This window comes from Photorhabdus africana, assembly GCF_035181445.1.
In the GTDB taxonomy this organism is placed as follows: Bacteria; Pseudomonadota; Gammaproteobacteria; order Enterobacterales; family Enterobacteriaceae; genus Photorhabdus; species Photorhabdus laumondii.
In genome coordinates this window covers 57,672-156,297 of the sequence record NZ_JAXBVE010000009.1, presented here as the reverse complement: position 1 = coordinate 156,297, position 98,626 = coordinate 57,672, and the positions used below count along the sequence as shown (strand labels likewise).

Annotated in this window: 82 protein-coding genes, 1 other RNA gene and 2 pseudogenes (1 of these 85 running past the window's edge); 56 read left to right on the top strand and 29 right to left on the bottom strand. The window is 40.0% G+C overall.

Annotation, left to right across the window (positions count from 1 at the left end):
• Both SLS51_RS07735 and SLS51_RS07730 read right to left on the bottom strand, forming a co-directional pair.
• Nucleotides 1-101: helix-turn-helix domain-containing protein (locus tag SLS51_RS07735; protein WP_323837053.1), on the bottom strand; the 101-nt coding region annotated here is incomplete at its 3' end.
• Nucleotides 102-131: 30 nt separating this feature from the next.
• Nucleotides 132-257: a hypothetical protein gene (locus SLS51_RS07730; RefSeq protein WP_323837047.1), complete on the bottom strand. Its 126-nt coding sequence runs from the start codon at nt 255-257 to the stop codon at nt 132-134.
• A 139-nt stretch (nt 258-396) separates the two neighbouring features.
• Between SLS51_RS07730 and SLS51_RS07725 the strand changes: the two genes are divergently transcribed.
• Nucleotides 397-612: a hypothetical protein gene (locus SLS51_RS07725; protein WP_323837045.1), complete on the top strand. Its 216-nt coding sequence runs from the start codon at nt 397-399 to the stop codon at nt 610-612.
• Nucleotides 613-952: 340 nt separating this feature from the next.
• On the opposite strand, the gene ssrA is transcribed toward SLS51_RS07725, so the two are convergent.
• Together ssrA and smpB are read right to left on the bottom strand one after the other, a co-directional pair.
• Nucleotides 953-1,316: a transfer-messenger RNA gene (ssrA, locus tag SLS51_RS07720) on the bottom strand.
• Between the two features lie 50 nt (nt 1,317-1,366).
• Nucleotides 1,367-1,849, bottom strand: coding sequence for an SsrA-binding protein SmpB (smpB, locus tag SLS51_RS07715; RefSeq protein WP_323837043.1), 483 nt, complete (start codon nt 1,847-1,849; stop codon nt 1,367-1,369).
• A gap of 156 nt (nt 1,850-2,005) precedes the next feature.
• On the opposite strand from smpB, the gene SLS51_RS07710 reads away from it, so the two are divergent.
• The gene (locus SLS51_RS07710; protein ID WP_323837041.1) at nt 2,006-2,440 is read left to right on the top strand and encodes a type II toxin-antitoxin system RatA family toxin; all 435 of its coding nucleotides are present in this window, start codon (nt 2,006-2,008) and stop codon (nt 2,438-2,440) included.
• Nucleotides 2,433-2,726, top strand: a complete 294-nt coding sequence (locus SLS51_RS07705; protein ID WP_011147560.1) for an RnfH family protein — start codon at nt 2,433-2,435, stop codon at nt 2,724-2,726. The genes SLS51_RS07710 and SLS51_RS07705 overlap by 8 nt, the downstream gene beginning before the upstream one ends.
• A 55-nt stretch (nt 2,727-2,781) precedes the next feature.
• Here SLS51_RS07705 and bamE read toward each other — a convergent pair whose 3' ends face one another.
• The 3 genes from bamE to nadK form a co-directional block, all read right to left on the bottom strand.
• Nucleotides 2,782-3,129 carry an outer membrane protein assembly factor BamE gene (gene bamE / locus SLS51_RS07700; RefSeq protein WP_323837038.1) on the bottom strand — a complete coding sequence of 116 codons (348 nt, stop codon included), beginning with the start codon at nt 3,127-3,129 and terminating at the stop codon, nt 2,782-2,784.
• Nucleotides 3,130-3,328: 199 nt separating this feature from the next.
• Nucleotides 3,329-4,990, bottom strand: a complete 1,662-nt coding sequence (recN, locus tag SLS51_RS07695; RefSeq protein ID WP_323837036.1) for a DNA repair protein RecN — start codon at nt 4,988-4,990, stop codon at nt 3,329-3,331.
• 88 nt (nt 4,991-5,078) lie between these two features.
• On the bottom strand, nt 5,079-5,957 hold the full coding sequence (gene nadK, locus SLS51_RS07690) for an NAD(+) kinase (RefSeq protein ID WP_323837034.1): 879 nt from the start codon (nt 5,955-5,957) through the stop codon (nt 5,079-5,081).
• A 124-nt stretch (nt 5,958-6,081) separates the two neighbouring features.
• Here nadK and grpE point away from each other — a divergent pair, with 124 nt between their 5' ends.
• Complete coding sequence (gene grpE, locus SLS51_RS07685; RefSeq protein ID WP_011147556.1) at nt 6,082-6,663, top strand: nucleotide exchange factor GrpE; 582 nt, start codon at nt 6,082-6,084, stop codon at nt 6,661-6,663.
• Nucleotides 6,664-6,731: 68 nt separating this feature from the next.
• Here grpE and ung read toward each other — a convergent pair whose 3' ends face one another.
• Entirely contained in the window at nt 6,732-7,412 is a 681-nt protein-coding gene (ung, locus tag SLS51_RS07680; RefSeq protein WP_323837030.1) for a uracil-DNA glycosylase, read from the bottom strand.
• Between the two features lie 758 nt (nt 7,413-8,170).
• Between ung and SLS51_RS07675 the strand changes: the two genes are divergently transcribed.
• The 17 genes from SLS51_RS07675 to SLS51_RS07595 all read left to right on the top strand — a co-directional run bounded on the left by SLS51_RS07675 (nt 8,171) and on the right by SLS51_RS07595 (nt 26,502).
• Complete coding sequence (locus SLS51_RS07675) at nt 8,171-9,187, top strand: Tle-like phospholipase domain-containing protein (RefSeq protein WP_323837028.1); 1,017 nt, start codon at nt 8,171-8,173, stop codon at nt 9,185-9,187.
• Nucleotides 9,188-9,202: 15 nt separating this feature from the next.
• On the top strand, nt 9,203-9,790 hold the full coding sequence (locus SLS51_RS07670; protein ID WP_323837026.1) for an ankyrin repeat domain-containing protein: 588 nt from the start codon (nt 9,203-9,205) through the stop codon (nt 9,788-9,790).
• Between the two features lie 577 nt (nt 9,791-10,367).
• A complete protein-coding gene (locus SLS51_RS07665) occupies nt 10,368-11,216 on the top strand; it encodes a radical SAM/SPASM domain-containing protein (protein WP_054479176.1) in 849 nt (282 codons plus the stop codon).
• 1 nt (nt 11,217) lies between these two features.
• The gene (locus SLS51_RS07660) at nt 11,218-12,357 is read left to right on the top strand and encodes a hypothetical protein (protein ID WP_323837021.1); all 1,140 of its coding nucleotides are present in this window, start codon (nt 11,218-11,220) and stop codon (nt 12,355-12,357) included.
• A gap of 226 nt (nt 12,358-12,583) precedes the next feature.
• Nucleotides 12,584-13,327, top strand: a complete 744-nt coding sequence (locus SLS51_RS07655; protein WP_011147550.1) for a geranylgeranylglyceryl/heptaprenylglyceryl phosphate synthase — start codon at nt 12,584-12,586, stop codon at nt 13,325-13,327.
• A 15-nt stretch (nt 13,328-13,342) separates the two neighbouring features.
• Nucleotides 13,343-13,873 (top strand): isopentenyl-diphosphate Delta-isomerase, encoded by a 531-nt coding sequence (idi, locus tag SLS51_RS07650; protein WP_011147549.1) that lies wholly within the window; start codon nt 13,343-13,345, stop codon nt 13,871-13,873.
• Nucleotides 13,874-14,005: 132 nt separating this feature from the next.
• Nucleotides 14,006-15,385, top strand: a complete 1,380-nt coding sequence (locus SLS51_RS07645; RefSeq protein WP_323837018.1) for an FAD-binding oxidoreductase — start codon at nt 14,006-14,008, stop codon at nt 15,383-15,385.
• Between the two features lie 489 nt (nt 15,386-15,874).
• Nucleotides 15,875-16,984 carry a hypothetical protein gene (locus tag SLS51_RS07640; protein ID WP_323837016.1) on the top strand — a complete coding sequence of 370 codons (1,110 nt, stop codon included), beginning with the start codon at nt 15,875-15,877 and terminating at the stop codon, nt 16,982-16,984.
• Between the two features lie 21 nt (nt 16,985-17,005).
• On the top strand, nt 17,006-17,620 hold the full coding sequence (locus SLS51_RS07635) for a rhomboid family intramembrane serine protease (protein ID WP_011147546.1): 615 nt from the start codon (nt 17,006-17,008) through the stop codon (nt 17,618-17,620).
• Nucleotides 17,621-17,858: 238 nt separating this feature from the next.
• Complete coding sequence (locus SLS51_RS07630) at nt 17,859-19,103, top strand: glycosyltransferase (protein ID WP_323837011.1); 1,245 nt, start codon at nt 17,859-17,861, stop codon at nt 19,101-19,103.
• Between the two features lie 6 nt (nt 19,104-19,109).
• Complete coding sequence (locus tag SLS51_RS07625; protein WP_011147544.1) at nt 19,110-19,814, top strand: hypothetical protein; 705 nt, start codon at nt 19,110-19,112, stop codon at nt 19,812-19,814.
• Nucleotides 19,815-19,851: 37 nt separating this feature from the next.
• Nucleotides 19,852-20,742: a glycosyltransferase family 2 protein gene (locus SLS51_RS07620; RefSeq protein WP_323837005.1), complete on the top strand. Its 891-nt coding sequence runs from the start codon at nt 19,852-19,854 to the stop codon at nt 20,740-20,742.
• 25 nt (nt 20,743-20,767) lie between these two features.
• On the top strand, nt 20,768-21,577 hold the full coding sequence (locus SLS51_RS07615) for a glycosyltransferase family 2 protein (protein WP_323837004.1): 810 nt from the start codon (nt 20,768-20,770) through the stop codon (nt 21,575-21,577).
• Nucleotides 21,578-21,680: 103 nt separating this feature from the next.
• Nucleotides 21,681-22,427 carry a nucleotidyltransferase domain-containing protein gene (locus SLS51_RS07610; protein ID WP_323837002.1) on the top strand — a complete coding sequence of 249 codons (747 nt, stop codon included), beginning with the start codon at nt 21,681-21,683 and terminating at the stop codon, nt 22,425-22,427.
• Nucleotides 22,428-22,555: 128 nt separating this feature from the next.
• The gene (locus tag SLS51_RS07605; protein WP_323837000.1) at nt 22,556-24,220 is read left to right on the top strand and encodes an ATP-binding cassette domain-containing protein; all 1,665 of its coding nucleotides are present in this window, start codon (nt 22,556-22,558) and stop codon (nt 24,218-24,220) included.
• Complete coding sequence (locus SLS51_RS07600; protein WP_323836998.1) at nt 24,213-25,427, top strand: HlyD family secretion protein; 1,215 nt, start codon at nt 24,213-24,215, stop codon at nt 25,425-25,427. The genes SLS51_RS07605 and SLS51_RS07600 overlap by 8 nt, the downstream gene beginning before the upstream one ends.
• A gap of 556 nt (nt 25,428-25,983) precedes the next feature.
• Nucleotides 25,984-26,502, top strand: coding sequence for a DUF6622 family protein (locus tag SLS51_RS07595; protein WP_323836996.1), 519 nt, complete (start codon nt 25,984-25,986; stop codon nt 26,500-26,502).
• A 170-nt stretch (nt 26,503-26,672) separates the two neighbouring features.
• Here the strand turns inward: SLS51_RS07595 and srmB are convergent, their stop codons facing one another.
• On the bottom strand, nt 26,673-28,010 hold the full coding sequence (srmB, locus tag SLS51_RS07590; RefSeq protein WP_323837051.1) for an ATP-dependent RNA helicase SrmB: 1,338 nt from the start codon (nt 28,008-28,010) through the stop codon (nt 26,673-26,675).
• A 157-nt stretch (nt 28,011-28,167) separates the two neighbouring features.
• On the opposite strand from srmB, the gene trmN reads away from it, so the two are divergent.
• Entirely contained in the window at nt 28,168-28,902 is a 735-nt protein-coding gene (gene trmN, locus SLS51_RS07585) for a tRNA(1)(Val) (adenine(37)-N(6))-methyltransferase TrmN (protein WP_323836995.1), read from the top strand.
• Between the two features lie 67 nt (nt 28,903-28,969).
• Here the strand turns inward: trmN and nadB are convergent, their stop codons facing one another.
• The gene (nadB, locus tag SLS51_RS07580; protein ID WP_323836993.1) at nt 28,970-30,574 is read right to left on the bottom strand and encodes an L-aspartate oxidase; all 1,605 of its coding nucleotides are present in this window, start codon (nt 30,572-30,574) and stop codon (nt 28,970-28,972) included.
• Nucleotides 30,575-30,777: 203 nt separating this feature from the next.
• On the opposite strand from nadB, the gene rpoE reads away from it, so the two are divergent.
• From rpoE to acpS, 11 genes are all read left to right on the top strand, one after another.
• The gene (rpoE, locus tag SLS51_RS07575) at nt 30,778-31,347 is read left to right on the top strand and encodes an RNA polymerase sigma factor RpoE (RefSeq protein ID WP_323836991.1); all 570 of its coding nucleotides are present in this window, start codon (nt 30,778-30,780) and stop codon (nt 31,345-31,347) included.
• Nucleotides 31,348-31,386: 39 nt separating this feature from the next.
• A complete protein-coding gene (gene rseA / locus SLS51_RS07570) occupies nt 31,387-32,037 on the top strand; it encodes an anti-sigma-E factor RseA (protein WP_323836989.1) in 651 nt (216 codons plus the stop codon).
• 5 nt (nt 32,038-32,042) lie between these two features.
• Nucleotides 32,043-32,999, top strand: a complete 957-nt coding sequence (rseB, locus tag SLS51_RS07565) for a sigma-E factor regulatory protein RseB (protein ID WP_323836987.1) — start codon at nt 32,043-32,045, stop codon at nt 32,997-32,999.
• A complete protein-coding gene (rseC, locus tag SLS51_RS07560; RefSeq protein WP_323836985.1) occupies nt 32,999-33,463 on the top strand; it encodes a SoxR-reducing system protein RseC in 465 nt (154 codons plus the stop codon). Before rseB ends, rseC begins: the two co-directional genes overlap by 1 nt.
• 197 nt (nt 33,464-33,660) lie before the next feature.
• A complete protein-coding gene (lepA, locus tag SLS51_RS07555) occupies nt 33,661-35,457 on the top strand; it encodes a translation elongation factor 4 (RefSeq protein ID WP_323836983.1) in 1,797 nt (598 codons plus the stop codon).
• Nucleotides 35,458-35,477: 20 nt separating this feature from the next.
• The gene (lepB, locus tag SLS51_RS07550; protein WP_323836980.1) at nt 35,478-36,458 is read left to right on the top strand and encodes a signal peptidase I; all 981 of its coding nucleotides are present in this window, start codon (nt 35,478-35,480) and stop codon (nt 36,456-36,458) included.
• Between the two features lie 175 nt (nt 36,459-36,633).
• Nucleotides 36,634-37,314, top strand: coding sequence for a ribonuclease III (rnc, locus tag SLS51_RS07545; protein WP_323836978.1), 681 nt, complete (start codon nt 36,634-36,636; stop codon nt 37,312-37,314).
• On the top strand, nt 37,311-38,219 hold the full coding sequence (gene era / locus SLS51_RS07540; RefSeq protein ID WP_112876369.1) for a GTPase Era: 909 nt from the start codon (nt 37,311-37,313) through the stop codon (nt 38,217-38,219). The genes rnc and era overlap by 4 nt, the downstream gene beginning before the upstream one ends.
• A gap of 10 nt (nt 38,220-38,229) precedes the next feature.
• Entirely contained in the window at nt 38,230-38,949 is a 720-nt protein-coding gene (gene recO, locus SLS51_RS07535; protein ID WP_323836975.1) for a DNA repair protein RecO, read from the top strand.
• A 206-nt stretch (nt 38,950-39,155) separates the two neighbouring features.
• On the top strand, nt 39,156-39,887 hold the full coding sequence (gene pdxJ, locus SLS51_RS07530) for a pyridoxine 5'-phosphate synthase (protein WP_323836973.1): 732 nt from the start codon (nt 39,156-39,158) through the stop codon (nt 39,885-39,887).
• Entirely contained in the window at nt 39,887-40,267 is a 381-nt protein-coding gene (gene acpS / locus SLS51_RS07525) for a holo-ACP synthase (RefSeq protein WP_323836971.1), read from the top strand. The genes pdxJ and acpS overlap by 1 nt, the downstream gene beginning before the upstream one ends.
• 2 nt (nt 40,268-40,269) lie before the next feature.
• Here acpS and SLS51_RS07520 read toward each other — a convergent pair whose 3' ends face one another.
• From SLS51_RS07520 to SLS51_RS07470, 11 genes are all read right to left on the bottom strand, one after another.
• Entirely contained in the window at nt 40,270-40,530 is a 261-nt protein-coding gene (locus SLS51_RS07520; protein ID WP_323836969.1) for a YfhL family 4Fe-4S dicluster ferredoxin, read from the bottom strand.
• Nucleotides 40,531-41,090: 560 nt separating this feature from the next.
• Nucleotides 41,091-41,921 (bottom strand): phage tail protein, encoded by an 831-nt coding sequence (locus SLS51_RS07515; protein WP_323836967.1) that lies wholly within the window; start codon nt 41,919-41,921, stop codon nt 41,091-41,093.
• Between the two features lie 387 nt (nt 41,922-42,308).
• Complete coding sequence (locus SLS51_RS07510) at nt 42,309-42,743, bottom strand: tail fiber assembly protein (RefSeq protein ID WP_323836965.1); 435 nt, start codon at nt 42,741-42,743, stop codon at nt 42,309-42,311.
• 54 nt (nt 42,744-42,797) lie between these two features.
• Complete coding sequence (locus tag SLS51_RS07505; RefSeq protein ID WP_323836963.1) at nt 42,798-43,520, bottom strand: gp53-like domain-containing protein; 723 nt, start codon at nt 43,518-43,520, stop codon at nt 42,798-42,800.
• A gap of 413 nt (nt 43,521-43,933) precedes the next feature.
• Entirely contained in the window at nt 43,934-44,368 is a 435-nt protein-coding gene (locus tag SLS51_RS07500) for a tail fiber assembly protein (protein ID WP_323836961.1), read from the bottom strand.
• Between the two features lie 47 nt (nt 44,369-44,415).
• Nucleotides 44,416-45,243 (bottom strand): phage tail protein, encoded by an 828-nt coding sequence (locus tag SLS51_RS07495; RefSeq protein WP_323836959.1) that lies wholly within the window; start codon nt 45,241-45,243, stop codon nt 44,416-44,418.
• Between the two features lie 387 nt (nt 45,244-45,630).
• Nucleotides 45,631-46,065 (bottom strand): tail fiber assembly protein, encoded by a 435-nt coding sequence (locus tag SLS51_RS07490; RefSeq protein ID WP_323836957.1) that lies wholly within the window; start codon nt 46,063-46,065, stop codon nt 45,631-45,633.
• Nucleotide 46,066: 1 nt separating this feature from the next.
• Entirely contained in the window at nt 46,067-46,894 is an 828-nt protein-coding gene (locus SLS51_RS07485) for a phage tail protein (RefSeq protein ID WP_323836955.1), read from the bottom strand.
• A 529-nt stretch (nt 46,895-47,423) separates the two neighbouring features.
• Nucleotides 47,424-48,251, bottom strand: coding sequence for a phage tail protein (locus SLS51_RS07480; protein WP_323836953.1), 828 nt, complete (start codon nt 48,249-48,251; stop codon nt 47,424-47,426).
• Between the two features lie 446 nt (nt 48,252-48,697).
• Complete coding sequence (locus SLS51_RS07475; protein ID WP_323836951.1) at nt 48,698-49,969, bottom strand: phage tail protein; 1,272 nt, start codon at nt 49,967-49,969, stop codon at nt 48,698-48,700.
• 156 nt (nt 49,970-50,125) lie between these two features.
• A complete protein-coding gene (locus tag SLS51_RS07470; RefSeq protein ID WP_323836949.1) occupies nt 50,126-50,854 on the bottom strand; it encodes a gp53-like domain-containing protein in 729 nt (242 codons plus the stop codon).
• A 970-nt stretch (nt 50,855-51,824) separates the two neighbouring features.
• On the opposite strand from SLS51_RS07470, the gene rtxA reads away from it, so the two are divergent.
• Entirely contained in the window at nt 51,825-62,420 is a 10,596-nt protein-coding gene (rtxA, locus tag SLS51_RS07465) for an MARTX multifunctional-autoprocessing repeats-in-toxin holotoxin RtxA (protein ID WP_323836947.1), read from the top strand.
• Between the two features lie 464 nt (nt 62,421-62,884).
• Nucleotides 62,885-63,406 (top strand): tRNA adenosine(34) deaminase TadA, encoded by a 522-nt coding sequence (gene tadA, locus SLS51_RS07460; RefSeq protein ID WP_323836945.1) that lies wholly within the window; start codon nt 62,885-62,887, stop codon nt 63,404-63,406.
• Here the strand turns inward: tadA and SLS51_RS07455 are convergent.
• Together SLS51_RS07455 and mltF are read right to left on the bottom strand one after the other, a co-directional pair.
• The gene (locus SLS51_RS07455; RefSeq protein ID WP_323836943.1) at nt 63,395-65,701 is read right to left on the bottom strand and encodes an Orn/Lys/Arg family decarboxylase; all 2,307 of its coding nucleotides are present in this window, start codon (nt 65,699-65,701) and stop codon (nt 63,395-63,397) included. The genes tadA and SLS51_RS07455 overlap by 12 nt on opposite strands.
• 131 nt (nt 65,702-65,832) lie before the next feature.
• Nucleotides 65,833-67,248, bottom strand: a complete 1,416-nt coding sequence (gene mltF / locus SLS51_RS07450) for a membrane-bound lytic murein transglycosylase MltF (RefSeq protein WP_323836941.1) — start codon at nt 67,246-67,248, stop codon at nt 65,833-65,835.
• Between the two features lie 266 nt (nt 67,249-67,514).
• Here mltF and purL point away from each other — a divergent pair, with 266 nt between their 5' ends.
• Entirely contained in the window at nt 67,515-71,402 is a 3,888-nt protein-coding gene (gene purL, locus SLS51_RS07445; RefSeq protein ID WP_323836939.1) for a phosphoribosylformylglycinamidine synthase, read from the top strand.
• Between the two features lie 370 nt (nt 71,403-71,772).
• On the opposite strand, the gene SLS51_RS07440 is transcribed toward purL, so the two are convergent.
• From SLS51_RS07440 to SLS51_RS07430, 3 genes are all read right to left on the bottom strand, one after another.
• The gene (locus SLS51_RS07440; protein ID WP_323836937.1) at nt 71,773-73,569 is read right to left on the bottom strand and encodes a flavin monoamine oxidase family protein; all 1,797 of its coding nucleotides are present in this window, start codon (nt 73,567-73,569) and stop codon (nt 71,773-71,775) included.
• Between the two features lie 26 nt (nt 73,570-73,595).
• Nucleotides 73,596-74,762, bottom strand: coding sequence for an FAD-dependent oxidoreductase (locus tag SLS51_RS07435; protein WP_323836935.1), 1,167 nt, complete (start codon nt 74,760-74,762; stop codon nt 73,596-73,598).
• Between the two features lie 179 nt (nt 74,763-74,941).
• The gene (locus SLS51_RS07430; RefSeq protein WP_323836933.1) at nt 74,942-75,541 is read right to left on the bottom strand and encodes a short chain dehydrogenase; all 600 of its coding nucleotides are present in this window, start codon (nt 75,539-75,541) and stop codon (nt 74,942-74,944) included.
• 368 nt (nt 75,542-75,909) lie between these two features.
• Here SLS51_RS07430 and SLS51_RS24615 point away from each other — a divergent pair.
• Nucleotides 75,910-75,999, top strand: a pseudogene (locus tag SLS51_RS24615) (hypothetical protein); the annotation flags it as partial.
• Nucleotides 76,000-76,374: 375 nt separating this feature from the next.
• Here SLS51_RS24615 and SLS51_RS07425 read toward each other — a convergent pair.
• Both SLS51_RS07425 and SLS51_RS07420 read right to left on the bottom strand, forming a co-directional pair.
• Nucleotides 76,375-76,776 carry a type II toxin-antitoxin system MqsA family antitoxin gene (locus SLS51_RS07425; RefSeq protein ID WP_323836932.1) on the bottom strand — a complete coding sequence of 134 codons (402 nt, stop codon included), beginning with the start codon at nt 76,774-76,776 and terminating at the stop codon, nt 76,375-76,377.
• Between the two features lie 15 nt (nt 76,777-76,791).
• A complete protein-coding gene (locus tag SLS51_RS07420) occupies nt 76,792-77,088 on the bottom strand; it encodes a type II toxin-antitoxin system MqsR family toxin (protein ID WP_323836930.1) in 297 nt (98 codons plus the stop codon).
• A gap of 1,168 nt (nt 77,089-78,256) precedes the next feature.
• Between SLS51_RS07420 and SLS51_RS07415 the strand changes: the two genes are divergently transcribed.
• The 16 genes from SLS51_RS07415 (at nt 78,257) to SLS51_RS07340 (ending at nt 93,754) form a co-directional block, all read left to right on the top strand.
• On the top strand, nt 78,257-79,696 hold the full coding sequence (locus SLS51_RS07415) for a sensor histidine kinase (protein ID WP_323837049.1): 1,440 nt from the start codon (nt 78,257-78,259) through the stop codon (nt 79,694-79,696).
• A 3-nt stretch (nt 79,697-79,699) separates the two neighbouring features.
• Complete coding sequence (qseG, locus tag SLS51_RS07410; protein ID WP_323836928.1) at nt 79,700-80,545, top strand: two-component system QseEF-associated lipoprotein QseG; 846 nt, start codon at nt 79,700-79,702, stop codon at nt 80,543-80,545.
• Entirely contained in the window at nt 80,542-81,879 is a 1,338-nt protein-coding gene (gene glrR, locus SLS51_RS07405; protein WP_323836926.1) for a two-component system response regulator GlrR, read from the top strand. Before qseG ends, glrR begins: the two co-directional genes overlap by 4 nt.
• 66 nt (nt 81,880-81,945) lie before the next feature.
• The gene (locus tag SLS51_RS07400) at nt 81,946-83,568 is read left to right on the top strand and encodes an NAD+ synthase (protein WP_323836924.1); all 1,623 of its coding nucleotides are present in this window, start codon (nt 81,946-81,948) and stop codon (nt 83,566-83,568) included.
• A gap of 15 nt (nt 83,569-83,583) precedes the next feature.
• A complete protein-coding gene (glnB, locus tag SLS51_RS07395) occupies nt 83,584-83,922 on the top strand; it encodes a nitrogen regulatory protein P-II (RefSeq protein WP_011147501.1) in 339 nt (112 codons plus the stop codon).
• Nucleotides 83,923-84,519: 597 nt separating this feature from the next.
• The gene (locus tag SLS51_RS07390) at nt 84,520-85,581 is read left to right on the top strand and encodes an AMP-binding protein (RefSeq protein WP_109791723.1); all 1,062 of its coding nucleotides are present in this window, start codon (nt 84,520-84,522) and stop codon (nt 85,579-85,581) included.
• Nucleotides 85,581-86,972, top strand: a complete 1,392-nt coding sequence (locus SLS51_RS07385) for an aldehyde dehydrogenase family protein (RefSeq protein ID WP_323836919.1) — start codon at nt 85,581-85,583, stop codon at nt 86,970-86,972. Before SLS51_RS07390 ends, SLS51_RS07385 begins: the two co-directional genes overlap by 1 nt.
• Before the next feature lie 422 nt (nt 86,973-87,394).
• Entirely contained in the window at nt 87,395-89,425 is a 2,031-nt protein-coding gene (locus SLS51_RS07380; RefSeq protein WP_323836917.1) for a type VI secretion system Vgr family protein, read from the top strand.
• 2 nt (nt 89,426-89,427) lie between these two features.
• Nucleotides 89,428-89,925, top strand: a complete 498-nt coding sequence (locus SLS51_RS07375) for a DUF4123 domain-containing protein (protein ID WP_323836915.1) — start codon at nt 89,428-89,430, stop codon at nt 89,923-89,925.
• Nucleotides 89,922-90,263 carry a hypothetical protein gene (locus tag SLS51_RS07370; RefSeq protein ID WP_323836913.1) on the top strand — a complete coding sequence of 114 codons (342 nt, stop codon included), beginning with the start codon at nt 89,922-89,924 and terminating at the stop codon, nt 90,261-90,263. Before SLS51_RS07375 ends, SLS51_RS07370 begins: the two co-directional genes overlap by 4 nt.
• A 1-nt stretch (nt 90,264) precedes the next feature.
• Nucleotides 90,265-91,029, top strand: coding sequence for a Tox-REase-5 domain-containing protein (locus tag SLS51_RS07365; RefSeq protein ID WP_323836911.1), 765 nt, complete (start codon nt 90,265-90,267; stop codon nt 91,027-91,029).
• Between the two features lie 12 nt (nt 91,030-91,041).
• Nucleotides 91,042-91,764, top strand: a complete 723-nt coding sequence (locus SLS51_RS07360) for a hypothetical protein (RefSeq protein ID WP_323836909.1) — start codon at nt 91,042-91,044, stop codon at nt 91,762-91,764.
• Between the two features lie 42 nt (nt 91,765-91,806).
• On the top strand, nt 91,807-91,935 hold the full coding sequence (locus SLS51_RS07355) for a PAAR domain-containing protein (protein ID WP_323836907.1): 129 nt from the start codon (nt 91,807-91,809) through the stop codon (nt 91,933-91,935).
• A 1-nt stretch (nt 91,936) separates the two neighbouring features.
• Complete coding sequence (locus tag SLS51_RS07350) at nt 91,937-92,710, top strand: Tox-REase-5 domain-containing protein (RefSeq protein ID WP_323836905.1); 774 nt, start codon at nt 91,937-91,939, stop codon at nt 92,708-92,710.
• A gap of 12 nt (nt 92,711-92,722) precedes the next feature.
• Nucleotides 92,723-93,445 carry a hypothetical protein gene (locus SLS51_RS07345; RefSeq protein ID WP_323836903.1) on the top strand — a complete coding sequence of 241 codons (723 nt, stop codon included), beginning with the start codon at nt 92,723-92,725 and terminating at the stop codon, nt 93,443-93,445.
• Nucleotides 93,446-93,487: 42 nt separating this feature from the next.
• On the top strand, nt 93,488-93,754 hold the full coding sequence (locus SLS51_RS07340; protein ID WP_323836901.1) for a PAAR domain-containing protein: 267 nt from the start codon (nt 93,488-93,490) through the stop codon (nt 93,752-93,754).
• 210 nt (nt 93,755-93,964) lie between these two features.
• Here SLS51_RS07340 and hmpA read toward each other — a convergent pair.
• Nucleotides 93,965-95,158, bottom strand: a pseudogene (gene hmpA / locus SLS51_RS07335) (NO-inducible flavohemoprotein); the annotation flags it as partial.
• A 367-nt stretch (nt 95,159-95,525) separates the two neighbouring features.
• Between hmpA and glyA the strand changes: the two are divergent.
• The 3 genes from glyA to treR all read left to right on the top strand — a co-directional run.
• Nucleotides 95,526-96,779, top strand: a complete 1,254-nt coding sequence (gene glyA / locus SLS51_RS07330) for a serine hydroxymethyltransferase (protein ID WP_323836899.1) — start codon at nt 95,526-95,528, stop codon at nt 96,777-96,779.
• A 312-nt stretch (nt 96,780-97,091) separates the two neighbouring features.
• On the top strand, nt 97,092-98,237 hold the full coding sequence (locus SLS51_RS07325) for a 3-phenylpropionate MFS transporter (protein ID WP_323836897.1): 1,146 nt from the start codon (nt 97,092-97,094) through the stop codon (nt 98,235-98,237).
• Between the two features lie 220 nt (nt 98,238-98,457).
• On the top strand, nt 98,458-98,626 hold the 5' end (the start) of the coding sequence (gene treR, locus SLS51_RS07320) for a trehalose operon repressor TreR (RefSeq protein ID WP_323836895.1). 779 nt of this gene lie beyond the right edge of the window; the window shows 169 of its 948 coding nt (coding positions 1-169); the start codon lies at nt 98,458-98,460; the stop codon falls past the right edge of the window.

The following is a 98,626-nucleotide window of genomic DNA, read 5'->3' as shown; positions in this document are numbered from 1 at the left end:
GTTGAAGAGCTTAAACCGTGCTCTCTGGATAATGATGCCAGCGTTTTATTCTTCTTACGTATCGCAGCGATAATATCGGCGGTATGCCAGTCTTTTTTCATATTCCTGCTTCCCTCTTTGGTGGTGGCGGTTCAAACAGGGTTCGCAGTACCGGAGAGTAACCATTCCGGCGAGGCATAGCCTCCCCTGCCTGAACCACCATAGAAGCGATAGCAGGCACACTGGTAAGAAAACAACCTTACCAGTGGGTTACTCATTCAAGGCTGCGACCCCCTGACCATCGGATTTTGCCGATGGCAGTGCTACTTTAACCGATTGTATTATCTGACTCAAGAATCAAATAAACACCTTGGTGACGGTTTGTCTTGCTGCGCTTATGACGAAATAAATGAACTTATGGCGAAAACGGCACTACACCGCACCCGCCTGCACGTTTTGGATCAAAAAATTTTTTCAGTTTTAAAATCCTACAAGGCAAACTGCCAAACCGCGCCAATACTGGTGGAGTGGGAGAAATCACAAACTGAAATGATTGAAAAGATTTTCAGGAAATTTCAGTTTTTGGATCAAAAGAGGATCACGGAAAAATCCCAATGCATTGATATTAAATGAAAATTGTATTTTACGTGAAAAATAAGCTCACAAAGAAAAGCCGTGCTTTATCATAGAAATCAGATAGAGCGCGGCTTTACAGGATATACAGAACTGAAATTGTTTTCTCCTTTTGCATTATGACAAGGAAGAAAGTGAAAATATTAGTTAGCGTACTTTTAATTCATTAATAAGCGTAAGGCTACGTTCAAGCATCTTAAGTAGTTTCAGTGATGAACCAGAAGGAATGCGGCGGTGCAGGTAGTGTCCATTGATGCCCATAAAAATAAAATGAGTGGACGCAAAGTGGACATTGGGCAAACAAAAAGGGCTACACCTTAGTGTAACCCCTTGATTTATTTGGTGGAGCTGGCGGGAGTTGAACCCGCGTCCGAAATTCCTACATCCTTGGTACTACATGCTTAGTCTAATCTTTACATTCGCTTGCCAGCTGCGGATAGACACGCCACTAACAAACTAGCCTGATTAGATTTAACGCTTCAACCCCAGGCAAGGCATCCACGCGATCTCTTTTGGGTTTGACCTCTCTTGATCCCCGTCCTAAGAGCGGAGGCTAGGGAGAGAGGGCTCTGCGCAGGTTATTAAGCTGCTAGTGCGTATTTTTCGTCGTTTGCGACTATTTTTTTGCGGCTTTTTACGAGGCCAACCGCCCCTCGGCATGCACCTTGGGTTTCGCGAATCCCGTCGAATCCAGAATCAGCCCCAAGTATCTTAAACGCAAGTATATCAGAATACTAAACTATAATGCCAGAATTTATCGCCCAGCATTCTTCATAATACGTGCTTTGTCTAATTTCCATTCACGTTCTTTGATGTCCGAACGTTTGTCGTGTGCCTTTTTGCCTTTTGCTACGCCAATTTTGACTTTGCACCAGGCGTTTTTCCAATAGAGAGATAAGGCAACAACGGTATAACCTTCACGATTGACTCGACCATATAATGAGTCAAGTTCGTGCTGATTAAGTAAAAGTTTGCGTGAACGCATTGGATCACAGATGACATGGGAAGAAGCTACATTTAACGGGGTGATGGTGGCACCAAAAAGATAAGCGTCACCATCTTTGAGCAAAACGTAACTGTCGCTGATATTGGCTTTACCAGCGCGCAGTGATTTGACTTCCCATCCTTGTAACGAGAGACCCGCTTCAAATTCTTCTTCAATGAAGTATTCGTGACGAGCTCGTCTATTCATGGCAATGGTTGCCGAACCGGGTTTGTGTGCTTTTTTCTTTGTCATAGTGTATGCATTATACTGAATGCTTTGGTGAAAGAAATCTTTTCCCGCGCATATTTGCTGATTAATGCGTGTTTATTGCATTATACGCTGACAATTTTTTCTTTGATCACGTATAGGTGATATTATTTGCTACAATTAAGACTTACAGGAAATTATATGCCACAGATTAGTCGCTCTGCGTTAGTACCGTACAGCGTGGAACAAATGTACAAATTGGTCAATGATGTCGGTTCTTATCCGGATTTTTTACCGGGGTGTGTTGGTAGTCGTGTGTTGAGTATTAGCAATAACGAAATGACTGCATCAGTCGATGTTTCGAAAGCGGGTATAAGCAAGACCTTTGTTACCCGGAATATTCTGTCCGATAATCAAAGCATTAATATGCAACTGGTCGACGGGCCTTTTCGTAAGTTAATGGGAGGTTGGCAGTTCATACCATTGAGTGAAGATGCCTGTAAAGTTGAGTTGCACCTTGATTTTGAATTCACTAATAAGCTGATTGAATTGGCTTTCGGTAAGATTTTTAAGGAACTGGTTGGAAGTATGGTGCAGGCTTTTACTCTGCGTGCACGCGAGGTTTATCGTGTCTGATATCAATGTCGAAGTTGTTTATGCATTGCCTGATCGCCAATATCTGCGTACGGTGAAATTGGCTCAAGGCTCAACTGTTGAGCAGGCAATAGTTGCATCAGGTTTGCTGACTTTGCGTAATGATATTGATTTGCAAAAGAATAAACTCGGAGTTTATAGCCGTCCTGTTAAGTTGACGGATATTTTGGAAGAGGGTGATAGGGTGGAAATTTACCGTCCATTATTGGCTGATCCAAAAGAAATGCGTCGTAAGCGTGCAGAGCGAGCTAAAAATAATGCTCAATAATTACTATAAACAGTCAGTCATCTATTTTTTTGACTGACTGTTTATATTTCTTCGGTTATTGAAGATCTTCGGTAAGTGAATTGTCGTTTTTAATGTCAGTCAGTACACCATTACTGTCAAATGTCAGGGTCAGAGTTTGCTGAGTCACTTTTTCGTGCCCAGGTTGCTGACGAAATACATAAAACCACGTTTGAGTCCCAAACGGGTCTTGTAACATTGGTGTTCCTAATGTGTAAGCTACCTGTTGCTGGGTCATTCCCTTGTGGATTTTTGATACACTAGTCGGTGTTAGGTAGTTCCCCTGATTAATGTCAGGGCGATAAACAGCCCGTTCCAACGTAGAGCAACCCGCAGTCAGCATGACAAATGATACAGCAGCGGCAGTCAACATTTTACAGCGCATGGTAATTACATTCCTTTAGGAGTCAGGGTGTTGATAATAATAGACCTTGATGAGATTGAAAACCTTTATACCCGTTATCTTTCAAGTTGCTTCTTTGTTAGCTGCGCTCCTTTGCCTTTGCCGTCGTGATGCATCTTGAAACCCATAGGGTATACAAGCTTTAACTATGACCTTAAATATACGCAAAAGTTGTATCAAATTACGCTGCTAGCAGCTCTTTAGCGTTTGCCAGGGTATTTTTTGTCACTTCACTGCCCGCGAGAAGCCGTGCCAGCTCTTGTAATCTGGCCTTTTTATCCAGCAATTGCATTTGAGTTTCAGTTTCTTCACCGTCAGTCTGTTTGCTGACATAAAAATGTTGGTGACCACAACCAGCTACTTGAGGCAGGTGGGTGACGCACATAACCTGTGTAGATTCGCCTAATTTACGTAACAGACGGCCAACAATTGCAGCTGTTGGGCCGCTGATACCGACATCCACTTCATCGAAAATCAAGGCGGACGTTTCCATTTTCTTAGCCGTTATAACCTGAATTGCCAGCGCAATACGGGAAAGTTCACCACCTGAAGCAACTTTTGCGAGAGATTGGTGTGGCTGGCCGGGGTTAGTGGTGACGTTAAATTCAACTTTATCTGAACCATCGGCATTCAGATATTCAGGTGCAAAAGAGACATCAATGGTAAAGCGGCCATGAGGCATGGCGAGTTGATGCATACTGTGCGTAATGAGTTCACTTAATTCTTTAGCATATTGTTGGCGAATCAGATGCAATCTTTCTGCAACTTCCAATGCCTGCTTGTGGTGTTTATTAACTTGCTCACTAAGGTGGGTGCAGTCATCTTCTTGCTGCGCCAGTAATTGCTGTTCTTCCAATAATTGTTGATGTAGTAAAGGAAGTTCTTCCGGTGCAACGTGATGTTTGCGGGCCACTCTAATTTGTTGTGAAATTTTTTGTTCCAGCTCAAAAAGACGATTTGGGTCCATATCCAGTTGATCGCCGTAGTGGCGGAGTTCATCGCTGACTTCATTAATTTGAATGGAGGCTTCTTCCAACATAGTGAGTAATTGACTGAATTTATCATCCATAGTGATGAGTTCTGCCAGTTCGTGTTTGGCGTAATTCAGCAGACTGATAATATTTTGTTCATCGTTATCACTCAGTAGCTGGAGTGCGGTTTGGCTGACAGAGAGTAGCTGACCACGGTTTGCTAGCCGTTTATATTCATTATCTTGTTCTTGGTATTCACCTGGTTGCGGTGCCAGCTCATTGAGTTCTTTTAAGTGATACTCCAGTAACTGTTGACGAGATTGACGTTCAAGCGCCTGTTGTTGGAATCGAGCCAGATCCTGACAACTTTGGTGCCATTGCTGATATGCCTGTTTCATTTCATTTTGCAGATTGAATTGATTAGCGTAAGTATCAAGCAGGCGTTTTTGGTGACCGTTATTTAATAGTAATTGATGGGCGTGTTGACCGTGAATTTGAATAAGGTGGGTACCCAGTTCGCGTAATTGGGAAATCGGTACGGCAGTGCCGTTGATAAAGCCTCTGGAACGGCCATCTGACGTTATTGTACGGCGAAGTAAGCATTCATTACTGTCATCAAGTTGGTGTGTTTCTAGCCATTGACGAGCAGAAGGCGTATCAGAAAGAGAAAACCGGGCACAAATATCAGCACGAGAAGCCCCGTTACGTACCATATTGGCCTCACCACGATTACCTAGACATAAACCTAATGCATCAATTGCGATGGATTTACCCGCGCCGGTTTCACCTGTGATGGCTGTCATGCCTGGCTGGAAATCAATTTCAAGCTCACGAACAATGGCAAAATTGCTAATGGTTAACTGGGTGAGCATCACACTTCTCCTGTGTATAAAAACACCTCTGTATCTTCATACAGTATAAACTGGTTTTTTATACAGTAAAGTAGTGAAACCTAATTTTTTAGAACATTTTTTTAGACCAGCTTAGTTTTGTACTTAATGTGTTGAAGTAATTATAGTCTTGAGGGTGAATGAGATTGAGCTTCTGTTTGCTGCGGCTAATAATTACATCCTCTCCATCCTGTATGGGTAGAACTATCTGGCTATCGCAACTGACTTCATAATCGTTGCTATTTTGGGAAAATTTCAGCCTGATACTGCTTTCACTACTGATAACCAGTGGGCGGGAAGACAATGTATGTGGGAACATTGGTACCAGGACAATCGCATCCAGATTTGGTGTCAGAATTGGCCCACCTGCGGAAAGCGAGTAAGCTGTGGAACCGGTTGGCGTTGCGATAATCAGTCCGTCAGAACGTTGGGAAAAGGCAAAACGTTCATCGATATAGACTTCGAATTCAATCATATGTGCCACTTTCCCCGGATGGAGTACGACTTCGTTGATAGCGGTACTGATACGAGGTTTCTGGCCGTTTCTTCTGACTTGAGCTTCTAGTAGGAAACGGTGTTCGTTCCGATATTCGCCATTCAATACTTCAGAAAGTTGTTGCAAAGCATTATCAGGATCTAAGTCGGTTAGAAAACCTAGATTGCCTCTGTTAATACCAATGACTTTAATGTCATAACGGGAAAGGACCCGGGCAGCGCCTAACATATTGCCGTCACCACCAACAACGACAGCTAAATCAGCTTGTTTACCAATTTCGGTCAGACCACCAGTTTGTGCATCTTTTAAACCAATGTCTTTGGCTACTTGACGATCAATAATGACAGAGTAACCTTTGGATTTTAACCAATGATAAAGCATTTCATGAGTAGCAAGTGCTTCTGGGTGGCGAGGATGACCAACAATACCTATGCATTTGAATTTTTTATTCATCGTTATAATTTCCTTCTAGCAAGAGGTTTTATCCTCACAATACGGCGGGTTCCCTTGAATCCCCAGTTTAGATCCCCATAATAGGCTAAGTAGCGAGATTAATGCCAAATACGCGGAGATATTCATGAGTAGTAAAGAACAAAAAATGCCTGACGAGCAAGTCTCGGAAGATATGGAAGTTGTATCTGAACAGCAAAACAGTGCGGATAAAGCAGAAGCATCAGAGACTGAAAGTGTTGTTGATCCGCGTGTCGCAGAGCTGGAAGAACAGCTCAAGCAGGCGCAACAGCGTGAACGTGATGCCATTTTGCGTGCTAAGGCTGAAGTTGAAAATATCCGTCGTCGTACTGAGCAAGATGTGGAAAAAGCCCATAAGTTTGCGTTAGAAAGATTTGCCAATGAACTGTTACCAGTGATTGATAATCTTGAGCGCGCTTTGGAGGTGGCAGATCGCACTAACACCGAAATAGCACCTATGGTTGAAGGCATCGAGCTGACGTTGAAGTCTTTCCTTGGGGCTGTGGGTAAATTTGGTATTGAAGTTGTTGGCGACACAAATGTTCCTTTTAATCCTGAAATTCATCAGGCCATGACCATGATGGAATCCGATCAGCATGAGCCGAATCATGTCATGATGGTCATGCAGAAAGGGTATACCTTAAATGGCCGTTTGTTACGCCCGGCAATGGTAGCCGTATCAAAGTAATTTTAGCTCAGTAGTCATTTTAGTTCAGTAATAAGTATCAATGCCGCTCCAACTGGGGCGGCATTTTTTTACTGTGGCAACTCAGGTGTCCAGTTAATTGACGCGATGCCTTGTTTTTCTAGCAATGCATTGGCTTTTGAAAAGTGTTGACAGCCAAAGAACCCTCTGTGGGCAGATAGTGGCGATGGATGGGGTGCTTTGAGAACATGGTGTTTATTAGCATCAATAAAGTAGCCCTTTTTCTGAGCATGGGATCCCCAAAGCAGAAAAACGACGCCTGAACGGTGCTCATTGATAGCGGCAATGACTTTATCAGTGAAAGTTTCCCAACCCAGATTCGCGTGGGAGTGTGCATTACCACGTTCTACGGTAAGTACGGTATTGAGTAGTAACACCCCTTGTTTAGCCCAACTGACTAGGCAACCGTGATTTGGATGCTGAAAGTCAGGTATATCGGATGCCAGCTCTTTGTACATATTAACCAGCGACGGTGGTGCAGGAATACCCGGTTGCACAGAAAAAGAGAGGCCATGTGCCTGATTAGGGCCGTGGTAAGGGTCTTGCCCAAGTATCACCACCTTAATATCAACCAATTCGGTGTAGCGGAATGCATTAAATACATCCTGTTGCGGCGGATAAATGGTTTTACCTGCCTGACGTTCTTTTGCGACATAGGCTAGTGTGTCGAGAAAATAGGGTTGTTCTTTCTCGTTACCGATTACGTCGTGCCATGTGAGAGGTGCGGACATAGTAAATCCTTTTTATAGATTACCAAATGGATGTTAGCTTACCGATTACAAAATCAGAGGAAAACCTTTGATGCACACTAAAACTAAATTCTTGATAACTATTTCAATGTTGTAAAGTATTTTTGAAAGTTTACCCAAAGAATTGCTGTGTGGTTAGCTATAAAAACTTATTTAAAACATAAGGTAGTAGTATGTTTTATAGTAACTATATGAAATTAACTGTTCTGAATCAATGAGTATCCTCATTTGTGTGGATATACCCGTTATCCTTCAAGTTGCCTCTTTGTTGGCTGCACTCTCTCACCCCGGTCACATCGTTTTCTATGCTCCCGGGGATTCGCTCCCTTGCCGCCGCGATGCATCTTGAAATCCATAGGGTATATATAGGAATGAGACATATTGGCTTGAGCAAATAACCAAGATAACTCATTGATAGTTTGGTTGATTGTGCGAAATGATTGCTAGCATTCAATGCATGAAGACCAGATTGTGGTTAAGAATAAGCTGGATCGTTGTTTGAATATCGTATGAAACCAAAACGGTATGTGTTGTAAACAGTCAGTTTCTTTGACTCTTTTCTGGCTATTTATTGGCAAATAATAGGTAGGAATTTCTCTGTTATCAGAGAGCAGAATCACAGTTGATTAATTTTGTTAACAAAATTTAAACATTTATTTAACCCAATGGCATTCCCTGCCGATAGATGAGTTGTATTGATTAAATCGTCGATTATTTTCAGCTATCCTTAGGGGAATTTTATGAGTTTATCAATTGAAATGAATCTATCAGTCGATTCAAGTTTTCCCGTTTTAAATAATCTTCAACTTGTTACACCGCCTTCTGTTCCAGACCAAAATATTGAAAAAGCGACTACAGAAGTTTTTTCCCTCTCGGAAACGACTAAACAAAATAATAGAGTCTATCAATCATTAATTAATGAACAGAGTATTAACCTTAATTTAAAGTCAATCACAGGAATTAAGTCTGAACAAATTAGTGGTAAGCAATCCCATGAAATTGATTATATGTTGACCTTGATTTCTGATGATGTCTACATAAGCACCACGATGGGAATAGGTGATTATATTCGTCTTTCTGATGGTGAATTATTAAAGGCAGGAATAGAACCGGCAAATTTAAGGGATAAAACAACAGGTTTTCAGGCAGGTATTTATCGGAATGACGATCTCTATATAGTGGCTTTTGTGGGCACTAATGATTTGAAGGATATATTAACTAATTTACGACAAGGTTTTGGATTTGATGAAGCTCAATATCATCAAGCCATCGATTTAGCTCGCACTGCCAGAATAGCATTTGGGGAAAACTTGTTATTTACTGGGCACTCTTTGGGAGGTGGATTAGCCGCGACAGCCGCATTATCAGTTGGAAAGCCTGCGGTAATATTTAATTCGGCCGGTGTTTCTGACAATATGATGAAAAATTTGGGTTTTTCACCCCAAGAGGGTAGGGCTATCGCTGAAAATGGATTGGTACGCCATTATGTTGTGGAGCATGATTTACTTGATGCATTACAACAGAAACTGCCAGTATCTCAGCCAATAGGACATAAAATCTTACTGAAATATAATGATGATTCAGGAGAGTCAGGTCAGGGGTTTCCTCATAATCTGATACGTGGATTAAAAGCACATTCTCTTAAAAAGGTGCTGGAATTATTAACGATATACAAACCTTGGTCATCTTTAAATGATGAACAGCAAGAAGAATCTCTAGTCATGCTTAATGAACCGGATCTGAGCGTTTCCGCATAATTAAAGAGAAGTGTGATGAAAATTAATGAAGTAATTGAGCCTGAATCGGAACTAGATTATCAGCGGGGTAAAGAAAATATAACTCCGTTACAATGGGCGATATTCAATCAGCAAATGGATGATATTAATAATTTGCTGAAGGAGGGCGCTGATCCTACTCAACTTGGTTTGCAACAAGAAAGTGCTTTGCATACGGCTGCAAAAATCAACAATCCTGATTATCTTAAATCTTTATTATCTGTTGTGTCTGATGTGAATATTATGCATCCTGTGACCTTAGCAACACCTTTACATGTTGCGGTTCAGTTAGGGAGAAAAATGCAGGTTGAATTATTGTTGGTCGCTGGTACTAATCCTAATCAGGCTAATCGGATTGGGGATACTCCGTTACATATTGCAGCTAAAATTAATTCACCGGAACTGGCACTGATATTGTTGAAGTCAGGCGCTGATCCTAAATTGCAAAACAAGCAGCAATCAACGTTCCAGATGTATTTCAATCTCACTCCGCTAAAAGCGTGGAGCTATGAGATGCAAGCGAAATATGATGAAGTCAATCATTGGCTGAAAGCTCAGCAAGTCAGCCGATATTATTTGAAGTAAGGTAAAAACGGGCGATTTGGCCTAATGCCAGTCAGTTAAGCTGACTGGCCTCTTTTTACCGGATATTTTTGCTGAGAACAGCGAGTCATCATGATGAAGTTACCTTGTCAGGAACGACATTGTTTGTATTTTGCTCAATTTCGCGACTAAGGGAAGTATTTAGAGGTTCTCACATAAATTTATTTTTCATCACGTTTGCATTTTAAAAATCTTAAACTAATATTAATAATTAAGTATAAATGTTAGTTATTCGTGATCTACCCTACGCTGATTTCTGGATTAATGGAATGTCTCTTTAAATTTCCATTAATTAGTTATTTAGAGGAAAAACGAATTCTATAACTACTGGGTAACTGTCTAGGATTTTGGAGCCTGTAATCCATGAGCGGTAGCGTATGTCATGATTTTATTCCTATACCTACAGTTGTGTTCAGGCTCAGAAAGGACTATCTTCGATTTTATAAAAACAGGCGGAAAGTCAGATTATTGTATTACCCATTATAAAAAGAATGCAGATAATTTATCTTATTAACTTAATATATTGAGTCGAAATTTATAAAGAGGATATTTTACTGAGATGAATCTTATAAATAAAGAAAAAATCCGCTATGTTTTTAGTCGAATAAAAAGAAAAGGTGTTCTAAACACAATTAGTGGTATAAATAGGAAGTATATAAAATCAAAATTCATAGAGTCATTTTTATCTAAATTAATAAGTAGTAAATTAGATGTGCCAGATTTCCCTAAGATTATACAAATAGAAACAAGAAGTGGCTGTAACTATTCCTGCTCATTTTGTCCCACAAATAAAGTCAAAATGAAACAAGGGAAAATGCAGCAAGAACTATTTGATAAAATAGTGGAGCAGTTAAAAGACTTTAATGGTTATATCAGTTTGTTTTTTAGAAATGAGCCATTGATGGATAAGAGAATTATAGATTGGGCTCAAAAAATAAAAAACGAAACAAATGCAAAAATAATTATTCAGACAAATGGTTCCTTATTAAATGAAACAATTGCTAAGGAGCTTGGTCAATATGCTGAGTTAATAGTGAATGACTATACTGATGATAAAATAGTATTGAAGAAAATAAAAAAATGGGAGGAGAATATTACTGATAATTTAATATTTGTAACACGAGATAATTCTGAAAGCTTGACAAATCGTGCTGGAAATATTGGTGAAAAAAAGAAGGTATTTCTAAATAATTCATGTGTAAAACCATTTACTGAACTCACAATAACATTCAGTGGTACTGTTGTTTTGTGCTGTCAGGATTGGATGGAAGAAGCCATTATAGGAGATCTTAACCACCAAAGCATTCTTGAGATATGGAATTCAAATAATTTAAATGAAATTAGAGAACAATTAAAGAATAGAAATAGAGTCGGAATATGTGAATATTGTGATTTTGTTGGGGTATAAGATGATGAATATATTTGAGAGAATGCAGAAGCAAGTATCCAAATGTTATGTAAAAGGGAATGACTGGAATTATTCGAAACATAAAGATGTATATTTACATTTTAGTGATGAGTGTTGTTATGAAGTAGAATTGAAGGAATGTGCACAATTATTTTATATAAAGAATGCAGATAGTATCATATTGTTGCCGACACTATGGGGACGATGTGATAAATCTGAGATCTTAGAAGCAATTCAAAGAGGAATAGAACAATGCATCAAATTTAATTCTGTATTAATGGTTAGTATTCAATCTAACTATAGTCATAGAGAAGATATTATTGATAGTGTTCAAAAGCTTTTGAATGAAAATGAGGTTTACGACAAGTTGATATTGTTTCTTACAGATATCAGGAGCAAAGCATATTCAATAAATCAAACTGTTCTTTTAGCAAGAAGGATAAACTGTTCAGCAGTTGGATGGATGGATGATGATGTTATTCTATCTGATGATGCATTTTTACAATTGTATGAAGATCTTCGTCGCAGAGGGTTTATAGGGAGTTCTGGTGCATTGAAATGCCCGACACCGAAAAAATATCCTACTTCAAAATTTTTGAATTTTGCCAAAAATAAAATGTCTACAAAGAAAACAAAATATCCACATGGCTGTTGTATGATGGTAGGTGTCTCATCAATAAAAAACTTGATTCCTGCCAGATATATTTGTGATGATGGTTTTTTCTTTTTTGAATTATTAGACATGAAATTAGAAAATCCTCAAAATAATATGAGGATCGTGGAAGAGTCTATATGTCAACATTATGTTGGAGGGAATGTCAAAGATACATATTTTCGTATACGTAGATCCATTATTAGCACTGTAGTTTATTGTGCTGATTATCCATTGGATAAATGCTTGTATTATTTAAAAGAAGTTCAGTTCAATGGGTTGTTCCCCGCCATGTTTATCAATGTACCTATTAAAGATAAGATTATAAAAAGTATACTTAAATTTATATTCTTAATATGGCATGTAATCATATTGATTGAGTTGTTTTTTAGAAGATTTTTAGGAAATCCGTTAAGAGAAATAGCATGGTCTGCATATTCTTGGGAAAAAACTGAAAGTTTGAAGGAAAAAAAATCTTTATTTGATTAATAAAATTGTTTTGTCAAACTAAATAACTTTCCAAAATAGGGCTCCACTTCGTATAACACCTTGTGTAGCAGGGGTTGTGTGCTTTGCATAGCAGAGCGATGAGTTAGTGCAGCCTATCAGGCACCAGACTTGCACTGCTTGAATATTAATCAAATAGACCAACTGTATCGGTATTATGAAAAGCTATTTAGGTCATTAAATTAATAACGTCAAAATAGGGTTTACTATGGATATTTGTAAATATATGTCTTCATGTAGAAAGTCAATAATCCCTATCCTCGATCCATTTAAGTTTAATTATGAAATAAATATAAATAGATTATTAACTTTTCAAAAATATGCTCCTTTTTGTATAATAGCTAGTACGGATTGTGAAAACTTTGAGATGAAAGTGTCTCCCTTTATAGCTGCCGCATCAAAGATTAAAACCATCCCGATCATAACGCATTTTCCTCCTCAGAAACCAAACGGATTTCCTTCATCACCTCACGCAGATGCATTTTTTGCCACATCAGTGATAAATTCCAATGTGGAATACTATAGCTCTTTATCATTAGAGAGAGAGTCCATCAAGCAGAGTATTGAAAAGTATGGTGACAATTGTTTAATCAGTTCTGCTGCTCTTGTTCTAGGTAATGATAAAAAGTCTCAAAAATTTGTTTATTCAAAGACTGTAGATCACTCAACAGAAAGTATTGCTAGAGCATTGGAAGGTATAGATTTCAATTTATTGAAGGTTTTTTACCTTTACTCAAGAAACAGCGTTATTTCTAATGAAATATGCAGTTTTGTAAAATTTATTGTTGGCGATAATACACTGTTGTTTGTTAGTGGAGGAATATCAAACACTGAGCAGGTAAATAACCTGTTATATTCTGGTGCTGATTTTATTTCAATTGGAACTACATTTGAAGAAGTCAATTGGAATAACAATGCTATAAACATATTAAATAAAGAAAGAATATATTAATGAGGAGTCTCTAATATGGAAAATGTAGTTTTAGTCGATGAGAATGATAACAGAGTCGGATGCATTAATAAGATAGACGCTCATTTAAACGGTGATCATCTTCACCGTGCCTTTTCCTGCTTTATTATTAATTCAAAAAATGAGGTATACATTCAGCAGAGAGCACAGTCTAAATTACTCTGGCCTGGATATTGGTCTAACTCATATTGCAGTCATCCGAGACCGGATGAAGAAATTTCTCATGCCGTGATGAGACGTGCGGAAGAAGAACTCGGTATTGTAATAAATGAAGAGCCAAAATTTTTATATAAGTTCCAATATAAAGAAAAATATAAAGATGTAGGATATGAACATGAATTATGTCATGTCTTTGTTGTTTTTACTGATACACCACCAACGGAAAACCCAAAAGAAGTATCAGCAGGATTTTTTATTAATATTAAAGATGTCCAAGAATATATTCATAATAATGAAGAGTTTTGTACGCCTTGGTTCAAGAAAGAGTGGGCAGATATATTACAGAACCACTTTGATAAATTGTGCTAATTAGTATGTATAAAGCATTTAATCAAGAATATACTATAAGCCTGCATGATACGAAATATCCTCTATTTTGATAGGTTTTTATAAAAGTATACCTTGGTTTCTAACTATGGAATAAAATCAGGTTCTGGAATAATGAATACTACTTGGCATGAAAAAAAGACAATTTATAATGATCTTAATCAATTGCATGGAGTTTATGTCATATTGATGGAAGAATATTTATCAACATTTTGTACAAACTTTGGTGGAATGTATTCAATACCACCGCTTGCTGTTGTCTGTGTGAAAAATACAGATTCAATAATAGATATAATTCACTATTGTAATATAAATGAGATACCAATAAATATACGTGGTGTTGGGCATTCTTTTGGTACACAATCGCTTTCAAAGGGAATTGTATTAGTAGTATCAGTCGAAAATCCGGTATTTGAAAAAATAGATGAATATAAGTTTAAAGTTTCAGCTTTTGAAACATGGTTGTCTGTTGAGTGTTTTTTGAGAAAAAATGGCTTATCATTTCCTATCTTGACTAGGCATCCTGATACGACTGTTGGAGGAACACTTTCTGTTGGTGGATATGGAGAAGATTCATATCTATATGGCAGTCAGGCATCATGTATTCAATCGTATACTCTAATAACACCTGATGGAAAAAGGCATAGATGTTCAGAAGATTCAAATTCCGAACTTTATAATTTTGGACTCGCATCATTAGGAATACTTGGTATTATTGAAGATGTGACTTTTGAAGCAATTCCATTAAGAGTAGAGAACATACTTTATGTGATAGAGTTTGATGGAATTCTTCATTTACTGAGTTTTCTGATATTGATATCTGAATATTCCAATCTGAATATTGAAGCTGTCACATGTCAATTATACCGAGGAAAATACTATGTTAATATGGTTATCAGCAATAATTCTGATCAGATTAATATTGTTAATAAGGTATTAGAATGTCAAGTGACAGGGTGTATTGGCTACAAATACCATTCAGTAAGAGATTATAGAGGAAGAACATTTGGTGCCTATAGGCATGATCTCTGGAATAGAGACCATGTTAATCTTTGGGGAGATTATTGTGTTGATCAAAATAATATTATGGCTTTTGCTAATTTCCTATTAAATAAAGTAATTAACAATGACGTTTTTATAAATAATAAAGGTAGGCTTCTTATAATTTTAAAGAAAAGTCCTAGTTTAAGTAAGTTCTTTCCTTTTGAGCCGATATCGAAAAAAATGAGTGGGATTGTATTCGGGGTTGGGGTGTACTTTACGTTTCCTAGAAACGAAAGCAAAGAATATGAAAAATTAAAGTTACTGCATAGTCAAATATTAGAAGAGTGTATTTTAAATGAAGGTCGGCCTTATCTTGCGGGATGGCATGAAATGAAATATGAAGATAAAATAAAAATATATGGAGATGATTATCTGAAAATTTTAGAACTCAAGAAACACTTGGATCCTAAAGGAATTGTAAATAATTATGATTTTTTTATGGAGTATTAGTGATATGGCATATCAATGCCATGTAGATATTCTGATTTTATTAGTATAGAAATGAACTAAGTTAATCAGATAAATTATCTACATTCTTGCAATAATGGGTAATACGATAATCTGACTTTCCACTTGTTTTTATGACATCGTAGATAGTCCTTTCTGAGCCTGAACGAATCACGTTGCAACAACTTGCCTTGAATCACCAGCACCGGGACGTCCGTACACGAGGGATGGGCTTGCTCGTGCTTGCCAGAGGCCCTATAAACGAACCCGAATTTGCTAAAAAATCGCCTTGCTGAATCAAAGTTACGGCCGGAGCACGGTTAGGCTACTACCGTCTGGTCTATTTTGATGAAGCCGGTTTTGCTGCATCTCCTTCGGTGCAATATGGGCGGAGTCCATAGAAAATATATTAAAACTCAATCATGTGAAGATTGTGAATTTATATGAGATTTTGAGTTTATATTAACAGTTTACTGTGGGGATATTACTTAAATGAAGAAGATATTGATTATTTGCATGAGAACTTGGGGGAGAATGGGAAATTATGAAGCAGCAAAAAAAATTGAATCAGAACTAGCTAGTAAAGCATTTTTTTCTACAGAATTAATCTGTTTTGATGAATTAGTACCTGTGTTCAGCAAGTTTGGATTAAGAATGCAAGAGATTTCTGCAAGTTACTATGATCCTCACATTAAATTGAAGCTATATGATGAGTTGATAGATGATATTGGTTCGTGGATTAGTAATTTCAATAATGAGCAAGTATTAAATGAATCATTATCGAGTGTCATTGAACATGATTTTCCATCGTTAATTATATCGACGAAAGGTGTTATCGCAAAAATAGTCCATGCATTCAAAGAAAAATTCTATTTTGATTTCAAAACCGTGAACTTCATAACTAATCCTGGTTTGTTAGATATTAAAATACATCAACATTTTAGTAGTGATTTGACGATTAGAACGACAAATTATTACCCAAATTCTGATATGGTTGAAAAATTTCATAGACTAGAGACTGTTCCATTATTTAAGCCAGTTTCAAACTATCAAATCGATCAGCAGGATATTCCTTCTATTTTAATTCTCTGCAATGGATGTGAAGAAGGTTATTTTGATGTATTAAAAACTTCTTTCGAACATCCGTCGAAACCTAAAATATTCATGGTTATTATTTCGAATAAGAAATTGTATGATGAATGCATAGATTTAAATAGGAAGTATGCAGATAGAGCATGCATTTATAATACATTAGCTAATAAGGATTATCTAAAACTGATACTAGAGGCTTCAACAAACAGCAGATCATTTCTATACTCCAAATCTGGTCCAAACACAGTATTGGAATCAATTAGATTCAATTTACCAGTTCTAGTACATTTCTCTGGGTTACCAATGGAAAGATGGATAGTGGAGTTGACAAACAAAAGAAAATTTGGTTTTTGTTTTGAAAATCAATCTAATGGGCCTAGTATAATAAAAAAATGGTTGGATAATCCTGAGATTGTAACTAACTTTAAGCGTAACATAGAATTAAGTAAAATTGATGATATAGATATTACACTTAAAGATTTACCTGATATAATTTGTGATGTCATGTAATGATTATGAAGGAAGTATTGAATGTTCAAAATTGAAAAAGCGCCTATAACAACAGTATTTATAGTATGTGTGACAATTGTTTATTCCACATTTGTTTCATATTCATTAACAGATAGCTTTATCGGTAAAATAAGCATTATAGAACTAGAGAAATATGGAGGGTTAACACCAAATAGATTATATGAATTTGAGTATTGGCGACTTCTGGTTTCCCAGTTCATACATGTTAAACAACTGCATATGGTCTACAATGTGCTATCACTTTCAATATTGGGAATTTTATTGGAAAAACATCTTGGATCTAAATTTTTATTAGTTTTATGGTTTATTTCTGGTGCTTTGGGAACTCTTTATAGCACTAACTTTGTTAGTTACCCTTGGAATATTGGTACAGGAGCATCACAAGCTGTTTTGGGCGTATCTTCCTTTGCATTACTGTTGGTTTTTGTCAAAGAGCATACCTCTAGTATATTAAAGTTTGCTGTTGTTTTTTCCATGCTGCCGGCAATCGCTTTAGATTTTATTTATGCTCATTATCCTAAGCCTGGTCATGTTCTTTCTATTTGTATTGGGCTTACAATGAGTTTGTTTTTCTATAGGAAAAATAAATCTTATTTTGATAATGTTGCTATTTGAAAATAATAATTATCCACGAATAAATTAATAATGTGAGAATTCTCTATGAAACCCACTGTGATAAAAATTAAAGGAATAGATTACAGTATAATTTCTATATTAATGTGGTTCTGTTTAACTATATATACCCAATGGATTTCAAGGTGCATTGCGGCGGCAAGGGAGCGAATCCCCGGGAGCATAGATAACTCTGTGACCGGGGTGAGCGAGTGCAACTAACAAAGAGGCAACTTGAAAGATGACGGGTATAAAAAGAAAAGGATCTTCTGTGCGTGATATAGTTTTTTTTCTTGAAGAATATCCAGTCCTAACACAAACTTTTGTACATCAACAGATTATCAGTTTGAAGAAAGAAGGATTTAATGTAAGAGTTGTATCTGTTTCTAAATCTAGTGATACAATCTGTGCTAATGATTCTACAATCCCCTATGTTTGTCTAGAAGATATAAAAAACATTCATCCTATATATGCAATATTTAAGTTTATTTATTTTTCTATGACCTCTGGTTATTTCTTTTCTCGAATGAGTTTATTTAAACGAAATTGTTACCGTAAGCGCTTGCTTTTTAAATTTCTATCCAATCCGTCACAAATAAAACCTAATGATATCGTTATAAGCCATTTTGGTATGGCTAGTATCATGGCGGCACAATTGAAAAAATATGGATATATTAAGAGTGCACTATATAGTGTATTACATGCATATGAAATGACTAAAGAAAAGAGTCTTAATGATCTGGGAAATCATTACGGAATTTTATTTGAGCAAGCAAATAAAATTTTTTCAGTTTGTGAATATATGCGTAATAGAATCATCAATCTAGGATGTCATCCTACCAATGTTGAGGTGCTACATCTGGGGATCGATATTGATGCTCTTTCATGTTTATATCCAAATGAATCTAATAAAGAAAAAATGAAGATAATTTTTGTCGGCCGTTTGACAGAAAAAAAAGGATTGCCTGATTTATTGTTATCTCTAGCACGAATAAGCAGTGAAGTGTCATTTACTTTAGACATTGTTGGCGATGGGGAGCTCAATGATTATTGTTATGAATTAATATTAAAACTTAATTTGAATGAACATATAAAAATGCATGGTTTTCAACCCCATCACATAGTCTTAAATTTTATGAAAGACGCAGATGTTTTAATACTTCCATCCAAAACATCTAACTCTGGTGACATGGAAGGGATACCAATGGTATTAATGGAGGCAATGGCTATGAAAAAGATAGTTTTGTCTACCTACCATAGCGGGATTACCGAGTTAATTGAAAATAATGTTAATGGATTTCTTGTCAATGAAGGAGATATTGTAGCTTTATCAGAAAAAATATCATATATAGACGAGTTGAGTAAAAAAGATAAAAATATTATGAGGGAGAATGCACATAAAAAAATAATGAATGAATTCAATATTAATATTCAAAGTAAACATTTAGCTAACATAATACTTAATGAGGAATTTTCTGAAGGATGAATACAGATGAAATATGACATTGTCTTTATATCTTATGATGAACCATGTGCTGAATCTAATTGGAATCATTTGAAAAATAGATTTCCTGATGCAAAAAGAATTCATGGTGTTAATGGTATCTTAAACGCTCATAAAGTTGCTTCTGATTCTGTAACGGCTAAATGGTTCTTTGTTGTAGACGGAGACAGTAAAATTAGAGATGAATTTAACTTTGAGTTACCAGTGGAACCTTTATGCTCAACTGCGACTTATGTATGGAGAAGTGTTAACTCAGTTAATCGTTTATGCTACGGGAATGGAGGTGTGAAATTATTTAATAAAAGGTTGTTTCAGGATGTTAAAAATTTTTCTGGAGATATGACCATATCTCTTAGCCCTGATTATCGCGTAGTCAATATTGTTGCTTCAGATACAGTCATTAACACAAGCAGTTTCCATTCCTGGAGAGCTGCTTTTCGAGAATGTATAAAACTCAGTATACCAAGGAAAAATCCTAAAGAAGATATTATATGTAAAGAAAGATTAACGGCATGGAGTTTAATTGATACTCAGATAGAATTTGGTGATTGGATATCAAAAGGAGCTAATGATGCTGCTCATTTTTATGAGGAAAACATTGAAAATATGGAATTCTTGTTATCAACCATTAATGATTTTAAATGGTTAAGAGATACGTTTAATTTAAAATACATTCAGAAAGATAGAGCATGATGACTTCATTATCGTTAAATTTATTAGGAGGTAATGGATGTTACGGCAAGTAGCAATTCTTATTCCTACTTATAAGCGTAGTTCATCATTATTACGTTTATTGAAATCCATTGAAAAATTAGAGACATCAAATAACTATATTGCCATTGTGGCAGATAACGATTCTTCTCAGCAAGAGTCTTTTAACATGATCAATGAAATCAAAGATGATTTTAATTTCCATATTGATGTCATTCTTGTTGAAGATAAAAATATCTCATTAGTTAGAAATATGCTGTTAACTTTGGCCTTTGAAACATATAAGTGCGATGCAGTTGCTATGATTGATGATGATGAGATTGTTAGTTCTCGGTGGTTAGATGCGCTTATTGAATGCCAGATACAGACAAATGCTGATGTGATACAAGGTAACACTTATCCTATTTTTTTGGATAAAAAAAGAAAATGGATGGAAAAAGTTTCATTTTATTACCGAGACTTATTAGTATCAGATTCTAAAGATATAAATGTCAGCACTTGTAATGTATTTATTGTACGCCGAGTATATGAATCGATGAAAGAGCAGTTGTTTGACTTGAATTTTGGTGTTACAGGAGGAGAGGATACGGATTTTTTCCATAGAGCAAAGCAAATTGGGATCAGCTGTTTCTATTGCCGTGATGCACTGGCCTATGAATTCTATGACCAAAATCGTGCAAATATTTTTTGGGTATTAAAAAGAAGTTTTAGAGTAGGAAGAACAAATTATAGGATATTTAATAATAATGGCCTGAGTAAGGTATGGGTTACTGCTCTCATTATTCCATTTACTATTGTGAGGTTTTGTTTTTTCTTTTGGCATCCAAACCTGTATATATATTATTTAATAAAGATATTTCGCCAATTTGGAGTTGTAGTTGAAGGTATTCATTGTAATTTGAATAACTGATAATTATTTTAAATGAGTAGCTCACATGAGTAGAGTTTCTGTACTAATCCCCCATTATAATCAGCCTATACTTATTGTTAGTGCTATTGAGTCTATAATGAGAACTTGTTTGAGTGATGTGCAGATTTTAGTTGCTGATGATCATTCATCAGAAGACAACTATATACAGCTCCAACATGTTTTAGAATATTTAGCAAGTAAAACTAATTTAAATATCAGGTTGTTTAGGAGTGATGTTAATGTCGGGACTTATCGATTGAAAAATGATATCATCAATAGAATTGATACTGAATTTATAACCTTTCATGATGCAGATGACTATTCTGTACCAATGAGACTGGATTGCCTGTATAATCTGATGAACAAAAATAGTCATATTGATATATTAGGTACTTCATATATAGATTTCTACCAAAATTTCCATACGGTTAACTCATTTCGTATTAAGAAATTTTATAGAATCCCTTATATTGCACATCAACTTGGTAAGAAGTATCTGAGTTTTCAACCTTCTCAGTTAATTAGATTTAGTATATTTCGTACCCTTGGTGGTTTTGATGGTACAACTAGAATTGCTGCTGATGATGATTTTTTACTTAGGGCTATTCATTGTGTAAAGGTCAGGAATATTAACCGTCCCCTCTATGTAAAGGTAGAAAGAGAACGCTCTCTTACTACATCGTCTGTTACTGGGTTCCAATCAGAAACGAGATTAAATTATATTAAGAAGCTAGATCAATTACGAAATACAATAAAGAGTAACTTACCATTATCAGAGTATATGAACAAACCCAACGATGTTCGATTTCACCTGAATGAAATCGAGTTAAAATAGTTAAAATAGTTAAAATAGTTAAAATGTTTTGATGTGAAATATGCTGTAGTTTCCAGTGAATGATTTTTATATTTTTCGTGACAGATACTCTAAGTGAGGTAGTATGGACGACATTAAAGAATGCTTAAAAGAAATTGTAGAAAAAATAAAGAGAGAAGAAAAAGTCTTAGCTATTCTTGGATATGGATCATATTTTACAGGTAAGTATAAAAATGGAAGTAGTGATATTGATTTGTTTATTGTACATGGAAGTGAAATTGATTTATTTAGAAAGAAGATAGTCTATCGTGAAGTAGAATTTGAACTTCGGTATATGGCAGAAAAATCTTTAGTAAAACTTTTATCTCATAAGCATGGACCAACAATAAAGCATATGTTGGATTCAGAGATTATTTTTGATAATAAAAATATAGCAAGAGAATTGAAACTAAAAACCTATTCTATAGTCGAGTCGCCTATTATAGAAACATTTTCTATAGAAAATAGAAGGAAAAGTGCATTGCTAATTGAAAGCCTATACCGGAAGGTATATCAAGTGAAAGATGACCTTGGATTTTTCGAATTTGCATGTTCTAAGTTTTTGCTCAATATTGCAGATTCTTATATCAGACTTCATCGTCATTGGGGGCTGCAAGGTTTTCGCAAAATGATTAGCCAGCTCAAAGATATTGATGAAAGTTTTGCTGAGCATTTCTCACTGGCAATGAGCCCTAATCCTATAGAAACAAGAATTAAGGAAATAAATTTTCTTTATAGAGAGGTTATTATGCTTCTTGGTGGTGAAACAAATTCTGATGAAAATTTTGTGAGTCAGGGCATTATGAACATACTGAATGTGGTTGATAACTAAATAATATTCCAAAATAGTGCTATATGTATTTTAATTCGGCTTTCTAATTGGGTAATGAACTAACTTGTTGCTGAATTCACGGTTATTTCATTTTTGTAAATTATATTAATATTATCCAGGAATTTAGCATGAAAATGGATGTGGCATTGAAGGATAACTTTGCGACAGGTTATATAAAATCCTTATTACTATACTCTTTAGTATTAAGTATCATTAGTTCTTTTACTGCATTTTTCATGCAGTATCTGATTGACGCGGTTATACCATCAGGTGACTTGCGTTTTTTATTTATCTTTATGATATCTTATCTATTATATGAATCATTCAATATGATACTAACTTATTTGACTGCTCGCTTTAGAGCATCGCTGGAAAAATATTTGGACTATTATTATTTAGATAAATATTTACTTGCTTTGATTACTACAAGATTATCTATATTGAATGATTATAATAAAGGTGGATTGATTCAAAGGATTTATGATGCTCAAAATATTAAAAAGTATTATTTGACTCTGCTAATAGATATTGTTGTTAAGCTTATTACGATTTTAATATTATCAATCATAGTGCTATATGTTAGTCCTCTAGTTGTCAGCTTTTTGATCTTAGGAATGATTATGCTAGTGGTTGTCTATTTTTTGTCTGTCAAGAAAATGATTCTTTTAGAGGAGCAGCGTTTTAAAATCAAATCAAATTTTCTTTCAATTATGGATGATATTATTGGAGGAAGGGAAACGATACGAGGCAATAATTATCGAAACAGGATTCTGAATAGATGTGTTGACAGGATGAATGATTTTTTGAATAGGGAGAAAAATGTTGCATTACTTGTTGCTGGTGTGAAAAGTAAAACGCTAACAGTTAACACAATCATTGGTACTGTTATTAGATGTGTCATGGTTATTAGCATTATTAGATATAGTAGTTTTTCACTAGGTATAATGTTGACATTAATTGCTTTTACAGAAATGTCTCTAAAACATACAATGCAGATTTTAGTTTCTTTTATGGAGTTGAAAAGATCAAGCATTACTCTTGAAAGGTATAAAGAATTCATGGGGAATAATGTTGTAGATGAGAGTTTATTGAATACTGAATTAAATGATAATATTGTTAGTGTAGACGAAATTACAGTGAGGAATCTTCATATTGGTACTAATGGAAATATCGTCTGTAAAATTCCGGATCTTACCTTTCAAAGTAATAAGATATATAAAATAATAGGACAGAATGGTATTGGTAAGACAACTTTATGTAAGACTTTGATTGGTTTGATTCCACCTGTAAATGGATCTGTGAATTTTTATGTTTCTGATAAAATTATTAAGCCTGAAATTCATATAAATCAATGCGCTGCATACTTCCCACAAGATATACTCTTTACTACAAGTATTATTGAAAATATTACATTAGGAAGAGACGTTGATAGGAATAAAGTTGAGAGTATGCTTAAAAAATTAAATTTATGGCAGACAATAGATAGCTTGCCTGAAAAACTAGATACCGTTATTAGTGATAAAGTTAACCCTTTTTCTGAAGGACAAAGACAAGTATTACTCTTTTTACGAGGTTATCTGTCAGATAAATCGGTATTGATATTTGATGAAATATTTAGAGGAATTGATAATGAAAATGCTAAAGTCGTAAGTAAATTAATTTCAGAAAAAGAAGGTTGTATTATATTCTATGTCGCTCATGATTTTACTATCGATTGTGAAAATCATGAAGTGTTAGAGCTGAAAAGTGAAAAGGACTATGATTTATTCAAACTAGAGGCTTTTAATGAATAAATTAAACTCTAATAATGAAATTAAGTCAGAACTGCATAAAGAATATAAATTAATTATAAGTATAACGGTTTTTTTGCTGATTATATGTTTTGCTTTATCTTTTGTTGTGACTATAAAGAGGCGAGTTGTTTTAGAAAATGCTTTTATTAAAACTGCACCAGAACCTGTATTATTTTATGCAGAAAAGGATATAGACATTAAAAATTATAATGTTCGTGATGGTGATGTGGTTAAAAAAGGAGATTCTATTTATAATGCGATTAATCCAGATTTAGAGGAGGCTGAATCTATTTTATTACAAAATATAAAGCGAGATAATACAAAAATTAATGCGATGGAAAAGTATATAGATAATGTCTATGAACGGATGAAGATTGAAAAAAATTATGAATATTTTAAGTTTAATAAAAATGAAAGTGAATTAAAAAATATAGACTCTATTTTGAAAGACCATAGAGATGACTATGATTTTTTTAGTCAAAGCTACAGAGAACAGATGAATTTTGTAGATAAATTGTTAAATCAAAATAATAATTATTTATCTAAGAAAGATATTATTAAATATAAAATGGAATTGTTCTCATCACGTCGTGGCTTGATTAATCTTGAATCTGATATATTAGACTTAGAGAAAAGAAAGTACAGTTTAGATGATGAGCAGAGTAGATACATAATTGGAGCAACCAAATATAAAGAGTTAGATATGGAGCTTAACCAGTTAAGAGGCGAACTCTCCGTTCTTGTCTCAGAATTGAATGTAAAAAACACAGGGATGGAGAATATAAAGAATGGTAAGTTGAGAATAGAAGGAATTGCAAAAGCTGATGGTAAGGTTGAGTTTAATAATATTAATGGCATCAGGCCTAAGCAGGTAAAAAAAGGCGAGTTAGTTTTTACTATATATCCTGATGGTAATCACTTTATAGCAAAAGGAGTTGTTAGTGAAAAATATATTAGAAAGATTAAAATTGGACAGAGCGTAGAATTAAAAATGGATGCTTATGATTATCTCAAGTATGGGGCAATAAAAGGGAAGGTTGAGGCTATATTTGGCGTAAAAAACGGTACGGCTGAAATTGTGATTAATATTGTTGATAAAAGGGATTTTGATTTAGAGTTTGGTAATTCAATCAAGGCATTCATCATCTTGGATGAAGTTAATCTGTATGAATATATATATGAAATAGTGTTTCCATATGTTGCTTAATGGTCTTATTACTTAATGTGGTATTGTTGAAAAAGTTATTTTTTACAGGTGTTTTAGTGTTAGTATGAATATACCCAATAGATTTCAAGATGCATCGCGACGGCAAGGGAGCGAATCACTGGGAGCATAGAAAACTATATGACCGGGGTGAGAGAGTGCAGCCAACAAAGAGGCAACGTGAAAGATGACGGATATAAATCTTAGATTCGACTCATAAGCTACCGTCTTGATGGGCAACAATACGATAAAGATTACGTCAGTGTCAGACCGTATTAATCACTGATACAGACAAACATTAACTCTTAACAAAAGGGTGAATGCAGAAAGGTTGCTTTGGCAGCCAGCGTGATGACAACGACAGGTAAGACCGGGACTCACCAAACCTGAATGTTATTCTGAGCTTAAAGCTCGTTGGAGAAATAAGGCGTGAGTCAGCGGATTATATAGGAGCTCGCAGCTTTAAAAGGCTGCAAAAAAGCCGGATTTAAAGCTGCAACCTATCTGTCAGAGTCAAAACGATGGAGGTCCTTGCAAGCGGGACGTTCATATAAATAACATGTCACTGACCACCATTATTAAAGATACCCCAATATGGGTTTGGATTCTTTTTGTTTTTCTCATCAGGCGCGGGATCAGTGCCTTGTATGATCGTGAAATGCGAATTGAGCGCCTTTTCTTACTACCAATAGTATTCCTGGTCTGGGGAATATATAGCGTCATTTATGAAACCACATTCTCAGATTTAGCCTTGATAACGATGATAGCGGGTTTATTCGTCGGGATTGTAATAGGATGGGGCCTGTGGCGTTCTCAACCAAGATTACGTGAAAAAGCAGGCAGTGATTTAATCATCCGTCCTGGTACTTGGTTAACTCTGACGCTGATTGTTATCACATTTATCGTTAAGTTTATTATTATGGCCATGTTAAGTATTTACCCTGCGTTGTTGCATTCGTTACACTTCAATCTGTTTTTTGGCTTTAGCAATGGTGTGCTTGACGGTATTTTCTGGGGCGGAACGTTAAATCTTTTTATTCCTTGGTACAGAAACAGGACCAAGAGCGTCTACAAATAGCGTTTATGAAACCAAATAGTGTGATTGCAAAAACTCGGGATGGCAAAATGCCCGATGAGTTATTTAAAGAAATAAAGAAGCGTTTGCTTGGAGCCTATTTACTCACAGAAGAATCTTACTATGTGAAACTGCATATTATAATTAACGGGCCAATTGGCCCGTTTAAAGATTTACGTATCGCTACTGGTTGGGGCTTCCGGTTTTGGATTACCAGAAGGTTTACGACGCTTACCGATATTTTTGCTATCTCGATGACGTATTTTGACTTTTTTCTTTGATTCTTCCGCTTTCTTTTTCTCTTTGCGTTTAGCCAATACTTTTTTCGATGGCTTATTGTGGGCTTTGTCACTTGGTGCTTTGGTTGTTGGGCGAAGTTCATCAACAACTCGTGACGTTAGTGGTTCATTCAGATAGCGACTGATTTTGCCTAATAAAGGATGATCATGCGCTTCCACTAAGGTAATTGCAGTACCTTTGCGACCTGCACGAGCTGTTCGGCCGATACGGTGTAGATAAACATCGGCGGTGCGCGGTAAATCAAAATTGAAAACATGGCTGATGTCATCAATATCCAATCCACGGGCAGCAACATCCGTTGCAACCAGAACAGTGATACTGCCATCATTCAGGCACTTAACTGCTTCCGTCCTTTTAGCCTGTACCATTTCCCCTTCAAGGAACCGGGCTTTAATGCCAGCTCGATGCAATTCATCCGCAAGTTCGTGTACACGTTCACGTTTGCGAACAAAAATAATGGATTTAGTGACATCGGGTTGTTTTAGTAAATGGCAAAGCAGGGCTGTTTTGTGTGCCGAATTATCGGCACGGTAGTAAAATTGCTGGATTTTTTTGCGCTCACGACGTGACGGTTCTGCATCAATCTCAACCGGGTCTTCCAGTAAACGTTCAGCAAAATCACGAATGGCTTCCCCTTCCAGAGTCGCAGAGAACAGCATGGTCTGTTTGCGCCAACGGGTTTCACCCGCGATGGTTTCAATATCGTTGGCAAAACCCATATCCAGCATACGATCGGCTTCATCAAGGATCAGTGTTTCAACGGCCCGGCAATCAAAGTTTTCTTCCTTGATATATTGCAGCAAACGGCCTGTAGTGGCGACGACAATATCTTGATTCTCGCTGAAAATTTCTGCGTGATTCATATAGGCTACGCCGCCAGTAATGGTAGCGATATCCAAATGGGTATGTGCAGCGAATTCTTTTGCCTGATCTGCCACTTGCATGGCTAGCTCACGGGTGGGCGTCAGAATCAGAATGCGTGGTGGTCCAGATTTCTTGCGTGGAAAATCCAATAAATGTTGCATGGCGGGTAACAGGTAAGCGGCGGTTTTACCGGTACCGGTAGGCGCTGATCCTAGTACATCACGCCCGTCCATTGCCGCCGGAATAGCCGCCGCCTGAATTGCTGTTGGGCGGGAGTAACCTTTATCATTCAGGGCGTCAAGCAGGCGTTCATCAAGCTCAAGTTCAGAAAAGTTTGTTGCAGTCATCATATACCTCTGTTTAGGCCGCCGATTATAAACAGGTTGGGCGTATTGTTCATCTAATATTAAAGCGGTCAATTAAGGTAGATAGCTTTTACCGAAACATAATAACCCTTATCCTATAGCGAAATTTTTTTGTGCTAAATAGATACAGGTTATTAATTTGAAACAGAAACGCCCTTTACGCCGGGATGGATTTACTTTCAAGCAATTTTTTGTTGGTCATGAGCGGTGTGCGATGAAAGTCGGGACTGATGGCGTTTTATTGGGAGCATGGGCTCCGGTGAATGGCAAAAAAGCGATTTTAGATATTGGTTGTGGCAGCGGGCTCATTGCGTTGATGCTAGCACAGCGTACGGATGAAAAAACCAAAATTGATGCAGTGGAACTGGATACAGAGGCCGCGTCGCAGGCACAAGATAATGCAGAGCAATCTCCGTGGCAGAGAAAAATAGATGTTTATCAGCAGGATATTGGTGATTTCGCTGAACAGTATTCGCAATGTTATGACTTGATTGTCAGTAATCCCCCCTATTTTGAACCGGCGGTTGCTTGTCGAAATGAGGCAAGGGAGCAGGCTCGTTATACGGGGTCGCTGACTCACCAGCAGTTATTACAATACGCCGAGACGTTAATTACAGCGGATGGTCTGTTTTGTGTGGTATTGCCATATGCCATTGGTGAGGAATTTGAAACAATGGCATGTCGTCTGGGCTGGTTTTCCCATCATCGGGTCAATATCCGCGATAGGCAAGGCAAGCCATTGCATCGGATGTTATTGGCATTTTCCCGTAAGGAAAAAACCGGCTTAATCAGTGAATTGACTATTCGTCAGCCAGACGGTGCATATACGCAAGAATTTCAGCAATTGGTGACGGATTTCTATCTCTATTATTGAATCATTTATTGAATTATTGAAAGAACCACGCCGGAGCGTGGTTATATAGAAGTTTTGCCAGCAAAAATCAGGGTGTCAGAATCGTTGGTTTTGATTCTGGTAGTAAATCGGGATAATCCAGTGTGAAGTGCAAACCTCGGCTCTCTTTTCTTTCTAGCGCACAACGTACAATTAATTCAGCGATTTGCACCAGATTTCGTAATTCCAGCAGATTGTTAGAAATCCTGAAATTGGAGTAATAATCGTGAATTTCCTGTTGCAGCATATTAATACGGCGCAGTGCCCGCTCTAAGCGTTTGGTTGTACGCACAATGCCGACGTAATCCCACATAAATAGACGTAATTCGTGCCAGTTGTGCTGAATGACGACCTGTTCATCTGAATTGTCAACACGGCTCTCATCCCAGAAAGGGAGTGGCGGTACTTCTTCTATTTTTTCGATCTGTTGTTGGATATCCTCCGCAGCAGACCAGCCATACACCAGACACTCCAGCAGAGAATTAGATGCCATACGGTTTGCACCGTGCAGACCCGTATAGCTGACTTCACCGATAGCATATAAGTTGTTGAGGTCAGTATGTCCCTGATGATCGACAATAATACCACCGCAGGTGTAATGCGCGGCAGGAACGATGGGAATCGGCTCTTTTGTTAGATCAAAGCCCAGTGTCAGCAATTTTTCATAAATCATTGGAAAATGCTGGGTAATGAAATCCGCTGGTTTATGGCTGATATCCAGAAACAAGCAGTCAGCACCAAGACGTTTCATTTCATGGTCAATTGCTCGTGCTACGATATCGCGAGGAGCTAGTTCAGCGCGTTCATCAAAATCGGGCATAAAGCGGCTGCCGTCTGGTCGTTTCAGATATGCGCCTTCACCTCGCAGGGCTTCTGTCAACAGGAAAGTACGCGCCTGTGGATGGAACAGGCAGGTCGGGTGAAACTGGTTAAATTCCAGATTGGCGATACGGCAGCCTGCGCGCCATGCCATTGCAATGCCATCACCGGATGAGATATCGGGATTTGTCGTATATTGATAGACTTTAGCGGCACCGCCTGTTGCCAGTACAACAACCTTAGCGCGATAAGTTTCCACCTGTTCTTGCTGACGGTTCCAGATATAAGCGCCGACGACTCGGTTATCACCGTCTAACCGGGCTTTATTTGACGTAATTAAATCCACTGCGTTGCAGCGCTCTCTCACTGTGATATTTGGATGAGACATCGCTTTATCAACCAGGGTCGTTTCTACTTCTTTGCCGGTTGTATCAGCATGATGCAGAATACGACGATGGCTGTGACCGCCTTCACGGGTCAGATGATATTGTTTTTCTCCATCTTCGCTGGTTTCTGTATCAAACATAACACCTTGATCAACCAACCATTGTACGCAATGACGGGCATTACTGGTGATAAACTCAACAGCACTTTTATCGCAAAGCCCGGCGCCGGCAATAAGGGTATCTTCAACATGAGATGCGATACTGTCCGTTTTATCAAATACAGCGGCGATACCACCCTGAGCGTAATAGGATGCACCTTCACTAAGAATACTCTTGCTTAGCACGGTGACTTTATGTTGTGAAGCTAGCCGTAAAGCCAGAGATAGGCCGGCGACACCGCTGCCTATAATAAGTATATCGCTGTAATGTTGAGAGAATAATGATTGCATAATTGATGATGTATGAATGAAGATGGATAAAAATCATGTTAGCCTATCAGATATGATAAAGGCTATGGTTGCAACAAAATGATGACAAAAATTGAATTTCACAGAATTTTATTACTCAAAGCCATGCTTGCTCGGAAATAGGACATCATGGTCGGTTCAGTAAATATCAATGTGGAGCTTTGCTTCGGGAGATTTAACCTCGGATGAGCGAGCAGTTAACGGATCAAATGCTGGTCGAACGAGTGCAGAAAGGTGACCAACAGGCGTTTAACCTACTGGTAGTCAGATATCAGCATAAAGTGGCGAGCCTTGTATCCCGCTATATTCCGCAGGGTGATGTGCCTGACGTTGCTCAGGAGGCATTTATTAAAGCCTATCGGGCATTGGCTTCGTTTCGTGGCGATAGTGCTTTTTATACTTGGTTGTATCGTATTGCAGTAAACACTGCGAAGAATTATTTGGTTTCTCAAGGGCGCCGTCCGCCGTCCAGTGATTTAGATGCCAGTGACGCAGAAAATTATGAAACTTCGAATGCACTAAAAGAAATTTCGAACCCTGAGAATTTAATGTTGTCAGAAGAATTAAGGCGGGTGGTTTTCCGAACCATTGAATCTCTTCCTGAAGAGTTGCGAATGGCAATAACGCTAAGGGAATTAGATGGGTTAAGCTATGAGGAAATAGCGGCCATTATGGATTGTCCGGTAGGTACGGTTCGTTCCCGTATCTTCCGTGCAAGGGAAGCCATTGATGATAAAATTCAACCACTGATTTGAAATTAAAAATAGTGGAACAATACTGAAGGGTACTTTGGCATGCAAAGAGAAAAACTTTCCGCACTGATGGATGGCGAAACTCTTGATAGTGAAGTCGTTAGTATTTTGTCTAAAGATTCTGTTATGCAGAAACACTGGGAAAATTACCACTTGATCCGTGATACATTGCGTGGTGATGTGACGGAAGTATTGCATATGGATATTGCTAGCCGGGTTGCATTGGCACTTGAAAAAGAGCCAGTTCATTCTAACCTTGGGGATATTTCTGAATCTCAGCCTCAACCAGAAACTTGGCAAAAAATGCCATTCTGGCAAAAGCTTCGCCCTTGGATGAATCAAATGACTCAAGTGGCGGTTGCAGCCTGTGTTTCGCTGGCCGTATTGGTAGGTGTACAACAGTACAACAGTCATAGTGCAGAGGATTTTGAGTATCAATCTGATACGCCGGCATTTAACACCTTGCCAATGATGGGATCGGCTTCTCCGGTGAGTTTGGGAGTGCCTTCCGGTAATGATGTATTTGGCAATGATCAACGCCTTCAAATGCAGGAGCGTAATAAACGCATTAATATCATGCTGCAACAATATGAGCTCGATCGCCGTGTACATTTTAAGCAAAATGATGAACGGGGAATTTCACCACAGGTTGTTATTCCGGTTCCCGGAACGCAATCTTTAGGAACACAATAGCAGTAATGAAACATATTTGGTTCTCCGTCTGTTTGCTGGCGGGCAGCCTGTTTGCTCCTTTACCAGCCTCGGCGCAGCTCGGCAGTGCTGAGGTTTTGTTGCAGGAGATGGGTAATGCCACTCGGTCTCTAACTTACGAGCTTGCTTTTATTAATCTCAACCAGCAGGCTATTGTCTCAGTTCGTTATCGCCACGCTATTATCAATGGTATTCCAATTGCTCAGATTATGCAGATGGATGGTTCTCGTAGGGAAGTTGTCCAGCGCGGTAATGAGATCAGTTATTTTGAACCGGGATTGGATGCTTTCAGTCTTAGCGGTAATCATATTATTGATTATTTACCGGCCGTCATTTTTGCTGACTTCAATCAGTTGAAAAAATATTACAATTTCATTGATGTTGGCCGTACCCATATCGGTGATAGGCCTTGTAGGGTTGTACGCATCACCTCTAAAGATGAAGTGCGTTATAATTATATTTTACTGATCGATGAAGAAACTCATTTACCATTACGTATTGACTTACTTGGTCGTGATAGTGAGGCACTTGAGCAATTTAGGGTTGTTTCTTCCACCATCGATGGGGATATCAATGATGCAATGAGTGCGATTACTCGCTTAAACATGCCGCCAATGCTGGTTATTCCACCATCAGAGAAGGTCGTATTTAATTGGAAGGTGGGTAAATTGCCGACCGGTTTCGTTGAGGTTTCGCGTAGCCGTCGTAAATTGTTAAATAGCGGCACGCTTGAATCTATTATGTTCAGTGATGGTTTATTTAGCTTTTCCGTGAATGTGACTAATACGGATAAAACCGGTAAGTTGGAATATCCTCTCCGTCGTGGGGCCCGAACGATTTATAGTGCAATACGTGGTGCAAATGAGGTGACAATTATTGGTGAATTACCATTGGCAACTGCCAAGCGTATTGCTGCTGGTGTCGCATTTATAGGAGCTGACTGATGGTTAAAGAGTGGGCAACAGTAATTCACTGGCAACAGGGGCGGGCATTATTACGTTATGGTTCCTCCTCTGGTTGTGGCAGTTGTCAGGCGCGAGCAACGTGTGGTTCTTATTTACTCAATAAATTAGGGTCTGATGGCATACATCAGCTTGAACTTGAGATTTTACAACCGCTGCAACCGGGGCAAAAAGTGGAAGTTGGGATCCCTGAAGGGAGCTTGCTGCGTTCGGCGTTGCTAGTTTATCTGACTCCGCTTATTGGGCTATTCCTTGGCGGTGCACTTTTTCAGTTATGGGTGACCAATCAATTGTGGGTGTTTTTTGGCGGTGTTTTAGGCGGCGCGTTAGGATTCTTCTTTGCCCGCAGAATCGCCACTTACTGGGATAATCGGCAGGAATATCAACCTGTCGTTTTGCAAATCGGCTTGCCTCCTGATGCCATTCACATTCAGCATCGGGAATAGATCTATTTTAATCATCTAAAACATTTAATTTACTAACCCATACTTAAAGCCACAGGCATGACTAGGTTTTCGTAGATTTGGCATGTAGAATACAGCCTTTCAGGCCGGTGGCCGACCTAATAAACCGTCGCTTTATGTCCCTCTGTGTGTCCATTAGGCGAATGATTCAGAAATATCAAGGCAGAAAAATATTTATAATGAAGCAAATACGAAATTTCTCCATTATTGCTCACATTGACCACGGTAAGTCGACGTTATCTGACCGTATTATTCAAATTTGTGGTGGCTTAACAGATCGTGAGATGGCAGAGCAAGTGCTGGATTCTATGGATCTGGAGCGTGAGCGTGGTATCACCATTAAGGCCCAAAGTGTTACCTTGGATTACAAGGCGAATGATGGGCAACTCTATCAATTAAACTTTATCGATACGCCGGGGCACGTTGATTTCTCATATGAAGTTTCCCGTTCACTAGCGGCCTGCGAAGGGGCATTGCTGGTGGTTGATGCGGGACAGGGAGTGGAAGCCCAGACGCTGGCTAACTGTTATACCGCGTTGGATATGAATCTGGAAGTTGTTCCTGTTCTGAATAAAATCGACTTGCCGGCGGCAGAGCCTGAGCGTGTAGCGGAAGAGATCGAAGATATCGTCGGTATTGATGCGACTGATGCAGTGCGCTGTTCAGCCAAAACGGGTGTCGGTGTACAAGACGTCATTGAGCGCTTGGTTAAAGAGATTTCAGCACCAGAAGGCGATCCTGATGCACCATTACAGGCGCTTATCATCGATTCATGGTTTGATAATTACCTTGGTGTTGTCTCCCTAGTGCGGATTAAAAACGGCACTTTGCGTAAGGGTGATAAAATCAAGGTGATGAGTAGCGGGCAGGTATATAACGCCGATCGTCTTGGTATTTTCACCCCTAAGCGTGTTGATCGTGATGTATTGGATTGTGGCGAAGTGGGCTGGTTAGTTTGTGCAATTAAAGACATTCTTGGCGCGCCTGTCGGGGATACTTTGACATTGTCCCGTCAACCTGCGGAAAAACCACTTCCGGGCTTTAAAAAAGTGAAGCCACAGGTTTATGCAGGGCTGTTCCCTGTCAGTTCTGATGACTATGAAGCATTCCGTGACGCATTAGGTAAATTGAGTCTGAATGACGCTTCACTATTTTATGAGCCAGAAAGTTCTTCTGCATTGGGTTTTGGTTTCCGTTGCGGTTTCCTTGGTCTGTTGCATATGGAGATTATTCAAGAGCGTCTGGAGCGTGAATATGATCTCGACCTTATTACAACGGCCCCAACGGTTGTGTATGAAGTGGAGACAACTAGCCACGATACTCTCTATGTGGATAGCCCATCTAAACTACCGCCGCTGAATAATATTGAAGAGTTACGTGAACCCATTGCTGAGTGCCATATGCTGTTACCTCAGGAGTATTTGGGGAACGTCATTACCTTATGTGTTGAAAAGCGCGGGGTGCAAACTAACATGGTTTACCACGGTAAACAGGTTGCACTGACTTACGAAATACCGATGGCGGAAGTGGTTTTGGACTTCTTCGATCGATTGAAATCCACCTCTCGCGGTTATGCTTCGCTGGATTATAATTTCACTCGTTTCCAGTCATCTGATATGGTTCGTGTGGATGTATTGATTAATGCTGAACGAGTTGATGCATTGGCATTGATTACTCACCGTGGCAATGCACAGTACCGTGGCCGGGAACTGGTGGAGAAGATGAAAGAACTTATTCCTCGTCAGCAGTTCGATATCGCAATTCAGGCTGCGATTGGTAATCATATTATTGCTCGCTCAACAGTGAAGCAATTGCGTAAAAACGTCTTGGCGAAGTGTTATGGTGGTGACGTCAGCCGTAAGAAAAAGCTATTGCAGAAACAGAAAGAGGGTAAGAAACGCATGAAACAAGTGGGTAACGTTGAGTTACCACAGGAAGCTTTCTTAGCCATTCTTCATGTTGGTAAAGACAATTAATAAGCTTGTAAGGAGTCTAAATGGCTAACACTTTTGCCCTGATCCTAACGTTGGCAACGTTAGTCACCGGCATTATTTGGTGTATTGATCGTTTCAAATGGGCACCAGAACGCAAGAAAAAACTTGCCAGATTGCAGGAGCTGACTGAAGGTACAATGGATCAGGGGCATCTGGCTGAGACTATTAACAAGCCAACATGGGTGGATAGCTGTTCATCTATTTTTCCTGTGTTAGCCGTGGTTCTGATCCTGCGCTCTTTTGTTTATGAGCCTTTTCAGATCCCATCGGGTTCCATGATGCCAACTTTATTGATTGGTGATTTCATTCTGGTAGAGAAATATTCATACGGATTGAAAGATCCCATCACTCAAACAACATTGATTAAGACTGGCGAACCAAAGCGTGGTGATGTTGCTGTATTTAAATACCCGTTGGATCCCAGTTTTGACTATATCAAACGGGTGGTTGGTTTACCGGGTGATAAAATTATTTATGATCCGGCAAAGAAAGAATTGCGTATTTTTTCTAATTGCAGCAAAACAGGGAATTGTCAGGGAGAATTACCGGTTTCTTACGGTTCACTATTCCCAAGTGAGTGGACAATGCAGCAATATGGTGTCGATTCCAAGGGTGAAAGTTTGAGAAAGGTAGGTGTTTTCCAAATCCCCGTTGAAGAAACGTTGCCGCCTTACAGTATGCGGCAGGGTGAACGAATTGAGAATTTGGACGCAGTGACCCATCATATTTTGGAGATTCCCGGTGTACTATCGGTACCTAATTTCCGTCAGCCTGGCTTGCCAGAGGGAATGTGGATTGTGCCTGAAGGTCACTATTTTATGATGGGGGATAACCGTGATAATAGCGCTGATAGCCGTGCATGGGGCTTTGTCCCTGAGAAAAATCTGGTGGGTCGCGCTTCAGCTATCTGGATGAGTTTTGAAAAACAGGAAGGGGAATGGCCTACCGGAGTTCGCTTCAGCCGTATTGGTGGAATTAATTAATATTTTTATATTAGCGAAGCATTAATTTTACTCGCAGTGTAGAATGTCCTTTCAAACTTAAACTGGCTCCTAATAAGGAGCCAGTGCAAACGCAACAGTTTTGTCGGGGGTTCCTGTAACAGGTCTGTTGCGTGTGCGTTTTTATTTGACGAATTCTGACCGATATTGGTAGCACATGAATCCCATCGTAATTAACAGATTGCAGCGTAAGCTGGGCTACACTTTTGATCAGCATGATCTGCTGATACAAGCGTTAACTCATCGTAGTGCCAGTAGTAAACATAATGAGCGGCTGGAATTTCTTGGTGACTCAATCCTGAGTTTTGTTATTGCCAATGCGTTGTATCATCGTTTTCCTCGTGTTGATGAGGGGGATATGAGCCGCATGCGTGCCACACTGGTGCGTGGTAATACGCTGGCTGAATTGGCAAGGGAATTTGAATTAGGTGAATGCCTTCGTTTGGGGCCGGGAGAATTGAAAAGTGGCGGTTACCGTCGTGAATCAATACTGGCTGATACCGTTGAAGCGCTGATTGGTGCCATCTTCCTTGATAGCGATATTCAGTCTATTGAAAGAATTATTCTGAGCTGGTACGAAACCCGCCTGAATGAAATCAGCCCTGGCGACAAACAGAAAGATCCGAAAACCCGTTTACAGGAATATTTGCAAGGGCATCATCTGCCTCTGCCATCATATCTGGTTGTTATGGTTCGTGGTGAAGCTCACGATCAAGAATTTACTATTCACTGTCAAGTGAGCGGTATTGAACAGCCGGTTAAAGGAACAGGCTCCAGCCGTCGCAAAGCGGAACAGGCAGCGGCTGAGCAAGCATTAAAACAACTGGAGCTTGAATGAGCGAACAAGAAACCTATTGCGGATTTGTTGCAATAGTTGGACGGCCTAATGTGGGGAAATCCACGTTGCTGAATCAGCTTTTAGGTCAAAAAATATCTATTACTTCCCGCAAACCGCAGACGACTCGTCACCGTATTATGGGTATCCATACAGAAGGTGCGTATCAGATTATCTATGTGGATACGCCAGGGTTACATATTGAAGAAAAACGGGCGATTAACCGGCTGATGAACCGGGCAGCCAGCAGTTCTATCGGTGATGTGGAGTTGGTTATTTTTGTTGTCGAAGGGACTCATTGGACCCCAGATGATGAGATGGTACTGAACAAATTGCGTAATCTGCGTTGTCCGGTTTTACTGGCTATCAATAAAGTGGATAACGTGACCGATAAAACCAGCTTATTGCCACATATTGGTTTTCTCAGTAAACAGATGAGTTTTCTTGATGTTGTCCCAATGAGCGCTGAAAAAGGCATGAATGTTGATACGATTGCCAAAATTGTGCGCGGATATATACCGAAAGCGACTCACCATTTCCCGGAAGATTATATTACTGACCGTTCTCAGCGGTTTATGGCTTCTGAAATCATCCGAGAAAAGCTTATGCGTTTTCTTGGTGATGAATTGCCATATTCTGTCACGGTTGAAATTGAGCAGTTCGTGGCGAATGAGCGCGGTGGTTACAATATCCACGGTTTGATTCTGGTTGAGCGTGAAGGCCAGAAGAAAATGGTTATTGGTAATAAAGGCAGTAAAATCAAGACCATTGGCATTGAAGCCCGTCAGGATATGGAAAGGCTGTTTGATGTAAAAATCCACTTAGAACTGTGGGTTAAAGTTAAAGCGGGTTGGGCTGATGATGAGCGAGCGTTACGTAGCTTGGGTTACGTCGATGATTTGAAATAAGGCATCCTCTGTGGACGGTTGGCAACGTGTTTTTGTTCTTCATGGGCGTCCTTACAGTGAAACGAGTCTGTTATTGGATCTGTTCACTGAAAATGAAGGGCGGATTAGCGTGTTGGCAAAAGGTGCGCGTAGCCGTCGTTCCAATTTGAAAGGCTGCTTGCAGCCCTTTACCCCATTGCTGGTTCGTTGGAGTGGGCGAGGGGCAATTAAAACGCTGCGTGATGCAGATCCTATCTCTCTGGCCCTTCCCCTTACTGGCAGTGTGCTGTACAGCGGTTTATATATCAATGAATTGTTGTCAAGAGTGCTTGAACAGGGAACGGCTTATCCCGCCTTATTCTTTGATTATCTCCAATGCTTGCAGATTCTTGCTGCCAGTGAATATACACCGGAATATGCATTGCGTCGGTTTGAACTCGCATTGCTGGCAAATCTTGGTTATGGCGTTGATTATCTGCATTGTGCGGGAAGTGGTGAACCTATCGCTGACACGATGACCTACCGTTATAGAGAAGAAAAAGGATTTATCGCTAGCTTGGTTGTTGATCATTACAGTTTTACCGGGCGCGAATTAAAATCACTGGCAACTCGTGAATTCCCTGATTCTACGACATTGAAGGCAGCAAAGCGTTTCACGCGTATTGCATTAAAACCTTATTTAGGTGGCAAGTCTTTGAAAAGTCGTGAATTATTTCGGCAGTTTGTACGTCATAAGCCTGAAAAGAAATAAAATTAATGAATTTGTTTTTCTTCAAGATGGAAAGTATAAACTTGTCACATTCTAATATGACTATACCCTATGGATTTCAAGATGCATCGCGGCGGCAAGGGAGCGAATCCCCGGGAGCATAGCAAACGATGTGACCGGGGTGAGAGAGTGCAGCCAACAAAGAGGCAACTTGAAAGATAACGGGTATATGACTACAGGAGATAAATATGGTTGAAGTATTATTAGGCATTAATATCGATCACATTGCGACAGTGCGCAATGCCCGTGGTACCCATTATCCTGATCCGGTTCAAGCGGCTTTTGTTGCGGAACAGGCGGGAGCCGATGGTATTACTATTCATTTACGAGAAGATCGCCGTCATATTACCGATCGGGATGTTGAACTGTTGAAAGAAACTATTCAGACTCGGATGAACCTTGAAATGGCCGTGACTGATGAAATGGTGGATATTGCCTGTCGTATTAAACCTGAATTTTGCTGTTTGGTGCCTGAAAAGCGGCAGGAAGTGACAACAGAAGGGGGCTTAGATGTTATTGGTCAGAAAGATAAGGTTGCTGCGGCGGTTAAGCGTCTATCTGATGCGGGTATTCTTGTCTCGTTATTTATTGATGCGAAACATCAACAAATTGATGCGGCTAGTGAAGTTGGCGCACCTTTCATTGAGATTCATACGGGTGCTTATGCTGATGCAGAAAATGAAGTAGAACAGGAAAAAGAGTTTCATCGTATTAAAGCCGCCGTGACTTATGCTGCGAGTAAAGGTCTAACGGTTAATGCGGGTCATGGGCTGACATATCACAATGTACAACGTATTGCTGCTCTGCCGGAAATTTATGAGTTGAATATTGGGCATGCCATTATTGGACGGGCGGTATTCAGTGGCTTAACTGCTGCTGTGGCAGATATGAAAACCCAAATGCGGAAAGCTCGCCGTTAATGGCTATTATTGGGTTAGGTACAGATATTGTTGAAATTGCCCGTATTGAAGGGGTTGTCGAGCGCTCTGGTGAGCGCTTGGCAAAACGCATTCTCAGTGAATTAGAATGGGAACAATATCAGCAACATGAAAAACCGGTTCGTTTTTTGGCTAAGCGTTTTGCGGTAAAAGAAGCCGCAGCAAAGGCATTAGGAACGGGCATTCGTAATGGGCTGGCATTTAACCAGTTTGAAGTGGTCAATGATGCACTGGGAAAACCGATGTTGCGGCTCTATGGTGCGGCGGCAGCGTTGGCTCAGCAATTAGGGGCGACCTCTTTGCATGTGACATTGGCTGATGAGCGCCGCTATGCCTGTGCGACCGTTATTCTGGAAAGTTAATTTCAGATTTTGTCGGCATGATGTAATAGCACAAATTTATCCCACAATTGTTCTTCTGTTTCCTGACGGTTTGGATCGGTAATAATCGTATTGTTTATCGGACAGACTGATTGACAGGTTGGAATATCATAATGACCGATGCATTCGGTGCAACGGTCGGCATCAATCTCATAAATTTCATCTCCCATCGATATCGCCTGATTGGGACATTCGGGTTCACACATATCACAATTGATACAGCTTTTTTTAATTAATAACGACATTTCAATAGATTAACTTATTTTTCATTTTAAATCAGTGTGTTATTGATGGTTCTTATTTATTACTATTACACACTTCTTATATTTCTATACCCGTTATCCTTCAAGTTGCCTCTTTGTTGGCTGCACTCGCTCACCCCGGTCACATAGTTATCTAAGCTCCCGGGGATTCGTTCCCTTGCCGTCGCGATGCATCTTGAAATCCATAGGGTATATACAGCATAAATTACATTGAAAAACCAAGCCTGGCAACATAAAACCATAATATATGAAATTTTTTCTGTCTTAGCTGTATTATTCGGTTAGCTATATAAGGAATTTCAATAACGTGCAAGGTCACCAATATTGCATGGGCTAGCAAGTCGTGGGTGATAATAGTTCGAATTATAATAGAATATTTACGGCTGTAGTATTAGCAATAATAAAATAATTAAGACCGGGCGCTATACTAATCCCGGTCTTTTTGTTAATTACGATAATGGCGGAATTGACCAATCAAATTCCGAAGTTTTATCAAGATAATTCTAAAGTCTGAGATAGATAACAACTATGAGTGTTGAAAGTTAGTTATCTGATACCCCTACTACGAATATGCGGACAGGCGGAAAGTTTGTATTGCGAGATTGCCAGTGTGATATTATTACTAGGTTTTCTTTATTGATTTTTAATATATCAGCTCCTTCACCATAGTTACCTCCACTGATATATCCTCCCATGCTGGAAAGTATAGCATGAGGTTCATAAGAGTATGCGATTGGGTATGTAATAGTGAATTTCCCCTCGTTAGCTAAATTTGGAGCCACTACATATACAGATTGGAATAAGAGATATTTTCTCTTTAATCCACTCAAAAATGGAATTTTAAAAGTCATGAAATTATTCCCTTGTGTAAACAAAGGAGTGCCTGCTAATACTAAGTCTAATAAACCGAGATTTTTCACAAACTCATTTTTGTTAGGAATATCTTTACCATTTTGGTTTTTGTCCAATCTGCCGTTAGCATTATCATTTATATCGGAAACAAGTTTCTGAGTTGCGGCCAGTGTATTACTATTGCCAATGATATCTGTGAGTTGAACAATACCTTTTTGTATTAATGAGGCATCAGGAATTTTTGTTGTGATTTTTTGTTCTAACGCTTTATTTAATTTTGCAGTTAGTTTGGTTATATTACCGTCATCCAAAACATCACTGTCAGATTCTGTCGCAATAAAATCGGCTACAACAGATGATATTGTGGAAGACTGACGTAATGCCTTATTTAATATATGGAGGGTAAGACCGTCTGGTGAAAACCCAGTCCGCAATTCTGGACTATTTTCATATAAATTTTGAGCTACCACATTAGCACCGTCTCTAATAGAAAACGCTTTAAAATCATTCTTTGGATTCATATCAATTTTCCTAAGGTTTAATAGTGGGTTTATATTAATATCTTAAATTGTTTTAAGTATAATTTACTGCCTCTTATAGTTTAAGGATAAAAAACAATAATTAAATGTTTTTATAAATTATGGTGTTAATGGTTTTTATATGCTTTGATCAATAAACAATTCGATACTATCTAAGTAATTAATACTTATTTTATAGAGGCTATCTTAAATGATTTTCCTATTAAAAGATTCATTGTGGGAAGTAGATTTCAATGACGTTCGTGGTTATTAATACGTATGGAGAATAGTTCGGATGATAACAGAATATTTATTGCTGTAGTGCTGGAAATAATACAATAACAAAATGATAAAGGCCGGGGTTTACCTTAGTTCCGGCCTTTTTATTAGTTACGATAATGGCGAAATTGGCCAGTCAATTTCCGGTGCTGTTGAAGTATCAACCCGGTTAAGCATCACTCGGTATTTTTTCCATTCTTTGAGTAATAGCATTTCTTCATCTGTTGCTATACCAAGTTCTACCGCATCGGAAAGCGGGGTTATTTTCTCATTTGCCAGAGATATAAATTGCGCTTTTTGGCTTTCCGCTATGGATATCAATTCCTCTTTTTTTGGTGGTGGAATATCTTCCCAACAAGGAAGACCCTCTTTGCCAGAGGAAAGTATTTTCCCTGTAGGAGGTATTCCAGAGAACGTATTAAATATGTCATCAGTTACAGATATAGGGTCATTTGGCCATGATCCTGCTTCAATATAATTCTGTTGTAATAATAGTGGATAAAATGCTTTATTTAATGCGCTAAATACAAAGTTTTTGTTATTCATAATTCTTTGCCAATTTTAATTAAATAATCATAATGGTAAATTGATTATTTTTAATTAATATCCTATTGCCCTAAAAAATACTCCAACAGGAGAAGTATTATTAGTAGGACTTCTATAACATTGGAATTGACTCCGATTTAATATGCTTACTGAACATATTCCGGCGTCTTGGGGGTTATAACCACCATGAGTTAATGTAATATTTAAACATGCGTTAGGAAAGGGTATTGGAAAATTATTTAAATACCCGGCCTCAAGAGAGCCGTGCCCGTTAGCCAGTACAAATCCCCATGTTTCAATTAAACCTGAAGGTAATTTTTGCCAACCAGCGCTAGCCAAGTTTGCGGTAAAATACGATATATCTGGAATTTGATTAACATCAGTGCCCACTTCTCGTTTTGCCGCTTCATTTAAACCCAAGTTTTTTACAAACTCATTTTTATTAGGAATATCTGCTCCGTTTTTTGCTTTTTCCAATGCGAAATCGTAAATTTGATTTGTAAATTTTTTTTCTAGCGCTCTATTTAATTGAGCTTTGATCTTGACGGTATCACCCTCATCGAGAACATCACTGTCAGATTCTGTCGCGATAAAATCAGCTACAACAGAGGATATTGTGGATGACTGACGTAACGCTTTATTTAACACATGAAGGGAAATCGTATTCTTTTCTGGAAACCCAAATTTTAAAATTTCCTCTCTTTCATATTCTTGTTGATTCACTACATTCGCGTTATTAACAATAGAAAATGCTTTAAAATCATTTTTTGCACTCATATGTATTTTCCTGAAATTCAATAGATGGTTTTATAGATAATATCTTAAATTATTGTAGAAATAATTTTTCAACGCTCATAGTCTAGAGATAAAAAGTAATAATTAAATATCTTTATAGCTTATGGGGTTAATTATTTTTCGTATGTTTCAAGTAACAAATAATTCAATATATTTCAGTTGAAAATATATCGGAATAATTCAGTTTCTCTTGTGAACTATCTTAAATAATTTCCATGTTGAAAGATTTATTCAGGAAAGTAAATTTCGATGACGGGCAAGATCATTAATGTCGTATGAGCTATAAAGTCTTGGCGAAGAATAGCTTGGATGATAATAGAATATTTACCATTGTAGTATTGGTAATAAAAAATGATTAAAACCGGGTTCAGTCTGAATCCCGGTCTTTTTATTAATTACGATAATGGCGCAATTGGCCAGTCAATTTCCGGTGCCGTTGAAGTATCAACCCGGTTAAGCATCACCCGGTATTTTTTCCATTCTTTGAGCAATAGCATTTCTTCGTCTGTTGCTATACCAAGTTCTACCGCATCGGAAAGCGGGGTTATTTTCTCATTTGCCAGAGATATAAATTGCGCTTTTTGGCTTTCCGCTATGGATATCAATTCCTCTTTTGTTGGTGGTGGAATATCTTCCCAACAAGGAAGACCCTCTTCGCCAGAGGAAAGTATTTTTCCTGTGGGCGGGATTCCAGAGAACGTATTAAATATATCATCCGTTACAGATAGGGGGTCGTTTGGCCATGAGCCAGCTTCAATATACTCCTGTTGTAGTGATAGCGGATAAAATGCTTTATTTAATGCACTGAATACATAGTTTTTATCGTTCATGATTTTCTGCCAGTTTTAATTGGATAATTATCAATTTTATTTTTTAATTAATACCCTATTGCCATAAAAAATGTAAAAGTAGTGAGTTTATGGTAATTAAGATTTTTATAACACCGAAACTGATGCCGATCTTCTATCGTTGCTGAGAATATACCGGCTGCTTGAGGGTCATTACCACGGTGAGTTAACGTGATACTAAAACATTCATTTGGGAATGGTATTGGAAAATTATTCAAATACCCAGCTTGAGGGTCGCTGTGGTTATAAACTTGAGCTAATCCCCACATTAAAATTAAACCCGAAGGCAATTTTTGCCAGCCATTCTTAACCAAGTTTGCGGTGAAAAACGACATGTTTGGAATTTGATTAATTCCATTTCCCACTTTCAGGTTTGCAGCTTTATCTAAACCTAAGTTTTTCACAAACGCATTTTTATTAGGAATATCTGCGCCGTTTTGCGTTTTTTCCAGTCTGTTATTGGTATTATTATTTATATCGGAGACAAGCTTCTGTGTTGCAGCCAGTGTATTACTATTGCCAATGATATCTGTGAGTTGAACAACACCTTTTTGTGTTAATGAGGCATCGGGAACTTTTTTTGTGATTTTTTGTTCTAGAGCCTTATTTAATTGTGTAGTGAGTTTGGTTATGTTGCCATCATCCAAAACATCACTGCCAGATTCTGTCGCGATAAAATCAGCTACAACAGAGGATATTGTTGATGACTGACGTAATGCTTTATTTAATACATGTGTGGTAAGACCTATTGGGGGAAATCCAGTCTGCAATTCTATAGTGTCTTCATATAAATTTTGAGCTACCACATTAGCACCGTCTCTAATAGAAAACGCTTTAAAATCATTCTTTGGATTCATATCAATTTTCCTAAGGTTTAATAGTGGGTTTATATTAATATCTTAAATTGTTTTAAGTATAATTTACTGCCTCTTATAGTTTAAGGATAAAAAACAATAATTAAATGTTTTTATAAATTATGGTGTTAATGGTTTTTATATGCTTTGATCAATAAAAAATTCGATACTATCTAAGTAATTAATACTTATTTTATAGAGGCTATCTTAAATGATTTTTCTATTAAAAGATTCATTGTGGGAAGTAGATTTCAATGACGTTCGTGGTTATTAATACGTATGGAGAATAGTTCGGATGATAACAGAATATTTATTGCTGTAGTGCTGGCAATAATACAATAACAAAATGATAAAGGCCGGGGTTTACCTTAGTTCCGGCCTTTTTATTAGTTACGATAATGGCGAAATTGGCCAGTCAATTTCCGATGCTGTTGAAGTATCAACCCGGTTAAGCATCACCCGGTGTTTTTTCCATTCTTTGAGTAATCGTATTTCTTCGCCTGTTGCTATACCAAGTTCTACCGCATCGGAAAGTGGGGTTATTTTCTCATTTGCCAGAGATATAAATTGTGCTTTTTGGCTTTCCGCTATGGATATCAATTCCTCTTTTGTTGGTGGTGGAATATCTTCCCAACAAGGAAGACCCTCTTTGCCAGAGGAAAGTATTTTCCCTGTGGGAGGTATTCCCGAGAACGTATTAAATATATCATCCGTTACAGATATGGGGTCGTTTGGCCATGAGCCAGCTTCAATATACTCCTGTTGTAGTGATAGCGGATAAAATGCTTTATTTAATGCACTGAATACATAGTTTTTATCGTTCATATTAATACCCTATTGCTCTATAAAATGCGGCTACAGGAATTTGTAAATTTGGAATACTGCTAAAACATTGGAATTGGGCATTATTGACTGTCATTATTGAAAATGTGCCTGCATGTTGAGGGGCGTTACCAACGTGAGTTAACGTGACGTTGAGACATTTATTCGGGAATGGGATTGGAAAGTTATTTAAAGCACCAGGTTCGGCATAAGCATTGCCTTTAACTGATGCTATTCCCCACATTTCAATTAAACCCGAAGGTAATTTTTGCCATCCGACCTGATTCAGGTTAGCGGTGAAAAACGACATATTAGGTACCTGATTTTCACCATTCCCTATCGTTATATTTGTTGAATCTGATAAACCAAGGTTCTTTATAAATTCAGCTTTATTTGGAATGTCTGCGCCGTTTTGGTCTTTTGCCAGTCGATTATTAGCATTATCATTTACATCAGAAACAAGCTTTTGAGTTGGAGCGAGTGTATTACTGTTGCCTATTTGGTCTGTGAGCTGAATAATTCCTTTTTCTGTTAATGAGGCATCGCGAGTTTCTGTTGTGTTTTTTTGTTCTAAGGCTTTCTTGAATTGGGCGGTGAGTTTGTCTATATCCCCATTATCCAGAACATCTTCGCCAGATTGTGTTGCGATAAAATTAGCGACGGCAGTGGATATGGTTGACGACTGACGTAATGCCTTATTCAATAGTTCAGGGGTAATATCTGCTGTTGGAAACCCAGTTTGTAATTTTTGTTCTTTTTCATATGTTTCTTGGGTCATTATATTTGCATTTTCACTAATAGAAAAAGCCTTAAAATCATTCTTTTGACTCATATATTTTTCTCCAATTAAGCAGTGCATTTTATAAGCAATATAGTGAATTTTTATAAAAATAATTTTTCCCTATTCACGTCAACTATAGTTTAGTGAGAAAAAAGAATAATGGAATATTCTTATAACTTATAGGGTTAACTATTTTTATATAATTGTTGGTAATGAATATGTTAATTTTTTGTAATCTAAAATGGATCTAAACTATTTGCATTTAATGTTTGAAAATGATGTTTATTAATTCTATTTTTGGTCTGAGAAGATTGGGTGATTGCTATTATTTCAGTCTATTTGTTCTAATTATTTGTATACCCGGCATCTTTCAAGTTGCCTCTTTGTTGGCGGCACTCACTCACCCCGGTCACATAGTTGCCTATGCTCCCGGGGATTCACTCCCTTGCCGTCGCGATGCATCTTGAAATCCATAGGGTATAGATATCAATTCTTTTTTCGCTGGTGGTGGAATATCTTCCTGACTAATTTTCTGCCAGTTTTAATTAAATAATCATCATAGTAAATTAATTCTTTTTAATTAATATCCTATTGCCCTAAAATAAGTATAAACAAAAGGTTGACCGTCACCTAAACCTCTAAAACATTTGAATTGACTCTGATTTACTACGGATGCCCCGAATATTCCTGCTGCTCTCGGGTCCCAATCATTGTGAGTTAATGTGATGTTAAAACATTTATTTGGGAATGGTATTGGGAAGTTATTAAGATATCCGAGATCAGGTCTTCCTCCGGCAGAAACTCGTGCTATTCCCCACATTTCAATTAAACCTGAGGGTAATTTTTGCCAACCACTCTGAACCAAGTTTGAGGTGAAAAATGACATATCTGGAATTTGATTAACTCCAGTTCCCACTTCACGTTTTGCTGCTTCATTTAAACCTAAGTTTTTCACAAACGCATTTTTATTGGGGATATCGGCACCGTTTTGCGTTTTTTCTAGTCTGTTATTGGCATTATTATTGATATCGGAGGCAAGCTTCTGAGTTGCAGCCAGTGTATTACTATTGCCAACTACATTTGTAAGCTGAACAACACCTTTCTGTGTTAGTGAGGCATCGGGAATTTTTGTTGTAATTTTTTGCTCTAATGCTTTATTTAATTGTGCAGTGAGTTTGGCTATATTACCATCATCCAAAACATCACTGCCAGATTCTGTCGCAATAAAATCAGCTACAACAGAGGCTATTGTGGACGATTGACGCAATGCCTTATTTAATAAGTGAGTGGGAACATTATCTGGTGGAAACCCAGAATACAAACTCTGACTTTCTTCGTATCTTTCTTGACTGACTACATTCGCATTATTGCTAATAGAAAACGCTTTAAAATCATTCTTATGACTCATACATATATTCCTTAAGTAAATAATATTATTTTATAATTAATATATTGGGTTATAGTGAGGGTAATTTGTCGAGATTTATTTAAATTATAGCCTACTCCAAGAAGTAAATAATAAAATTTCATTATTAATCAGTCGATTAATTATTTGTATATGGCTGATGATAATAATTTTTTTAACGTCTTGTAATCGAAAGTATATTCAAAATGTTTTTATTTTACATTTGGAAATTATTTTGTAAATTTTTTAAATAATTTTAACAAGTTTTCTTAAAATACATGGTGTCAGAATATCGGTTGCGAAAATAATATTATTTTGTCTATTGGTTAGATTATTATATTTGTTTTATGTTTGCTCCATAAATATAGGTAAATATCTTTATCAAATAATGGTGTGAATTATCTGCTAAAAAACAAAATGGGAAAAGGGCTGCCATGCAGCCCATAATTCTAATCAGCAATATAAATTTCTGTAATATCAGGGCAATCCTCTTTGTTTACTATAGATAACCTCACTCCTCCGTCTGATGAATGCACAACGAGCCATCCTTTTGATCCATATCCAGTGCCAACCAAAATATTATCGATCGGAGGCATTTGTAAAGGTAAAAATATACCTGGGCTACCAGTACGTAAATATATACATCTTCCTCGTATGTCCTGACTCAGTAATATGCTACTTCCGCTATCTCCACTCTTTCCTATTTTTCGCCATCCCTGATTAGGGCCTTTCTTTTGATATCGCTCGTCGGATTCCGAACGTGAATATGCCCCGACATCTCTGGCTTCCAGATTGATGTCTTCAATCAGCGCTTTGCCGTTAATTTTCCTGTTATTAGGAACCGCATTTTTTGCCAATGTCACGGTTTCTGATAAGCCAAGTTCATTTACAGTAGGTTTGTTTTTGGTTGTATAAATGCTAGTCCAATCTTCTTCAAATCCATAATTATCACGAGCCGAGCGATAAGCAATACCCCCGTTTTTATAATGCACTTTCAACTGAAAAGCGGGACAACTTCCAACGCCATTATAGAAGTGCACAACATGATCACTAAATTTCGTATGCAGTAAATCATATGACCCTGAATCTACATTCCACGGGACTTGGTTATCAACAGAGTATTTTCCTGTTAATCCAAGCCTAAATGCCCCCACATCGCCAGCCGCTAAATTGATATCTCCAGTCAGCGCCTTACCATTAATTTTCCGACTATTCGGCACAGCATTTCTCGCCAAATTGACGGTTTCCAATAAATCGAGATTTTTCACAAACTCATTTTTATTGGGAATATCTGCCCCATTTTGGTTTTTGGCTAATCTACTGTTAGCATTATCATTTATATCAGAAACAAGCTTCTGAGTTGCAGCGAGTGAATGACTATTACCAACCACATCGGTAAGCTGAACAATACCTTTCTGTGTTAATGAGGCATCGGGAACCTTTGGCGCCATTTTCTGTTCCAGTGCCTGATTTAATTGAGCGGTGAGTTTATCTATATTTCCATCATCCAGAACATCATTGCCAGAGTGTGTCGCGATAAAATTAGCGACTACTGAGGATATTGTAGATGATTGACGTAATGCCTTATTTAATATATTAGTGGTGATACCATCGGGTGCAAACCCAGTTTTCAAATTCTGACTTTCTTCATATTTTTCTTGGCTCGCTGCATTAGCATTAATACTAATAGAAAAAGCCTTAAAATCATTTTTAGGACTCATACTATACTCCTTAGATTAAGTAATGAATTTTATAAATAACATATTGAATTATTGTAAAATTGATTCCTTATTTAATGCATTGAATACATGGTTTTTATTGGTCATGATTTTTTGCCATGTTAATTAAATAATTATAACAATTTGATTTTTATTAAATTAATATCCTACTGCTCTAAAATATGCTAGAACAGCAGGAGTCCAATTAGTAGGACTTCTAAAACATCGAAACTCACGCTGATTTTCTATGATGACTGCAAATATTCCTGCTGCGTTAGGGCTATGCCCCTTATGAGTTAACGTGACATTAAAACATTTATTTGGAAATGGTATTGGGAAGTTGTTTAAATATCCAGACGTGTAAGAGCCATGACCATTAATTTGAGCTATTCCCCACATTTCAATTAGACCAGAAGGTAATTTTTGCCAGCCAGCTTCATTCAAGTTTTTGGTGAAAAGCGACATGTCTGGAAGCTGATTAATTCTATTATTCAAATTATTATTGATATCGGAGACAAGTTTCTGTGTTGCAGCCAATGTATTATTATTGCCAACCACATTTGTAAGTTGAACAACACCTTTTTGTATTAATGAGGCATTGGGAACTTGTGTTGCAATTTTTTGTTGTAACGCTTTATTTAATTGAATATTAAGTTTAGCGGTATCTCCATCATCAAGAACATCTTCACCAGATTGTGTCGCAATGAAATTAGCGACGACAGAGGCTATTGTTGACGATTGACGTAATGCTTTATTTAGCACATGAATAGTAATATCTTCTGGTGGAAACCCAGTTTGTAAATTCTGACTTGTTTCATATTCTTGTTGACTCACTACATTGGCATTGGCGCTAGTAGAAAACGCTTTAAAATCATTTTTAGGACTCATATGCTTTCCTTAAATTAAATAACATTGTTTTGTAATTAATATCTTGGGTTATAGTACACATGATTTCTCGCGATTGATTTCAACTATAGAGTTTAGCCTAAAAAAAGGTTGGTAAGATGCTATTATAGATTAAATGATTGATTATTTATGTATGACTGATAGCGATAAATAGTTTAATCTCTTGTGATCGAAAATATACCAAGTCATTTGGTGCTGGGTTTTTATTTTTATAACTGAATTATTAATTTGGAAATGGAATATTATATTACCACAACTATTAATCTCGAAGGTTTAATTAGAGATTATATTATAATGATGAAGATTTATTTATAAAAAGATGGGTGTTAGCTCTGGACAGCAACTGAAAGATTATTGTCGCCTGAACGATGGTGATCTCTCTGTACCAGAAAGACGTTTATATCCAGAAAGCAGAAATTTTATTTATGATATATTTTTGTTTTTCTTTTGTTAATATTGTGCTTTAAGGATTTATCTGTGTTTTTATAAAAAAATCAGACTATTATTGTTAGATGATATTTTTGTAGATGAACTATTATTTTTCTTATTCATTTGACCATATTTATAGAGATATAAGCTCATTATATCCTTGGGATTAATGCTTCTATTTTTCGATATGTTGTGTTGTCTTTGTGAATAAATTTATTCTTAAGGGAGAAATATGTTTAAAAAATTAGAACAAGTTATCTTTGATACTCGTGATAACAAAAGCATTTTCTCTCTTATTTTTTTGGGTATATATCCAATGCATTTCAAGATGGATCGCGATGGCAAGGGAGTGAATCTCCGGGAGCATATACCCTATGGATTTCAAGATGTATCGCGACGGCAAGGGAGCGAATCCCCGGGAGCATAGGTAATTATGTGACCGGGGTGAACGAGTACAGCCAACAAAGAGGCAGCTTGAAAGATAACGAGTATATTTAACCTCAACTTAATTAAGGGATTGTTTATGGGGAAATCATCAAACCGTAGTGCGGAATTTTTCTTTACTGGGAAATATGATGATGATGATGGTGGGAATAATATTGTTGCTATTGGATTGGGAGGGGAGATTTATGCCAAAAAAGGGAATGATAATATTACCGTTGGTGCGCTTGAGACAACAATCCATGCCACTTCTGGCGATAAGGCTGTAGAGGGTGCTGCCGGATATCTAAAAATAGTGGATATTGACAGTAATCTGAAGGTACATGGTGCCGCAGGTTACGTAAGTATTGGTAAAAGCGGTAATGGCAATATTTCATTTGCTGGTGCGGCGGGTGGTGTTTCTATGGATCACCGAGGGAGCAGCGGTAATCTAAATTTTTCTGGGGCTGCTGCTTATAATAACCTGAATCGTAAAGGTCAATCCGGTGATGTGGCGTTTAAAGGTATCGGTGGTTATAACGGATTATGGCACGAAACTCATCAGGGGGATTTAAACTTTAATGCCGCAGGGGCGGGTAATAAAATTGACCGTACCTGGCATGACCGTTATGAAGGAAGCAAGGGAAATGTGATATTTAATGGTGGAGGGGCAGCAAATAGCATCAGCTCGCGGGTTGAAAGCGGTAATATTAAGTTCACTGGTGCTGGGGTTGATAACCACATTATTCGTAAAGGGAAAGAAGGCAATATTATCTTTCAGGGTGCTGGAGCATCAAATCGCATTGAACGTTTGCGAGAAAGTAAAGATAAATATGAAAAGACTCGCGGTAATATCGAGTTTGAAGGTGCCGGAGGTTATAACAAAATTTATTCTGATATAGCTCATGGTAATATCAATTTCTCCGGTGCTGGTGGTTACAATGAAATATCAAGAATAGGTGAAGATAGCGATTCGTATAATAAAGCTTTGGGATACGCTAGCGCGGAGAAAATTGTATTAATAACGGCGAAAATGGGCGTCCAAAAGCCTCAGCAAGTGACGGCTATTAAATCAACGATTGAACCCAATACTTACCTTTTTGCGTTTGCTGACGGAAAATATACTAAGATCAGCAAAGTTCAGCTAAATAATGATCCTAAAACCGATAAACTGAGTTATTACACCACTTCATGGCGTAAAAATGGTAATCAACTCAAAAATCTTGCTACGGAAAATATCTCTTTAGAGAATGGATATGACGATATAAGCAATGATGGTGATTATCGTCTTTCCAATTTAATCTTTGAACATCATCAACCCGTTACTATTCAGCATACTGTTGAAGAAGATTTGCGAGAAAATCAGTGGGTGACTTATGCCAGCGGAACCACCGCTAAAGCAGAAGATATCAAGCTGATTGATGCAAAAATGCATGGGCGTTCAATCTATTCTAATGGTTCGGTATTGGATGTTTCGGCGGTGAAATCGAATCGCCGATCAAATGCTTATGTCTATGCCAAATATGTCGAGTCATATACCAAAGTGGTTGTGGTGGAATTGAAGAATGATGATAAAACCGGCGAGCTGAAATATTATGCCAGTGCCTGGTATAAAGCGGGCGACCATACCCGTGATTTAGCCAATGAAGATTTTTCACACGCAAATGGTTATAGCTCGATGGAGGCGGGGGGATATTCACTCACTAACCTTAAATATCAAGTCGATACTGTACGTCGTGTCTCTGAACATTTAGAACATATTGAAGAAGATAGTCATCAGGAATGGGTGAAATCATCTGCGAATATCGGTGATAGCTCCGGTGACGTTAATTTTAGCGGTATGGGTGGCGGAAACCTTATTAAATCCAGTGTAATAAATGGCAATGTTAATTTTGAAGGTGATGGGATTGCTAACGTCATTCTTCATAGTTCGAGATCTGGTAATACGCATTTTGAAGGCGCAGGTGCTGCCAATATCATCGAAAAAAGTGGCGTAGATGGCAATCTGACATTCCGTGGTGCAGGTTTGGCGAATGTCCTTGTTCACCAAAGCCGGAATGGGGAAATGGATGTTCGTGCCGGTGGTGCGGCAAACGTTCTGGTGCGTGTCGGTGATGGACGGTATCTGGCTCACCTTCTGGCGATTGGCAATATCTCAATCCACCAAGGTAATGGCGACAGCCGGGTCATCATGTTGGGGGGGTATAACACTCATACCCAAATAGGTAAGGGCAGCGCGAATTGGTTAGGTGTCGGCGGTTTTAATGTCATGACCCAAAAAGGTAAAGGGAATATTTCCTCGGTACTTTTGGGTGGTGCTAATGTGTTGACCAAGCTTGGCGGAGATAATTTGGTTTCCGGTATGCTCGGGGGAGCTAACATTATTACGCATATTACAGGTGATAATGAAATATCAGACACCACGGCAATTGCATTGGGTGGAGCCAATATCCTGACCAAAAAGGGAAGAGGTGATGCTGTTGCGCTGATGGGCGGTGGCGCAAATGTTCTGACTCACATTGGTTATGGAAGCACGACGGGGGTGATGTTGGGTGGTGCCAATATCCTGACTAAAGTAGGCAACGGTGATACTACCGGCATTATGCTTGGGATTGGTAATGTGCTGACTCATGTTGGTGACTATCAGACACTGGGTATCATGGGAGCAGCAGGTAACATCTTTACTAAAGTGGGAGATGGCACCGCAATTGCGGCCATGATTGGGGCCGGCAACATCTTTACCCATGTTGGCAAGGGTGATGCATGGGCGTTGATGGGGGGTCTGGGCAATATCTTTACCAAAGTAGGGGATGGTAAGGCGTTGGCATTGATGATAGCCGCTGGCAATGTGTTTACTCACGTTGGGAATGGGATGAGCGTTGCCTTGATGTTGGCTAAAGGCAATATCGCTACCAAAGTGGGTAATGGGACGACCTTGGCAGCGATGATCGGTGAGGCCAATGTGATGACCCATATTGGTAATGGCTCAACCTTTGCCGCGATGATCGGGCAGGGCAATATCCTGACGAAAGCGGGCAATGATTTGGCGTTAGGTTTGATGGTGGGTGAAGCTAATATCTATTCGCATGTAGGTGATGGCACCAGTATTGGCTTATTTGCCGGTAAGTTGAACGTGATGACCAAAGTGGGTGATGGGACAACGCTGGCGGCAATGTTTGGTCAGGCTAATATCATGACCCATTATGGCGACGGTTTAACTGGGATATTGGCACTGGGTAAAGCCAATATTGTCACCAAAATGGGCAAGGGTTTTATGGGGGTTGTGGCCGCGGCAGAGGCTAACGTTGTTACTCATATGGGAGCATCAACGACGGCTGCCGTGTTATTAGGTAAAGGCAATATTCTGACGAAAGTGGGTAGTGGGACGACGGTCGGCCTGCTTATTTCCGATGTGGGCAACATCATGACCCACATTGGTGATGGCACAACCGTGGGTTTCGCTAAAGGTAAAGCCAATATCATCACTAAAGTGGGGGAAGGTACAGGGATTAACGCCGTCTGGGGTGAGGCTAATATCCTGACTCATGTTGGTAATGGCGATCGTTACAATTTCGCGAAAGGTAAAGCGAATATCATTACCAAAGTGGGCGGAATGCGAGAAGTCACGGTAGTTCAGGGCGATGCTAATATTATCACCCATGTTGGTAACGGTGATGATTACACGGGAGCCTGGGGCAAAGCTAATGTGATTACTAAGGTAGGCGATGGGAATAATGTAGTACTTGCTAAAGCTGATGCCAACATTGTGACTCAGGTCGGTAACGGTGACAGCTTTAATGCTTTGTGGAGTAAAGGCAATATCGTCACCAAAGTCGGTGATGGTATGCAGGTTACCGCGGCAAAGGGTAAAGCCAATATCACCACTACGGTAGGGAATGGTTTAAGCGTCACTGCGACACATGGCGACTTGAATGTGAATACCAAAGTAGGTGACGGAGTTTCGGTCAACGCGGTGTGGGGTGAATATAACGTCAATACCAAAGTTGGAAATGGTCTCAATGTTGCGATCATGAAAGGCAAAGGTAATGCCAATATTCATATTGGCGATGGCCTGGGGATCAATGCCTCTTATGCCCGCAATAATGTGGCGATTAAGGTGGGTAATGGTGATTTCTACAGTCTTTCTATTGCAGAGAGCAACACACAAAGTAGTCATCTCTCTTCTCTGTTTGAGAATATTAAACAAACTGTGTTCAATGTAGAGGGAAGCCAGGCGATTAATTATCTGATTCGTGGTGATGAGGCAAATACTTCTGGCGTCAATAAAGGTAGAGGGGCGATTAATTTAACCGAAGTTTCCGCCATTGATGGCTTCCAGATGGATAAAATTGATGAAGTGAGTTCGGATCTGGCGAACAACTTGAGTGGTGCAATAACCCCGGTGGAAACGCCTGATATTAACGTTATTCAGAATGACTTGCAGATTGGAGATAATGTTGGTTCAGCTCAGGATCAGGCACCACCACACGCTGATACGGTTGTCAGACATGCGAAGCAGAATAAAGCCGCGCAAAATGCGTTAAGCGATAAAGAAAAAGCGGAGATAAATCATCAGCGTCTGCAACAAGAGAAAGATAAACAGCTTAAAACGATTTCAAAATCACAAGGCCAACTAGAATCAACCAATCAGGCTGCGCTGAATACCAATGGTCAAGTACAGCGTGATGCAATAAGTGAAGAGTCTAGGGGAGTCACGGAAGAACTATTCTCCCTGACTCAAGGTATGGGTGCGCTTAATAACTATGGAAATTATGATGGTAAATCAGGTGATGAGTGGCGTAATCGGTTTGCTGGTGAATATCTGGATAATATCCAGAATAAATTAAATGATGCTAAACTTACTGCACAGAAAAAATTAGCTGATGCACAGCAGCACTTTATTGATAAACGAGAAACAGTAATAACAGCCATTAAGAAATCAGAAGTAGGTTTCACGAAAAGCGCTGAGAATCTAGATAGTGCAGACGACGATATTGCAGACGCTGAGAAAAAAGCAGGGCAGAGAAAAGAAGAGGCATTATTACAGAGACAACGAGCCGATAAAGCGGTGAGTGACGCCAATACCGCGTATGACAAAGCGAAACAGCGTGGTGAAAGTGATAGTACCGCGGCGGAAAATAAAACGACACAGGCGCAGAAGAATGCAAAAAGCGTGCAACAGGCTGATAATGCTAAACCGGATCGCACTGGGGCAGCGGGCAGCGGTTTGTCAGGAAACGCTTATACACCGATTAAGGTGGAGAAATCGAAGAGTCATATCGATCCTGCCTCAAAAGCTGAACCTGACGGTTGGCTCAGTGAAGATCTGGCACTAACAGCAGAAGATTTGGCTGCTTTGAATAATGCGCAACAAGCAGTCAATCGGTTACAGTTTAATAAAGGGATGCGTTCAGAAAATACCGGTGCTTCGATCATGTCAATGTTTACCGAAACATCATCCGATGGCGCGGTGAAATCAACTTTAAATAAATCCAGAGAATTAATCAGAAAAGCGCCGACGATTTCAGGTATTGATCTGCAAGGATTAGGGGGAAATAACCCTAGATCTCATTCTTCTGTACTTAAAAAATTAGAACTTATCTTACTGAAGAAGAATGATAAACGGTTTATTGATTCGACTAAAAGGCGTCTTGGTTCGATAAATACCGATTTGCCTAGTAAGGCGCTGGTGGCCGTGCGTGAGGCTTTTAACCGTACCGTCGAGCAGCCCGATGAACAGCATGTATTGCAGCTTGAACAAGCACTGGCTCATTGGCAACAGCATGATCCCAAGGAATTCACTCAACGTAGTAAGCTGGTGAAAAGCTTACGTTTTGAGATGGGTGAGCTGGTTGCTCACATTCAGGCCCAGAGAGCTGAGTCGGCCGGGATTTTGGGGATCGCTGTGGCACCTGAGCAGGTTGCGCAGTTTGGACAGCAGGTATCGTTCGATGGGATTGGCCGTGTGGTGGGCCTGAAAGGCGATATTGCGCAAAGCGAAATTAATCGTCTCACTGATTTGCAAATTAAGCCATTAACCCAGACTAACTCTGTAGCAGAGCGGGAAGCACCTAAGACCGAAAGCGAAAGCCTTATCGTTTTCGTCAGCCGATTACAACAGGAAGCTATCCCAGAAGGTAAGCTGCTGATTGAACGTGCCAGAGAACTTTGGCTTACCGGGCAAGTGACAAATGAAAAAACCAAAGAATTATTTAAGGATGCTGTCGCCCGGTTGCAAACATATCCTGAATTACACACGCTGGCTCAACAACTGTTGGATGATGCCAATAAAAAGAAGGTCACTGGACAATATATTGATAACCTGTTTGGCCGCCATTTTGATTCTGAACTGGCTTATGAACTGGTGAAAACGGCCTCACCGGAGGCGAAAAATATTGCTGAACGAACAGGTAACTTCTTGGTAGAAGATTTTGGGCGGTGGATAGGTGATCTTTATCCTGAAGGCGAGAAACGTGACAAGGTAATTGACGAAAAGATGCGAGTTTTTGCCAAGGCTATTGATAAGGATTTTCGCCCTTGGTTCAGCCGGGTGCCTGAGGTAACGACATTCTTGGACGATCCGACTTTTGTTAATTTCAAGACCATGATGACCAAGGTTGATGATGGTTTTTCTGTGATTAAGGTGCCGTTTCTGGCGGTAAAAATGGCGACCACATCGGGAATGGGGATGGATGTTGCTGACTGGAAGAGAAAAGGGGATTCTTTCTATCTGAACGTGATCACCAAAGCTCGTTCAACCAGTACTGAACTGACTGCCGGGACGAATGCGGAGGATGTTAAGTACAAAGTAGAAATTACCGGAAAGCAGACCAATGATTATGGCACGGCGTTGCCCTACCAACCTGCGAATAATAAACATGACGACTTTTTGTATGGTAGAAAGGTCGCGGCAGGCCGGATCTTGACTCCTGGACGGGAAACGGCATTTGAGAGTAATGCATTGGAGCGAGGCCAGTCTGTGGTAACTGGCGCGTCTGGCTCGACCAATATCATGGTTCACCTCAATGACTATATTGCCAGCAAGCAACCCGACTTCTCAACCGGGCAGAGCTATCTCAATACGCTGTCGTTTTTGGTATTTGATGGTGGTCACTCTGTCAACGAAAGTCTGGTGGTTTATCGGGCACTACAAGCAACTGATGAGATAAAACGTAAACAGATACTGAACAGCTACACGGCTAATTATCAGGATCTGGCGGATATTGCTGGGGAATCGGGTAAGGTGTGGGTCAATCAGGCGCTGGATAACGCGTTTAAAGAAACTCAAGAGTTTTATCAGAAGTATGCGGTAGTAAAACCACAAAGCCGCCCTGCGGTGGAAGACTTAGAGGGGTTATCTGGCACAAATAAAGGGGTAGAACCGACGATTATCGGCGATAGTCATCTGAAAAAGCCCGTTGATGGCTGGCAAAAGGTGGACGTAACGCCGCAGACTGATGGTCGTGAAACCCGTTTTGATGGTCAGATTATTCTTCAGATGGAAGATGACCCGATAGCTGCCAGAGCAGCCGCTAATCTGGCGGGTAAACACCCGGATTCCAGCGTGGTTATTCAACTCGATGCCAACGGTAAATATCGTGTTGTTTATGGCGATCTGGCTAAATTATCAAATAAATTACGTTGGCAGGTTGTCGGTCATGGTCGTGATACGTCAGAGCAGAATAACATTCGTCTGAGTGGTTACAGCGCTGATGAATTGGCGACGAAACTAAATCAGTTTTATCAGGCGGCTAAGCTGGGCAAACAGGCCATCAGCAAACCCGATCACATCAGTTTGGTGGGTTGTTCACTGATTAGTGATGATAAACGGGATGGCTTTGCGCGTCGCTTTATTACTGAATTGGATAAACAAGGCATTCGCAGTGATGTGTCAGCCCGTAGTAGCGAAGTTGCGGTTGACGCAACAGGCCGTAAATTTACCCGTGACGAAAATAACCAATGGGTTAACAACTCGCCTGATAACAAAATTGTATTGAGCTTGAATGCGGAGAATAAACTGATAACGCATACCGAACAGGTTCGTCGTGGTATTGCTGAAAGCGATATCGACTTCGCTAAAGTCGGGTACACGCAGGCTGATTCGGTTACCAAAGGGGAAATTGCGGATAACACAGAAATTTTCATTGAGCCACAAAATCGTAAAAAGGTTAACGCCAGCGATAACTCGCATCATCAGCTCAGTTACTCCGGTAATATTCAGGTGGATGTCGGTGAAGGCGAGTTTACGGCGCTTAACTGGGGAACCTCGAACGTAGGCATTAAAGTGGGAACCGGTGGTTTTAAATCGCTGGCTTTCGGTGACAACAATGTGATGGTTCACATTGGTCATGGTGATAGCAAACATAGCGTTGATATAGGCGGCTATCAGGCGCTTGAAGGCGCGCAGATGTTTATTGGTAACCGTAATGTCAGCTTCAATCAAGGACGCAGTAATGACTTGATTGTGATGATGGATAAATCCATCCCAACGCCACCGTTGGTCAATCCATTTGATGGTGCTGCTCGTATTGCTGAGGTATTGAAAGGTATTGCTCTTTCCGGTGAAACGCAGGATTGGTTAGCGGTACAAGATCAGCAATGGACAATTGCCGGCGCGAGGAAGTTTGTGCGTGATATGTCTGGTTTAGACCAAACCAGTAGCGTGGATTACAAAACGCTGCTTGACTTGGACTCACAACATGAACGTAGCAGCCGTGGTTTGCAGAATGACGCCGAATCAGCACTGAATAAGAAATTTAATCAGTGGTTAGGTGAAAATGGCAATAGCATTGAAATGGGCAAAATGAGCCGGGCAGATAAATTCCGTCAGGCTAATCAGAAGCTGGCCTTCAACTTTGCTGTTGGCGGGCGTGGCGCTGATATTCAGGTGACGACCGGCAACTGGAACTTTACGTTCGGTGACAATATTCAGTCAATTTTGGATACCAATCTGGGTTCACTGTTTGGTCTGATGACCCAGCAGTTCTCGGCAACGGGTATGGCGAAAACGACCTTCACCTATACCTTGCAGGATTTACCGCGTCAGCTTCAAAATAAGCTGCTTGGCCGATTATCGGAGGTGGGTGCGGATACCACCTTGGCGGATATTTTTGGTGTGGATTACACCGCGGATGGACGTATTGTTTCCCGCACGGGCGAGCCTGTTGATGGTGAGGCGATGCTAAAAGAGATGCTGGGAGTGATAAAGGAGTTTAGCGGTGATCAACTGGCAGCCTTCACCAACCCGAAGAAATTGCTGGATAGTTTGCAGGCCGGTATTAAAGCGGGAGAAGATGGGGTCAGGACATTTGCGGAAAATCATGGTTTGAAAGAGAAAGCGCCCGATAAAAATCAGGAACAAGGCGCGGTGGTGAGCATCAACGGAGATAGCGCTCAAGCGAATAGCGAAGCAGAACGTGCGGTTGGCTTTAATTCGCTGAATTTACCTAACCTGTTTGCAACGATGTTTAGCGTAAATAAGCAAGAAGAGATGAAGTCGTTAGTGGTTAACCTGAAAGAAAACCTGACAGCGGATCTACTCAATATGAAGCAGAAAACGTTTGATTTCCTGCGTAATAGTGGTCATCTGCAAGGGGATGGTGATGCTCATGTATCACTGGGGAACTATAACTTCAACTGGGGCGGGGAGGGTAAAGATCTCGGTGCCTATTTGGGCGATAACAACAATTTCTGGGGTGGTCGCGGTGATGATGTTTATTACTCACTAGGAACATCCAATATCTTTACGGGTGGTGAAGGTAATGATATGGGCGTTCTCATGGGGCGTGAAAACTGGATGTTTGGCGGCAATGGTGACGATACCGCCGTGGTGGCCGGACGTATTAACCATGTCTTTATGGGCGAAGGTAATGACCAGACGTTTGTCTTTGGTGAAGGCGGCCTTATTGATGCGGGTAATGGGCAGGATTACGTCGTGACTTCCGGTAACTATAACCGGGTGGATACTGGGGCAGGTCAGGACTACGCGGTGACCATCGGCAATAACAACCGGGTTGATTTAGGTGAAGGCGATGACTTTGCCAGAGTATTTGGCAATGACAACCGGATCGATGGTTATTCCGGCAATGATACGATTAAGTTGATGGGCTACCATGCGGTGATTAATGGCGGAGAAGGTGATGATCACTTAATAGCCGCTGCGATTTCGAAGTTCAGCCAGTTTAACGGCGGTGATGGACAGGATTTGTTAGTGCTGGGCGGTTATCAGAACAGCTTCCAGGGTGGAGCCGGTGTCGATAGCTTTGTGGTCAGCGCAGAAGTGATTGATAACCGGGTTAACGATATCAACGCAGAAGATATGATCTTGTTTAATGGTGTTGACTGGAAAGACTTATGGTTCCAGCGCAGTGGATATGATTTGGTGCTGTCAGTGAACCGCCATACTCAGGACAACACTGCTCAGGAGATCTTTGAATCGGTGGGTTCAGTTACCTTTAATGATTACTTTAATGGTCATCGTGCTAAATTAGTGACGCAGATGGGGGATAAAGACAAATCGGGCGAGTATAAATTTACGGCACTTTCTGACAATGCGGTTGATTCATTGATTCAGGCAATGAGTAGTTTTTCCCCGACAGTGGGCGATAATGGTTTTATTGAGAGTCTGGGCAGTAAGGCGAGAGCTGCTGTTGCCACGGCATGGGCCGATGTAACCCTTGGCAAGGGAAAATTTGCTTAATTAGCGCTCTGTAAATCAGCAAAATAATGGTCGTGGAAATAAAAATAGCTCACAGAAATGTGGGCTATTTTTTTGTGAAATTTTAGTTGGTAACTATTTCTGAGTTTTATTTGTTAATGTTGAATTTATTATAAGAATCTACCAGCCGAATTTATTTCGGCTTTATTTATTTTATTTTAAAATACATTGTGTGAATTGACTTTGGCAATATTACAGTAATAGAAAGTAGATAAAATGGTCTCCGATATATTTTCAGTGGAATGATAAGTAAATATACCCATCATCTTTCAAGTTGCCTCTTTGTTGGCTGCACTCACTCACCCCAGTCACATAGTTATCTATGCTCCCGGGGATTCGCTCCCTTGCCGCCGCGATGCATCTTGAAATCCATAGGGTATATATCTGGAAAACAGGTAAAATAAATCGTTATAATTGTCCCTGATGTAATCAAATGAGATACCGCAGTGATTGAAATCTATAGTGACGAATATTGGATGCAGCAGGCGATGGAACGAGCAATGAAAGCGCAAAAGCAGGGAGAAATACCTGTTGGTGCTCTATTGGTCGCTGATAATAAAATCGTTGCGGAAGGTTGGAATCAATCTATTATTGCGCATGATCCTACCGCTCATGCTGAAATTATTGCGTTACGCAAAGGGGGAGAGCAGTTACAAAATTATCGTTTGATAAATACCACCTTATACGTCACGCTTGAACCTTGCACTATGTGCGCTGGTGCTATAATACATAGCCGAATACAGCGGTTGGTTTATGGCGCCAGTGATATGAAAACTGGCGCCGCGGGTTCTTTGATTGATATATTGCGCCATCCTGGCATGAATCATCAAATTGATATTACCAGTGGCGTGCTTGCTGAGGAATGTTCGACAATGTTGAGTGCTTTTTTCAAACAACGTCGGCTGCAACATAAAGCATTAAAAGCCGCCAGAAAACAGCAGGAAGAAAATCAAGATTCACTCTTTTAGTACCCATATATGGTACTCGCCGTTTATCATCTCTGCGCCTTCCAGGATTTTTTCAAAGCCTGGGAACTTGTTATTCCATTCACCGAGTTGGCGAATATATTGTAACCGGGGGGTATGTTCATCACCAAAACGTTCTCCCGGTAGGATGATTGGTATACCTGGTGGATAAGGAATGACACTCACAGCCGATATGCGCCCTGCCAGTTCATTAAGTGGTAGATGTTCAGTACGGCCTGCCATATGATCAAGGTGTGCTTGTCGGGGGAGTTTCACTATCTCAGGTAATTGGCTAAATGATTTCTTTTGCTCAATATCCATTTCATATTCTTTTATATACCTAAATATTTTATCCGAAATATCTTTGAGCCCCATATTTTCATAATATTCAGGGTATTGCTTCGCGAGTTTTGGCAAACATTGTTTAAGTGAAGTATTCGCGTCATAGTGTTTCTTGAAATTCAACAATACATTGATTAATGTTCCCCATTTACCTTTGGTGACGCCGATAGAAAACAGGCAAAGAACAATAAAATCGGTGGTACGTGCAGGCACAATGTCATGCTGACTGAGATAAGCGGAAAGAATTTCGGCTGGAATGCCATTTTCCAGCAATTCATCATTATCATTCATTCCTGGGCATAAAATACCAACTTTTGTTGGATCTAGCAGACACCATTCTGCTGATAGATTGGTAAATCCATGCCATTTGTCTCCCTCTTTTAATACCCAACAGGAAGGATCCGTTGCCAATTGTTCTCTGTTTGCTTCATGGAAAGGAATTAATTTACCGCTATCTGCGCTGATAATCTCTCTGGCATTCCAGGGTAAGAAGAACCAATCATCTTTTTGTTTAAATTGATGATGGGTTTTTGCTAATATCAGACGGAAGTCTACGGCTTCATTGATAGCGTTTTGTATCAGTCTTTGCCCCTGTGGGCCATCCATCATGGCCGCTGCAATTTCATTAGTGGCGATAAGCGAATATAGCGGTGAAGTTGTGGAGTGCATCATATAAGACTCGTTGAAACGGGAATGTTCAACAGGTTTTTTACCATTGCGGATATGGATATAGGATGATTGTGATAGAGCTGCCAACATTTTATGCGTGGATTGAGTGGCAAATATTGTCGGGCCATTATTGTCAAAATCATTTGGGTCATCACGCATTGAGTAACGATGTTTATACATAGGATTAAAACGCGCATAAGCAAACCAGGCTTCATCAAAATGAATTTGATCAACACTTTTTGCTAGTAAATCTTGTGCTTGTTCTGCGTGATAACATATTCCATCATAAGTACAGTTGGTGATGACCGCATAAACAGGCTTATTGTCTATCGTGATCGCTTTTAATGGATGTTGATCAATGAGTTGTTGGATATATTCTGGTTGAAATTGATCTCTGGGAATGGGGCCAATAATACCATAGCGGTTGCGTTGAGGAATAAGATATACGGGCAACGCTCCAGTCATTATTAAACCTTGTCCAATAGATTTATGGCAATTGCGATCGCATATAATAATCTCTTTCTCACCAATAACGGCACCCATGATAATACGGTTAGAACCCGAAGTGCCGTTAAGCACGCAATAGCTTTGATGGGCACCAAAAATCGTTGCGGCATATTCTTCTGATTCTTTAATAGCGCCTGTATGATCTAGCAGTGAACCAAGTATTTTTCTTTCTATTCCAATATCACTTCGGAATAAATTTTCCCCAAAGAAATTAATTAATTCTCTTCCTGCCGCTGTCTTAGTCAGTGCAACACCGCCTTGATGTCCAGGCGCAGTCCAGGAATATTCTGGTGATTCTTGAGTGTATTGCAGTAATGCACGAGTGAAAGGCGGTAATAATTGAGCATAATATTTCTTAATTAGCGAACTGGCGCGAGAGGCGATAAATCCAGCCGTATCTTCAAGCATCCAGACAAATTCATCTGCCAATCCCATGACTTCAAGAGTCAGTGTGTCGATGCTGGAATATTCCGCGGTCAACAATACCGGAATGGTTGTATTGTGTCTGCGTATTTCTTTCAGTAATTCTAAGACTTGTTTATGAGATTCATAGTTATTATCTCCTGAAGTCCAATCAACAAAAATACAGCATAGTGAGGAGTCAGAAGAAACGGTAGCTATGCCATCTTGGAATGTAGCCGCCAGGATAACAGCGAAATTGTTCTTTTTTAATGCTTCTATTAACTCGGTAAAGGCACGACCATTCGCCGTCGTCGGGTTAAATACATGGCTGCTGACGACCATAATTTTGTTTTGTTCGTTAATGTCTAAATTAATCATGATTTATCCTTTGATAGAGATAGTGTCCCGATGAATTTAGTATGGTTAGCTGAATTAGCTGTCAAACATAATATAACTGAGGATATATAATGGCTGTAATTGACTCCTTAGGGCCTTATATTTGTTTACTTTTATTTTGGTTGGTTTTCTTGGGGAATGAATTTTTTCCGGTTTTCTTTGGCCTGTAAATATCCGACTAAACTAAGCTGATAACGGCGAATATTTTCAATATAGCGATAAGCTTCATGTCCACGGGCATAGCCATAGGTGGTATTTGTATAATATTTTTTCTGGCTTAATAGTGGAATCCGTTTTTTGACATCGAGCCAGCTATCGGGATTTCCTTTCTGTGATGCCGTCAGTTTGCGGGCATCTAACATATGTCCATAACCCATATTGTAAGCTGCCAGTGCAAACCAGATGCGCTCATCTTTAGGGATATTTTCAGGGAGTCGTTTCATTAGATTTTGCAGATAGATCGCGCCTCCTTTAATACTTTCCTCCGGATCAAGGCGATCAACGACGCCTAACCCTTTAGCCGTCTGGTTGGTTAACATCATCAGGCCACGCACACCCGTGGGTGAAATTGCCTGTGGGTCCCAATGAGACTCTTGCCAGGCAATGGCAGCGAGCAGTTGCCAGCTGATATCACCGGAATATTTTTCAAATAGTGGCCGATAGGTAGGCAGAATATTATCGATGGCACTGAGAAAAGAGAGTGTATCGAAATAATCAAATGAGTGGACGTGACCAAAGTATTTCTCCTCCAATCGTGGCATGACATTTTTTTCCGTTAGCTGGCTGAAAAAATCCAGCATGGCAGCGTAAAGGCTGTGGTCGTCAATACGCTTTAAATACCATGTCAGTGGGTTATCTTCACTCACATCAAAAGCGACGGCCAGATTAGGGTGAGTACGTTGTTGCAACGCGACATTAATCGAGTCACCTAACGTATAATCCAGTTTACCTTCTGATACCTGTTCCAGTAGTTCGCGAGTGTTATATTGCGCAGTCTCTTCCCATTCGAGTTCAGGAAAATTCTCTGTTGCTATCTTTTTCAATGTGCTGGCATGAGCAGAACCAGAAGCGACCAGCAGTTTACCTTTTAAGTCTTTAAAAGAGCGAGGGCGTGGCGTTCCTTTGCGATAAATCAGTTGTTGGGATACAGAATAGTAAGCCGGACCTGTGCGGGTTTGATCCAGCCTTTCTTGATGATAAGTCAGGCCAGCGGCCAGAAAATCAGCCTCACCCTTTTCCAGATCATCAAATAACTGATTGATATTTGTTCTAAATTTGATTTCTAATTTGACGCCAAGGTAATTAGCAAAGCGTTGTACCAGCTCGTAATCAAATCCATTGGGTTCTTTCTTACCGGTAAGATGGATCAGAGGTGAGCTAATGGTGCTGATCCGTAGCTCTCCTCTGGTAATGATCCTGTTAATCTGCTCCTGCTGTTTATTCGGCCAACTGATGTTCAGACTAATGATGGCGGCAGAAAAAAGAGCGATAACAATGATAACGAAATAATTTATTTTTATATTATTCAAATGGTTATCTCTGTATAACGCAGTGTGGTGCTAGGTGGAAACGCGCTATATTGTTATGGTTAAATTTCCAGTGATTGAGCATTTTGCGGAACAAAAAAGGGCTGTGCAACCTAATTGATCCTATTTGTATGATTTGGCGATAGGATAATTGGCGGTAATAATCGTCACGCAAACGGTTTCGTCACGGGTGACAATCCTCTATAATGGCCTCATTTCCCCTTAGGCATCTATTAAGCTTTGCTTCTAAGATGAGAGAATTGATTACTATGAAAATTCTACGTGGTTCACCTGCTTTATCTGCATTTCGTATCACTAAACTCCTTTCTGTGTGCCAAGAACAGCAACTTCCGGTCAATGATATTTATGCGGAATATGTTCATTTCGCAGAGGTTAATGCATCTTTGAGTGATGTTGATTCAGCAAAGTTACAACAATTACTAAAATATGGACCTTCGCTGGCTGAACATGAACCCCAAGGTACATTGCTGTTAGTGACGCCTCGTCCGGGAACGATTTCCCCTTGGTCTTCCAAAGCAACCGATATTGCTCACAATTGCGGCCTGTCCCAGGTTGTGCGTCTGGAGCGTGGCGTGGCTTATTACATCCAAAGTGGTGAAATGAGTGATACACAGTGGCAAATATTGTCATCACTGCTGCATGATCGGATGATGGAAACGGTCTTTACTCAATTGGAACAGGCGGAGAAATTATTTTTTCGTCAGCAGCCCGTTCCGTTAAAACGCATTGATATTCTGCAAGCAGGACGCAATGCGTTAGAAACTGCCAATATTGAACTTGGATTGGCGTTGGCCCCGGATGAAATTGATTATCTGATGGACGCTTTCCAGAAATTAGGGCGCAATCCAACAGATGTTGAACTTTATATGTTTGCTCAGGCTAACTCAGAACATTGCCGTCATAAAATCTTTAATGCTGATTGGATTATTGATGGTCAGACGCAGCCAAAATCGCTGTTCAAAATGATTAAAAACACCTATGAGCAGACACCTGATTATGTCCTGTCAGCCTATAAAGATAATGCCGCTGTGATGGCGGGATCTGCTGTTGGCCGTTTCTTTGCTAGCGCGGAAAACGGTTCATATGATTACCATCAGGAGCAGGCTCATATTCTGATGAAAGTGGAAACGCATAATCACCCGACTGCGATTTCTCCTTGGCCTGGAGCATCGACAGGTTCTGGTGGTGAAATCCGTGATGAAGGGGCGACTGGTCGTGGTGCTAAGCCAAAAGCGGGTCTGGTGGGATTTTCGGTATCCAATTTGCGGATACCGGGTTTTGAACAGCCGTGGGAAGAGAATTTCGGTAAACCGGAGCGTATCGTCAGTGCTCTGGATATCATGATGGAAGGGCCTTTAGGGGGCGCGGCATTTAATAATGAATTTGGTCGTCCGGCGTTGTTGGGTTATTTCCGTACCTATGAAGAAAAAGTAAACAGTCATAACGGCAGCGAATTACGTGGTTATCACAAGCCCATCATGCTGGCAGGTGGGATTGGTAATATTCGTGATGAACATGTCAAAAAGGGTGAAATCTCTGTTGGCGCAAAATTGATTGTGCTTGGTGGTCCGTCCATGAACATTGGATTGGGCGGAGGGGCCGCATCTTCTATGGCATCGGGGCAATCCGATGCTGATCTGGATTTTGCTTCGGTTCAACGCGATAACCCGGAAATGGAGCGCCGTTGTCAGGAGGTGATCGATCGCTGTTGGCAGCTAGGCGAAAACAACCCGATTCTGTTTATTCATGATGTGGGCGCTGGTGGGCTTTCTAATGCGATGCCTGAGCTGGTCAGTGATGGTGGTCGCGGTGGACGATTTGAGTTACGCAAAATTCTTAATGATGAGCCGGGGATGAGTCCGCTGGAAGTCTGGTGTAACGAATCACAAGAGCGTTACGTACTGGCGGTTGCACCGGAACAACTTCCGCTGTTTGAGGAGATTTGTCGGCGAGAGCGTGCACCTTACGCCGTTATCGGCGAGGCAACAGAGGAACGTCATTTACGGCTTAATGATGAACACTTTGATAACCAGCCAATCGATATGCCTTTGGATGTACTGTTAGGTAAAACGCCAAAAATGTTGCGTAATGTCACTACATTAAAAGCGAGCGGTGAGAGCCTTGAGCGTCGGGATATCGATCTGACAGAAGCCGTTAAACGCATTATGCATTTACCGGCGGTGGCAGAAAAAACCTTCCTGATCACGATAGGCGATCGCTCTGTCACTGGTATGGTTTCTCGTGATCAAATGGTGGGTCCGTGGCAGATCCCGGTTGCGGATTGCGCTGTTACCACCGCCAGCCTTGATAGCGACTATGGCGAAGCGATGTCTATGGGGGAACGTGCGCCGGTCGCTTTGCTGGATTTTGCGGCTTCCGCCCGAATGGCGGTCGGTGAAGCGCTGACTAATATCGCTTCTGCTTATATTCAGGACTTAAAACGCATTAAACTTTCAGCAAACTGGATGTCTGCTGCGGGTCACCCTGGTGAGGATGCCGGTTTGTATGCGGCGGTTAAAGCGGTGGGTGAGGAATTGTGTCCAGCGCTAGGGCTGACTATTCCAGTGGGTAAAGACTCCATGTCGATGAAAACCCGTTGGCATGACCAAGGTGAGGAGCGTGAAATGATGGCTCCTTTGTCACTGGTGATTACTGCTTTTGCCAGAGTGGAAGATGTCCGCCGTACAGTCACGCCGGAGCTTTCCACCGATGAAGATAATGCGTTGTTATTAATCGATCTGGGGAAAGGAAAGAACACGCTGGGCGGTACCGCATTGGCACAGGTTTACCGTCAATTGGGTAATAAAACCGCGGATGTACGTAGTGCTGAACAATTAGCGGGTTTCTTCAATGCAATTCAGCAACTGATTTCGGAACAAAAATTACTGGCTTATCACGACCGCTCTGATGGTGGTTTGTTGGTAACCTTGGCTGAAATGGCTTTTGCCGGCCATTGTGGCATTGAAGCTGATATCAGTGTATTTGATGAAGATATTCTGGCTGCCCTCTTTACAGAAGAGTTGGGTGCTGTAGTTCAGATTCGTGCATCGGATAGAGGGTTAGTTGAAAGCGTCTTAGCAGAACATGGCTTGGCTGATTGCGTACATTATTTGGGTAAAGCCAAAGCAGGCGATGATTTTGTTATCTTTAGTGGCAACACGGAAGTGTATCGCCAGAATCGCAGTACCTTGCGCTTATGGTGGGCAGAAACCACATGGCAAATGCAGCGTCTGCGTGATAACCCGGCGTGTGCAGATCAGGAACATCAGGCTAAACAGGGTAATCAAGACCCTGGACTGAATGTAAAACTGACCTTTGATATTTCAGAAGATATTGCGGCGCCTTACATTTTGCAGCAGGTAAAGCCGAAAGTGGCTGTACTGCGTGAGCAGGGCGTTAACTCCCATGTTGAAATGGCTGCGGCGTTCCACCGAGCAGGTTTTGAGGCGATTGATGTTCATATGAGTGATTTGTTGTCTGGACGCATTGGATTGAGCCAATTCCAGACACTGGTTGCCTGTGGTGGCTTCTCGTATGGTGACGTATTGGGGGCAGGTGAAGGTTGGGCGAAATCAATTCTGTTTAATGAACGTGTCCGTGATGAATTTGCCGCTTTCTTTGCACGACCAGATACGTTGTCGCTGGGTGTTTGTAATGGTTGCCAGATGATGTCTAACTTGCGGGAGTTGATCCCGGGTGCAGAACATTGGCCGCGTTTTGTACGTAACCGTTCAGAGCGTTTTGAAGCACGATTCAGTTTGGTGGAGATTACTAACAGTCCGTCACTGTTCTTCCAAGATATGGTTGGTTCTCGTATACCGATTGCGGTTTCTCATGGGGAAGGGCAAGTAGAATTCCGTGATAGACAGCATCTTGAGATGCTTGAAAGCAACCAGTTAGTGGCTTTGCGTTATGTGAATAACTATGGTCAGGTTACGGAAAACTATCCCGCTAACCCCAATGGTTCAGTGAATGGTATTACCGCAGTGACTAGCCTTGACGGTCGAGCAACTGTGATGATGCCGCATCCAGAAAGGGTATTCCGCACGGTAAATAACTCTTGGCACCCAGATGAGTGGCGCGAAGATGGCCCGTGGATGCGAATTTTCCGTAATGCTCGTAAGCAGTTAGGGTAAGTACCGCGGTGTAAGTAAATGGTGTCAGCCGGTTTTTTCCGGCTGACAGTGTTCATTGGCTTGATTGTGATTCTTTGTTTCGTAACTAACGTGAGATCACAATTGAAGCCATTTTTTTATTTATTTCAATTCATTTTGAAACGGTATTTGATTAGTCAAAAAATATTCATTAAATGGAACATACGAGGCATCATAGTCCAATAAGTTTTCTACTGGAAGTGATAACCGGATTGAATGCCTACATTTTCTAACTCAAAAACCGAATCTGAGTTTACATACTTCTGAATTGACTGTTTTTAAAAATATCTAAGGTTATATATGTAAAAATAGGCTGTAAGAAATGAAATTCAGTCTATTTTAAACATTGTATTTACCATCCTAGATAATAATCATCAGCTAACCAGTATGGTCTGTTTAAATTAAACCACTCTTGTAAAAGATTTTCTGTCACACAAAATGCCCCTTCTGTCCACCCTTGTTGACTTGAATAAGCTTCACCAATGATATGAATTGATTCATCGCATATAGGACGGCGCATATAAGGCATTACTTCATTAACATGAATTCCTGCATGCCAGGCATGATAGCCGCCGCCATAAGGATCTTGAGACCAATCTTTAATTCGTGCAATATAAGGGGGTGGAATCTTTATTCCATGTAGTTCTTCAACTTGGCTCATAGCTTCATCAACTAAGTTTTTAGAAGCTTCATTACCTGGCACAAATATTTGCTCAATTTTTTCTTTCGATACCAATTTAGTAGAATGTGGTTCAAACTTTTGTAGATATTTGTTATCAGGGTTTACATCATCGAATTTAAAACTTTTATTATATTTCTGCTGTATAAGAGGATTCCAGAACGATACTGTACGCATATCGTTATAGCTGCCTAAGAACAAGGAGTGTGAATTTTTAGGATCAGTACCAAAATAATAGCACTGACGTATAGGTAGATCTGTAATTGATTCTCCTGCGGTTGCGCCGAAATCTTTTGTCCACCACGGATATTCAAATCCCATTAATAGTTTGAAAGAGGGTTCACTAAATACTGAGTCTATGTTTCTTTGTAATTTATTTCTTTTTGTTTTATCAAAGAAAAAATTCTCTTGATCTAAAAGTTTTAAAGACCATCTTGGCATAGCCAAAATTACCTTGTCAGCATAGACTGTCCAGTAATATTTACCCTTTTTATTCCAAAATTTAAGAGTATAATTCCTCTTTCCATTTGAATATTTCTTAAAAGTTACAAGTTGATTTTTCATCCATAACTGAGATCCTTTAGCTTCATTATAGTTCTTGGCTAACGCATAGGCGAGCTGATCATATCCATTCTCTATGGTTCTGTATTTAACATTATCTGATGAAAAATCACCTACCATATAAGGCATTGCCTCTGCGGAATTCCAGTTTATTGTATTTGAAAAATATCCTCCACAATCGGCTAAGAAAGAGTAGCCCTTTTGCCCAATTCGATCTTTTATTAAGTTCCAAAATCCAATTTCTCGGACTTTCATTCCATTATAAGAGCTATTTTCTTTATAGTAAGATAAATTAATCTTTATATCATCCCATTGTCGAGCTCTTATTTTAAACTCATAAGCGTATTTATTTATTCTTTTTACTGAGTCTCCATATTTTTCAACAAACCATGGATCATCTGTTAGGACATCATAAATTACCTTGTTAAACAATTGATTGGGGCTATAACCTTCTTCATTTTTGTTGAGATAATAGTGTGTTTTGAATTCTTGGTTATTTTCTTGTGCAATATCCCATGCATTACCTTTAAAGCGTTGTTTACGGGAATAATAAAAGTGGTTTTTTGGATCTCCTAATGGAAATGATTTGTAATTTAGTAGAAAAATATCTTCGATAAGAGTAGTTGTAATTTTTTGAGAAGTCATGTAGCGCATGCCACCTAATTCTCCAATGATATCTGTCCCTGGTAATTTAATAGAAAGTAGACGACCACCAATACGATCATCCAGATCGAAGATATGAACTGAAGAGGGAGGGTGAATATTATCTGAGTATTCACCTGTCAATAAACGATATCCAGCATATAAGCCAGATACACCGGCTCCTATTATAGCGACATCAATAGATAGCCCATCTTGGCTGTCATCTTTATATGAAATTTGATCCATTTCAATTCTTGAATTAGTCATGTTGGTTTCCTTTTTATATATTAATATTAGATTTTAAATGGAGTTATGTCATAAAATGTATGGCCATTAATAGCTAATTGAGCACATATCTTGCCAAGTAATGGCGTGAATTTAGCACCCCATCCAGAGGTATAAACGACAATATTTGAATGACCTGGTAACGAATCTAAGTAGAAAGGTTTGTCATCCTTTGGCATTGTTAACATGCATGTAGATGTAAATTTGGGTTCTGGGTCAAGATATTCCATATGGTTCTTAACCCATTGGTTTGTACCTTCAAAATCACTTTTTGTTGGTGGTATTCGTTGCTCTGGACTGTCATAAATTCTGAATGGATAATCTGGCGCTACTCTAATGTAGCCTGGGTTTTTCCAGGGTGCTTCAGGGAACCCATAATATAAGTTACTATTTTTATCATTAGGTTTTTGGAATACAAACCATGTTGGATAGTTTATTACGGGATTTTTTTTACGAAAATATGAAGAAACCATATCCCAGATTTCTAAATTAAGTGTAGTACCCAAAGGCGAGATTAATTCATTGGTATATGGACCAACGGCCATAACGATTTTTTTGCCGTGATATATTTCTTTATTTGTCGTTACAATTACTTCATTACAGCCATCTGATTCAATTTTTGTTACTGGATTGTACTCTTTAAAATGTACTCCATTATTGTGAGCAATATTATAGAGGGTTCTTAAAGTTGCAGGTAGATTAATAATACCACCGTTGGCTTGGAAAAATCCTACATAATCATCAGGTATATTTTTAAATTGACACCAAGCTTCAATTTCTTTTGCGGTTAAATATTGATAAGGAATACCCATTCTTTTCATTGTATTAATGGCAGAATTAACTCCTCCTTCGGTTGTTGGGATTGTTGGATCTCCAAACCAAAGGCTACCAACATATGAAATAAGCTCAGTTACTGTTTGTTTTTGGAGCCGTTCCCATTCTGGGGCAGAATCAATAACCAATTGGGTCATAAAGTTATTATTGTATTGAAAGCGGAATTGACGGGAAGCTTCTGCGCTACTAGATAATTGATTAAAGAATGAAGATTGCTCTAGGACGAGAACATCTTTTCCGTTTAATGCAGTGTGTCCCCCAAAAAAGGATGTTGCATTATATGCTGTGGAAAGGCCGATCAATCCACCACCAATAACGATTAACTCATATATTTTAGCCATAAGCGTACCTTTATTGTAGTATATACTTTGTAAAATACAGAATATTTACTGCCTATCCTGATGAAAATAATTGGTACAGGCAGTTTGAATACGGGATAACTTAATTTAGCTATTTGATAGCTAACTAATATAAATATACAAGTCTTTTAGGACTATATATTTATATTCTTTTTTCTAAATTAATAAACTTCGTAGTTTTGGCCGGTTTGAGCTCCATCGACACTTTTTCTAAAAGTAAGTGCTACACGGCTAGCAGGGACAGCATTAAAGCCTGGGAAAAACGCACCGTACTTATCCAATGATTCCTGTAAGACATTAGGGCTAACGCTATTTATGCGAATTCCTCTTGGCATTTCGATTGCTGCACATTTTACAAATGCCTTAACACCACCATTTGCCATAGCTGCTGATGCTCCTTGTAGTATAGGGTCGTCCATTATAATTCCAGTTGTTAAAGTAAAACTTCCGCCATCGTTAATATAGTCCATACCTAACAGTACTAAGTTAATTTGGCCTTTAAGTTTACTGTTTATTCCTATTTCGTTTAACTCTGGAGTTAATTCTGAAATTGATCCAAAATGTGCGCTACCTGTTGCACTGACTACAGCATCAACTTTGCCAATTCTCTCATACATACTCTTAATACTATCAACGGAAGTTATATCAACTACAACATCTAAGCCATTCCTTCCGGCACGAATGACTTCGTGATTTTTTTCTAATTCTTCCGAGATTGCTTTTCCTATTGTACCGCTTGCTCCAATAACAATAACTTTCATTTCTGTTTACCTTTTCCTAGTTAATAAAATTTTCTCGACTACATCGTTGCATAATGAATATTACTTTTAACTCTATATAGGTGGAAGTCTCTAATAATGCTAGAGTATAAAATGAAATTTTCAACTCCAATAGTTGAATCAAACAACAGTGAGGGGTGAATTTGTATAAAATAAGTACAAATTGGGTGTTTTTAAGACATTTTTAGGGCATTTTTAAGATGTTTTTAAATAGTATTCATAAAAATATAGTCTAAATTGAATGTATATTATACATTTTAATGTTATTTTTATCTAAAAAGTGTTTAAAAACGGTATTTTTTATTACTAATTTAAGTTTGAATATATTTTTTACTGAATACCAAAAACATACTGTCAGAAATTTATGGTATCCAAAAGAGTGGCGCGAAGATGGCCCGTGGATGCGAATTTTCCGTAATGCTCGTAAGCAGTTAGGGTAAGTACCGCGGTGTAAGTAAATGGTGTCAGCCGGTTTTTTCCGGCTGACAGTGTTCATTGGCTTGATTGTGATTCTTTGTTTCGTAACTAACGTGAGATCACAATTGAAGCCATTTTTTTATTTGTTTTAGCATTCCATCCAGAGGTATAAATGGCTATGTTTGGATGGCCTGATATTGAATTTAGATAGAAAGCTTTTTCACGCTTTAGTTAATATAAGTATATAAATTTTTTAGACTTATATATTGAACGTATGGAAATGAGCTAGTTTTGTCGAATGCGAAGTTGATAGATAAACCGATTTCGATCCCAGTCGTGTTGTTTGAGGATAGACCTATTAATAAGGAGTTGGAGTTTAATAGAACGAATAGAAAGAATCACATCATCCTGACCTCAGAGAGTAAATCGGGGTGACGATCCAACACCTTAAGTAACTTCACCAAAGCTAGAGATGGCTTGGTCTTGCCGTTTTCATAGCGCGAGAAAGCATTGATACCACCGCCGAAGATTTCAGAAGCTTCCCGCTGATCAAGCGCGAGCTTCTTACGTACTCTGGCAATGAACTTAGGATCGACTATGGCCGCGTTGACTTGCTTCGAGAATGTCCGCATTTCGCACATGACACGTTCCGATTCCGCAGCATCCAAAATAGATTCGGCGCAGGCAGGGCAGAAGTCGCCTGTTACCGCAGAAATGATAGTGGCTTCGCCCTTGTAAGTATAGGGCAGATCGCGGGTGTCATGGATAAGTTCCGCTGCACCGCAAACAGGGCATTTCATGTTCATAGCTCCTATTCATAACTCTTTGAAGGATACGATCAGCACGTCATCAATGACCGTCAGTTTCAGATACACGTCGCCTACTGGTATATTTGGTCGGTACACGTCTTGCCAGACAGTGTGATCAGAGTAAGTAGTCATACTCTTGTAAAAGTCTGCTGGAGTGAGCGCCATCACCACGGCCAACATATCGGAGAACTCAAGCCCCAACTCGTTCGCACCGACTCGCGCTGCATGTGTGGTACGTACCTTTCCAGCTTCAATCAAGGCCTTGACCACTGATAACTTACAATGTGGGGTTCGTTTTTCCATATGAGCGGATATTAACCTAGTTGGTTAGTATAATGCAATAGTTTGATCTTAGTGATAAGTGTTATATCAAAGGGTTAGGGATAGAGCCCTACCATCAATCTTTATCGGGGCGCTTAATATAGAAGTCTTTTAGACTTATAAATAAGATTCCAAAATAGTACTGCATATTATACTACTCATTGTCAGTCATTGTTGATCAAATTCCGTAGGTTATTTCGAAGTTCATTAGAAGATATAACTCGTCCAGATTTTATATCTTTTTCAGCCAAAGAGAGTAGGTATAACAAAGCTATTTGTTCTCGCTGCATCTCAAATTGAGTCGGATCTTGAACCATATATAGAGGTTCCCCGTTTTTGGTTTGACTCATATTTCCCCCGAATAGAGACCTGTTTCTGCTTCTATCTACGATGGTACATCATTGGCTGATAAAGACCAGATATTAGGCAAATAATATAGGCTATTGGCATGATATCAGTGCTGGTAATTCAGATGTGAAAGTCTTATATCGGTGAATTCCCAGATGTTTAGATGTCTAATTGCTCCATTGTCTCAATTACCCGACAAACATGCGTTATGGATGTCTCAAAAAGGAGACATTTAATTATTTGATTTTAATCTATTTTTATTTACATGATTGTAGATGTCTTTAATTGGCGACAAAAAATAAATTTTACTCATACCGGAGAAGAAACTGTTTGGTTGCTGAAACGTTACGTTTACTTTTTTCTAAAGTAAAAACAGCTAGTTATAATTAAAATTTTAATGTTGGCATGGAATCTGCATTAAGCTGGAACAGTTGCTCATTCAACTTCTTATGTCGGCCCACATTTAGGTGGAGAAATGCCACATAAACCATCGAATGATGCCAGAGTAAGGTGCCTACCGTCCAACTCAGTGATATCGCTTTCGAGCCTTATCAAACATCGGGCGACACGTGGAGTGAGGCACCACCTATGTCTGACTGTAGATAAACAACGGGCATAAGTCACCCTCACTGGCGGGATAGTAGCAAAAACTATTATCCCGTCGTCATCGCTCAGGTGTTTACCTGCTCCTTTGTACTGTTTGCGTCTTACACTGATTTTCAGTCACAGCAAAATTTATCAGCCGATGGGTTTTTCTATCAGCCCTTTGTCGGTTAGCATTGGTGTACTGACAGGTTACGAGATGATTTCCTTGAAAAAATGGCGTTTATTTCCGCGCTCATTGCGCCAATTAGTGGTCATGGCCTTCTGGCTGGTGTTATTGCCGTTGTTGGTTTTGGCTTATCAGGCTTATCAGAGTCTTGATCAACTCAGTGAGCAAGCGGCTGATATAAACCGCACCACGCTAGCGGATGCCCGCCGCAGTGAAGCTATGACAGGTATTGCATTAGAGATGGAACGTAGTTACCGCCAATATTGTGTGTTGGGGGATAAGACGCTGGAAAACCTCTACCAAAGGCAATATCAGCAATACTCTAAGATGCTAAAAGATCAGATGGTTATACTTGATGATCAACAACATATTAAGACGCTTAACAGCTTATTGTCGCCATTGACAAAAATCGCTTGTCTCAATAGTGAACCTACCCAACCTGCCGCTCAATTACTTGAGCAATTCTCCAATGCTAATAGCCAAATGGTACAGGCTACCCGTGATATTATTTTCAGCCGGGGAGAACAGCTACAGAGAGATATTGCTGAAAAAGGGCAATTTTTTGGCTGGCAGAGTCTTATTTTATTTCTACTGAGTGCGTTATTGGTCGCGTTATTTACTCGCATGATTATCGGGCCGGTTAAAGGGATTGAACGCATGATTAACCGATTGGGAGAAGGGCAATCATTGGGCGTTCGCATAGATTCTTTTCAGGGGCCGCGAGAACTCCGTTCTTTGGCACAACGGATTATCTGGCTCAGTGAACGCTTGGCTTGGTTAGAATCACAACGCCATGAGTTTTTACGTCATATTTCTCATGAACTGAAAACACCGCTGGCAAGTATGCGGGAAGGGACAGAATTACTGGCTGATGAAGTGGCAGGGCCATTAACGGCTGATCAGCAAGAAGTGGTTGCTATTCTTGATAATAGTAGTAAACATTTACAGCAATTGATCGAGCAATTACTGGATTATAACCGCAAACTGGCAGATGGCCCGACGGAGCAACATCAGGTTTCTCTGCGAGAAATTGTTAATGAGGTAGTTTTATCACACAGTTTACCCGCGAGATCGAAAAATATTCAGACGGAAATCCAGCTTGATGCTGATATTTTATGGGCAGAGCCTACGCTATTAATGCGGGTGATTGATAATCTCTACTCTAATGCGGTGCACTATGGCGCCGAATCCGGTAACATCTGGGTTTCAAGTCGTCAGATTGGCAAATATGTTCAAATTAATGTTGCTAATACCGGTACGCCAATCCCGGAATCAGAACGCAGTATGATTTTTGAACCGTTCTATCAGGGAACGCTCCAGCGTAAAGGTGCAGTGAAAGGCAGCGGTCTTGGGCTAAGTATTGCGCAGGATTGTATTAAGCGTATGGGGGGCGAACTGATATTAATTCAGAGCGAATTTGCTGACGTATGTTTTCGTATTAAATTGCCATTAGCTGCTGAGAATGAATAAATAATGCATAACAGGTCTACTTACCGTTTTGTACGAAAGACGGATCGGCGGAATATTGCAGTACAACTTGGGAAAAACGTATTGGTTGCCAGATTGTTATTACCACGAGTTTCAGTTTGGGGTTTTAGCATGATGCTGCTGCTCTTCATCGTTTTTTTATTGGCGGGTTGCGTCAAAAATCCGGTTAATAATAATTTAACGGCAGTTACGCAAATGGTAATACCAGAGCAACGGGTGACGGATTACCGTATTGCCGAGTGTGAGTTAATGTGGGATTTAGAGACGCCGACATCGATTGAGAATGCGCTTTACTGGCTGCGACTGATGGATTGTTCAGATCGCCTGACATCAGCGAAAGCACGTAATATGGCGAAATACACGCTTCCGGTTACTTGGGATATGGCTTTTAAACAAAGTATTTTACTTAACAGGGCCGGGCCTACATTGTCTGAGCGTCGGAAAATGATTGAAAACTTCAACAAATACCGGTTGAAATTCCCAGACCCGTTGCGACCGTTATTACAGTTATGGCGTGAGCAGCAGGTTCAGCAAATTACCGTTGCTGAGGAGCGGGCAAAATTCCAAAAATTACAGGCAGATACGGATAATAAACTTGATCGTCTGCGTGAAAGTCGCGCACGGTTGGAGTTTGAGCTACAGCAAACTTCTCGTAAACTGGAAAACCTGACAGATATTGAACGTCAGCTCTCTTCCCGTAAACAAAATCAGGGGAGTGCTGGCTCAGGCAATTCGGATAAACATGTTGAAACGCCAGCGACGACGGCATTACCTAACAAAAACAGTACGCCAAACAATACCTCTGAATCAGATAAAGGAGTAGCACCATGACAGCGCGTAAACCAGCCCATCTTCTTCTGGTTGATGATGATCCTGGTTTGTTGAAATTGTTGGGAATGCGTCTTACCAGTGAAGGCTTTCGTGTCACAACCGCAGAAAGTGGCGGTGAAGCGTTGAGATTGTTAACTAAAGAAAAAATCGATTTGGTGATCAGTGACCTGCGTATGGATGAAATGGATGGTATGGCACTGTTCGCTGAAATCCAGAAGCAACAACCGGGCATGCCGGTTATCATTCTGACGGCTCATGGCTCAATTCCAGAGGCAGTAGCGGCCACTCAACAAGGTGTCTTTAGTTTTCTGACTAAACCCGTTGATCGGGATGCGCTTTATAAAGCGATTGATGGCGCATTGGCGTTGACCACGCCTGCCAGTGATGAACAGTGGCGGGAACAGATAGTTACCCGCAGTCCTGCTATGTTGCGTTTGTTGGAGCAGGCGCGAATGGTTGCTCAATCTGATGTCAGTGTACTGATAAACGGTCAGAGTGGTACCGGGAAGGAAGTGCTAGCCCAGGCAATTCACCGTGCCAGTCCACGGGCGAAAAAGCCGTTTATCGCGATTAACTGTGGTGCTTTGCCGGAACAACTCCTTGAGTCGGAACTGTTTGGTCATGCTAAAGGTGCATTTACCGGTGCGGTCAGCAGCCGTGAAGGGTTATTCCTTGCCGCACAGGGGGGAACGCTGTTTCTTGATGAAATCGGTGATATGCCACAGGCTTTGCAGGTTAAATTATTGCGCGTATTGCAGGAACGTAAAATACGCCCGCTCGGCAGTAACCGTGATCTGGATATTGATGTGCGGATTCTCTCAGCGACTCACCGTGATTTACCGAAAGCAATGGCAAAAAATGAGTTTCGCGAAGATCTCTATTACCGCCTAAATGTGGTGAACTTGAAAATTCCAGCTTTGAATGGCCGGGTTGAAGATATTCCTTTATTGGCGAATCATCTGTTGCGTGAATCAGCGAAACGCCATAAACCTTTTGTCCGTAGTTTCTCAGTTGATGCGATGAAATGCCTGATGGCGGCAAGTTGGCCTGGCAATGTGCGTCAGCTTGTTAATGTGATCGAACAGTGTGTTGCGCTGACTACTGCGCCGGTTATTAGTGAAGCCTTGGTTACGCAGGCACTAGAAGGGGAAAATACCGCATTACCCACTTTTGTAGAAGCCAGAAATCAGTTTGAACTGAATTATCTGCGTAAATTACTGCAAATGACCAAAGGGAATGTGACTCATGCGGCGCGTATGGCGGGACGTAACCGGACTGAATTCTACAAATTACTGGCGCGTCATGAATTGGATGCGAATGATTTTAAAGAATAACTTTTCTGCTGCCCGGGAAGTTTTTACACTGGTATAAAGATTGGTGGCTTGGGAGAGCCAAATTGTATGAGCCGTACTCTTAATATTGCCCTTGCACAGCTTAATTGGATGATTGGCGACATTGAAGGCAACTGTGAACGTATGTTGCAGACAGTACAGGAACAACAGCAACAAGATGCTGATTTGGTAATGTTTTCTGAACTGGCAATATCCGGTTATTCTCCAGAAGATCTATTATTCCGAGCTGATTTTCATCAGCGTTGCCGTGAGCAATTGGCACGTTTACAGGCTGCCAGTTGTCAAACTGCTATTTTAGTTGGTCATCCTTGGGAGCAGGACGGGGAGATTTACAACGCACTTTCCTTATTCTGGCAAGGAGAGATCTTGGCCCGTTATTTCAAGCAACGGTTACCAAATTATGGTGTTTTCGATGAGAAACGCTATTTTAAAGCGGGCGATCAAAGCTGTGTTGTGCCATTTAAGGGTTACAATCTCGGCTTATTGATTTGTGAAGATTTATGGTTTGATGAGCCGATTGATGCCTTGAAACAGGCTGGTGCAGACTTAGTTCTTTCTATCAACGCTTCGCCATATAATCGTGAAAAACCTTATATCCGTTATGAACTGATTAGAGAACATTGCCGACGTACAGAGTTACCCATGATTTATCTTAATCAGGTTGGGGGTCAGGATGAGCTGATTTTCGACGGCTGTTCTAAAGTTTTTAATGCAAGTGGTGAAGTGACTCATCGGTTAGCCGCATTTAATGAACAAATCCAACAATGCCGCTTTAATGAATTAGGGATTGAACCTATGGTTAATCCGGCACCTGAATTACCGCCATTGCAGCAGGTATATCAGGCATTAGTCCTTTCAGTGCATGATTACGTTCGCAAAAATGGCTTTCAAGGCGTGTTGTTAGGCTTATCTGGGGGCATTGACTCTGGCTTAACGTTGGCAATTGCTGTTGATGCATTGGGTAAAGATCATGTTCAGGCGGTTATGATGCCATTCCGTTATACATCTGAAATGAGTATAGAAGATGCTAAAGAACAGGCTGATATGTTGGGTGTTGAGTTTAATGTGGTGTCGATTGAACCGGTGTTTGATGCATTTATGGCACAATTTGAACCTCTGTTTGCGGGTACGGCCAAAGATACCACCGAAGAGAATTTACAGGCGCGTTGCCGTGCCGTTATTCTGATGGCGATGTCTAATAAACGCCATCGTCTTGTGCTGACAACCAGTAATAAGAGTGAATCAGCGGTGGGGTATTCCACATTATATGGTGATATGGCGGGTGGTTTTAATGCGCTGAAAGATGTACCGAAAACATTGGTATTTGAATTAGCAAAATATCGTAATACCGTTTCGCCGGCGATACCTCAACGAGTCATTGATCGTCCGCCATCGGCAGAATTGGCACCCGGACAGCTTGATCAGGACAGTTTACCGCCTTATGACATTCTGGATGCTATTCTGGAAGGTTATGTGGAACAGGATAAGTCGGTTGATGAGCTGGTGGCGGCAGGGTTTGATGAACAAATTGTACGTAAAGTTGTTCGTTTGGTTGATATCAACGAATATAAACGTCGTCAGGCTCCGATGGGACCGCGTATTACGCTACGTAATTTTGGTAAAGACAGACGCTACCCGATTACCTCTGGTTTCGGCCGTAAAAACTGGTAACAACAGGAAAACTTCATGAAAAAGATTGATGCGATTATCAAACCTTTCAAACTAGATGATGTGCGTGAAGCTCTGGCGGAAGTGGGTATCACCGGAATGACGGTAACAGAGGTGAAAGGTTTTGGGCGCCAAAAAGGTCATACAGAGCTGTATCGCGGTGCAGAATATATGGTGGATTTTCTGCCAAAAGTGAAAATAGAAATTGTCGTGCCAGATGATATTGTCGATACCTGTGTTGAAACTATTATGCAGACGGCACAGACCGGGAAAATCGGTGATGGTAAAATATTTGTATTTGATGTAGCGCGTGTTGTGCGTATCCGCACCGGTGAGCAGGATGAAGAGGCGATTTAACTTAATTTGAATTTTTTGGGGTGGTGACAGGCAGATAAAAAAGCCACCCCTATAAAGATAAGATGGTAGCTGAGGCTAATAGATTAAACGCTAAAGCGAAATTGGATATTGGCATACAGAATCAAAATATTGGCTAATATAAGAAATATTAAGAATGCAGTAAAGCCCTGTTAATATAATATAAAGATTAGATAAATATATTAATCAACCATAACCAGTGATGTGGTTAATTAAATAATCATATAAATCAATTGATTTCAAACCTCCAAGCCTAGCCATATACCGTTTTGACAAAGAAATTTATCTTTTGCAAATCGCGCATCATGATTAATAAATGATAATATTTTCTCAATCACTGAATGTTTTTTTAAATTAATTGATTACCTCTAACTTTAATAATTATTCTTAATCATAAATTTATTGTGAGAATTTAAGGCCATCTTTGAAAAAACAATTAAAATTGTATTGTTGTGTGGTTTCTTTCTTGTCAGATAAAGAAGGAGCCTCTCAACTATTTTATGATTCATTTAAATTTCTTATCTTTTTTAAGCTGAATAGTAATACCTTGTAAATTTGGCTTAAAATATGGAGGTACATGTGACTGATTTTCATAACTTTGACGTTTATTTGTCTCAAATCATGAATTGGCACTTTTCGCCTGAAACCGGATCGCCGTTTTGGCTTGAAAAACGCAAAATATTGGATTTCGATCCATTGCAAGATATACGTACTTTCTCTGATTTAAGGCTATTTCCCGATATTGCTGATGAACTTCGGGATGTTCCGACTGAAAGCTTGGTGCCTCGTGGTTTGCAAAATGCGGCCATTGCGGGGGTATTTGAAAGTGGAGGGACGACAGGACGACCCAAACGTGTTGTCGTCTTTGAAGAGTGGTTAGAGCAGTTAGTGGCCTGGCGTTTGAGTGATATGAAAGTCGTTAATACGGGGGCAATAAAGAATACCTTGGCGCTGGTCCCTTCTGGTCCTCATGTTATCGGGGCAATAAGCCGTCTTCGTGCTCGTGCTAATGGTGGGCATTTCTTCACCGTGGATTTAGATCCACGTTGGGTTAAAAAGATGATCCAACAAGGTGATCTTGCTGGGATGGAGGCTTACTGCGAGCATATTCTCGATCAGGCTGAAGATATTATTAATAGACAAAATATTAGTTACTTAATTGTCACGCCGCCACTTTTAGAACGAATGGTTAGGAGAGCGGCGTTGGTCAGTCATTTGAATAAGAGTTTGGACCTTATTGCTTGGGGTGGAACTCACATGGACCCAGATACACAGGCATTTTTGCAATCCTCAATTTTCCCTGATGTCAAAATAACAGCCAGTTATGGCAGTACAATGATACTGGGCGAATCTAAATCAAGAGATAATCAGGATTTTGAAGGGTCACCTATCTTTGACAGCTTTGCCCCTAACGTCCTTTTTGAAGTTATCGATCCACTGACGCAAAAACCGGTTCCTTTTGGGGAACGAGGTCGGGTTGTAATGAACTACATCAACAAGTTTGCTTTATTTCCGAATATCTTGGAACGTGATACGGCGGTGAGGATGCCAAGAATAGATGATTACCCAGGAGTTTCCGTTACGCTGGTGCGTCCTGTTGAGGAGATTTCTGGTCATGCGGTAATAGAAGGGGTCTATTAATGCTAATCGATAGTGTGAAGCCTGACGTAAAAACCGCAATGGAGAACAAATTGCAACAAGTGGAGGCTCTCGCACTGGGAGAATCCTATGTTACGCGCCGGCGTGCGGCTGTTATCAACGTGTTAGATGAAGTTGTTGGAGAAACTGCGATAGCGCCTCCCGTTTATATTTGTGAAGTTGTTCGCAAGATGAGAATTGCCCCCCGACTGAGGTTGGATGAAATTCATGCAGCAATGAAGCAGGCTGCAAAAATTTATTCCAGTGAGAGTGTCGCCGGGCTTTCTCCGGCAGAATATGTGCAATTGACACACCGTGTCATTGGGCTGCCAGCGAGTATTATCGAAAGGTCACTGATTGAAACTTCAGAAGTGCTTATGATGATGCCTGAGATAATCAAAGCATCTATGCCACATGGCGCTATTTGGCATGTGGATGATAGCAGAGTTGCAGAAGGATGTGCTTTATTCAGCCGACGAGCGGATGTGCTGGCTGTTCTGACTGGTGGCAATGGGCCGGGAGCGCATGCTTTGTGGCCGCAAGCTCTTGCTTTTGGGTATCGAATTTTAATTAAGCCTTCTGTTCGTGAACCATTCACCGCTCAACGATTAGTCTCCTCATTGCAACAGGCTGGGCTCGGAAACTATGTTGCGCTCATACCGACAGATCATCAAGGTGCTGACGAAATGGTTTCTGCGGCAGATCTGTCTATTATTTATGGCGGGCAAGATATCGTTAATAAATATCATTCGAATCCTAAAGTTTTAATCCAAGGACCGGGGCGTTCGAAAATTGTGGTAGGTTCAGATGTCAATATTGATGAAGCAGTTTCACTTGTTGCCCGATCGGTCAGTGCTCTTGGTGGTACCGCATGTGTTTCTGCCAGCGCGGTATTAATAGAAGGGGACCCTGTTGATTTTGGTCAACGTTTATCGGAAGCGTTTGATCAGATGGATGCCGAGGAGGCATTTCCATTAGGGTCATCGAATACCACGGCTTTATTACAGAAATCACTTTATCCTGAAAAAAATGAAGATCTTCGGTTGTTTGGTGAACAAACATCATCGGGATATATCCTTAGACCTTGCGTTACTGTTGTCGATAATCCAATAGATCCTTTAATTCAACGCGAACTTCCATTTCCATGCGTCACTGTTGCACCTTATGACCGTTTGAAGAGTTCACAAATGTTATCAGATTCGTTAGTTGTCACGGTATTCTCGAAAAAACCAGAAATTCTGGGTGCCGTTCTGAGTAATACAACTATCAGTAATGTTTATGCAGGAGATATTCCGACAACCTGGATGGCACCACTTGTACCGCATGACGGATATTTGTCAGAATTTTTGATGCATAGCCGAGGGGTTCGTATTCAGAAGAATTGGTTTACTTAAAATGATAAAGAGAAATGTAACGATATCAATCTATGCTAAAGACCCGTGACCGAATTGATTCAAATTTGAAAGATGACAGGTATATACAAAAACCGCGCCATAAGTCATTCATGGCGCGGTTTTTTATTATTTAGTGTTAAGTTGAAAATTTAAATCACTTTATGTGGACCAAAACATTCATAGTGAATAAATTGTTTATCTATTCCCATATCCAACCACTGTTTAGCGACATATTACATATCCAAAACAAAGCCTGTTTGAAAGTTATCAAATTCCACTTTGATGCTAACGTTGCATTTCATCATATTTCCTTATGACTTTATTGCCTGATTGATTAAAAAACATCATAATTGCTTCTTTTGTGATCATTTCGTTTAGGGTATATTTCAGACTGATAACTCAATTATAGGTAATAGTTGCTTATGGCTAATGATTTAAATGTGGAACGAACCGGGCTGGTTTTTACTCTTACGGCCGGTAATCTCCCTGCGAAAACTTTTGTTGTGGTTGAATTTACACTGAATGAAGCCTTGTCAACGCTATTCAGTTTGCAAGCCACAGTGACTTGTGCCAATCCAGATATTGATTTTGCGGATATTTTGGATCAATACGCCACATTGACCGTTTATCGTGACGGGCAGCCTGAGCGTTATATCACCGGGATTGTGACTCATTTTGTGCAGGAAACAACGGGCCGTTATCGTAGTTGTTATTACTTGACTCTCCACCCTTCCTTGTGGCGTGCCGGATTGCGGGTTAACTCTCGAATTTTTCAGAATAAATCCGTCACCGATATTATTGATAGGCTATTGAAAGAAAATGGCGTTCGGCAATTCTCTTGTCTATTGCGCTATGAACATCCAGTGCGGGAGTTCTGTGTTCAGTACGATGAGAGTGATTTGGCTTTTTTACAGCGTCTGTTAGCTGATGAAGGGATCTTTTATTACTATTACTTTGATCAGGATAAGGGCGAGCCGACAATGATTTTTGTCGACTCTTATACCAAGAATGGCTCTCTTTCACTGCCCTACAACCCAGAACCTGATGTTACAGGCAACCAGTGTTGCATCAGCCAGTTTCGTTGGGGAGAACGAGTGGGCATTGCTGAAATTTCGGTGAGAGATTACACATTTAAACATCCCCGGTGGCTTTCAGATTTTCAATTCCATGAAAATCACAGGTACATCGGCAATCAGCGTTCGGATTTAAATAGCTACTATTACTATGACTTTCCCGGACGTTATAAAGATGGAAATGGGCAGCGAATAAGTCAATACCGGTTGGAGGCATTGCGTAATGATGCTTTGCTTGGCAGTGGGCAAAGTGACAGTTTTGCTCTTTTACCGGGCATGTGGTTTACGCTTACCGATCATCCGAAAGAAAAATTTAATGCGCCGTGGCAAATAATCCAAATTACTCACCGCGGTCATCAACCTCAAGCGGATGAGTCCCATTTTGGTAGCAGAGGGACGACTTTGACGAACGGTTTTACCTTTGGTAGTCCCAATCGGGTATGGCGTCCCTTTCCTTACCCCAAGCCACATATTGATGGCCTGCAAATTGCCACCGTGGTGGGACCAGAGGGAGAAGAAATATTTTGTGATGAATATGGACGGGTACGGGTGCAATTTGCCTGGGATCGATATGGCAAGCTTAATGATCAAAGTTCTTGCTGGATAAGAGTTAGCCAATCTTGGGCTGGACACTGTTGGGGAATGATGACCATCCCGCGTGTTGGTCAGGAAGTACTGGTTGATTTCATGCATGGCGATCCTGACCAGCCGATTATTATTGGTCGTACCTATAATGCCATTAATCTCCCACCGAACCGTTTGCCGATGGCAAAAACGCAGATGGTAATCCGATCAAAAACCCATAAAGGGGAAGGATTTAATGAACTGCGTTTTGATGATGATAAAGGCGGTGAGGAAATCTATATTCATGCTCAGAAGAACATGAAAACGGAGATTTTAAACGATGAAATGGTCAATATTGCACATAATCAGACTCATCATATTAAACACGATGCTCACTTACGTGTTGATAATGAATATCGTGTTCTGGCGCAGCAAGATATTTCCGTTTCAACCGGACAAAAACTTCATATTAAAGCTGACGATGCGTTGTTGGTACAAAGTGGAAATGAAATTCACCTCAGTTCCGGGGCGAAGGTGGTTATTGATGCCGGCAGTGAGCTAACCTTACAGGCTGCGGGGCATTTTATTAAAATTGATGCCAGTGGTATCAGCAGTAGTGCCGGAATTAGTTTTGCCAGTGGAACACCGGGTATAGGCTCGGGTTGGGGAGGAAAACTGCCGGATATGCTGGATAAACTGAAACAGGTTAGTGCTGAAATATCCACTCCTGTTGCTCAAGAACCACTTAAAGAAATTTGTCTCAGTTGTTTGATGAAAACTGAACTTGAAGAAGCAATAACCGTTATCCGGGGGTAATTATGACACCTGAATTAAGTGAAAAATTGGTTAATTATCAGAAAGAACATCCCGGCATTCGGCTTTACGCGCTGGTGAATGGTTTGCAGTATGAACGCTGTTTTGGTGAGGAGATTAATTATATCGTGGGTGTCAACAATCCACTATTCCGGCACTATCCAGATTCAAAACTTGCATTTGCAGGCCCGTGGCTGTTTGATATGGAATATGCGAATCAATGGCAAGAGAAATTGTCAATACTTGAAGAAACGTATCCGGCAGTATCATGGTTATTAACCTCTCTGTCATTAGATAAGCTGACCCGCCATCTTGTGTCATATTTAAATATTCAACTGCCGACAAAACAGATGGCGCTTCTACGTTTTTATGATCCTCGTATTTTGCATCGCATCAGTGACATTTTTAGTCATGAGCAATTGTCTGCATTCACACATTGTATTAATAAATGGGTTTATCAATACAATGCCACTTATTATTCGGTGTCAGGAGTTCCATTATGATTGAATTGACTCAGGAACAGTTTGATATTATCACCAAGCTGGAAAAACAGACGGTGATTGATCGTATACAGGCCGAACTTCTTGCCAAACATGCGGATTTAATTCCTTCCCCATCTTCGCTGAACGAACGGTTAATGGCTGCTTATGATTATTTGCTGACATTAAACTTTCAGGATAAATACTTGATTCAATCCTATTTATCTCTGGTCGCGTTTAATCCTGATTTTCAGCATGCCTCGTCAATCAAGTCTGCTTTGGAATCTCCTGATCAGAAATCCGAGCAACAGTTTAAAGATATTCTTTGTATTGCAAAAAATAAGATAAACAGGAAACGTTAATATGCCAATACCATTATTAGCCCCTGTCGCTGTAGGTGCAGCTGAATATGTCGCCAGCGCCTGTGCTGGGGTATTAATTGCGGTCGGCATCATGGAAGCCGGTAAAGATAAATCCGTTATAGAGGATGACGACATTCACCGTAATAAAACGGACTTTGTAATAAGCCCTGAAATTACGGATGAAGACCGAAATATCGTCTGGAGTGCCGAAGCCTATGCGGATTTTTGGGAGGACGATGATTTAGGGGAAGAATCCGTTGATACCAGTGCGGTTCAGACTAAAGCCCAGTCTAAGGCGGAAGAATGTGAAAAAACGGAGACTAAAAAAGAGTGTCAGGCTTGTCTTGCTATTCCGGCAACAAATGAAAAGTATCGCAAAGTTAGTCGCTGGAGCGCCATCACGATTAACTATCAGCGATTTATTGCTAAAACTAAATATGACCCGGTCACGCAAATGATTCAGGAGTTTCAGTGCTTGAAAGTGACCTTTGATGGCTGGCGGCCAGCGTATTGTTTATTTCTAGAGGCCAAAGCGCGGTATGACCAGTTTTTTATTAGTGAGGGGAAACCCAAAAGTTGGTGGAAAGGTGATGAATCAGGCAAAAAACAGGCTGAAAGGCATCAAAAAGTCTGTGATGTTCTAGAAGGCACACCTTATGTAGAATGGCATTTTTTACAACCAATCAGTTATGCTTATTTTAAGGTACAGTTTAGCGAGTATAAAAATATCAGAGTTCATTATACCCCCTACGACAGTTTATTTTAATCTGAGGTCAACATGACAATAGTTCGTATAGAAATAAATGTACGTTATGAACAGCAAAAAACTATTACTGCTAATACGGCATTGATGGATTTGTTTCATATCACACAGCAAATCGATATATTTTTCGGGAAGAAAAAAACATGGTTTTTAAAAGGATATTCCCGAAAAGAGGCATTAAAACATATTGTGTTTGATGAACAAGGGCCTACAGACGAAGCAGTAAATTATTTTGAAAAATCTTATAAAAAAGACTTTCCTTCACTTATTGAAGGTATATGGGATGGTGAAAATGATGAGTTATCTAGTAGTGTTAGTTATAATAAATTGTCAACAAAAGGTCCTAACTGGGTTAGGTTAGAACTCAATTTGAAAATTGACAGTAGTCAGCTTGGTATTTCCAAGTTAATTGAACTTGTCAAATATCTAGTGACCAGCCGTGACTTCCCTTATATTCAGGTCGAAACCAACGAATATACATTACGGAATAAACAGGTTTTCCCTGATCGCTTAAGTGTTGGCTGGATGCTTTACCAGCCCCGCATTATTGATAAATCTTATCTGCCTATGGCGGAAGATGTGCTTCCTATGTATCAAAATAATGAACAGATAGGCACCCTGATTATTACCAAAAAAGGCATCTTTGATGGAAGGAATCAGGACGATATTGATAAATCCAATGATGTTGAAATTCAGTTGGTGGATCTGGGATTACTGCCATTAATTACCGAGGTTTAATGGGGATATTATTTGCCAATTGAAAAACGATGGATAACTTTAATGTCAAAAACGGTTATTCTGTTAGGTGATATGACAGATCATGGCGGTAAAGTTATTACCGCTATTGATGAGTATATTCACAATAGTGTTCATATTATTGCAAAAAATAATCTAAACAGGAGACGTTAATATGCCAATGCCCTTATTAGCCCCTGTCGCCGTGGGGGCGGCTGAATATGTCGCAAGCGCCTGTGCCGGGGTATTAATTGCAGTCGGAATCATGGAAGCGGGTAAAGATAAGTCCGTTATAGACGATGATAACATGCCCCATAAGAAAACGGACTTTGTAATAAGCCCTGAAATTACGGATGAAGACCGAAATATCGTCTGGAGTGCCGGAGCCTATGCGGATTTTTGGGAGGACGATGATTTAGGGGAAGAGTCCGTTGATACCAGTTCGGTTCAGACTAAAGCCCAGTCTAAGGTGGAAGAATGTGAAAAAACAGAGACTAGAAAAGAGTGCAAGGCTTGTCTTGCTATTCCGGCAACAAATGAAAAGTATCGCAAAGTTAGTCGCTGGAGCGCCATCACGATTAACTATCAGCGATTTATTGCTAAAACTAAATATGACCCGGTCACGCAAATGATTCAGGAGTTTCAGTGCTTGAAAGTCACCTTTGATGGCTGGCGGCCAGCGTATTGTTTATTTCTAGAGGCCAAAGCGCGGTATGACCAGTTTTTTGATATTGAAGGTGAACCAAAAAATTGGTGGAAAGGTCAGGTTTCTGCGAGAAATCAGGCAAAAAGACATCAAGTGGTCTGTGATGTACTGGAAGGGACTCCTCATGTGGAATGGCATTTTTTACAACCTGTCAGTTCTAGCTATTTTAAGATATTGTTCGGTGAATATAAAAATATCAGTGTTCACTATACCCCCTGTGCCAATTTGGCGATGACAGCTTAATTAGAGGTTTAAATGACAATAATTCGTTTAAAAATTAATGTACGTTATGAACAGCAGGAAGCTATTACCGTAAATTCGGCATTAATGGATTTATTTCGTATCACACGGCAAATTGATATCTTTTTCGGGCAAAAAAAGATGTGGTATTTGACTGGTTATTCCCGAAAAGAAGCCTTGAAACACATTGTATTTGATGAAGAAGGTCCTACAAGTGTTGTAATAAGGGACTTTGAAAAAGAGTATAGTAAAAATTTTCCTTCACTTATCAATGGGATGTGGGATGGTCAAAAAGATGAGTTATCTTGTGGCATTATTTATGATAAATCAAAATCAGGGCATCCTGACTGTGTTAGATTAGAACTCAATTTAAAAATTGACAGCAGCCAACTGAATGTATCCCGATTAATTGATTTAGTTAAATACTTAGCGACCAGTCGTGATTTTTCTTATATTCAAGTAGAAACCAACGGCTATACCTTAAAAGGCAAACAAGTTTTCCCTGATCGCTTAAGTGTAGGCTGGATGCTTTACCAGCCCCGCATTATTGACAAATCTTACCTGCCTATGGCGGAGGATGTGCTCCCTGTGTATCAAAATAATGAACAGATCGGCACGCTGATTATTACCAAAAAAGGCATTTTTGATGGGAGAAATCAGGATGATATTGATAAATCTAATGATGTTGAAATTCAGTTGGTCAATCTGGGATTATTGCCGTTAATTACCGAGGTTTAATGTGGATATTATTTACCAATTGAAAAACAATGGAGAACTGTAATGTTAAAAGCAGTTATTCTGTTAGGTGATATGACAGATCATGGCGGTAAAGTTATTACCGCTATTGATGAATATACTCACAATGGTGTTCCTGTAGCAGGTAAAGAAGATTTGGTCGTGTGTCCCCAATGCAAAGGTATTTTTCCTATTATTCAGGGTGCTGACTCTTTAAAATATAAAGGGAAAGCGATTGCGCTTGCAGGAATGCAAACTGCCTGTGGGGCAAAATTAATTGCCAGTCAGAGTAAATTTACCTATGATTCTTAAAATTAATGGAGCTGACGTCCAATAGGACGGGCTCCATGATAAATAAACTCCATAAGGCCTCTAAAATAGTGATGAATTGGTTTTTTCAGTCACATTAAGCACATTCAATACACATGAGTATTAGAGGCCATAAATTTGAAGATAGTTTCTGTTCAGTTCACTTTATTGTCTATTATCACCATATAATGTTTTTAATATTAAGTTGAAAATTTAAATCACTTTATGTGGACCAAAACATTCATAGTGAATAAATTGTTTATCTATTCCCATATCCAATAACTGCTTCGCGACATATTGCATAAAGGCAACTGGACCACAGAAATAGAAGTGCATTCCTTCTGTTTTCAACGTCTCATTCAGAACCTTCAGATCCATAAAGCCTTGATGTTGATAATGAATACCTTGTTGATCTTCATCCCTTGGTTCGCGATACCAAATTGTGCCAGCAAAATTTGGCATTGCCTGCGCCATCGTTGCGACTTCGTTGCTAAACGCGTGATGGCCGCCGTGTTCCGCCGCATGTAACCAATGAATCGGGCTATGGTGATTTTGCTGGTGGAGGTGATGTAACATACTCATCATAGGAGTCAGGCCAACCCCCGCAGAAATTAAAGTAACCGGCGTTTCTGGTTTAATTTCAAGGAAAAAATCGCCGCGTGGGGCAGCCAGCCAGACGGTATCGCCTTCTTGCATCTTATCGTGCATATGGTTGGAAACGATTCCTTGTGGCTCACGTTTAATTGCAATCCGGTAGCTGGAGCCATTTGGTGCTGCCGTCAGTGAATACTGACGAATTTCTCGGTTAGCAAAACTATCATCTTGCAGATAAATACTTAGATATTGGCCAGGTTTATAGTCCATTACTTTCCCACCATCTTGTGGTGCAAATTCAAAGCTGCAAATGACATCACTTTTTACTTCTTTCCGGTTGATACGGAATGGGCGCAAACCACGCCAGCCGCCATCTGTCGATTCACCACTATGATAGATTTGCTCTTCACGATTGATAAAAACATCAGCCAGCACGCCATAAGCTTTTCCCCAGGCGTCCAGAATTTCATTTCCCGGCTGGAACATTTCATCCAACGTTGCTAACAGGTGAGTACCGACAATCTGATAATGCTCAGGTTGAATATTCAGACTGGCGTGTTTATGAGCGATTTTTTCCACTGCCGGTAGTAGTACCTCTAAGTTATCAATATTGGCTGCATAGGCGCAGATCGCATTGAACAAGGCTTCACGCTGATCACCATTAAGTTGATGGCTCATATTAAAGATGTTTTTCAACTCAGGATTATGGTTAAACATCCGCTCATAGAAATGGGCTGTCAGTTTTGGACCCGTCGCGGAAAGTAGGGGAATAGTTGATTTGACAGTTGCAATAGTTTGGCTATCCAGCATGGTGAAGCTCCTGAATTTCTTTCAAGTGGGTAATGAAAGTTATAACATGTAATTTAAATGCAACTTATACCCTTTTGGGGGCTTTGTAAATATAGCGTGTGGTCTTTATGGTGAAAAAAATATTCCTAAAAGATATTTACACTAAGGAAAGGATTGCTTTAGGTCATAAATTCCGACCAAAGAGAAAAAATGCAGCATAATTTTCATTACACTATTTAGAACCGATACCTTGCTTGTAATGGATATGCAATCGTTTGCGTAAAATATTTTGTCAAGACTATCTCATTCGGTGAAAAGAGTTTACACTGTGTGCCATTCGGCCCTTTGGGGGTGTTGTTTGAAGAGAAGTTAGCTGAGTCAGGAGAACCCAATGTTAAAGCGTGAAATGAATATTGCTAGTTATGATCCCGAACTATGGCAGGCGATGGAGCAAGAAGTTGTTCGTCAGGAAGAACATATCGAGTTAATTGCTTCTGAAAACTATACCAGCCCAAGAGTTATGCAGGCACAGGGCTCTCAACTCACTAACAAATATGCTGAAGGTTATCCGGGTAAACGCTACTACGGTGGTTGTGAATATGTAGATGTTGTTGAACAGTTAGCTATCGATCGTGCTAAGGCACTGTTTGGTGCTGATTATGCCAACGTTCAGCCACACTCTGGTTCTCAGGCGAATGCGGCAGTTTATATGGCTTTGCTGCAACCGGGCGATACGGTTCTGGGGATGAATTTGGCACATGGCGGTCATTTGACTCACGGCTCTCCGGTTAACTTCTCTGGTAAGTTATACAATGTTGTGCCTTATGGTATCGATGAAAGCGGTAAAATCGATTATGACGATATCGCGGCACAAGCGCAAAAACACCAGCCAAAAATGATTATCGGCGGTTTCTCGGCTTACTCCGGTGTGGTTGATTGGGCAAAGATGCGTGAAATTGCAGACAGCATTGGTGCTTATCTGTTCGTTGATATGGCACACGTTGCTGGCCTAATCGCCGCAGGAGTGTATCCTAACCCGGTTCCTCATGCTCATATCGTCACCACCACGACGCACAAAACACTGGCGGGTCCACGTGGTGGTTTGATCTTGGCAAAAGGTGGTGATGAAGAGCTGTATAAAAAACTGAACTCTTCTGTGTTCCCTGGTTGTCAGGGTGGGCCTCTGATGCATGTTATTGCAGGTAAAGCGGTGGCATTGAAAGAGGCAATGGAACCAGAATTCAAAGCGTATCAACATCAGGTTGCTGATAACGCAAAAGCGATGGTTGAAGTATTTTTGGCACGTGGTTACAAAGTGGTTTCTGGCGGTACAGAGAACCACCTGTTCCTGCTGGATCTGGTTGATAAAAACATCACGGGTAAAGATGCCGATGCTGCGTTGGGTCGTGCAAATATCACGGTAAACAAAAATAGCGTGCCTAATGATCCGAAGAGTCCATTTGTGACTTCTGGTGTGCGTATCGGTACGCCTGCGATTACCCGTCGTGGCTTTAAACAAGCGGAAGCGCGTGAATTGGCTGGCTGGATGTGTGATGTATTGGACAACATCAATGATGAAGCGACCATTGAAACAACTAAGCAGAAAGTTCTGGCTATTTGCGCAAGATATCCGGTTTACGCATAAATTAAAATTTCAATATACCCTATGGATTTCAAGATGGATCGCGACGGCAAGGGAGTGAATCCCCGGGAGCATCGATAACGATGTGACCGGGGTGAGTGAGTGCAGCCAACAAAGAGGCAGCTTGAAAGATAACGGGTATAGATCATTACAAAACCTGCTCCGGCTGACATTGTTTGCTTAAGTGGGATGTTGAGTGATGTGTGGATTTCCCCCGGGGAATATCCACTTCAAGATAACTCTCAATATCTAGTTTCTTGAGCTAACTACGTTAGTTAAGGGCGGGTTTTTTGCATTTTTTACCAGGGAGGACTAATGGTTATTCGATCGACGCGCTGGCTGGCGTTAGATTACTTCACATATTTCTTTTCTTACGGGATATTTTTACCTTTCTGGGCAACCTGGCTCCAGGGTGAAGGTATAGAGCACGATATGATAGGGGTTCTATTGGGTGCAGGCTTGATTTCTCGTTTCTTGGGTAGTTTATTAATCGCACCTACAGTGAAAGATCCCGCAAAACTTATTCTTGCATTGCGTATATTGGCATTGTTGACTCTGATTTTCGCTGTTGGCTTTACATTAGGAAATCATTGGGCATGGCTTTTGTTCGTCATGGTTGGCTTTAATCTATTTTTTTCGCCGATGATGCCATTGGGTGATGCGCTGGCGGGAACATGGCAAAAGCAATTTCCTTTTGATTACGGCAAGATACGGGTTTGGGGTTCAATTGCCTTTATTATCAGTTCAGCATTAACTGGGGAATTAATCTCTGTCTGGGGACATCAAGCCATCCTCATCACGATATTGTTTAGCGTCTTCTCTACGTTGTTGGTGACATTGCTTAGGCCCTCTATCATGCCGGTTGGTGAAACCAAATCTGCCAAAGTGGATGTCGTGTCATTTAAACAGTTGTTGTCTGAAAAATCGGTACGTCGATTCCTATTATGTGTGGCTTTATTGCAGGGCGCCCACGCGGGATATTACAGCTTCAGTGCAATTTACTGGGAAAACGCGGGCTATTCTGCCTCGGTAGTCGGTTATCTTTGGTCATTGGGTGTAGTAGCTGAAGTGATTATTTTTACTCTGAGTAATCAATTATTCCGGCGCTGGAATGCCCGTAATCTTCTGCTGCTTTCCGGTATATGTGGTGTTGTTCGTTGGGGATTGATGGGAACATTCACTTCATTACCGGTGTTAATTATCGTCCAAATCTTGCATTGTGGTACGTTCACTGTCTGTCATTTGGCAGCGATGCGTTTTATCGGTGCGAGAAAGGAAGGGGAAATTGTGCGTTTGCAAGCGGCCTATTCTGCACTGGCAATGGGGGGCGGTATCGCTGTCATGACGGTAATTGCAGGATTTATGTATGATTATCTGCACAGTGGAATTTTCTGGATGATGGCCTTAGTTGCTTTTCCTGCTATCTTCTTGCGACCGCAGGTTAAAGCTCATAATTATTAACAATATAAATTTAGTTTCTTACAATATTTTTGTAAGAAACTAAGAGCCTATCTCAATAGGCGTAATTGTTGCAGGCAGTTTGAACACGGACAGCGCGGAAAAACCGGAGCGTACACGTAGTACGTGAGGATTTTGAGCACTGCCCAAGTTCAAAATGGCAAATAAAATAGCCCTATTGGGATAGGCAGTAAATACCTCAATAATATTTTTATGAGATATCATGTCGAATAAATTAACAATAAAAGATATCGCTCGCTTGGCTAATGTCGGTAAATCAACCGTCTCGCGAGTATTAAACAATGAGAATAGTGTAAGCCCACAAGTACGTGAAAGAGTTGAAACGATTATCCAACAAAATAATTTTATTCCTTCTAAATCAGCAAGAGCGA

What these genes read in the sequence shown, in the direction of transcription:
- SLS51_RS07730 (WP_323837047.1), bottom strand. Translation starts at nt 257, where the DNA reads ATGAGTAACCCACTGGTAAGGTTGTTTTCTTACCAGTGTGCCTGCTAT.
- SLS51_RS07725 (WP_323837045.1), top strand. Translation starts at nt 397, where the DNA reads ATGGCGAAAACGGCACTACACCGCACCCGCCTGCACGTTTTGGATCAA.
- smpB (WP_323837043.1), bottom strand. Translation starts at nt 1,849, where the DNA reads ATGACAAAGAAAAAAGCACACAAACCCGGTTCGGCAACCATTGCCATG.
- SLS51_RS07710 (WP_323837041.1), top strand. Translation starts at nt 2,006, where the DNA reads ATGCCACAGATTAGTCGCTCTGCGTTAGTACCGTACAGCGTGGAACAA.
- bamE (WP_323837038.1), bottom strand. Translation starts at nt 3,129, where the DNA reads ATGCGCTGTAAAATGTTGACTGCCGCTGCTGTATCATTTGTCATGCTG.
- recN (WP_323837036.1), bottom strand. Translation starts at nt 4,990, where the DNA reads ATGCTCACCCAGTTAACCATTAGCAATTTTGCCATTGTTCGTGAGCTT.
- nadK (WP_323837034.1), bottom strand. Translation starts at nt 5,957, where the DNA reads ATGAATAAAAAATTCAAATGCATAGGTATTGTTGGTCATCCTCGCCAC.
- grpE (WP_011147556.1), top strand. Translation starts at nt 6,082, where the DNA reads ATGAGTAGTAAAGAACAAAAAATGCCTGACGAGCAAGTCTCGGAAGAT.
- ung (WP_323837030.1), bottom strand. Translation starts at nt 7,412, where the DNA reads ATGTCCGCACCTCTCACATGGCACGACGTAATCGGTAACGAGAAAGAA.
- SLS51_RS07675 (WP_323837028.1), top strand. Translation starts at nt 8,171, where the DNA reads ATGAGTTTATCAATTGAAATGAATCTATCAGTCGATTCAAGTTTTCCC.
- SLS51_RS07670 (WP_323837026.1), top strand. Translation starts at nt 9,203, where the DNA reads ATGAAAATTAATGAAGTAATTGAGCCTGAATCGGAACTAGATTATCAG.
- SLS51_RS07665 (WP_054479176.1), top strand. Translation starts at nt 10,368, where the DNA reads ATGAATCTTATAAATAAAGAAAAAATCCGCTATGTTTTTAGTCGAATA.
- SLS51_RS07660 (WP_323837021.1), top strand. Translation starts at nt 11,218, where the DNA reads ATGATGAATATATTTGAGAGAATGCAGAAGCAAGTATCCAAATGTTAT.
- SLS51_RS07655 (WP_011147550.1), top strand. Translation starts at nt 12,584, where the DNA reads ATGGATATTTGTAAATATATGTCTTCATGTAGAAAGTCAATAATCCCT.
- idi (WP_011147549.1), top strand. Translation starts at nt 13,343, where the DNA reads ATGGAAAATGTAGTTTTAGTCGATGAGAATGATAACAGAGTCGGATGC.
- SLS51_RS07645 (WP_323837018.1), top strand. Translation starts at nt 14,006, where the DNA reads ATGAATACTACTTGGCATGAAAAAAAGACAATTTATAATGATCTTAAT.
- SLS51_RS07640 (WP_323837016.1), top strand. Translation starts at nt 15,875, where the DNA reads ATGAAGAAGATATTGATTATTTGCATGAGAACTTGGGGGAGAATGGGA.
- SLS51_RS07635 (WP_011147546.1), top strand. Translation starts at nt 17,006, where the DNA reads ATGTTCAAAATTGAAAAAGCGCCTATAACAACAGTATTTATAGTATGT.
- SLS51_RS07630 (WP_323837011.1), top strand. Translation starts at nt 17,859, where the DNA reads ATGACGGGTATAAAAAGAAAAGGATCTTCTGTGCGTGATATAGTTTTT.
- SLS51_RS07625 (WP_011147544.1), top strand. Translation starts at nt 19,110, where the DNA reads ATGAAATATGACATTGTCTTTATATCTTATGATGAACCATGTGCTGAA.
- SLS51_RS07620 (WP_323837005.1), top strand. Translation starts at nt 19,852, where the DNA reads ATGTTACGGCAAGTAGCAATTCTTATTCCTACTTATAAGCGTAGTTCA.
- SLS51_RS07615 (WP_323837004.1), top strand. Translation starts at nt 20,768, where the DNA reads ATGAGTAGAGTTTCTGTACTAATCCCCCATTATAATCAGCCTATACTT.
- SLS51_RS07610 (WP_323837002.1), top strand. Translation starts at nt 21,681, where the DNA reads ATGGACGACATTAAAGAATGCTTAAAAGAAATTGTAGAAAAAATAAAG.
- SLS51_RS07605 (WP_323837000.1), top strand. Translation starts at nt 22,556, where the DNA reads ATGAAAATGGATGTGGCATTGAAGGATAACTTTGCGACAGGTTATATA.
- SLS51_RS07600 (WP_323836998.1), top strand. Translation starts at nt 24,213, where the DNA reads ATGAATAAATTAAACTCTAATAATGAAATTAAGTCAGAACTGCATAAA.
- SLS51_RS07595 (WP_323836996.1), top strand. Translation starts at nt 25,984, where the DNA reads ATGTCACTGACCACCATTATTAAAGATACCCCAATATGGGTTTGGATT.
- srmB (WP_323837051.1), bottom strand. Translation starts at nt 28,010, where the DNA reads ATGACTGCAACAAACTTTTCTGAACTTGAGCTTGATGAACGCCTGCTT.
- nadB (WP_323836993.1), bottom strand. Translation starts at nt 30,574, where the DNA reads ATGCAATCATTATTCTCTCAACATTACAGCGATATACTTATTATAGGC.
- rpoE (WP_323836991.1), top strand. Translation starts at nt 30,778, where the DNA reads ATGAGCGAGCAGTTAACGGATCAAATGCTGGTCGAACGAGTGCAGAAA.
- rseA (WP_323836989.1), top strand. Translation starts at nt 31,387, where the DNA reads ATGCAAAGAGAAAAACTTTCCGCACTGATGGATGGCGAAACTCTTGAT.
- rseB (WP_323836987.1), top strand. Translation starts at nt 32,043, where the DNA reads ATGAAACATATTTGGTTCTCCGTCTGTTTGCTGGCGGGCAGCCTGTTT.
- rseC (WP_323836985.1), top strand. Translation starts at nt 32,999, where the DNA reads ATGGTTAAAGAGTGGGCAACAGTAATTCACTGGCAACAGGGGCGGGCA.
- lepA (WP_323836983.1), top strand. Translation starts at nt 33,661, where the DNA reads ATGAAGCAAATACGAAATTTCTCCATTATTGCTCACATTGACCACGGT.
- lepB (WP_323836980.1), top strand. Translation starts at nt 35,478, where the DNA reads ATGGCTAACACTTTTGCCCTGATCCTAACGTTGGCAACGTTAGTCACC.
- rnc (WP_323836978.1), top strand. Translation starts at nt 36,634, where the DNA reads ATGAATCCCATCGTAATTAACAGATTGCAGCGTAAGCTGGGCTACACT.
- era (WP_112876369.1), top strand. Translation starts at nt 37,311, where the DNA reads ATGAGCGAACAAGAAACCTATTGCGGATTTGTTGCAATAGTTGGACGG.
- pdxJ (WP_323836973.1), top strand. Translation starts at nt 39,156, where the DNA reads ATGGTTGAAGTATTATTAGGCATTAATATCGATCACATTGCGACAGTG.
- acpS (WP_323836971.1), top strand. Translation starts at nt 39,887, where the DNA reads ATGGCTATTATTGGGTTAGGTACAGATATTGTTGAAATTGCCCGTATT.
- SLS51_RS07520 (WP_323836969.1), bottom strand. Translation starts at nt 40,530, where the DNA reads ATGTCGTTATTAATTAAAAAAAGCTGTATCAATTGTGATATGTGTGAA.
- SLS51_RS07515 (WP_323836967.1), bottom strand. Translation starts at nt 41,921, where the DNA reads ATGAATCCAAAGAATGATTTTAAAGCGTTTTCTATTAGAGACGGTGCT.
- SLS51_RS07510 (WP_323836965.1), bottom strand. Translation starts at nt 42,743, where the DNA reads ATGAATAACAAAAACTTTGTATTTAGCGCATTAAATAAAGCATTTTAT.
- SLS51_RS07505 (WP_323836963.1), bottom strand. Translation starts at nt 43,520, where the DNA reads ATGAGTGCAAAAAATGATTTTAAAGCATTTTCTATTGTTAATAACGCG.
- SLS51_RS07500 (WP_323836961.1), bottom strand. Translation starts at nt 44,368, where the DNA reads ATGAACGATAAAAACTATGTATTCAGTGCATTAAATAAAGCATTTTAT.
- SLS51_RS07495 (WP_323836959.1), bottom strand. Translation starts at nt 45,243, where the DNA reads ATGAATCCAAAGAATGATTTTAAAGCGTTTTCTATTAGAGACGGTGCT.
- SLS51_RS07490 (WP_323836957.1), bottom strand. Translation starts at nt 46,065, where the DNA reads ATGAACGATAAAAACTATGTATTCAGTGCATTAAATAAAGCATTTTAT.
- SLS51_RS07485 (WP_323836955.1), bottom strand. Translation starts at nt 46,894, where the DNA reads ATGAGTCAAAAGAATGATTTTAAGGCTTTTTCTATTAGTGAAAATGCA.
- SLS51_RS07480 (WP_323836953.1), bottom strand. Translation starts at nt 48,251, where the DNA reads ATGAGTCATAAGAATGATTTTAAAGCGTTTTCTATTAGCAATAATGCG.
- SLS51_RS07475 (WP_323836951.1), bottom strand. Translation starts at nt 49,969, where the DNA reads ATGAGTCCTAAAAATGATTTTAAGGCTTTTTCTATTAGTATTAATGCT.
- SLS51_RS07470 (WP_323836949.1), bottom strand. Translation starts at nt 50,854, where the DNA reads ATGAGTCCTAAAAATGATTTTAAAGCGTTTTCTACTAGCGCCAATGCC.
- rtxA (WP_323836947.1), top strand. Translation starts at nt 51,825, where the DNA reads ATGGGGAAATCATCAAACCGTAGTGCGGAATTTTTCTTTACTGGGAAA.
- SLS51_RS07455 (WP_323836943.1), bottom strand. Translation starts at nt 65,701, where the DNA reads ATGATTAATTTAGACATTAACGAACAAAACAAAATTATGGTCGTCAGC.
- purL (WP_323836939.1), top strand. Translation starts at nt 67,515, where the DNA reads ATGAAAATTCTACGTGGTTCACCTGCTTTATCTGCATTTCGTATCACT.
- SLS51_RS07440 (WP_323836937.1), bottom strand. Translation starts at nt 73,569, where the DNA reads ATGACTAATTCAAGAATTGAAATGGATCAAATTTCATATAAAGATGAC.
- SLS51_RS07435 (WP_323836935.1), bottom strand. Translation starts at nt 74,762, where the DNA reads ATGGCTAAAATATATGAGTTAATCGTTATTGGTGGTGGATTGATCGGC.
- SLS51_RS07430 (WP_323836933.1), bottom strand. Translation starts at nt 75,541, where the DNA reads ATGAAAGTTATTGTTATTGGAGCAAGCGGTACAATAGGAAAAGCAATC.
- SLS51_RS07425 (WP_323836932.1), bottom strand. Translation starts at nt 76,776, where the DNA reads ATGAAATGCCCTGTTTGCGGTGCAGCGGAACTTATCCATGACACCCGC.
- SLS51_RS07420 (WP_323836930.1), bottom strand. Translation starts at nt 77,088, where the DNA reads ATGGAAAAACGAACCCCACATTGTAAGTTATCAGTGGTCAAGGCCTTG.
- SLS51_RS07415 (WP_323837049.1), top strand. Translation starts at nt 78,257, where the DNA reads ATGATTTCCTTGAAAAAATGGCGTTTATTTCCGCGCTCATTGCGCCAA.
- qseG (WP_323836928.1), top strand. Translation starts at nt 79,700, where the DNA reads ATGCATAACAGGTCTACTTACCGTTTTGTACGAAAGACGGATCGGCGG.
- glrR (WP_323836926.1), top strand. Translation starts at nt 80,542, where the DNA reads ATGACAGCGCGTAAACCAGCCCATCTTCTTCTGGTTGATGATGATCCT.
- SLS51_RS07400 (WP_323836924.1), top strand. Translation starts at nt 81,946, where the DNA reads ATGAGCCGTACTCTTAATATTGCCCTTGCACAGCTTAATTGGATGATT.
- glnB (WP_011147501.1), top strand. Translation starts at nt 83,584, where the DNA reads ATGAAAAAGATTGATGCGATTATCAAACCTTTCAAACTAGATGATGTG.
- SLS51_RS07385 (WP_323836919.1), top strand. Translation starts at nt 85,581, where the DNA reads ATGCTAATCGATAGTGTGAAGCCTGACGTAAAAACCGCAATGGAGAAC.
- SLS51_RS07380 (WP_323836917.1), top strand. Translation starts at nt 87,395, where the DNA reads ATGGCTAATGATTTAAATGTGGAACGAACCGGGCTGGTTTTTACTCTT.
- SLS51_RS07375 (WP_323836915.1), top strand. Translation starts at nt 89,428, where the DNA reads ATGACACCTGAATTAAGTGAAAAATTGGTTAATTATCAGAAAGAACAT.
- SLS51_RS07370 (WP_323836913.1), top strand. Translation starts at nt 89,922, where the DNA reads ATGATTGAATTGACTCAGGAACAGTTTGATATTATCACCAAGCTGGAA.
- SLS51_RS07365 (WP_323836911.1), top strand. Translation starts at nt 90,265, where the DNA reads ATGCCAATACCATTATTAGCCCCTGTCGCTGTAGGTGCAGCTGAATAT.
- SLS51_RS07360 (WP_323836909.1), top strand. Translation starts at nt 91,042, where the DNA reads ATGACAATAGTTCGTATAGAAATAAATGTACGTTATGAACAGCAAAAA.
- SLS51_RS07355 (WP_323836907.1), top strand. Translation starts at nt 91,807, where the DNA reads ATGTCAAAAACGGTTATTCTGTTAGGTGATATGACAGATCATGGCGGT.
- SLS51_RS07350 (WP_323836905.1), top strand. Translation starts at nt 91,937, where the DNA reads ATGCCAATGCCCTTATTAGCCCCTGTCGCCGTGGGGGCGGCTGAATAT.
- SLS51_RS07345 (WP_323836903.1), top strand. Translation starts at nt 92,723, where the DNA reads ATGACAATAATTCGTTTAAAAATTAATGTACGTTATGAACAGCAGGAA.
- SLS51_RS07340 (WP_323836901.1), top strand. Translation starts at nt 93,488, where the DNA reads ATGTTAAAAGCAGTTATTCTGTTAGGTGATATGACAGATCATGGCGGT.
- glyA (WP_323836899.1), top strand. Translation starts at nt 95,526, where the DNA reads ATGTTAAAGCGTGAAATGAATATTGCTAGTTATGATCCCGAACTATGG.
- SLS51_RS07325 (WP_323836897.1), top strand. Translation starts at nt 97,092, where the DNA reads ATGGTTATTCGATCGACGCGCTGGCTGGCGTTAGATTACTTCACATAT.